This window comes from Amycolatopsis sp. NPDC102389 (genome assembly GCF_044765885.1).
Lineage (GTDB): Bacteria > Actinomycetota > Actinomycetes > Mycobacteriales > Pseudonocardiaceae > Amycolatopsis.
Window position 1 is genome coordinate 270,638 of record NZ_JBIWKX010000003.1, and the last position, 92,669, is coordinate 363,306.

The window sequence follows — 92,669 nt, forward strand, 5'->3', positions numbered from 1 at the left end:
CGCGGGTCTTTCTTAGTCATGTGGTAGATGTTGGGAGAGTTTGTTCTGGTTTTTGGTATTGTGTTTGGTTACTTTGCGCTAGTAACTACCGCATCCAGAGGACGAAACGCGCCCCAAGATTGATAAACCGAGCGCTCGGTCTAATAATGAGCGCATGGAAACGATCGTCGACGAGCCCCAGTGGCTGCGCACGGCCTCCTGGATCGGCTGCCCGCTGGCGGGGGCGGGGATCGGCTGGTTCCTCCAGTCGATCTCGGGCTGGGTGGCGTCCCTGAGCTGGATCCCGTTCAAGGGACCGTTCCAGCTCGTCTCGAACATCCCCCAGCCCTGGGGCACGGTCACCGGAATCGGCGCCGGCCTGATCCTCGGCCTGCTGTTCGCCGCGGTCTGGGCGCACGAGCGCCTGATCGTCAAGGTGACCCCGAAGCGCATCACGCTCACCACCAAGGGCCGCAGCCGCGCCTACGAAGCCGAGCTGGAGGCCGTCTTCCTCGACGGCAAGGAGCTCGTCCTGCTCGCCGCCGACGGCCGGGAACTGGCGCGGCAGAAGGGCGACGTCGACCGCAAGGCCGTCGCCAAGGCCTTCCTCGAGTACGGCTACCCGTGGCACGACGAGCCGCCGGCGGTGAAATGAGGACGGTCGACCCCGCCAAGTACGAGGCCAAACGCCGCGCCATCCTCGACGCGGCGGCGTGGTGTTTTTCGGAGAAGGGTTTCGAGAGGACCACGACGGCCGAGATCTGCCGCGCGGCGGGGATCAGCACCGGCAGCCTGTTCCACTACTTCCCGAACAAGCGCGCGGTGTTCGTCGGCATCTTCGAGCAGGACGCCGACGAGACCACGGCCCTGCTCGCGGCCGCCGGGGCGATCGAGGACCCGTGGGAGTCGATCCTCCACGTCGTCGCCCAGGTGTCCGAACAGCTTCTTCAGCCCGTCGCGGCCAAGCTCGTCCTCGAGGTCGCCGCGCAGTGCTCCCGCGACGCCGAGCTGGCCGACCTCGTCCAGGGCAACGACCGCGCGCTGCGCGACGGGCTCACCCGGCTCGTGACGCGGGCGATGGACGCGGGCCGGATCGATCCCGGCTTGGCCCCGCGGACGGCGGCCAGCTGGCTCGTCGCGTTGGTCGACGCGCCGCTTTCCCGGGTGATTCTGGAGCCGGACCTCGATCCGGCGGCGGAACTCGCGGTCATGAAGGAGCTGATCACCAGATTCCTTCGTCCCGTTCTGCCTATTCCGCCCCCGGCCGCCGGGCGGGTGGCCGACACTGGTGAAATCTCCCCGGGCTGATCGGTAGGCCCGGGACATCAGTTACGGGGGTCGAATCGGTGGGTGCCTGGCTGCGCAAGAAGGCGGTCGACGAGGAAAATCCGGACGATGTGCCGACCGGCCAGATCTCGGCGGCGATCATCGCCGAAGCGGACGGCGAGACTTCGCGGTCCGAGGGAACCGCGGAGGTCGAAGCCGCGTCGAAGACCGATGTGGAGTCCACGACCACGGGTCCGGCCGACCTCGAACAGGCTCTCGCCGACAGGCAGGCACTGATCCAGATGTGCCTGTACGCCCTCGATCGCGCCCGCAGCGGTGGCGTCGTCGAGCGGCTCGAACACGGTCTCGCCGGCATCGGCGTCCGTGCCCTGCGCCCGGACGGCGAGCGGTTCGACCCCGCCGTGCACGAGGCGGGCGGCGCGGTCGCGACCGAGGACCCGGCACTCGAAGGGCTCGTCGCGGAGACCGAGGTCGTCGGTTTCGCCGATCATGACCGCGTCCTGCGCGCGCCGATCGTCATCGTCTACGCGAAGAAGGCACAGTGACCGCTCCGAGCGCGGCGGCCAACCTGCCGGCGGTCGTGAAGAGCACCCGCGAACAGCTGCTCACCGTCGTCCGCGAAGCCGATCCCCAGGCCGCGAAATGGGTCGAGGACATCCGGAAGGCGCGGCCGAAGAAGCCGTCGGTCGTGGTGGTCGGCGAGACCAACCGCGGCAAGAGCTCGCTCGTGAACGCGCTCCTGTCCATGCCGGGACTGTCCCCTGTGGACGCCGACGTCGCCACGGCGACGTATCTCGTCTTCGAACACGCCGAGCAGTGGTCCGCGCAGGCCTGCTATCCGGGCCAGCTGGCGCCGGTGCCGATCAACCTGAACGACCTGATCCACTGGGTCTCGGCCGCGCACGAACTGCCGGAAGGGCAGATCCCGCCGCGCTACGTCGAGGTCTCCGGCCCGGTCCCGCTGCTCGAACGGGTGTCCATTGTGGACACCCCGGGCGTCGGCGGGCTCGATTCGATGCACGGCGAACTGGCGAAGGAGGCCGCCGCGGGCGCCACCGCGCTGCTGTTCGTCGTCGACGCCTCCTCGCCGTTCACCGCGCAGGAACTGCAATTCCTGCACGACATGGGTGAACGCGTCGAGACCGTGCTGTTCGCGCTGACCAAGACCGACCAGTTCCGCGGCTGGCGTGAGGTGCTCGAAGCCGACCGGCGGCTGCTCGCCGAGCACGCCCCCCGGTTCGCCGACGCGGTGTTCCACCCGGTGTCCGCGCGCATGTTCGAGACGGCGGCCAAGGCCCCGAACGAGCAGATGGCCATGATGCTGCGCGAGAAGGCGGGCATCGCCGCGTTGCAGGGCGCGTTGCAGGAGATGCTGGTCGGCCGCTCGGCGATGCTGGGCGAGGCCAACACCCTGCGCGCGCTGTCGAGCGCGCTCGGCGAGCTGAAGGCGAAGCTGCAGGCGGAAAGCCGCGCGCTGTCCGCCGGCGAGGCCGAAGCGGAACAGCTGCGCCAGCGCCGGGACGATCTGACCACCGAACGCCGGTCCTCGACCCGCGGCTGGCAGCTGAAACTGCGCGCGGAGATCCAGCGGACCCGCGTCGAGGTCGGGCACGAGACCAGCAGGCAGATGCGCGACGCGTCGACGCATTTCCGTCAGCGGATCGACGGTGCGAAACGGGACGACCTCGCCGCGCTGCCGCAGCAGGTCGACATCGCGCTGCAGACGACGTCGCAGCGTATCTCGATGCTGCTCTCCCAGCGGCTCAACCAGGTCACCAACGTCGCGCTCGCGGAGCTGTTCTCGGCCGAAGAGCTCGACATCATCCGCGGCCAGTTCGCCAGGGCGGGCGGCCCGCCGGTCGTCCTGCGCCCGCCGGACAAGAAACCGCCGACGGCCGAGGACAAACTGCTCATCTTCATGGGTGTTTCCGGCGGTCTCGGCGCAGGGAAGGTCGCCGCGCTGCCGCTGGCGGGCGTCGCGATCCTGAACCCGGTGATCCTGCCGGCCACGATCATCATCGGGCTCGGCGCCGGCTGGTGGATGGCGCGGACCCGCAAACACGCGTCGGACAAGCAGCATATGAAGCAATGGCTGGTCGAGGCGATCGCCGACGCGCGGTCCACGTTGGACCAGCTCGTCGCAGAGCAGCTGATCGAAGCCGAACAGCAGCTTTCGATGGCGCTCGACGAAGCCCTCGGCCGCCGCATCGACGCGATCGAGGCGGAGCTGAAGGAAGTCGACAAGACGATCAAGATGGGCGCGCAGGAACGGGCGAAGAAGATCTCGGCTGTCGCGAAGCGCCTGAAGGACGTCTCGGACGGTCGCGACCGCGCGGAGGCCCTTCTCGGTCGCATTCGGTCACTGCGCGACAATCAAGCGTGACCTTTCCTCAGCAACCGCAGCAGCCGCCTTACGGACAGCAGCCCTATCCTCAGCAGCAGCCGCCGCCCTTCGGGCAGCAGCAGTTCCCGCCGGGACCCCCGCAAAGCCCGTTCCCGCCGCTGCCGCCCCAGAAGGGATTGCCGGCGAAGCTGCAGCGGCTGAGCGAGGCCGTCCGTGATCCGCGGCGCCGTAAGAAGCTGATCCTGCGGGTGCTCCTCGCCGTCGTGGCGGTGGTGGTCCTCATCGTCGGGGTGGTCTTCCTCATCGGCGTGGTGATCGCCCCGGCGATCGACCACGTGTCGAGGTGATCGCGGGTCGGGCGGCCCGGGCGGGTGGTCCTGTTGTGGACCGGAACCGAACCGGCCTACGGTGAGTCATAAGCTTCGACACACCAGCAGGTCAACGAGGGGGTTATCCCATGTGGGTCGACGAGAGCGGCGGCACGGACACCGAGAGTGGCTCCACGGAGGCGGTCACGGTCCACGTTGACGGCGAGGAGTACCAGGCCGAGCTCAACTACGACCTCGACAAGGACGGCGTGAACGACGCCGCGGTCATCCAGCACGACGACGGTACGGGCCAGGCGTTCGTCGACACCGACGGCGACGGCGAGGCCGACCAGTACGCGGTGCTCGACGAGAACGGCAAGGTCGTCCAGGAAGCCGTCTACGACGAGGCGTCCGGCTCCTGGGTCGAGGCGGGCGGCGGCGGGAACGACGACGGTTCCGACGCGGGCACCAGCGGCACCATGCACGCCGACATGCCCAGCGGCGACGTCGAGGTCGGCCCGCCGACCATCGACACCGACAACGACGGGACGCCGGACACCGCCATCGTCCACACGGAGGACGGCCGCACCATCGCCTTCACCGACAAGGACGGCGACGGCAACGCCGACATCGCGGTGGAGACCGACGCCTCCGGCAACTCCAAGACCTACGAGCACACCGGGCCGGGCCAGTGGTCCGAGACCGGCAGCGGCGTGGTCAACAACGACATCGGCGCGGCCTTCGCGAGCACTCCGGCGGCCGCGGGGGACCCGGCGGGCGACGCGGCGTGGGGCGGCGCGGGCACCGAAACGCTCGAAGGAGTGGCGAAGATCGATTCCGCCACCGGTCAGTGGATCAGCCCCAACTGAATCCTGAAATGGCCTGGACCAATAAAAGAATGGTTTAGTCCATTCCGAACGGGTCGATTCCTGTAATCCTGGTCACAGAACAGCCCGGCGCGAGACCTCGCGCCGGGCTTTCTCATGTCCGATTCGCCCGGCCGCTGTGCCATCGGTCACCGGAAGAATTTCTGCGTATGGCCCATTCCGGTGATACTGAATCGATTCCCTTATCGTTCTTGTGAGAGAACCGACAGGTCAGCTCTCGGTTACCTGCCGGTCATCCGGCTACTCTCGGGGAATCCCAAAACCTGCACACCGGTCTTCCCGCCGGTGTGCGAAGCCATTCGGTCGCCGGCAATGAAGCCCGCATCGGAACAGCGTCGTTCCCGGTGTGGGCTTCTGCCGTCGGAAGTCAGGAGTAGAGATGACCGCAGTCGCCATCCCTGGACTGGAAAATGCGCCGACGACGCACAGTGGCGTGCTGTCCTGGGTCCGGGAGGTCGCCGAACTGACCACTCCGGACCGCGTGGTGTGGGTCGACGGCTCCGACGAAGAGGCCGCCCGGATCAACGCCGAACTGGTCTCCGCCGGCACGTTCGTGCAGCTCGACGCGAAGCCCAACTCGTACTGGGCCGCTTCCGACCCGAATGACGTCGCCCGCGTCGAAGAGCGCACCTTCATCTGTTCGGAGAACGAAGAGGACGCCGGTCCCACCAACAACTGGATGGACCCGGCCGAGATGAAGGCCACGATGACCGAGCTGTACCGCGGGTGCATGCGCGGTCGCACGATGTACGTGATCCCCTTCTGCATGGGCCCCCTCGGAGCCGAGGATCCCAAGCTCGGCATCGAGATCACCGACTTCGCCTACGTCGTCGCCTCCATGCGCGTGATGACCCGCGCCGGCAAGGCCGCGCTGGACAAGTTCATCACCGAGGACGGCACCGAGCGCGCGTTCGTCCCGGCCCTGCACTCCGTCGGCGCGCCGCTGGAGCCGGGTCAGGAAGACGTCTCCTGGCCGTGCAACACCACCAAGTACATCTCGCACTTCCCCGAGACCCGCGAGATCTGGAGCTACGGCTCCGGCTACGGCGGCAACTCGCTGCTGGGCAAGAAGTGCTACTCGCTGCGCATCGGCTCGGTCATCGCCCGCGACGAGGGCTGGCTGGCCGAGCACATGCTGATCCTCAAGCTGATCTCGCCCGAGAACAAGGTCCACTACGTCGCGGCGGCGTTCCCGAGCGCCTGCGGCAAGACCAACCTCGCCATGCTGCAGCCGACCATCCCCGGCTGGCGCGCCGAGACCCTCGGTGACGACATCGCGTGGATGCGGTTCGGCGAGGACGGCCGCCTGTACGCGGTGAACCCCGAGTTCGGCTTCTTCGGCGTCGCGCCGGGCACCGACTGGCACACCAACCCCAACGCGATGCGCACCATCGAAAAGGGCAACACGGTCTACACGAACGTCGCGCTCACCGACGACGGCGACATCTGGTGGGAGGGCATGGGCGACAAGCCCGAGCACGCCACCTCCTGGAAGAAGCAGGACTGGACGCCGGAGTCGGAAGAGAAGGCCGCGCACCCGAACTCGCGCTACTGCACCCCGATGTCGCAGTGCCCGATCCTCGCGCCCGAATGGGACGACCCGCAGGGCGTGCCGATCTCGGCGATCCTGTTCGGCGGCCGCCGCAAGACCACGGTCCCGCTGGTGAACGAGGCCCGCGACTGGCAGCACGGCGTGTTCATGGGCGCCACCATGTCGTCGGAGACCACCGCGGCCGCCGCCGGCGCGGTCGGCAACGTGCGCCGCGACCCGATGGCCATGCTGCCGTTCCTCGGCTACCACGCCGGTGACTACTTCAAGCACTGGCTGGACCTCGGCAAGAACGCCGACGCGGACAAGCTGCCGAAGATCTTCTACGTCAACTGGTTCCGCCGTGGCGAAGACGGCCGTTTCCTGTGGCCGGGCTTCGGCGAGAACTCGCGGATCCTGAAGTGGGTCATCGACCGCGTCGAGGGCAAGGGCAACGCGAACGAGACCCCGGTCGGCTTCGTGCCGAACGCCGAGGACCTCGACACCGAGGGTCTCAAGGAGCCGCTGGCCGACATCCAGGCCGCGCTGGACGTCTCCGCCGAAGAGTGGCGTCAGGAACTGCCGCTCATCGAGGAGTGGTTCGAGAAGATCGGCGACAAGGTCCCGTCGTCGCTGCGTGACGAGCTGGACGCGCTCAAGCAGCGCCTCGGCTGATCGCCCGAACGCCGGAGAAGGCCTCATCCTCGGAGTCATTCCCGGGGATGAGGCCTTCTTCTTTCGGGCTCGGTACCGTGGCCGCATGGTCAAATTCGGCGTCAACATGGTCGTCCCGGCGAGCCGTGCCGCGTGGGTCGAAAAGTGCCGTAAGGCCGAGGACCTCGGCTTCGACGTGATCGGCGCGGCCGACCACCTCGGCATGGCACCGCCGTTCCCGGCTCTCGTCCTCGCCGCCGAGGTGACGAAACGCCCTCGGCTCAACACCTTCGTCATCAACACCGCCTTCTACAACCCGATGCTGCTGGCCCGCGACGTCACCGGCACGGACCAGTTCACCGAGGGCAGGCTGGAGCTCGGCCTGGGGGCCGGTTACGTGAAGGCCGAATTCGAAGCCGCGGGGATGGAATTCCCCCGCGCGGGCAAACGCGTGGACCACCTCGAAAACACCATCAAGGTACTGAAAAAGCTTTATGCGGACGAAAACCACAAACCGCCGACGGTGCAGAAACCGGGGCCGCCGTTGATGATCGCCGGTCGTGGCGACCGGCTGCTCACCCTCGCCGCCGAACACGCCGACATCATCGGCTTCACCGGTACGGCGGCCGTTCCCGACGGGGGCGAGCTCGCCGTCGACGACGCGGCCGGAATCGAGGAGCGGGTGGACTTCGTCCGCGGGAAACTGAACGGCCGTGCCGTCGAATTCAATATCCTCGCGCATTTCGTCGCCGTGGTCGAAGACCGGCAAAAGGGGCTGGAGAGCCTGCGAGAACTGCTCGAAGGCAAGCTGACCGTCGATCAACTCGCCGAACTGCCGACGGCCCTGGTCGGCACCCGCGAGCAGATCGCCGAACAGATCCTGGCGCATCGCGAGCGCTTCGGTTTCACCTATTTCACCGTGCTGGAGCACAACATGGACGCGCTCGCTCCGGTGATCGAAGTGTTGCGCGGCAAATGATCGACGTACGCGGGCTCGGCGTCCAGGCCGGGGAGCACTGGTTGTTCGACGGCCTCGACTTCGAGGTCGACGCGGGCGAATGCGCGGTCGTCGTCGGCCCGAACGGGGTCGGTAAATCGACCCTGCTCCGGTGCCTTTACGGAACGCAGACCCCGCAGCGGGGCCGAGTCGTCGTCGCGGGCGGGAAACCCGACGAACGCGATGTTTCCTTCCGTCGCAAGGTTTCCGTGCTGTTCGACGATTCCGATTTCTTCGCCGAGCTGACGCCGCTCCAGCACCTCGAACTGCTGGAGGGCTCGTTCGGCGCCGGTCTCGGCGATTTCGACGCGCTCCTGGCGGACGCGGGCCTGTCGGAACGCGCGAAGGTCACCGCGGGCAAGTTCTCCGCCGGGCAACGCCGTCGGCTGCTGCTCCTCGGCGCGACCGCGCGGCCGCACGACGTCCTGCTGCTCGACGAGCCCGAACGGGCGCTCGACGTCGCGGGGAAGGAATGGCTGACGTCGTTGATCAAGCGCTCGACCGACGCCGGGGCCGCCGTCGTCGTCGCCACGCACCATCCCCCGCTGCTCGAAGCGGCCGACTCGACCCTCGAGTTGTGGTGACCACGAAAGCGCCCACGCACGTCCCCGGACGGCAGCGATTCGGCGGGCTGCTCAACGGTGACTACCAGACCTTCCTGGCGTTGTTCGGTTTCGGCGCGCTGTTCACCGCTTTCCAGAACCTGCCGAAACTCCGGCATTTCCTTTTTGGACAGTCCGTTGTGGACTTCCCGGCCGTGTTCGGGCTGCTGGTCGTGCTGTGTGCGATGTTCTGGCGCGGCCTGCTGCGCCGCGGTTTCGTCTGGGCCGAGCCGGCGGCGCTGACGTGGATGGACTTCGCCCGCGTCGACAGGCGCCGTGTCGTCGTGAAGCGGATGTGGACGCTCTGGGCCGGGCTGGTCGTGGTGGTCGGCTACACCGGGGCGCTGGTCACCGCGATCGGCGCCGGTTCGAAGGACGTGTGGATCGCGATGTCGGCGTTGACCGCCTCCGGCGCGATCCTGGCCGCCGTCACCGCGCGGCGGACGGCGATCCGCGGGGAAACGCTCGCGCCGGTCGTGCTCGCGCTCGCCGGTCTGGCGTTCGCCGCCGCGGGCCTTGGCCCGGTCGCCGTCGAGGTGCTGGCCGGCGCGCTGTTCGTGGTGGCGGTCGCGGTGGCCTTCGGCGGCGAACCGATGTCCGGGGTCGGCCGCCAGGAACTCGTCGACGGCTGGAACGCGCGGCTCCTGCGGGCGATGGCCGCGGTCTTCCTGGACCCCATGCTGCTGATCCCGGAATCGAAGCCGGTGCCGTGGCTGTCGCTGCGGCGTCCGACGGCCCTGCGGCTCGCGTGGGCGGGGGTGCTCGGCCGGATGCGTTACGCGGCGGCGAGTGTGGTGATCGCGTGCCTGGCAGGCGTCGCGCACCGGGCCTTCCCGGCGATCCCCGCGGCGGCGATGTTCGCGCTCGGCGCGTACGCGGCGGTCGTGCCGTTCGTCGGCGGGCTCGGCGAACTGTGGCGCAATCCCGGGCGTCGTCGGTGGCTCGGCGCGTCCGACTGGGAGTTGCGGCTGGTCAACGGGCTGGTGATCACCCTGCTCGGTCTCGGCTGGGGTCTCCTGCTCGGCCTGGTGACGTTGACGCTCGGGGTGACTCCGGCCTGGCCGGTGTGGCTCGCGATCCCGCTCGCCGTCGTCGCCGCCCTGCGCACGGCCACCCGGCCGCCGATGAACTACGACGTCGGTGGCGGGGCCGCCGGGTTGCAGGCCCTGCGAGGCGTCGACGTGCTCGCCGTCGGTGCCGTTGTGCTCAGCGTGATCGCCTGAGGTCACCCGTTCCCGCGTTCGGATCATTCGGATACTCCGGACGCGGGTTACCCTCGATGCGACGAAAGGAGCACGAGTGGGCGGCGGGCACGCACCGGGAAAGGGACGGCGGGCGACCAGCGAGTTCCCCGCGGGCTGGACCGACGAGCAGATCATCGCGGTGATCAAGGACGTCGCGAACGATCCCAGCGAACCCCGCCTCAGACTGCACAACGGCCGCTGGCGCTGCGCGGGCGAACGGTACGGCGTGCACCTGATCGTGCTGGTCGAAGACAACGGCAACGTCAAGACGGGCTATCCGGTGGCGGGCCCCGGCGTGATCCGCAATCCCGACACCGCCGCCGACCCGGCGAACCCGACCGTCGCCGACCTCGCCGCCGGCCGGATCAGCTTTTTCGGCGACAGCCTGCTCGACCAGATCGGTGACCGGATCTCGCCGGACGTCCTGGCCTTCTACCGAACGCTGCACTGGTCGGGCGAGTGGGAAGAGCTGGCGGACGTCCTCGTCGCGCACGCGATGAACGAGAACCTGCACCTCGGCGTGGACGAATACGCCACCCTGGAAAGCCTGCTGAACAGCTTCGACCTGCCGATCGACGGCTTCCTCTACCTGAACGACCGGGCACACGCCCTGGCCGCCCTGCGCCCCTAACTCGCTTCGGCGACCTCTTCGGCGCCGCCCTCGGCGGCCGCTCGCAGCGCGTCCAGCGGCAGCCCGACGGCGTCCGCGATCGCCATCACCGTGAAGAAGGCGGGCGTCGGGATCCGGCCGGTCTCGATCTTCCGGAGCGTCTCCACCGAGATCCCGGCCTCCGCCGCGACCTCGACCATGCTCCGCGACGACGACGCGCGCGCGTCCCGGAGCGCCAGCCCCAGCCGCTCGCCGCGTTCGCGTTCCTCGTCCGTCAACGGCACTCGCACCATGAGCCCAATACTAATACCGGCCCGCCCGGTCGTGAGCGGCATCCGCGTGCCCGAACACGCGAGATCCGGCTGGAAGCACGTGAGTTACGGCTCCAAGCACGTGAGTTACGGCTCCAGTCACGCGACTTCTGTCCAGGCGCACGCCGACGGTCGAGTTGTCCCTCCGGAGTTACCCCCAGCCTGTGGACAACTCTGTGCACAGGTCGTGGACAACCCCAAAGAAAGGGCCCCGCCGAGCCGAAACTCGACGGGGCCACAATCCCTAGTGGCTTCAGGCGCCCGCGGGCACCGGAAGTGGGAGTCCGGGGAGGCTCTGGTCGTTCGGCACCTTGCCGTCGACGAGGTAGTCCTCCACGACCTTGTCCACACCCACGTTGCCGCCGGCGTAGATACCGTGGTCACCTTCACCGGTCACGGTGATCATCCGCGAGTTCTCGAACGCGCGGTGCGCACGGGTCGCGCCCTCGATCGGGGTCGCGGGGTCGTGCACCGACTGGACGATCAGCACCGGCGGGACGCCGCGGCCGTCGAGCTTCGGCAGGTCGACCGGCTTGTTCTTCCAGAAGATGCACGGCTGGATCAGCCAGCCGGCGCCCAGCAGCGGCAGATCGCGGTCGATCAGCTTCTGCGACTGGCGGATGACGCTCTGCCGGTTGCCGGTCCACTTGCCCTCGTTGCAGGGGATGGACCAGAAGCTGGCGTTGTAGGAGTCGCCGTCGCTCGGGACGAACAGCGGCTGCGGGCCGATGACGCCGTCACCGTCGACGGTCTCGGCCTTGACCTTCTGCGCGGCCGAGGCCTTCTGCTGCTGCGACGAGGTGCCCTCGGTCAGCGTCTTCAGGTTGACCAGGTAGTCGGCCAGCGCCGGGAAGTTGCGCTTCGAGTAGAGGTACGACGCGATGGTCGAGTCGAGGGCGTTGGCCGAAACCGGGACGCCGTCCACCTCGACCGGGTTCTGGGTCAGCGCGAAGCGGACCTTCTCGTAGGTCTGGCGAGCGGCTTCGCCGTCCTTGCCGAACCCGTAGACCTTGTCGTACTTGCCCATCCACGGCAGGTAGTCCTGACGCCAGCGGCGCTCGAAGCCGAGCGGCTGCCCGTCGAACGAGTTCTGCCAGGTCGTGGTGAACTCGGTCGAGGAGTCCAGCAGGAAACGGCCGGTGCGGGTGGGGAACTGCTGCGCGTAGTGCGCGCCCATCCAGGTGCCCGCCGAGTAGCCGACCCAGTTGATCTTGTCGCGGCCCAGGAGGACGCGCAGCAGGTCGATGTCGCGGATGGTCTGGGCGGTGTTGATGAGCGGGCCCAGCTCGCCGGACTTCACCTGGCAGGAGTCCGCCGCGTACTTGGTGGCGTCCAGGATCAGGTTGAGGTTCGCCCGGCTGCGGTCGCGCGGGTCGAGGTCGGAGCCGGTGCCGATCGCGTTGCCGCAGGTGATGTTGGTGCTCTTGCCGGTGCCGCGCGGGTCGAGACCGATGATCTCCTGGTTCGCGCGCAGCTTCGTCTGGTTACGCAGACGGGCCGGGAAGTTACGGCCCGGAGCACCGGGGCCACCAGGGTTCGTGATGACACTGGCCGTCGCCTTGCCACTGGTGGCGGCGAGGCGGCTGACGGCGATCGTCAGGTCGATGGCCTCGTTCGTCTTGTACCAGTTACGCGGCGCGCGGTAGGTCGCGCACTCGATGTTCTCGGCTCCCGGAGGCGGCGCGGACGGCAGCTCGCCGGCGGTGCACTTGTGCCAGTCCAGCTTCTGGTCCGCGTACTTCGCCGGAATGTTGGTGGAGTTCAGCGGCTGCTGCCCGGCAGCCTCCGGCCCTGCGAACGCAGGCGTGAACCCGGCCAGCATGGTGCCGGCGACAGCCGGGATCACCACCGCATAGCGGAGTTTCTTCATCCGATGCCCCTTTGATGTTGCGTGCGAAGTTCCTGTTCGCGACTTGCGGCTATTGATATCCGCCGGGGACTCGGACGGCAACCGCCCTTCGTCGTATGAGGCGTCACTGATCAAATCGATATCAGGCGCGCGTGACCCGGACGGGGGAGAGGTTCTAGGGTCATCGGGTCGATCCGGGGGTACGGGAACGTTAGGTGAGGTCCGATGGCGTCAGGTAAGGCAGACGGGAAGGTGAGGGGCTTTCAGTTCAGCCCCTGGAACCTCCTGTTGATCATCCCGTTGCTGGTGCTGATCACGTCCTTGTTCAATTCGGACGGTCCCCGGCTGTTCGGGATGCCGTTCTTCTACTGGTTCCAATTCGTGTTCGTGGCGGTCGGTGTCCTCTGCACCTGGATCGTCTTCGTGATGACCAAGGACAAGCCGACCAGTGAGCGTCCCGACCGGCTGTCCGTGGACGAGCTCGACGAGGGGGACGTCAAGTGACCAATATCCAATGGCCCGAGCTGATCATCTTCACGGTCCTCTTCGCGGTGGTCACCGTGCTCGGCTTCGTCGCGTCGCGCTGGAAGGCCGGCAACACCCTCGACCACCTGGATGAATGGGGCCTCGGCGGCCGCAAGTTCGGCTCGTGGATCACCTGGTTCCTGCTCGGCGGTGACCTCTACACGGCTTACACGTTCGTGGCCGTCCCCGCGCTGATGTTCAGCGCCGGCGCGATGGGCATGTTCGCGCTGCCGTACACGATCATCGTCTACCCGATCGTGTTGATGCCGGCGCTGCGCATGTGGTCGGTCTCGCGCGTCCGCGGCTACGTCACGCCCGCCGACTTCGTCCGCGGCCGGTTCGGTTCGCCGACACTGGCGCTGCTGATCGCGATCACCGGCATCATCGCGACGATGCCGTACATCGCCCTGCAGCTCGTCGGGCTCGAGGCGGTCCTGCGGACGATGGGCATCAACGGCTCCGGCGTCGTCGGTCACCTGCCGCTGTTGGTCGCCTTCATCATCCTGGCGGTCTACACCTACCAGTCGGGCCTTCGCGCGCCCGCGCTGATCGCGTTCGTCAAGGACATCCTGATCTACATCGTGATCCTTGTGGCGATCATCTACCTGCCCTCGAAGCTCGGCGGCTGGTCGGCGATCTTCGACTCGGCCCAGGCGAAGTTCGACAAGACGCCGTCGAAGGCGGACGGCATCCTGCTGACCGCGAACAACCAGTTGCAGTACGCCACGCTGGCACTCGGTTCGGCGCTCGCGCTGTTCCTGTACCCGCACTCGCTCACCAGCGTGCTCGCCTCGCGAGGCCGCAGCGTGATCAAGCGGAACATGGTCGCGCTTCCGGCGTACTCGCTGGTCCTGGGGCTGCTGGCGTTGCTCGGCTACGTCGCGATCAGCGCTTCGGTCTCGCCGATCACCAACAACGCCACCGGCAAGCCCGACACGAACACCGTGGTCCCGGTGCTGTTCGACTCGCAGTTCTCGTCGTGGTTCGCCGGGATCGCGTTCGCCGCGATCGGCATCGGCGCGCTGGTGCCCGCGGCGATCATGTCGATCGCGGCGGCCAACCTGTGGACCCGCAACATCTACAAGGAGTACATCAAGAAGAACGCGACGCCGGGCCAGGAGGCGAAGCAGGCCAAGCTCGCTTCGCTGATCGTGAAGTTCGGCGCGGTGGCGTTCATCCTGTTCATCGACCCGCAGTTCTCGATCGACCTGCAGCTCATCGGCGGTGTGCTGATCCTGCAGACGCTGCCCGCGGTCGCGATCTCGCTCTACACGCGGTGGTTCCACCGCTGGGGCCTGATCGCGGGCTGGATCGTCGGTATCGGGTGGGGCCTGATCATGCTCTACAACATCCCGAACGCGGCGACCGGCAAGGCGCACTTCGGTGGCTCGGCGTTGTCGATGGGCAACCTGTCGATCTTCGGCTGGCATCCGTTCAGCGGTTCGCAGCTGCAGATCTACGTCGGGTTCGTGGCGCTGGTCGCGAACCTGCTGATCGCCGTGATCTTCACGGTGATCGCGCGGCAGCTGAAGGTCTTCAACGGCACGGACGACACCGAGGCCGAGGACTACCACGCCGACGAGCACGACAAGGATCTCCGCGAAATCGGCGTCCACTAGTCACTGGTGATCGAAGGGGCCGCGTCCGGTTCGGACGCGGCCTTTTCGGTCACAGCTCCAGCCGCCAGGTCTGCCCGGTCAGCTCGTACCCGAAGCCCGTGATCGTCTCTTCGTCGACCAGCTGAAAACCGGCCCTCTGGTAGATCGCCCGCGCCGCCTCCAGCAGCGACACCGTCCAAAGCTCCATCGCCGGGTAGCCGGACGCCCTCGCGAACTCGACGCATTCGGTGACCAGACGTTTTCCGACGCCGCGTCCCCGCGCGGCCGGTTCGAGGAGCAACATCCGCAGCTTCGCGGTGATGCCGTCTTCGGCGGGCATGCAGAAGATGCTGCCGACGCGCTCCCCGTCGAGTTCGGCGATCCAGCCCGCTTGGCGTGGGTCGCCGCGCCTGTCGACGTACTCCGCGACGACACGGGCGACGAGCGCTTCGAAGCGCTCGTCCCAGCCGTACTCGCGGGAGTAGAGGGCGCCGTGGCGGTGGACCACCCAGCCGAAGTCACCCGGCCGGGGCGGGCGCAGGACCAGCGTGGGATCCGAGGCGCGCTCGCCGACCAGCGAGGTGATCGTGTCCATGGCGCCGAGCAGCCGTCGCTGCTCGTCTTCGCCGAACCTGCCGAGCAACGAGCCGATCCGGTCGACGGACCGTTCGTCGAGGACGGCGAAGGCCTCGCGGCCGTTCTCGGTCAGGCGGACGAGCTGACGGCGGGCGTCCTCGTCGCTGCGTTCACGGGTGAGCAGGCCGCGTCCCTCGAGCCTCGCGAGCAGCCTGCTCGCGTACCCGGCGTCGAGGTCGAGACGTTTGCGCAGGTCGGTGACCTGGGTCGGATCCTGCTGCGCGAGTTCGAAGAGGACCCTGGCTTCGCTCAGGGAGTACTCGGCGTCGGCCGGTCCTTCGTCGAGGACGCCGATCACGCCGGTGTACAGGCGGTTGAAGGCCCGCACGGTCGCCACCCGGTCCGCGGATCGATTCATTTGACCACCTCAACAGATTCGTTGACGAAGTCAAGTGTTACTCCGCGAAGCGGCGAAGGCAAGAAATCTTTCGGAGGTGGACATATGGAAACCCCGTGATGCTGCCAGGTCGGGGGTCCGCCAGCATCACGGGGTCGTAGTGGGTATCGACGCCGCGTTCCGCGGCGTTACACCTCACGCACTATGTGTCGTAGGTCACTCGAACGGGCGACACCTACAACGGTTGTTGTCGGGTCAGCGCATGTGCGTGTGACGCGCCTGGGAGATAGCGATGAGCTCCTGACGAACGGTCGCGGTGGCCGCGGTGTCGATCGCCCGGTTCAGGGCCCGGCGAGTGCGAGCCTCGGCGCGACGGGCACGGAGCTTGGCGGCGATGTTGTTCATCGGTTTTTGTCATCCCCTTGGGAGTAAGTCTTGCGTCTTCGTGGCTGTGCTCCTAGTATGCACCCTTTTTCACAAGGATGCCAACGATTATCCGGTGACTTGGCACACCTGCCGATGAATCATCGGCAACTGGAGTGAAAATCCGGAGAGATTTGGTGTCGCCGGTCACTTCTTGGTAACGCAGGAGGGCGCGACGAAGCGACGGTAGGGGTATCTACCGCTTTCTAGCTTTGAGGCGATAAAGCCGCAGAGAGGCTTAGTCCCGGCCGAGGAGGTAGTGGCCGAAGTGCGGGACGGTGAAGGCGATGTGGCCGCGCTCGGCGGAGTACACCAGGCCCTTCTTCATCAGGCTGTCCCGCGCGGGTGACAGCGACGAAGGCTTGCGCCCCAGGTAGACGGCCACATCGGCGGTGCCGGCGGACTCGTCCCGGCCCTGGGTCAGCTCGGCCATCGCGATCAGGTACTCGCGTTCGGCGGGCGTCGCGCGTTCGTAGCGGGAGCCGAAGAAGCCGACCGCGAGCTCCGATTCGGCCTCCGGGGCGGCGACCTGGACGTCCTTCACGGTGATGGGATCCGCCGGCGCGGCGTCCCAGGCGGCCTTGCCGTAGGCCTGGATGAAGTACGGATAGCCGCCGGACGCGTCGAACAGGGCGTCCAGCGCCTCCGGTTCGATGCCCGCGTCCTCGCGCTCGATCGGCGCCATCACCGCGAGGTCGGCGTCTTCGCGCTCCAGCCTGTCGATGCGCGCGTAGCGGAAGAGACGTTCCGAGTACGACTTCGACGCCGAAAGGACGGCCGGCACGTGCGGCAGCCCCGCGCCGACCACGACCAGCGGCGCCCCGGACTGCGAGAGCTCGTGGCAGGCGGCGCAGAGCGCGGAAACGTCCTCCGGCAGCAGATCCTGGATCTCGTCGATCAGCAGCGCGACCCCGGTGCCGACGTCGGCCGCCAGCTCCGCGACCTCGGTGAACAGTTCGACCAGGTCGATCTCGATGTCGCCCGAATCGGCGCGGCCCTGTGCGGCGGGCACGTCGATGCCCGGCTGCCAGCGGTCACGGAGCTTCGCGTCCGGTTTGTTGGCGCGCAGCGCGAACGCCTTGAGCACGCCGAGCACCTGCTCGACCCGGTCCGGCGCGCGATGGCGCACGGCGAGATCGCGGATCGCGCGGTGCAACGCGGCCGAGAGCGGCCGCCTGAGCTCGGTGTCCGGGCGGGCTTCGATCTTGCCCGCGCCCCAGCCGTGCTTGATGGCCCGCGACCGCAGCTCGCCCAGCAATACGGTCTTCCCCACGCCTCGAAGGCCGGTCAGCATCAGGCTGCGTTCGGGTCTCCCCCGCGCGACCCGTTCGAGCACGACCTCGAAGGCCTGGAGCTCGCGGACGCGACCTGCCAGCTCGGGCGGCCGTTGACCGGCGCCCGGGGCGAAGGGGTTGCGGATGGGATCCACTCTCACACGCTATCGGCGTTTCTAGCGTCGGCCCGATAATCGGCGATAGACCGATAGGCGTGTCGCGATGGGTTACTCCAAGTGGACGGGTCTGCAGCCCCGTCTACTCGTTACCGGTCGCGCAGGTTGCGTTCCGCGTAGATCTTCATCGCGTCACGAATGTATTCCGCGGTGCCCGCGCCGTGCTTCTCGTCGTACTGCCCGTAGCGCGGGTCGTCGACGTACAGCTGCCCGAGACCGGCGAAGTAGCCCTTCGAGACGGCTCGCACGGCCGGACGGAGCCACTCGTACAACCGCCGCGTGATCGCCTGGGCCTCGTCGCCGTCGGCGGGCAGGCCCTGCGCTCGGGCTTCGCCGAACGCGGCCGCGATGTCCTTCTGTTCCTGCTGGTGCGCCTTCTTGTCCTCGGCGCTCAGCGACTTCCACCACCGGTCACCCTGCTGGTAGGCGTCCGCGCCCCAGCGTTCGGTGACCTCCTTCTCGTACTTCGTGTGGTCGAAGCCGTCGAACACTTCTGTCGCCATCAGTTGTTCACCTCTTTCCGTCTTCTTCAAGGTCGTTTTGACCGATTCGATCTGCCGTCCGAGCCGCTGCCGCTCCTGCTCCAGCCACTTCAGGTGCGTGCGTAGCGCTGCCGTCGTGTCCTGCTCCCCTTCGAGGACTTCGCCGATTGCGGGCAGGCTCAGCCCGAGTTCGCGAAGCAGCAGGATCCGTTGCAGCCGCACCAGCGCGTCCTGGTCGTAGTAGCGGTATCCGTTGCTCCCCACCCGGCTCGGTTCGAGCAGCCCGATGTCGCCGTAGTGGCGCAGCGTGCGGCTCGTGGTCCCGGCCGAGCGGGCGATGTCCTGGATCGACCACTCCGTCTCGTTCGGCATGTCCACGAAGGTAGAGGTTGACGTTGCGTCAAAGTCAATCGAAGTTCACCCGGTCGTGGCATGGTTCACGAATGAAGACATTCGCGCTGGTCATGGCCGCTGCGCTGACCCTGACGACGGCCGGGGTCGCCGACGCGCAGCCGCGTCGCGCCTTCGACATCCAGGCCCACCGCGGCGGGCTGGGCCTCACGGTCGAGAGCACGCTCGCGTCGTTCGGCAAGGCGATGGAGCTGGGGGTGACCACGCTCGAACTCGACATCCAGATCACCAAGGACGGCCGCGAGGTGATCACCCACGACCGCAAGACGACACCCGCGAAGTGCCGCGACACCGCGCCCGCGACGCCCGGCGACCCGGCGTACCCGTACGTCGGCAAATACGTGAAGGATCTGACGTTCGCGCAGGTCCGCACGCTCGACTGCGGGTCGATCCGGCAGCCCGCCCATCCTGGCCAGACGCTCTCCCCCGGCGCGAAGATGCCGACGCTCGCCGAGCTCTTCCAGCTCGCCAGGGACCACCGTGCCTGGGGCATCCAGTTCAACATCGAGACCAAGGTCGAGGCCGCCGCGCCGCAGGAGACGGCGCCGCGTGAGCAGTTCGTCCAGCGGGTCGTGCGCGAGATCCTGCGCGGCGGGTTCGCGCGCAACGTCACCGTCCAGAGCTTCGACTGGGGCGCGCTGATGCGCCTGCGCGAGGTCGCGCCGTGGATCCCGACGGTCGCGCTGACCCAGCCCGAGTTCCTGCAGGTGGGGCAGCCGGGCAAGTCGCCGTGGCTGGGTGGGCTCGACATCGACGACTTCGGTGGCAGCCCCGTCCGTGCGGTGAAGTCGTTCGGCGCGAGCGCGCTTTCGCCGGTGCACGGCAACCCGCAGGGCGGCAAGGTCGGCGACCCCGACTACCGGCCGTTCACGACGAAGGCGCTGGTCGACGAGGCGCATCGGGCGGGGATCAAGGTCGTGCCCTGGACGATCGACGACCCGGCCACCATGCACAAGCTCATCGACGACGGCGTCGACGGCGTCATCACCGACTATCCGGACCGGCTTCGGGAGGTCGCGGCCGCTCGCGGCTTCAAGCTGCCGAAGGCGTATCGGGCTCGCTAGCGCAATCTAGCGCTGTCTAGTGGCAGAGAAATATTCTCGGATACACCGTTAGCGCGGTTCGGCGCGGTGGCGGGCGGGAAGACTGGGGATAGGTTTGTTTCCCGGGTCCGGATCAGAAAGGTTTACGACCGTGATTCTCCGTCGCGTCGCACGTCCGCTCCTCGCCGCGATCTTCATTTCCGGCGGGATCGGCGCGCTGAGGGACACCCAGGGGCACGCCAAGGCCGCGGAGCCGTTCCTCACCGAGTCCTTCGACAAGCTGGAGGGCGTGGTGCCGGAGTCGGTGCCGCGCGACCCCGCCACCCTCGTCCGGATCGACGCCGCGGTGAAGGTCGGCGCGGGGGTCGCGCTCGCCGCGGGCAAGGCGCCGCGCCTGGCCTCGCTGCTGCTGCTCGGCAGCCTCGTCCCGACCACGCTGGCCGCGCACCGGTTCTGGGAGATCAAGGAACCGGCCGAACGCCAGCAGCAGCAGATCCAGTTCATCAAGAACGCCGGCCTCGCCGGTGGCCTGCTGCTTGCCGCCGCCGACACCGCCGGCAAGCCGTCGCTCGGCTGGCGCGCCAAGCGGGCCGCCTCCAAGACGGAGAAGCGCGCCGAGAAGCTGGCGAAGAAGGCCGAGAAGCGTCTGACCAGCTGACGACCCGCGTTTAGTCCTCTGGATGCGTAAAAGGCGCATCCAGAGGACTAACGCGTGGGGTCATGAGGTGAAGGCCTCGATGTCCTCCGCCTCGACGACGGTGCGGACCTCGACCTCGATCTCCTCGAACAGCGCCGCGTAGGTCTCCGCGAACGCGACGGCCTCCGCCAGGTCCTTGGCGTTGATCAGCGCGAACCCGCCGATGACCTCCTTGGCCTCGGTGAACGGGCCGTCGGTCGCGGTGATCTTGCCGCCGCGCACCTTGCGGACCTTCGCGCCCCGCTCGGAGGGGTGCACGCCCTCCGCCGTGATGAGGATGCCCTTCTCGAACGAGTCCTCGATGAAGGCGCCCATCTTCTCGATGAACTCCTTGCTGGGGTTCCAGGCCTCCGGGGCGCTCTCGTCCAGCCGGTGCATCATCAGAAACCGCATCGCTGCTCCTCAGTGTCTTGGCGGGGCTGTTTCTACCCCGCCTTCATCGACGCGTCGAGCGGCTCGACGGCGGTTCGACATTTCGTTCAGAAAAATGTTTCAGCGTTCAGAAAAGATGTTTCAGCGTTCAGAAGTTTTTCTAGCGGCTCGCGACCTTCTTGTACCGGGCCGTCGCCAGCGGCGCGAAGATCGCGATGATGGCGACGCAGCACAGGATCGCGTACAGCGACGCGTGCTCGGCCGGCCAGCCCGTCGGGGGTGCGCCGAAGCGGTTCCCGAACAGGTCACGGGCCGAGTTGATCACCGCGGTGAACGGGTTCCAGTCGGCGATCGCCTTCAGCACGCCCGGCAGCTTGTCCGCGGGGACGAACGCCGTCGAGATGAAGCTCAAGGGGAACATCCACATCAGCCCGGCGCTCTGCGCCACCTCGACACTGCGCGCGACGAGCCCGATCCACGCGCCGACCCAGGACAGCGCCCAGGCGAACATCAGCATCACCAGGTAGCCGAGCACGGCGTCGAGGAAGCTGCCGCGGATCCGCCAGCCGACGAGCAGCCCGCACAGCGACATGACGACCAGCGCGACCACGCTGATCACCAGGTCGGACGTCGTCCGGCCGAAGATCACCGCGAGCCGCGAGATCGGCAGCGACCGGAACCGGTCGATGATGCCCTTCTGCAGGTCGTTCGCGAACCCGATCACGGTGAACGCCGAGTTGAACGCGACCGTCTGCGCGAAGATGCCGGCGATCAGGAACTCGCGGTACGCGAGACCGCCCGCCTCACCGCCGATCGCGTCGCCGAAGACGTACGCGAACAGCAGCACGAACATGATCGGCTGCAGGGTCGCCGCCATCAGCCAGTCCGGGTTGCGCTGGACGTTCTTCAGGTTCCGCCAGGTGATCACGCCACCGTCGGAAAAGGCCTTCGCGACCGCGCTCATTTCTTGTCCCCCTCGTCCGTGGCGTGCCCGGTCAGCGAAAGGAAGACGTCGTCGAGCGTCGGCCGGTGCAGCGCGACGTCCTGGACGGCGACACCGTGGCCGTCCAGCCGCCGCAGAGCCTCGATCAACGCCTTCGGCCCGCCCTCGACCAGGACGTCGACCTTCCGGGTGTGCTCGTCGACCGTCGGCGTCCCCGAGCCGACCTCCGTCAGCACCTGGGTGGTGACGGCGAGATCGACGGCGTCCGCCACGACGAGCTCCAGCCGCTCGCCGCCGATCTCCTGCTTGAGCTCGTCGGCCGTGCCGCGCGCGATGACCTTCCCCTTGTCGATCACGACGATCGAGTCGGCGAGCTGATCGGCCTCCTCCAGGTACTGCGTGGTCAGCAGCACGGTGGTGCCGTCGGCGACGAGCTCCTTGATGACCTCCCAGGTGTCGATCCGGCCGCGCGGGTCGAGCCCGGTGGTCGGTTCGTCGAGGATCACCACGGTCGGCTCGGCGACCAGCGCACCCGCCAGGTCGAGCCGCCGCCGCATACCGCCGGAGTACGTCTTGGCGGGGCGATCCGCCGCGTCCTCCAGCCGGAACCGGGCGAGCAGCTCACGCGCCCGGGACTTCGCCGCGGCCTTCTTGCTCCCGTACAGCCTGCCGACCATGTACAGGTTCTCGAAGCCGGTGAGGTTCTCGTCCACGGCGGCGTACTGCCCGGACAGCCCGATCGCACGCCGGACGGCGTCGGGCTGGGCCAGCACGTCGTGCCCGGCCACCTCCGCCTCGCCCGAATCCGGGCGGAGCAGGGTGGTCAGGATGCGGACCGTCGTCGTCTTGCCGGCACCGTTCGGCCCCAGCAGCCCCAGCACCTTGCCCGCCGGGATCGACAGATCGACCCCGTCGAGCGCGCGGGTGGAACCGTAGGTCTTGACCAGCGCTTTCGCCTGAACCGCGAACATGCGGTCAAACTAGACCCCGGCACCGACAAAGACACCGGGGTTTTTCCCGGATCCGCTCTGGGCGAACTGTCTACTTTTCGAGGATCGCCGTGACGCCCTGGCCGCCCGCGGCGCAGATCGAGATGAGTCCGCGGCCGGATCCCTTCTCGTTCAACAGCTTCGCGAGCGTGGCGACGATACGGCCGCCGGTCGCGGCGAACGGGTGCCCGGCCGCCAGCGACGAGCCGTTCACGTTCAGCTTCGCCCGATCGATGGAGCCGAGCGGTTCGTCGAGGCCCAGCTTCGACTTCGCGAACTGCGGGTCCTCCCACGCCTTGAGGGTGGCGAGCACCTGCGACGCGAAGGCCTCGTGGATCTCGTAGAAGTCGAAGTCCTGCAAGGTGAGCCCGGCGCGCGTGAGCATCTGCGGGACGGCGTACGCGGGCGCCATCAGCAAGCCTTCGTCGCCGTGGACGTAGTCGACGGCCGCGGTCTGCGAGAACGTCAGGTACGCCAGCACCGGCAGCTTGCGCGCCTTCGCCCACTGCTCGGTCGCGAGCAGGACGGTCGACGCGCCGTCGGACAGCGGCGTCGAGTTGCCCGCGGTCATCGTGCCGTCAGGACCACCGAAGGCGGGCTTGAGCTTCGCGAGCTTCTCGACAGTGGAGCCCGGCCGCAGGTTCTGGTCGCGCGCCAGCTTGAGGTACGGCGTCACCAGGTCGTCGAAGAAGCCCTTGTCGTACGCGGCGCCGAGACGCTGGTGGCTGGTGGCGGCGAGTTCGTCCTGCGCCTCGCGCGTGATCTCCCAGACCTTCGCGGTCAGCGCGGCGTGCTCGCCCATGGAGAGGCCGGTGCGCGGCTCGGAGTTGCGCGGGATCTCGGGGACGATGTGGCCGGGGCGCAGCTTCGCGGCGAGCTTCAACCGCTCCGGGAGCGTCTTCGCGGCGTTGAGCTGCACGAGGATCTGGCGCAGGTCGTCGTTGACCGCCAGCGGCGCGTCGGACGTGGTGTCGACGCCACCCGCGATGGCCGAATCGATCTGGCCGAGCGCGATCTTGTTGGCGACGTTGATGATCGCCTGCAGGCCGGTGCCGCACGCCATCTGCACGTCGGAGGCCGGGGTGGCGGGGTTCAGCCTGCTGCCGAGGACGCTTTCACGGGCCAGGTTGAAGTCGCGGGCGTGCTTGAGCACCGCGCCGGCGGCGACCTCGCCGATCACCTCGTCCTGCAGGGAGAAGCGGCTGACCAGGCCGTCGAGGGCGGCCGTGAACATGTCCTGGTTCGACGCCTGCGCGTACGGGCCGTTCGAGCGGGCGAAGGGGATCCGGTTGCCGCCGATGATCGCGACCTTGCGCACGGGTGCCGTCCTTTTCGTGGCCATTTTTTCCACTCCTCCGTAGGCTCTCTCACACTGTAACCTACTAGCGAGTAGGTTAGACTGCGACGTGACGCAAACTGCACGGGAGGCACGTAATGGCTGACAGGTACCAGCAGTTCACGAAATCCCCGGTGGGGAAGTTCGTGGTGCCGAAGCTCGGCCTGCCGAACCCGGCGACGCTTCGCCGGTACAAGCCCGGCCAGCCCGCTCTCGAGGGTCCCGCACTTCTGGGGGCCGCGCCGGGCGGTCGCCTCGAAAAGGTGATCGAGGCTCAACTGCACCGCGCGGGCATCGAGGTCCTCTCGGCTGCGGCCGACAGGCACGCCGCGCTCGTCTTCGACGCGACAGGCGTGAAGGACCCGAAGCAGCTTCGCGAGGTCTACAACTTCTTCCACCCGGTGATCCGGAGCGTCGGGCCGTCGGGCCGCGTCGTCGTTCTCGGGACGCCGCCGGAGCTGGCCGAAGGCAACGAGCGGATCGCCCAGCGCGCGCTCGAAGGCTTCATCCGTTCCGTTGGTAAGGAACTGAAGCGCGGCGCGACCGCTCAGCTCGTGTACGTCGCCGAAGGCGCCGAAGAAGCGACTGAGTCCACTCTCCGGTTCCTGCTGTCGTCGAAGTCCGCCTTCGTCGACGCCCAGGTCATCCGCGTCGGCACCGAGACCAAGACCGCCACCGCGCCCGCCGACTGGGCGAAGCCCCTCGAAGGCAAGGTCGCCCTGGTCACCGGCGCTTCCCGCGGTATCGGCGCCGCCATCGCGGAGGTGCTGGGCCGCGACGGCGCCCACGTCGTCGCGCTCGACATCCCCGCACAGGGCGCGGACCTGTCGAAGGTGGCCAACAAGGTCGGCGGTTCGTCGCTGCAGCTGGACATCACCGCCGCCGACGCGCCCGAGAAGCTCGCCGAGTACCTCGTCACCCGCCATGGCGGCGTCGACATCGTCGTGCACAACGCGGGCATCACGCGCGACAAGACGCTGGGCAACATGACCGAAGGCGGCTGGGACTCGGTCATCGCGGTCAACCTCGCCTCGCAGCTCGCGGTGAACGAGAAGCTGCTGACGGACAAGGTGCTGCGCGAGAACGGCCGCATCATCGGCGTCTCCTCGATCGCCGGCATCGCGGGCAACGTCGGCCAGACCAACTACGCCACCAGCAAGGCGGGCGTCATCGGCATGGTGAACGTCGGCGCGCCGAAGCTCGCCGAATACGGCGGCACGATCAACGCCGTCGCTCCCGGTTTCATCGAGACCAAGATGACCGCCGCCGTGCCGCTGTTCATCCGCGAGGCCGGGCGGCGGCTGTCCAGCCTCGGCCAGGGTGGGCTCCCGGTCGACGTCGCCGAGACGATCGCCTGGTACGCCAACCCGGCTTCGGCCGCGGTCAACGGCAACGTGGTCCGCGTCTGCGGCCAGGCACTGCTGGGGGCGTGACCATGGCCGTCAAGGAACTCCACGAGTCGCCGAGCCTGTCTTCGCTGTACCCCAAGGCGTTGCTCGGCTCGCTGCGCAAGAGCGGCGGGAACACGCTGCCGTCGACCGAGTTCGTCCGTGAGGGCGTCGTCGTCGACCCGGCGCATCTCGCCGCGTACAACCAGGTGTGCGGATTCCGGCTCGACGACGTGCTCCCGGCGACGTATCCGCACATCCTCGCGTTCCCGCTGCAGATGGCGCTGATGACCGAGGACGACTTCCCGTTCCCGTTGCTGGGCATGGTGCACGTCGCCAACCGCATCACCCAGCACCGGCAGCTGCGGCTCGACGAGTCGTTCACCCTGCGCGTGCGCGCCGAGGATCTGCGCCCGCACGAAAAGGGCAGGCAGTTCGACGTGATCAGCGAGCTGCTCGTCAATGACAGTCCTGTGTGGACGGACGTCAGCACGTACCTGCGCCGCGGCGGTGGCAGCGGCGAGAAGACTTCACGCGGTCAGCTCTCGCAGCCCTCGCCCACCGCGATCTGGCACGTGCCCGGCGACATCGGCCGCCGTTACGCCGAGGTCTCCGGCGACCGCAACCCGATCCACCTGCACGCGCTCACCGCGAAGGCGTTCGGGTTCCCGGCCGCGATCGCGCACGGCATGTGGACGAAGGCGCACGCGCTGGCGGCGTTCGAAGGCAGGCTTCCGGAGGCGTTCACCGTCGACGTCAAGTTCAAGCAGCCGGTGTTGTTGCCGGCGAAGGCGGCGTTCACCACGTGGAGTGAAGGCGGGGTTGAATCAGGCGAGCGGCGCGAAGCGTCTCCTTTGAGGGCGGAGGTGGGGCGGGGCTGGGCCTTCGAGTTGTGGAACGCGCGCAAGCCGAAGCCGCACCTGGAGGGCTCAGTCGTCGCTCTCTGACGGCTTCCAGATCTCGCCCTCGACGAGGTCGTTGAACCCGAGCCACACGAGGTTCATCAGCCACGAGGCGAGCACGCCATCGGAGACATCGGGGTGGTCGAGCGCCCAGTCGGCCAGCGACTCGGCCGCCCCGACCAGCGCGGCGGACAGCCCGGCGCCGGAGAACTCGGCCTGTTCGCCGAGGCCCTTGCGGGTGCCGGCGGAGACGACCAGCGCGGCGACCAGTTCGATCGCGCGGGTGCGCATGTCGGTGATCTCCGCGGCGAAGGTGCCGCCGACGGTCATGGCCTGGCGGTGCAGCACCGTCCAGGACTCGCGATAGTCGGCGACGAAGCGGTAGAACGCGCGCAGACCGTGCCAAAGCTGCATGTCGGGCGGCAGATCGGGTTTGATCCCGTCCTGCACCGCCTCCAGCAGGCGGGTGGCTTCGCGGCGGATGCACGCGCCGAAGAGGTCTTCCTTGGAGCCGAGGTAGGTGTAGATCATCGGCTTGGACACGCCGGCGACCTCGGAGATCTCGTCCATCGACGCGGAGTGATAGCCGTAGCGCGAGAACACCGAGACCGCTGCGTCCAGGATCTGGCGTTCCCGCACCGCTCTCGGCAGCCTTTTGGCGCGTTCGGCGGGACGCGGTACTTCCTCGGACACTCAGGACCTCCCATTAGTTCGCGTAAGACGCTACCGGGCTACCACCGGCATGGGTGATTTCGGCACGCTTGCCCGCCTACCTACTCGCGGGTAGCCTTACGCTCGGGTAGGCGGAGCTGGAGGGAACATGACCGAGATCGTGGGGCTGACCGGCCGCGCGCTGGTCGACGCGCTGGAACGGATCGAGCCGGATTCGGCCGAAGCGCACTCTCTCGACGTCAACGAGGTCGCGGGCGCCATCGACCCGAAGGACCTCGGCAAGGACGACGTCCGGCGGCTGCTGACCGCGCTGGGACGGCTCGCCGAGTCCGCGCCCGCGTTCGACCTCCGCAAAGTCGACCCGGTCCGGTTCGCGAACCTCGTCTCGCGCGCCTCGCGCACGCAACTCGAAAGCGTCGTCGCCGAACGGCCGCTCCGGGAGCGGGTGCTGCGCGAGATCTTCGACCGCATGGGCGCCCACATCCGGCAGGACCGCGCGAAGTCGCTGCACGCGGTGGTGCACTGGCGGCTGTCCGGCGGCACCGGCGACGGCGGATACGACCGCTACGAGACGGTGATTTCGCACGGAGAGTGCACGGTCGGCCGCACCATGAAAGAGAAGCCGAGGGTGACGATCACGATCGCGCCCGTCGATTTCTTCCGGCTCATCACCCACCAGGCGACGCCCGCTGTGCTATTCGTCACCGGAAAGATCAAAGTAAAAGGTGACCTGGCCTTCGCCGCGGGTTTGATCGGTTTCTTCGACCTTCCGAAACCGTCCTGATCCCGGCGGAGCAGATACACTTCCGTGCCGTGCCCCGAAATTCCCCGAACCGGCGCTGGCGGGACAAGGTACGCCTTTCCCGCCCGTTGAGGCTGCACAAGACGCGCACCGGTGGCGAGCACGTCGTCAACGCGTTCGCGGAGAAGCTCGAGCTCGCCAAGCTGAGCCCCGAGCAGTTCACCCAGGTGCTGGAAACCTTGCACATGCTGGGCGAAACCGGTGCGGGTATCGAGCTGAGCTCACTGGAGACCGAGGTGCTCGTCGACGTCGTGCAACGGGCGTCACGGGAGCAGCTCAAGGCGATCGCCGATCACCCGGAACTGCGTTCGGCGTTCCTCGACGAGATTTTCCGCAGAATGTCGGATCATTTCGTTCCCGAACGCGCGCGGCACGTCGACTTCGTCGTCGCGTGGCGTTTCACCGATGGTGACGGAGAAGACGGTTTCGATCGTTTTCAAACGGTCATCGAAGACGGCGTCTGCGTTTCGAGCACGGATCTCGCGCGCACTCCGGACACCACCATCACCCTTTCCGTCGACGACTTCATCCGGATGGCGACCGGCAACGCGGCGGTGGCGGCGATGTTCGTGACGGGCAAGGTGAAGGTCAAGGGCGACTACGCGCCCGCCGTGCGGTTCAGCGGGTATTTCGACATCCCGAAGCCGAGCGCGAGTTAGCGACCGGTTTCGTCGAGGGTTCGCTGAGGCGTGCGGCGATAGCGGACGTTGGGACTCCGCAGATTCTTCTCTGTCGCCTCGATCAGGCCCTGCCGGAGGAGAACGCCGATCCAGCGGGACACCGTCCGATCGGGGAGCCCTGTCTCCGCGACCAAATCGGCACGGCTCGCTTCCTTTTCGTCGAGTGCGGAAAGGATCTGCTCACGGCGATCTGCCCGGCGTTGTTCCCGCACCGGGCCATCTGCGGGCACTGGAACGACATCGTCGGCGAGTGTGTAGTGCGCGTACCGCCTTCCGCCGGCCGGAACGAGCAGACCGCGGGCGACCAGATCGCCGAGTTCTTCGGTGGCGACACGGGAGTCGAGGTCGTTCGCGTTGCGGTAAGCCTGATTGTTGAGCGTCTCGCCGTGGAACAACATCGCGAGACCGTGACACTGGCTTTCGGTCAGTCCATGCTCGCGAAGCGATGCGATCCATCGGACGGCGCCGTCTCCCATCAGCGTGTGGTTGGGGAAGGTGGCCGAGAACGTGGAGATGTCATCGGCGAACCGTGGCGGACTGAGCTTCGCGTCTCGCATGGCCGCCAGCATCGCCGGGATTCCGGAGCCGCGATTTTCACAGATCGGGCGATCCGAACCCGGTAGCGGTGTGTCCTCCAGAACCTTCAACAAGGTCGCGTTGCGAGCGGAAGACGTGCCTTCCACGCCGAGATTTTCCTCGCGGACCGACCCGTAGAGTCCGCCGGGGTTGCGGATGACGAGGCGGTCGGGATACATCTCGACCTGCACCTGAGTTCCTTGCGACGGGCCGGAGTAGTCGCGATGGACCAGGGCGTTGACCACCGCCTCGCGTAAAGCCGTTTCGGGGTACTCCCAAGTCTCGGCCCGCCCCGCACCGCGAATCGTTGATCGACGCTTCATATTGCGGCGAAGGGCGACAAGGGCTTCGTCGACCATCGCCGGAATCGGTCCTTCGGCCGCGATGTTGTCGAGGAATCTCGTTCCACTTCGCGGGTCCGGACCCGACTTGGCCGGATAGTGGACGAAAGTCAGCATGAGCTGAGGGAAGAACTCTTGTGGATACTCGCCCAGTGCCAGAAGCCCGCCCAACGACAGTTCGTCTCCGATGAGGATTTTCGCGCGGCGCAATGCCGAGGTGTCATCGAGGTTCGCGAAGGCCCTGCCACGATGACGGCGGAGGCGACTCAGGAAGGTGCTGGTCAGCGCTTCGTCGAGGTTCGCGACCGTGGTGCCGGGGACTGGCTGCTCGTCGTCCCGCGGTTGACCACGGTTCGCCACCAACAACTGGACCTCGTAGGGACTCAGCTTCCGGTCCCCGTCAGCGACCCTGACGAAGCTGCCTTGTGTCATCCCGGTGCCGCGGTTGTACGCGGGCTTGCTGCCCGAGGGAAGTTCGGCGACCTCGGCCACCACCAGGTCAGCGCCTTCGAACCGATGCGTCCCGATCAGCGGCCGGAGAGGTGGTTCGAGGTTCTCAGAACACATCGCGGCCAGGTCGGCCTCCAGCTTCGCTGGATCTCGGACGCCGGTCGCTTCGAAGCCCAAGGTTTCGTCGAGGCCGAGGATCAGCACGCCACCGTTGGTGTTGGCGAAGGCGGAAAGCGTCTCGCGGACACTCTTGGGTAGCTTCGTCTCCGCGCGTTTGGCCTCCACGAACGCGTGATCACCGCCGAGCGCGCGGAGGTTCGCGATGATCTCTGTGAGTTCTTCGTGGAGCATGCTGCCGCCCTAGCTTCGCCACTAGCTTCGCCACTAGCAGTGTAGTGGCGAAGCTAGTGGCGAAGCCAAGTGGCACCTAGCCCTCGACGATGCGGCCCTCGATCACCGGCGGCTGCTTCTTGGCGGCCTCCGCGGGCGGGGTGTCCGTGACGACCTCGCTGTCCACCACCATCACGGGCCCGCGGGCGCGGTTGGCGAATTTGACCGCCCGGCGCGCCATCCGCTTCTGCCAGACCTTGCGCGCGACACTCCGCGTCGGCGGCAGGATGAACAGCAGGCCGATGACGTCGCTCACGAAACCGGGCAGCAGGATCAGCAGACCGCCGAGCCCGATCAGCATCCCGTCGGTGAGTTCCTTCTCCGCGTCGGCGGGACGGCCGAGCCGCGCGGACTCGGCGAACGCCCGGAAGGCGCGACCGCCTTCACGGCGCGCGAGCCAGGACCCGATGAACGCACCGGCGAAGAGCAGCGCGATCGTGCCGAGCACGCCAACGGCCGAGCCCACCGCCCACACGGCGGCGATCTCGGCGACGACATAGAGCAGGAACGCGACAGCCATACCTGGACAACGTACGGCTTGCCCGTTTTGCTCCCAACCCCCGATACGGTGACCGACGTCAACCGCGTGCGGCGCCGAGCCGACGCGAGAACGTCGATTTCCCGGCGCCGCTACAGCCGACGACCATGATCCGCCGCATCAGCCGACCGCGTCGTCCAAGTACGCGGCTGCCTGCAACGTGAACAGTTCGGCGTAGCCCGCCTTCGCCGCCATCAGCTCGTCGTGCGTCCCGTACTCGGCGACCTTTCCGTTCTCCAGCAACAGGATCCGCTCCGCCTGTCGCACGGTGGAGAACCGGTGCGAGATGTACAGCGTCGTACGCCCCTCCGAAAGCTCCCGCAGCCGCGAGAAGAGGTCGTGCTCGGCCTGGGCGTCCAGCGCGGATGTCGGTTCGTCGAGGATCAGGATCGGCGCCTCCCGCAGGAACGCCCTGGCCAGCGCGATCTTCTGCCATTCGCCACCGGACAGGCTGACGCCCTGGTCGAACCAGCGCCCGAGCGGGCTGTCGTACCCGTTCGGCAGGCGTTCGATCCGCTCGTCGGCACCGGCGCGTTTCGCCGACGTCTCGATCCGTTCGCGGTCGACGAGATGCGTCAGGTCGCCGAGGCCGATGTTCTCGGCCGCGGTGCCCTGGTAGGTCACGTAGTCCTGGAACATCGCGCTGATCCGCCGCCGCAGTTCCACCGGGTCGTACTCCCGGATGTCGACGTCGTCGAGCAGGATCCGCCCGCCCGTCGGGTCGTACAGCCGGCACAGCAGTTTGAACAGCGTCGACTTCCCGGCGCCGTTGCGGCCGACGACGGCGACCGTCTCACCCGGGCGGATCTCGAAGCTCACGCCGTCGAGCGCCGGGTCCGGCGCTCCCGGATAGGTGAAGGACACTTCTTCGAACCGGATGTGTCCCTCCACAGTGGACGGAAGCGGGCGCGGTTCGGGCGGAGCGACGATCTCCGGTTTCGTCCCCAGGAAGCGATACAGTGTGTCGAGGTAGAGATTGTTCTCGTACATCCCGGAAAACGCGGTGAACAGACCCTGGACGGACGTCTGCACCGACGCCGCCGCGGCCGTGTACAGCGCGAGATCGCCGAGGGTGAGCCTGCCGCCGACGGCCTCCAGTGCGATGTACAACGCGATCGCGGAGCCGGCGGCCGTGCTGAGCAGCCCCCACGACGTCGAACTGACGCTGCGTTTGCGAGTGAGTGTCCGCTGACGGTCGTAGGAGACCTGGCCGAGCCGCCGGAACCGGTCGACGAAGTACGGGCCGAGGCCGAAAAGCTTGGTCTCCTTGGCGTACGTGTCCGTGGTGACCAAAGAGGACAGATAGTCCATCCGTCGTTTCAGCGGCGACATCATCAACGTCAGCCAGAACGCACGGGCGCCGTACTTCGACTGCGAGATGAACGCGGGGATCGGTGCCACCAGCGCGACGAGCGCCAGTAGCGGGCTGATCGAGACGAGCAGCGCGATCATGCTGCCGAAGGTGATCAACGTCCGGATCAAGCCCAGCGCCGAGTTCATCATCGACAGCGGCCGCGTCGGCGCCTCCTGCGCGGCCTGGCGCAGCATGTCGTAGGACGCGGAACCCTCGAAGTACGAAAGATGCAGGTCGCTCGCGTGGCCCATCACCTGGTGGCGGATGGTCAGCGTCATCCGCTCCTGCAGCAGTGTTTGGCCGTAGGTGGTCAGGGCCTGCGAAACGGCGGTGAGCACGAGGATGCCGAACTGGAAGAGGGCGACACCGACGATCGCGCTCTTCGTCCCGTGCCCTTGGATCGCGGCGACCACCGAATCGATCAGCAGCTTCGCGACGTACGCGGTCGCGGTCGGAAGGAGGCCGGAAAGCAGGGTCACCACGGTGATCACGATGGTCAGCGCCGGGCTTGCCTGCCAGGTCAGCTTCGCGACCTTCGGCAGGCCGCGGACCGTGCCCGTGACGTTGACCCACATGCGGTTGAGCCGGGACTTCAGGTCTTTCGGAAGGGCTTCGGGTTCGGGTTCCGGGATGTCGACCGGGCCGGTCAGGCCGCTGTCGGGCACTGTCGACGGCGGGCGGCGGCGTCTGCCACCGCGGGCCATGAACAGTTCCATGCCGCCTCCCCCACCAGGCGGGCCGATCACGCGGCCGCCAAGGCGCCGTTGAGGAACACGTCGACGAGCTCCATCGTGGTGGGCTCGTCACCGGTCTCGCTGAACCGGATCCGCCCGCTGAACAGCAGCGACAGGAAGAGCGCCGCGGACTGTGACGGCGGCAGGCGGAGCCGGTCCTTCTCCGGTTCGAACAGCTCGGCCATGGCGTCGCGCATCGCGCTCATCGACTCCTTCCGCCGGTCTCGGCGATCGTCATGGCGGTGTTCCGGCCGCCTGCCGGAGCCGTGCATGACCGCCATCAGCGCGCCCATGCGCTGGAGGTGCGCGCTGAGCGCGTCGGCCGCCTCGATGAGCCTGTCGTCGAGGGACTGGTCGAGGTCGATGACCGCGATCGCGTCGAGTACCTGGTCGGGCTTCAGTGCCTCGGCGAAGCAGGTGGCGAACAGTTCGTCCTTGTCCTTGAACACGCGGAAGACGGTGCCCTCGCCGATGCCCGCGGCGCGGGCGATCTGGCTGGACGTGACACCGGCGCCGTGTTCCACCAGCAAGGGCAGCACGGACTGGACGATCATCCGGCGCCGCTCGTCGGCACTCATGCCTGGCGCTCTCCGCCGGGCGGTGGTTTCTGTCATGCGTCCAGTGTGCGGAGTGAGCACTCACTCCGTCAAGCGATTAAGGACGACGGCGGTCGCCGCCAAGGCGGTGCCTCAGTCGTCTTCGACCGCGTGGAAGATCAGCTTTGTCAGGTGCGGTCGCCAGGCATTGGGGATGAGGTCCGGCAAGGTCGCGCACGACGCGATGTCCGCGGCGACGATGACAGGTTGCTTGGTCACGCTGGAGAACATGGCGCGATCGCGCCCGTCGTCGCTTTCGAGGACCTTGAGGGCTTCTTTCCGAAACGACTCGCCGTCGGTGTCATCGGTACGACCCCTCAGCTCGTCAGGGCTGGGATTCATGAAGTCCATCTCGAGTACTCCAGACATCGAGCCACCCTTTCGCTCAGACTAACTCATGTACCGCTTGACCACGGAGTTCTGCAGGCGTTGATAGCACTTATGGAATAGCACTCTTCGGCTGAACAGGAACAATGCCCAGAGGGAGAGTACGATCGTGAACACTCGCACGCCATCTCGTGAAAAACTGTCGGCGAGGAATCTCGGCCAGCCATCGGGTGCGGTCACGCCACCGCGATTGATCATCGTGCTCACCAAGGCGTAGAAGGTCGAGAGGCCGACGAGCAGCAGGCCGACTCGGTTGACCAAGGGAAGCCGTGATCGAATTTCCTGCTGGAAGGCCTTCGAGAACCAGATCGAGGCGAAGCCTGGAAGTGCGACGAAGAGAGCGGTGACGTTGGTGCCCGCGTTCGGCGAGGTCACGAGCGGGTCCCAAGCCCCGTAGAACAGCCACAGGAAGGCCGCGGAGAAGAAGCAGAGCCAGGTCGCCGCCGCCGTCGTGCCCGGAGGGCGTTCACGGACGTATGCGTACGCGTACAGAAGGTGGTCGTTCGTCGCCGCTTTCCGGAGATTGCGCCCGTAGAGATGAGCGACCGGGCCGCCGGCGTCCCGGTCACCGAGAGTCTGTGCGTCGTTCTCGGCGCAGAACTTGCCGAGCGCCTTCTCCTGATCTTTTTGTGGTTGGCGAAGGGTGTTGTGGAGGACGAATCTCTGTTCTTTGAAATAGGTGCCCGTCGGCGACGGCATCGTGAAGTGGTAACTCCGGCAGAAGCTGTGCATCGACAGGGGAACCCAGAACCTGAACGGCTCCTGCCCGACCACTCGGCGGGCCCATTCCACGGTCCGGTGAAAGAGCCGGCGGCCCCGTAGCGGGCTGCCTTTCGGCGGAGCCGGTGGGTATTCCGCGGCGAACCGGGTTCGGTAGGACAGCGTCAGGCGGACGGTCTCGCCAGGGTGTCTCGTCAGATGGACCCAGGACAGGTGGCGCGCCGCGATGTATCGGCCGAGTACCTCGATGCGTTCCAGCGTGCCGGGGTGCAGGAGCAGACCGGACTCGCTGGCTTCGCGCAGCTTCAGGATGGACTTCCTCGCGTTCACCGAGGCTTCCCGTTTGCCCAGCGTCGGCAGGGAAAGGTATTGACGCTTCGCCAGGGCTATCCGGTTCCGCTGGTAGTCGCCAAGGCCGTTCGGCGCGATGTCGACGAGGGCCCACAGGACTTTGAGCAGCCAGGTCGTCCGCTCCGCCCACTCGGTCCGGCCGCAGACGTACAGTTGTTCTCCTCGCTGGTCTTCCACGCTGAAGTCGGTCATCAATCTGCCGCGTCGCATCACATGGATCGGCACGACCAACACCGGGTTCGCTTCGTTGAAGGCTTTGACGAAGGTGGGATCGGAGACGCTCTTTTCAGCAGGCAGCGCTTCGGCGAGTGTCGGCAGGTGCCAATCGAGAATGAGTTTTCGTCTGCATTCGCCATGGTCCACTTCGACGTGTTCGATGACGCGCGCGAACGGGCCGTCTTCGCCTTGGACGAGCCGGATCGCCAGAGCGGTCGAATAGGCTTTGGCGATTTTCTTGATCAACGCGTCGACGGTCATTTCGAGCCCTCCCCGGCCTGCGACTTCCCGCATTCCTGACTTGGGTGTCGAGGGCTCGGACGACTCTGTTACGCGACGTGATCGCGCCGTTAACTCGCAGTTGTCAGAGAAAGAGCTACAGGGCTGGGAAGGTCGAAAATCGACAACGGGCCCGCGTCAAACGCAGCGAAGGACGCTTTCCCCGCATCGCATGCGGCGAAAGCGTCCTTCACACGCGAAACGTCAGTAGGTGATCGCGACCGCCGGGTCGGCCAGCAAGGCGCCGACGTCGGCCAGGAACTCCGAGCCCTGCTGCCCGTCGACCACCCGGTGGTCGAAGCTCAGCGAAAGCTGGAGCACCTTGCGCACCTTGATCTCGCCGTCGACCACCCACGGGGTGTCCTTGATCGCGCCGAGGCACAGGATCGCGGACTCGCCCGGGTTGATGATCGGCGTCCCGGTGTCGACGCCGAAGACGCCGACGTTGGTGATGGTGATCGTGCCGCCGAGCATGGCCGCCGGGGTGGTCTTGCCCTCGCGGGCGACGTCGGTCAGCTCGGTGAGCGCGATCGCGAGTTCCTTGAGGGACATCGAATCCGCGTCACGGACCTTGGGCACGACGAGCCCGCGCGGAGTGGCCGCGGCGATCCCGAGGTGCACGTAGTCCTTGTAGACGATCTCCTGCGCCGCCTCGTCCCACACCGCGTTGACGTCCGGAGTGCGCTTGGCCGCCAGGCAGACGGCCTTCGCCGCGAAGGTCAGCGGGGTGACCTTGACCCCGGCGAACTCGCGCGACTTCTTGAGCTTCTCCCGGAATTCCATCATCGGCGTGACGTCGATGGTGAGGAATTCCGTGACGTGCGGGGCGGTGTACGCGCTCTGCACCATCGCGGCGGCGGTGGCCTTGCGGACGCCCTTGATCGGCACCCGGCGTTCCCGCGTCGCGGGGTCGTAGCCACTGTCCACAACGGACGGAGCGGCGACGGGCGCGGCCGAACCGTTGGCGGCCGCCTGCACGTCGTCACGGGTGATGACGCCGCCGTCGGCGGTGCCGGTGAGCGCGTGCAGATCGACGCCGAGGTCCTTGGCGAGCTTGCGCACCGGCGGCTTCGCCAGCGGCACGTAGCCGCCCTTCGGTTTCGAAGACACAGCAGGTGCGGCAGGAGCAGGAGCCGCGGCAACCGGAGCGGGAGCCGGGGCGGCCGGTGCCGCACCCTTACGCGCCCGCCGCTGCGTGACGACGGCCTTGGAGCCGTAGCCGACCAGCGGCTTCATCTCCTCTTCCGCCGGCTCTTCCGCCACGGGGGCGGCAGCGGGGGCCGCCTTGCCGTCCGGGTCGACGTCGATGGTGAGGATCGGCGCGCCGACCTCCACCGTCTGGCCCGGTTCGACGAGCAGTTCGGTGACCACGCCCGCCCACGGGATGGGCAGTTCGACGGCGGCCTTCGCGGTCTCGACCTCGACCACGATCTGGTTCACCGTCACGGTGTCACCCGGCTTGACCTGCCAGGCGATGATGTCGGCCTCGGTCAGCCCCTCCGCCGTGTCGGCGAGGGGGAAGTGTTTGTACTCGGGCATTTCAGCGATTTCCCCCTTACCAGGCGAGCGAACGGTCGACGGTGTGCAGCACGCGGTCCAGGTCGGGGAGGTAGTGCTCCTCGAGCTTGGCCGGCGGGTACGGCGTGTCGAATCCGGTCACCCGCAGCACGGGGGCTTCCAGCGAATAGAAGCATTCCTGCTGCACGCGCGCGGCGATCTCCGAGGTCAGCGACGACTCCGACGGTGCCTCGCTCAGCGCGATGAGCCGTCCGGTCTTGCGCACCGACTCGAACACCGGCTCCAGATCGAGCGGGGACAGCGTCCGCAGGTCGATGACCTCCAGGGACTTGCCCTCGTCCTCGGCGGCGGCCGCCGCGTCGAGCGCGACCTTCACCGACGGGCCGTACGCGACGACGGTGGCCGTCGTGCCTTCGCGGACGACGCGGGACTTGAACAGCGGGTCCGGCGTGGTGTCGGTGTCGACCTCGGACTTCATCGCGCCCGAGTGGTACAGCTTCTTCGGCTCGAAGAACAGGATCGGGTCGTCGGACTTGATCGCCTGCTGGATGCCCCAGTAGGCGTCGACGGCGTTCGACACCGACACGACCTTGAGGCCGGGGATGTGCGCGAACAGCGACTCCGGCGACTCCGAGTGGTGCTCGACCGCGCCGATGCCGCCACCGAACGGCACCCGGATCACAATGGGCATCTTGATCTTGCCCTGCGTGCGGTAGTGCAGCTTGGCGACCTGGCTGGAGATCTGGTCGAAGCCCGGAAAGATGAAGCCTTCGAACTGGATTTCGCACACCGGGCGGAAACCGCGGACGGCGAGGCCGACCGCGGTGCCGATAATGCCCGATTCCGCGAGCGGCGTGTCGAGGACGCGCTGCTCGCCGAAGTCCTTCTGCAGGCCGTCGGTGATGCGGAAGACGCCGCCGAGCTTGCCGACGTCCTCACCCATGATCAGGACCTTCGGGTCCTCTTCCATGGCGCGCCGGAGGCCGAGGTTGAGGGCCTTGCCGATGGTGAGTTTCTGGAGATCGGCCATTTCAGTGTTCACCTGCCCCGACGAAACCGTCCATGTACGAGAGGAACTCTTCACGCTGCGCGTCCAGCAGAGGCGTGGACTCCGCGTACACGTTGGAGAAGATCCGCTCCGGTGGCGGTTCGGGCATGTTGAAGCAGTAGTCGCGCAGCTCGGCCGCGAACGCGTCCGAATCGGCCTGCACCTGGTCGAAGAACGCCTGGTCGGCGCCGCCGCCGCGGGCGAGGTACGCCCGGACGCGCTCGATCGGGTCCTTCAGCTTCCACTCCTCCAGCTCGTCGGAGAGCCGGTAGCGGGTGGGGTCGTCGGTGGTGGTGTGCGCGTCCATCCGATAGGTGAACGCCTCGATCAGCACCGGGCCGTTGCCGTGACGGCACTCCTCCAGCGCCCAGCGGGAGACCGCGAGGCAGGCGAGGACGTCGTTGCCGTCCACGCGGATGCCGGGGAAGCCGTAGCCGCGGGCGCGCTGGTACAGCGGCAGGCGCGACTGGCGTTCGGTGGGCTCCGAGATCGCCCACTGGTTGTTCTGGCAGAAGAACACGAGCGGCGCGTCGTAGACGGCGGCCCAGACGAAGCCTTCGTGCACGTCGCCCTGCGAAGTCGCTCCGTCACCGAAATAACAGATGGTCGCTTCGCTGTCGTCGTCGCCGACCTTGCCTTCGAACTTCTGGCCCATCGCGTACCCGGCGGCGTTGAGCACCTGGTTGCCGATCACGATGGTGTACGGGTGGAAGCCGTGGGCCTTGTAGTCCCAGCCGCTGTGATCGGTGCAGCGGAAGATGCCGAGCACCTCTTTGAGGTCGACGCCTCGGGCATACGCGACGCCGTGCTCGCGGTAGCTGGGAAACGCCATGTCCCCCTTCCGCAGCGCCCGGCCGGAGCCGATCTGCGCGGCCTCCTGCCCGAGCAGCGGCACCCAGATGCCGAGCTGGCCCTGGCGCTGCATCGCGTTGGCCTCGCGGTCCGCGCGGCGGACCAGGACCATGTCGCGGTACAGGCCCTTGAGGGCTTCGGCGTCGATGTCGTCGACGTAGCGGTCGAATTGCGGCGAAGAGATCCGTTCGCCTTCGGGGGTGAGCAGCTGAGTCAGCTCAGCGCCACCTTCGCTCGTTGCTCGCAAACCGGCGATCACCTGTTCGGGGGAAGGTTGCGCCGCTACGGCGGCGGGACCATCTCCAGGCTCCGGGTGCGTCCAGTGTTCGGACGGCATGCGCTGCTCTCCTTGATGTCGGCGCCTCTGGCGGCCACTTGTGGCGGCCACAGTGACTGCGCCGGCGGGGACCAGCGCGTCGGATCTGAAGCGCTGGGTCACCGTCGGCGTTGACGGTTCGTGCGCACATCCTGGCATGCCGGACGCCGTTTTGGTCAGTGGCGGATGCTGATTTGTTGCTGAGAAAGGGTGTCTGATCAGGGAAAATGCTAGGAAGCCCGAGTGTGGGGCCGCCGAAAGTAGGGAATTCACCCGCGGGCCGACCAGCGGTCGACTCGGCCGGACGGGTGTCCTGCCCGGCTTGATCGATGACGATCCGTGCTCACCACTGTGATCCATCCCACTGCCCGGCACCCGTGGCAGGATGGCGGACGTGGAGCAGAAATCCGTACGCGAAACCGTGGTTTCGAACTGGACGAACGACGTCCTTCCCAGCCTGTCCGGCCTGGTGGCGATCCCCGCCTTGTCGCCGGCGTTCGACACCGAGTGGGCGAAGACCGGTCATCTCGCCGCCGCCGTCGAGCACGTCCGCTCCTGGATCGCCGCCCGGGAGATCCCCGGCGCGACGCTCGAGGTCGTGGAGCTCGAGGGCCGCAGCCCGCTGCTGGTCGTCGACATCCCGGCGACGTCCGAAGCCGCCGACAAGGGCACCGTGCTGATGTACGGGCACCTCGACAAGCAGCCGCCGGTCGGCGGCTGGTCCGAGGGGCTCGACCCGTGGACGCCGGTGATCCGCGACGGGCGGCTGTACGGCCGCGGCGCGGTCGACGACGGCTACTCCGGCTACGCGGCGACGACGGCGATCGAAGCCGTGCGCGCCGCCGGCGGTGAGCACTCCCGCGCGGTGGTGCTGCTCGAGACCGGTGAGGAGTCCGGCAGCCCGGACCTCCCCGCCTACGTCGAGCACCTGAAGGAGAAGCTCGGCGAGGTCTCTCTGGTCGTCTGCCTCGACGCCGGCGGCACCGACTACAAGCGCCTGTGGCTCACCACGAGCCTGCGCGGCATGCTGCACGTCAACGTCACCGTGAAGGTGCTCGAGTCCGCGCAGCACTCCGGCATGGCCAGCGGCATCGTGGCGAGTTCGTTCCGTGTCCTGCGTGCCCTGATCGACCGGATCGAGAACGTCGAGACCGGCGAGATCAAGCTCGCCGAACTCAGCGTCGACATCCCGGAGAACCGCGTCGACGAGGCGCGCGGCGTCGTCGAGATCGCGCCCGGCGCGGCGAAGACGCTCTTCCCGGTGGTCGGCCGGACGGTCTCCGACGACGATCTGGAACTGCTGCTCAACAACTCGTGGCGGCCGACGCTGTCGGTGATCGGCGCGGAGGGCTTCCCGCTCCCGGCCGACGCGGGCAACGTGCTGCGCGACCACACCACGCTCACGCTGAGCTTCCGGCTCCCGCCGACCGCCAACGCGCAGGCCGCGATGGAGGCGGTCCGCCGCGTGCTCACCACCGACGTGCCCTACGGCGCTTCGGTCGAGCTCGGCGATTTCCAGGCCGAGAACGGCTGGAACGCGCCGGACACCGCGCCGTGGCTCGACGAGGTCCTGCACCACGTGAGCGGCGAGGTCTTCGGCGCGCCGCACAAGAGCTACGGCATGGGCGGGTCGATCCCGTTCATGGGGCTGCTCGGCGAGAAGTACCCGGACGCGCAGTTCGTGGTCACCGGCGCCTGCGGGCCGGACTCGAACATCCACGTGCCGGACGAGTGGCTGAACATCGACTTCGCGCAGCGGGTCACCGAGGCGGTCGCGCACATCCTGGACGCGCACGCCCGGAGCTGATCTCCCCGCTCACGCTGCAGTGAAAGGCCCCTTCGTCGCAAAATCTGCGATGGAGGGGCCTTTCATCGCACGCGCGGGAGGATCATGTTCGAGGGCTTCGAGCTCGAAAACGTCGACACCGGCGAAGTGACCCTCAGGGTCCGCCACGGCGGGTCGGGGCCGCCTCTCGTTCTCCTGCACGGACATCCCCGCACGCACACCACCTGGTACGACGTCGCGCCCCGGCTCGCGGACGCGTTCACCGTCGTCTGCCCGGATCTCCCCGGCTACGGCCAATCCTCGAAACCCGAGACCACCGAAGACCATTCCGCGCACTCGAAACGCGCCATGGCGCGGCACATCGTCGCGCTCATGCGGCATCTCGGCCATGAACGGTTCGCCGTCGCCGGGCACGACCGCGGCAGTTACGTCGCGCATCGGCTGGCGATGGACCACCACGAAAACGTCACGAAGCTGGTCGTTCTCGACGGCGTGCCGATCGGCGAGGCACTCGCCCGCGCCGGCGCGGACTTCGCGCGGAAATGGTGGCACTGGTTCTTCTTCGGCCAGCTCGCGAAACCCGCCGAACGCGTGATCAACGCCGATCCGGACGCCTGGTACGGCGGCGATCCGGAGAAGATGGGCGCGGAGAACCACGCCGATTTCCTGCGCGCGATCCACGATCCCGAGACGGTCCACGCCATGCTCGAGGACTACCGCGCCGGCCTCGGGCCCGACCGCGAAGCCGACGACGCGGACAAGGCGGCCGGGCGGAAACTCGGCTGTCCCGTCCTCATGCTGTGGTCCAGCCGCGACGACATGGCCGAGCTGTACGGCGATCCGATCGCGGTGTGGCGCGAATGGGCCGACGACGTCCGCGGCTTCGCCATCGAGTCCGGGCACCACATGGCCGAGGAGAACCCGGCCGATCTCGCGGCGGCGTTGCGGGAGTTCCTGGTCTAGGCGAACTTGTTCAGCGCCGCGGCCAGCTCCGTCAGCTGCGGCGTGAAGCGCTGGTACGAGAACGGCGTCTCGTTGTTCCACGGGATCAGCTTCCCCGCCTTCACCGCGGGCAGCTGGGCCCAGGTCGGCACGCCGCCGAGCCCGTCCGGGCCGAGCGAGAGCGAACCGCCGCGGTTGTCGTACATGATCACGTCGGCCGGGTACTTTCCGATGTTCTCCCAGCTGATCTGCTGGTAGTAGCCGCCCTGGCTCTCGTCCGGCGCCTCCGGCGTGACGAAGTCCAGCCCCTTGCTCTGGTAGTGCTTCGAGGTCGCGAACTTCGGCGCGTTCGAGACGTAGACGGCGTCCTTCTGCGCGGACACGAGAAGGATCTTCAGCCCGGCGGCCTTCTTCGCCGCCTCGCCGAGCGCGGCGTCGGCCTTCTCGTACTCCTCCTTCGCGGCTCGAATCGCCGGAGTCTCGGTGTCGGCGCCGAGCGCCTTCGCGAGCGAAATGAACTTCGCGATCCCCTCGGGCATCGAGATGTCCTGCAGCCGGATCCCGACGCTCGGCGCGGCCTTGTCGATCTTCTCCGTCTGCGTGTCCGGGACGTACCACATCTGTTCCTTGAGGTACATCACGCTGATCAGCAGCTGCGGGTCGAGCGAGACGAACTTGTCGAAGTTGAACTCGTTCCACACGTTCCCGAGCGAGGTCACCGTGTTCAGGTCGACGCCGCCCGCCTGCGGGTCCGGCTTGCCGTCGGCGAACTTCGACGGGCCGAAGATCCCGACCGACTTCACCCCGAGGTCCCACAGCGCCGCCGCCGCGGTCACCTGCGCGACGATCCTGGTCGGTCGCTCGCCTTCGAGTTTCCGGCCGCGGTCGTCGGTGAACGACCAGGTCGCGCCCGCTCCCTGCGTGGGCGTCTCGTCCTGGTAGCCGCAGGCGGTCAGGAGGCCGGTGGCGCCGAGCGCCGCGGTGCCGGCGAGGAAGCCGCGTCGAGAGAGGTGCATGGAGATCTTCTTTCACCGAGGGACCGAAATTCGTCGTTAGGCTAGCCTTCGCTTACTCTGAGGGTCATGGTCCAGGTCACGGAGCGCGTCAGATCACCCCGGACCAGCGTTTCCGTGAGAACGCTGGTCCTGGTGGGGTCCCTGACAGCGCTCGTCGCGGTCATCCTGCTGTCGATCGGCTTCGGCTCGAATCGCCTTTCGCTCGGCGAAGTGCTGCACGCCCTCTTCGCCTACGACGGCAGCTACAACGACGTCGTCGTCCGCGACGATCGCCTGCCCCGCACGGTGCTGGGCGTACTGGTGGGGATGGCGCTCGCGCTGGCGGGCTCGCTCATGCAGGCGATCACCCGCAACCCGGTCGCGGAACCCGGCCTGCTCGGCATCAACCACGGCGCCGCCGTCGCGATCGTGCTCGGCTCGACACTGTTCTCGGTGACTTCGCCCGGCGAGTACGTCTGGTTCGCCTTCGCCGGGGCACTCGCGGGGACCGCGCTGGTCTCGGTGATCGGCGGGACGCGGGGCGCCACTAGCCCGCTGCGGCTGGTGCTGGCCGGCGTCGCGATCCAGGCGGTGTTCGTCGGGATCAACCAGGGCATGCAGATGGTCAACACGCACAACCTGCAGGCCATGCGGTTCTGGCTGGTCGGCTCGCTGGTCAACCGGAACCTGGATCAGCTGTCGGTGTTGCTGCCGTTCTTCGCCGCGGGAGTGGTGATCGCGATCGTGCTGGCCCGCGCGCTGAACGCGCTGGCGCTGGGTGAGGACACGGCCCGCGGTCTCGGCGCGAATCCGGCGCTCGTCCGCGTCGCCGGGATGGTCGCCGTCGGCCTGCTTTCGGCGTCGGCGACCGCGGCCTGCGGGCCGATCGCCTTCGTCGGCCTGATGATCCCGCACGTCGTCCGGTCGCTGATCGGCCAGGACGAGCGCTGGGTGCTGCTGATTTCGGCACTGCTCGGGCCGGTGCTGCTGCTCGGCTGCGACGTCCTCGGCCGCCTGCTCGGCTCGCCGGGCGAGATCCAGGTCGGTGTGATGACCGACGTCGTCGGCGGGATCGCGTTCGTGATCGTGGCCCGACGGCTGAAGGCGGTGCGCCGATGACCGCGCTCGTCCGCCGTGAGTCCGGTTTGGACGGACGATCGCTGATCGTCGTCGCCGTGCTGGCCTTGGTGACACTGACGCTCGTCGTGCTTTCGGTCGGCACCGGCGACTACGAGATGAGCCCCGGCGAAGTGCTCGCGACCCTGGCCGGCCAAGGGACGAAGGCGCAGTACCTGGTCGTCATGGGACGGCTTCCGCGCGTGCTGGTCGCGATCCTCGTCGGTGCCGCGCTGGCGCTCGCCGGGGCCGTCTTCCAGACGCTCACCCGGAATCCGCTCGGCAGCCCGGACATCATCGGCTTCACCACCGGTTCGGCGACCGGCGGCATCGTGACGTTGCTGCTCTTCGGCTCCGGCCCGGGGCTCGTCTCGCTCGGCGCGCTGGCGGGCGGGCTGCTGACCGCGCTGGTCGTGATGGCGTTGTGCGCGCCGCACGGTCTGCTGAGTTCACGGCTGGTGCTGCTCGGGATCGCGGTCAGCGCGGTGCTGGTCGGCGTGAACTCGTACCTGCTGGTGAAGGCGAATCTCGAAGCCGCCGCGCAGGCGGTCGGCTGGCTGGTCGGTGACCTTTCCGGCCGCGACTGGAGCTACTTCGTGCCGCTGGCGGTCGCGATGGCGGTGTTCGTCCCGATCGTGTTCGTCAACGGCCGTGCGCTGCGCATGCTGGAGATGGGCGACGACACCGCCACCGGCATCGGTGTCGACGTCCACCGCGTGCGGCTGACGCTGGTGCTGGTCGCGGTCGCGCTGGTCGCCGCCGCCACCGCGGCGACCGGACCGCTCCCGTTCATCGCCCTCGCCGCGCCCCAGCTCGCGCGCCGGATGACGCGCCTGCCGGGGCCCAACCTGGTGGCGTCGGCCGTCGTCGGGGCGGCACTGGTCGTCGCGGCGGACTACCTCGGCCAGCGGCTGCTGGAGTCCTCGCTGCTGCCCGCGGGCGTCGTCGCGGCGGCCCTCGGCGGCGCGTACCTGCTCTGGCTGTTGCTCCGGCGACGGACCTAGGTCAGCCGGGTCAGCTGCACCGAGACGTCCAAAGTGGACTGACCGCCACCGGTGAAGATGCCCTTGAGCGGCGGCACGTCGGCGTAGTCGCGGCCGTACGCGACCCAGACGTGCCGCGGCCCCACCGGTATCGCGTTCGTCGGGTCGTAGGCCCACCAGCCGCCGGTCCAGACGTCGACCCAGGCGTGGCTTTCGCCTTCGACCGTCTCGCCGAGCTTCGCCTCCGGTTTCGTGTGCAGGTACCCGGAGACGTAGCGCGCCGGGACGCCGATCGCACGCAGCATCACCAGCGTGACATGCGCGAAGTCCTGGCAAACCCCTTCGCGCGCACGCCACGCGTCGGTCGCCGTGCTGTGCACACCGGTCGTCCCAGGCTGGTACTTGAGCTGTTGGTTGACCCATTCGCAGACCGCGAGCACGGCCTCCGCCGGGTCGAGCCCCTTCCGCAGTTCGCGGGCGACCTTCGTCAGCTCCGGATCGCGGGGCGTGTACGGCGTCGGGGTCAGGTACTCGGTGCGATGGTCGACGACGGTGTCGCCGCGAAGGTCCTTCCACGTCGCCGAGCGGACCGGCTCGCCCTCGTCGGCGGTCTCGACCACCGACGTCGCGAGCACGGTGAACTCGGTGTGCGGCGCGTGCAGGTCGAACGAGGTCACGACGGTGCCCCAGTAATCCGTGTACCGGTAGGCACGGGTCGCCGGCGTCGTCTCGACACGGTTCACGACCGTCGTCTGCCGCCGGTCGGATCGCGGGGTCAGCCGCGCTTCGTTGTACGACTGCGTGGCCGGCGTCGCGTACCGGTATCCGGTCCGGTGGGCCACCCGAAGCTGCCAGGTCACAGCGAAACCTCCGCACCGCTCCAGGCCACCCAAGGCGACGAATGGAAGTACTGCACCGAAACCGCGTCGCCGATGTCCTTGATCGCGGTCTGCAGGGCGCCGAGCCGTCCCGGCAGGTCCTCCAGCAGATCGGATTGCCGCAGGAACTCAAGCTCGCTACGGGCGCGGCCGAGCTGCCGCAGCGCCTCGGACTTTTCGTTGGCGCGCGAGTTGACGCCGGGGTCCAGCCGCTCCAGGCATTCCTCGGCCTGCCGCAACGCATGGAACACCGAACGCGGGAACAGCGTGTCCCGCAACAGGAACTGCACGACGCGGGCGGCGTCGAGCGCGCCGCGATAGGTCCGCAGGTAGGTGTCCTGCGCGCCCGCCGAACGGAGCACGGTGATCCAGCCGGGTGACGACGCGCTGTCCTGGACCCGCGAGAGCAGCAGCCGCACCACCATGTCCGCGCGTTCGATCGAGCGGCCGAGCACCATGAACAGCCAGCCGTCGTCGCGGCTCATCGTCGAATCGGCGAGCCCGGCGAACATCGCCGCGCGTTCCTCCACGAAGGACAGGAACGCGTGCGGACCGGCTCGGCGCGCGTACCGCTGCCTGTCCGGCACCGCGTTCCACGTCGCGTTCAGGCATTCCCACAGCTCGGTCGAAACGACCTCGCGGGCGCCGCGCGTGTTCTCGCGGGCGGAGTTGATCGACCCGACGATCGACGCGGGATTGTCCTTGGCGTAGGCGACCAGTTCGGTCAGCTTCCACACGTCGAGCGAATCCATGCCCTCGGGCGAGATGCCGAGGACGGCGAGCAGCTGGCGGCTCGCGTGGTCCGGGTCGACGCTCGCGTCTTCGAGCAGCTGATGCACGGAGACGTTGAGGATCCGGGAGGTGTCATCGGCACGTTCGACGTACCGGCCGATCCAGTACAGCGATTCCGCGTTGCGGGCGAGCACATCAACCTCCCTTTATGCCTGCTGCTGCTGTTGTTGCTGGGTGGTGGTCAGCTCGGGGCCCTGCTCGGCGACCAGACCGTCCACTTGGGACAGCGCGCCGAGCGCGGGCCGTTCCAGCTCTCGCTCCGCCGTCGACGACCGCGGCGCCAGCACCCAGGTGTCCTTGGATCCGCCACCCTGCGACGAGTTGACCACCAGGCTGCCCTCGGGGAGCGCGACCCTGGTCAGCCCGCCCGGCAGGACGAAGATCTCCTTGCCGTCGTTGACCGCGAACGGGCGGAGGTCGACGTGCCGCGGCGCCAGCCGATCGTCCACTTTGGACGGAACGGTGGACAGCTGGACCACCGGCTGGGCGATCCAGCCGCGTTTGTGCGCCCGCACCTTCCGCTTCAGCGCGGTCAGCTCGGCCTGCGTCGCCTCCGGGCCGAACACGATGCCGTATCCGCCCGAACCCTCGACCGGTTTGATCACCAGCTCGTCCATATGCCGCATGACGTGGTCGAACTCGTCCGGCAGCCAGCACCGGAAGGTGTCCACGTTGGGCAGCAGCGGCTTCTCGTTGAGGTAGTACTTCACCATCTCGGGCACGTAGGTGTAGACGAGCTTGTCGTCGCCGACGCCGTTGCCCACCGCGTTCGCGATCACCACGTTGCCCGCGCGCGCCGCGTTCAGGACCCCGGCCACGCCGAGCACGGAATCGGGCCGGTAGTGCACCGGATCGAGGAACTCGTCGTCGATCCGCCGGTAGATGACGTCGACCTGCCGCTCGCCCTCGGTGGTGCGCAGATAGACGACGTTGTCGCGGCAGAACATGTCGCGGCCTTCGACCAGCTCGACCCCCATCAGCCGGGCCAGCAGCGAATGCTCGAAGTACGCGGAGTTGTGCACGCCGGGCGTGAGCACGACGACCATCGGGTCGGCGACGTTCGCGGCGGCCGCGGCCCGCAGCGCGCGCAGCAGATGCGAGGCGTAATCGCCGACGGGGCGCACCCGGTGCTGGGCGAACAGATCCGGGAACACGCGCGCCATCGTGCGGCGGTTCTCCATCACGTACGACACGCCGGACGGGTTGCGGAGGTTGTCCTCCAGTACCCGGAAGGTGCCCTCCTCGTCACGCACCAGGTCCACACCGGACACATGGATGCGGACGCCGTTGGGCGGGTTGATCCCGAACGCCTCGCGCTGGAAATGCTCACACGAGGTGATCAGCCGTCGCGGGAGAACGCCGTCACGCAGGATCTGCCGGTCGCCGTACACGTCGGCGAGAAACGCTTCGAGCGCGCGGACCCGTTGCGCCACACCGCGTTCGAGTTTGCTCCATTCGGCGGTGGTGATCACGTGCGGCACCAGGTCGAGCGGGAACGGGCGTTCCTGACCGGACAGCGAGAAGGTGATGCCCTGATCCACCATGGCCCGGTCGATCGCCGCAGACCGGGACGAAAGGTCCGCCGACGTCAGCGCGGAGATCGATTCGTACAGCGCGCGGTACGGCTGGCGGACCGTGCCGTCGGCGGTGAACATCTCGTCGTACGCGCCCGCGTGCGGCCGGGACGGCGAAAGATAGCCGTCGAACTGGGCCCCGGGCTTCGCCGCGCGCCGCGCCGACGTCGTCGTCCGCGCGCGTCGGCCCGCAGGTGGGAGCCGGGGCGCCGAGTTGTTGTTCATGGTCGCCATACTCGCTCACCCTGCCATGCCGGCGCGATACCTCATGCAACGCCCGTGACGGCCGAAACGGCGCTGTAACGTCGTAGTGCTGTGATTGCCGCCGGATGAGTGGCAATATGCGTGCTCTCGACACATGGGAACTACGAGGAGTGACGACGTGGCTCGATTCAAAGCGCTCGCCCTGATCCCGGCGCTCGCCCTGGCCGCGGGTGCGCTGTCCGCGTGCGGCGAGGAAGGCGGAACCGCGGCCGGCGGCGTCCAGCTCGTCGCGTCCGGCAAGGTCACCACCTGCACGCACCTGCCCTACCAGCCCTTCCAGGTCAAGCAGGGCGACAAGATCGTCGGCTTCGACGTCGACCTGGTCGACCTGGTCGGCAAGAAGCTGGGTGTCGAGCAGAGCATCGTCGACATCGCCTTCGAGAACATCGAGTCCGGCGAAGCGATGAACAGTGGCCAGTGCGACCTCGCCGCCGCCGGCATGACGATCACCGACAAGCGCAAGGAGAAGTTCGACTTCTCCGACCCGTACTTCGAGGCGACCCAGGCGCTGCTGGTCAAGACCGGTTCGCCGATCAAGGACTTCTCCAACGTCACGGGCAAGAAGATCGGTGTCCAGTCGGCCACCACCGGCGCCGACTACGCCAAGGAGAAGGCCAAGGGCGCCGAGATCGTCACCTTCGACGACCTCGCGCTGCTGGAGCAGGCCGTCAAGAACGGCACGGTCGACGCGGGCGTCAACGACAACGGCGTGCTCTACGACTTCGCGAAGACGAACCCGGACACGACGGTCGTCACCGAGTTCAAGACGAACGAGTTCTACGGCATCGGCGTGAAGAAGGGCAACAGCGCCCTCCTCGGCCAGGTCAACGAGGTGCTCAAGGCGTCCGTGGCGGACGGTTCCTACGCGCAGATCTACCAGAAGTGGTTCGGCAAGGCGCCGACCTGGCAGCCGGGCAGCCCGACCGCCGGTTGATAATCAGCTCTCCTGTGGCCGGTGCCAGCGCACCGGCCACAGGCTTGTCGCCACCTGTTTGAGGAGAGAAATGGCTTTGAGCCGCCGCCAGCGACGTTCGGCGTTCCGGACCGGGCAATACGTCCTGCTGCTGGTGATCGTCATCGTGCTCGCGCTGCTGGCCGACTGGAGCAAGATCGGCAAGGCGTTCTTCGATCTCGATGTCGCCGCCAAGCAGTTCCCCGACGTGATCACGGTCGCGCTGAAGAACACCGTCGTCTTCACCGCGCTCGGTTTCGTGCTCGGTCTCGGGCTGGGCCTCCTGCTCGCCCTGATGAGACTTTCCTCGGTCGGCCCGTACCGCTGGTTCGCGCGCGGGTACATCGAGTTCTTCCGCGGCCTGCCCGCGCTGCTGATCTTCCTCGCCGTCGGCATCGGTGTGCCCACGGCGTTCAACACGCAGGTGCCGCGCAACGTCGCGATCATGCTGGCGCTGGGCATCGTGTCCTCGGCGTACATGGCGGAGACCATCCGCGCCGGTATCCAGGCGGTGCCGCGTGGACAGGTCGAGGCCGCGCGTTCGCTCGGTATGTCCCCCGCACGCGCGATGATCACCGTCGTGATCCCGCAGGCGTTCCGGATCATCCTGCCGCCGCTGGCGAACGAGCTGATCATGCTGACGAAGGACTCGTCGCTGGCGTTCCTGCTCGGCACCACCCCGGCGCAGCAGGAACTCGCGCAGTTCAGCCGCCAGGCGCTGCTGGAGGCCAAGGGCCTGACCCCGATCGTCGTCGCCGGTCTGTGTTATCTGGTCATCACCATCCCGCTGTCGATCCTGCAGCAGCGGCTAGAGAAGAAATACGGAGCCGGAGTGCCCGGCGGAGGAACGGTATGAGCACCCAGACGATCGTCGAAGTTTCGGGACTGCACAAGGCGTTCGGCGAGCTCGAGGTGCTCAAGGGCATCGACCTGGAGGTCCAGCGGGGCCAGGTCGTCTGCATCATCGGCCCGTCGGGCTCGGGCAAGTCGACGCTGCTGCGCTGCGTCAACCTCCTCGAGGAACCGCAGCAGGGCAAGATCGTCGTCAACGGCAGCGAGATCACCGACCCGGACGTCGACATCGACGGCGCCCGCACGAAGATCGGCATGGTCTTCCAGTCGTTCAACCTCTTCTCGCATCTGAGCGTGCTCGACAACCTCACCGTCGCGCAGCGCAAGGTGTTGAAGCGCGGCAAGGAAGAGGCGGAGCGCATCGCGCGGGAAAACCTCGCGAAGGTCGGGCTCGCGGAGAAGGAAACGTCGCTGCCGACACAGCTTTCCGGCGGTCAGCAGCAGCGCGTCGCGATCGCCAGGGCGCTTTCGATGGACCCCGACGTCATGCTGTTCGACGAACCGACGTCTGCGCTGGACCCGGAACTGGTCGGCGACGTCCTCGCGGTCATGCGGCAGCTCGCGCAGGAGGGCATGACGATGCTCGTCGTCACGCATGAAATGCAGTTCGCGCGGGAGGTGGCCGACATCGTGCTGTTCATGGACGGCGGCGTCGTCGTCGAGCACGGCTCGCCGGACCAGGTGATCGGGGACCCGCAGGAGGAACGCACGAAGACGTTCCTCTCGCGGGTCCTGAACCCGAACCACCAGGGCTAACGCCCGCGGAGCTCCGACTCCAGCTGGACCACCTTGGCGACGATTTCGTGCGGCCCGGCGCCCATGAGGCTCACCCAGCCCTTGGCGTCCGGGCCGAACACGACGCGGCCGTGTTCGGTGTCCATCCAGCCCGGCGGCCGCTCGACGCGTTTCCGGTTGCCGCCGCCGTCACGGATGGCGACGTAAAGCCGTCCGAAGAAGGTGTGCGGCGACCGGATCCACTGGAGGATCTTCTTGGCGTCGCGGATACTCGGGCTGGTGCCGGTCAGCATTTCGCCCTTCATCAGGACCTGCAGATCGGCTTCCGAGCAGTTCAACGACGGCGTGCGCGCGGGGGCGGCCTCGGGGAGCATGCCGGTGAAATCCTGCGCCAGCGTGTCCGGCCGCGTCGGTGTCAGGTAGACGACCTTGTCGACCAAGACGACCTTGACCGCTTCCCGGCCACTTCCCGCGGCGCGAACGGTCCGCTCACGCCCCTCGGACTTCACCCACGAGTAGTACTCAACCGCCGGCCGCTGCAGGAAACGCAGCGTGTCGAGGAATTCGTCGTCGATCCGGCCACGCCTGAGCAGGCCCTGTCCGTCCAATTCGGACTGCGCGGTCGCGGCGAGCTCGCGACGTTCCTCGGGCAGGTACCACTGCGCGCCACGGACGAGCGTCGGATGGATGTCGCCGAGATTGTGTTGGTCCAGCAGGGTTTCGTAGGTCTGGAGCGTCAGATCGACGGGTTTCCGCAGCACGTTACGCGCCGATCACCGGCGGGACAGGCTTGTCCCCGTCGTAGCCGCCGAAGAGGGAATCGCCGTCCTCTTCCTGCAGCGTGATCTTGCGCTGGTGCTCCTCGTCCTCGCCACCCTTGCCGCCTTTGCCGGCACCCATTCCGCCGCCACCCATTCCCGGCGCACCAGGACGCCCTGCCCCGGGGCCGCCCGCCGGTGTCCCGGCCAGCCCGCGCATCGCGCCTTCGCCGGGCATGCCCGCGCCGACACCACGACCGGGCCCCATGCTCCCCGGCCCGCCCGCGGAGCCACCCGGCCCGAAACCGCCACCGGGCCCGAATCCGCCGCTGAACCCGCCCGTTCCCGGGCCGAATCCGTTGCCGCCACCGCCGGGCCCGCCGTTTCCGGGACCGAACGCGGGCGGCCGGAAGTCGCCCGGCTGCATCCTGGGGCCGCCCCGGACCGAGGAGAGGTCGGTCCCGTCGTTCGGCCGCGGAGACGGCAGCGGCCGTGGCATTTGCGGCATCCTCGGCGGCTGCGGAACCTGCGGCGGCCGCGGCGCCTGATACCCCTCGGCCCCAGGAGGCGCGCTGTAGGAGCTCGGCCCGCCCGTGTACCCGGCGGGACTCCCGTGCCGCCCGCCGGAGTCGCCAGGCCCGCCGCTGAACCCGCTGACCTTGGTCTGACCGGGATCGACCGGATCCGGCGTGATCGGCCCGGCGGAGACGTTCGGATCGTGCGCGGCCGGATAGGCCGGCGCGAGCGACTGCTGCCGCGGCTGGGTGCTCTGGTAGTACGGCTCGTAGATCTCGACGTTGTGCTTGGTGTCCGCGTCGAACTTCGCGGCCGCGATCTCGTCGTCGCTCGCCCCGATGGACAGGATGTCCTCAGGCCCGCTGTCCCCCGCGCGCTCCTTCTCGACCGGACGGACATTGCCGCGCGTGTAATGGAAAGAGGCGTTCTGGTCGAACATCGACTGACGAGCGCGGTCCATGTTCTCGGCCGCGAGCTTGGAAGTCGCTATGAGCGGGGCGAGGCCTGCTACGCCGCTGTCGGCGGCTTTGCCCTTCCAGAACGCGCTGAGCGTGGCCTGGCTGGACTCCAGCGTCTTGCTCATTTCCTGATGAGCGACCATCAGGTGATGGGAAGCGACCTGCGCTGCGTCCAACCGTTTTGTGTGGTTCGGGTTGGCATTGAGTTTGGTGAAGATTTCCCAACCGCTGTAGGTCATTGGGCCGCCTTCAAACGTTGGATCGCCAACTCGGCCAGCTTCACGCTGGTACCGCAGGGGTCGTTGTAGGCAGGGCTGTCGTCGAACAGAGCGGTGACCACGGTGTACATCATGTCGTCGCGAAGTCCGACAGCCAGGTTGCAATTGCCCGCGCCTTCGCCGCCGTTCGCGAAGATGACGGCCGGATATCCGGCGATGTCAGGCAAGGGCTTGAACGTCGTGACACCGCTGCCCTGTTGCTTGAGAGCGTAGAGATGGCTCAAGCCTTCGGGCTGGCTGACGTTCAGGCCGCCATTGATCGAGCCCGCGAGGTCGGCGAGGACCCAGGAGCACGTCGGGCCGCCCGCGATCTGTTCCACCTTCGAGCTCTTCACCTTCCCGGCAATGCCTTCGATCTCTGAGTCGGTCGCGGCGCTGCAGGGTTCGTTCGTGAGCTTTTCCGTCTTCAACGGGGTTGTCACTTTGGGGGCTCCCGCGCGCGGGAGGGTCGTGGCGTCAGGCTGAGGTGTCGACGGCTCGGCCTTACCGCCGGTTTCCCCGTTGCAACCGGCCGTGAGCACGGCGGCCACAGTGAGAACGGAGACGAGTCGAGCGCGCATTCAGAGTGCCTTTCCAACAGAACGGAGAGCGTCGATCGCTGCCTGGTCTTGCTTTTCGTACGCCGTCTTGATTTCCACTAGCTTGTCGGCATAAGCCCTGGTGAACTTGCGCGCGCCGTCCAGGAACGTTTGGTAAGAGGCTCCTGACTCATTCGCTATCTTGACGTAGCCTTGGCTGGCGACCTCGTCACCCATCGCGTCGATTCCGGTCAGGTGTGCGGCTTCCCTCATGGCGCTGCTGAAGTTGTTCTCGATACAGTCCTCGAGCGACTTGATGACCTTGCTCATGGCCTCGGAGTCGAATTCCCAGCCGCCGTTCGACGACGCCGCGGCGAAGTCCGCCTGGGCCTGATTGGCGCCTAGGTTGGTGTAGTCCGGCGCGGGTGTCTGCGCCGGTGCCGCAGTGGCGCCCTGGACCAGCCCCGAGCCTGGGGGCGGTGCCTGCGGCGGCGTCGTGTTCAGCTGGTTGTAGATCCCCTGAGGGCCGCTTCCCGGTCCTGTCATGTCGTGCCTCCCCGCACGGGCCGCAGAAGGGGGCGGCCTACCCGTAGTTCGCCATTGACTCCAACCGGTGACGATAGCAGCAGGTCGGGCGGTGATCAGCTGGTTCGTGGAAGATCACTCTCGAAAGACAGTCTCACCATCTCCTGATGGGCGTTTCATCCTGTATGGCCCCTTTGTGACATCTTGAGTGCGGGACGCATCGACGAATGGTGTAGAGGCATACACCATGCTGCAGTCATTGAGTCATCTTCAGATGCTTGATGGTGAACTCGGCGATCTTCACGCTCAATCCGCACGGGTCGTCCAGGTAAGGGCTTGCACGACGCAGCTGCGTGACCAGGACGTACGTCATGTCGTCGCGGAGCCCGACCGCGAGCTGGCAAGCGCCTGGATCTTCGCCGCCATTCGCGTACTGGACCGCCGGATATCCAGCGATGTTCGGCAGGACGTTGAAGGGTCGTGACGCCGCTACCTTGCGCTTCGAGCGCATAGAGATGACTGAGGCCGTTGGGCTGGCTGACGTTCAACGCGCCGCTGACGTTCCCTGCGGAGTTGGCGAAAATCCAGGCGCAGCCCCGCCCGCCTGCAATGTCTTCGGCCTTCGCGCTTTTCAGTGCTCCTCCCACGCCCTCGATCTCGGACTTCGTAACAGCGCCGCAGGGATCGGTGGTCAATAGGTCGGTCTTCAACGGACTCTGCACGGCCGGGGCTCCCGCTCGCGGTAGCGAAGTCGACTGCTCGGCTGATGGCGACGAGGCCGTTATTGTTGAGTTGGTGTTACCGGAATTACCGCAAGCGCCGATTAGCAGGGCTGCCGTCGACAAGACAAAAGAGTTGGGCGTACCCCCATTGAAACTACCTTTCTGTATTTCGAAAGCGTTCGGTTCGTTCCGAATCGTCGACCTCGCAATGGGAAGCCGGAAGACTAGATGTGGAGATGCCTCAGTTCGGTGGGGTGAGGTGCTGACATTCATTGAGGTTCCTGATGGCGGCCGCGGCGACCTTGGTTGCCATCCCGCATGGGTCTGAGGAAGAAGGATGATCATCGCCCAGGCGCGGGATGACGGTGTAGACGAGATCATCTCGAACACCGACGGCAAGAGTGCAGGTTCCTCTGCCCTCTCCGCCGTTGGCGTAGATGACTGCCGGGTACCCGTTAACCGGATTGACCGGTTTGAAGGTAGTCAGGCCGCCAGCCGCGTTCTGTGAATACAAGGCGCTTAGGCCGTCCTTGTTTCCAGTTACGAGCCCGGCGCTGACAGTGTTCGCCCCTTCTTGGAAAATCCAGGCGCAAGCTTTTCCCATGGTCAGTGCCTCCAACTCGGAGCGCTCGACCTTGCCGCCGATCGCCTCGATCTCGGCCGTCGGGATGGCGCTGCACGGGTCCGCCTCGACGGCCGCGGTGTCGGTGATCGGGATCGTCACCGCCGGCGCCCCGTCGGACGGAAGTCGAGCCGAAGACGGCACGCTCGTCGTCGCGGTTCCGGTCACCTGTGTGCCGCAACCACCGGTCAAGAGTGATGCTGCCGCTGCCAAGAGCAAGAAACGCTTCATGTCGTGCCTCCCCGCACGGGCCGCGAAGGGCGCGGCCTACCCGTAGTCCACTGCCGACTCCGCTGAGTGACCGTAGCAGCGAACCGCCGCCCCGACGCCGAAACCGGCCAAGATCACCGGCGCCGACGAGAACGGCCTGGTCCGGAACCGGGGGCGGCCGTTCTGCCGTCGTGATCCCGTGGCATCTTCCGGTCTACTGTGCTGGGCCACTTGCGGATCCCGTGCGTGATCGGCTTCGCTGGGGGCCGAGGAACGACGGGGGAGGGAAGCGAAACGATGCCGGGCTTTCGGCGCAACAACGGGCCGCGTGATCCGGGGGAAGGTGACCAGAACGGCGACACGTCCCTGCCGCCGCTCGACCCGTTCGACCCGAACCCCGACAAGCGGTACGAGGTCCCGGCGTCCGAGTTGATGAAGCCGGGGACGACGGGGCTGCTCCGGTGGCGTCGCCAGGCGACCAACGCGCCGATCGTGCAGGTCGAGGACGCGTACATCACCGGCACGCTCGATCTGCGCGCGGCCGACATCAAGTACCTGTTCCGCTTCGAACGGTGCCGGTTCGAGCATCCGCCGGACGTCCGCGAGGCGCATCTGCTCGGGCTCGTGTTCCGCAAGTGCTGGCTGCCCGGGCTCAAGGCGCGCAACCTCCGTACCCGCAACGACGTCCGCCTCATCCGCAGTGTCGTGCACGTCGACGCCGAGCACGAGATCGAGGAGACCACGGTCCAGCGCGGCGACGATCGCGAGCGCGGGATGCCGAACGCGGCGGTCAATCTCACCGACGCGGTCATCGAGGGTTCGGTCGTGCTGACCCGCACGGTGATCACCCATCCGCGCGGCAAGGCGATCCAGGCCGACCGGGTCAACATCGTCGGTGCGCTGTTGGCGTATCGGTTGGTGGCCAACGGGGAAGTCCGCATCCCGGGTATGCGGGCCGGCGGTAACGTCAACTTCTCCGGCGCGACGCTGAACAACCGGGACGGCTTCGCGCTCAACGGGAACGGGATCCACATCGGCGGCAGCCTGCTGTGCGAAGTGGACAACTACGGGCCCGCCGCGCAACGGAAACGCTTCTCCGCCAGTGGGATCATGTTCCTGCCGAGCGCCACTGTGGACAGTGACGTCATTTTCCGCGAGGCCCGGCTTTCGGTGAACCAGTCCGGGCCGATCGTCGTCGACGCGTGGAAGTCGAACGATCCGTACATCGATCCGCGGCCGGCGTTGGTCGCGGATCGCTCGACGGTCAAGGGAAACCTCGAGCTGAGCGACGGCATGCAGGCGACCGGGACGCTGCGGATGGTCAACGCCCGCATCGGCGGTTCGCTGCGGCTGGCTGGCGCCGAGGTCCAGGTCGTCCGCGGGCAGAGCATTCCCTACTACGACCGCGCGATCCACCTCGACGGGACCACCATCGGCGGCGATCTCGAGGCGACGAGCCTGCGGGTGCCGTCCGGGCAGCTGCGCATGGCCGACATCACCGTCGGTGGCAACGTCCTGGCGTGGAACTCGATGTTCCTGCATCCGCGCCGTGACGTCTTTTCCGCGCGGCGCGCGAAGATCGCGGGCAACTTCCAGCTCACCGACGCGACCGTCCAGGGCACCTTGCGGCTGCAGGGCGCCGAGATCGGCGGCAGCGTGAACCTTTTCGGCACGAGCCTGACCGAGCCCGGCGCGCGCACGCGTACCAGTTACTCGCTGGACGTCCGCACCGCGCGGATCGGCCGGGACCTGATCCTCACCGAGAACAAGGAACGTCCGTTCGTCGCGCAGGGCGGGGTCAACCTCGACGGCGCGCAGGTCGCGCGACGCGTCGACTTCCGCGGTGCGCGGCTCGGTTCCCTGCCACAGCATGGGATCGCGCTCGACGGCAGTGATGTGTCGGCCGACGAATTCCTGCTCACACCCGCCGTTCCGCCGGACGGCCGGATCGTGCTGCGGCGGGCGCATTGCGGGACGCTGGGCGACAACGAGGCGTTCTGGGCGTCGGCGACGGGGATCGAGCTGGAGGATTTCCGGTACGACGCGCTGCAGGAGGACATCGCGCTCGACGACGACCGGGCGATCGACCATCGGATCGTGTTGCTGCGCAAGGCGATGGACGGTTACCGGCCGGGGCCGTACGACCAGCTGGCGGCGACGCTGCGCGCGTCCGGTAATGAAGAGCACGCGTCCACGGTGCTGCTGAAGAAACAGCAGTTCCGGTACGAGGCGCTCGCGAAGGGCTTCAAGTTCTTCGGGCCCGGCGTGCACGTGTGGAGCTGGTTGCAGCGGTCGATGGTCGGCTACGGCTTCCGTCCGGTGCGTGCGCTCGGCTGGCTGCTGACGCTGCTCGTGCTGGGCAGCCTGTGGTTCGGGCTCGGCGTCGACGACTGCATCACCAATCCGAAGCTCACGGTGAGCGGGCCGCGGTGCCTCGTCAACCAGGACGACACCGGACTGCAGTGGAATCCGGTGCTGTACACGATCGACCTGCTGGTCCCGATCGTCGACTTCGGCAACAAGTCGCGCTGGTACATGCACGGCATGGACAACTGGGTCGCGGCCGGGTTCACCGCTTCGGGCTGGGTGCTGGCGACGACGGTGGCGGCAGGCATAAGCCGCATGCTCCGCCGCGACAACTGAGGGTATTTCACATACCCTCAGTACGGAGGTACGTCATGACGGAGCCCAGCGCCACCGGTGAGATTGCGATCGCCGCCCCGCCCGAGAAGGTGTACGCCCTGGTCAGCGACCCGGGCGCGCTCGCGGGCATGGCCGAGGAATACGAAGGGCACCGCTGGGTCGGTGCGGCGAAGGAGCCTGCCGTCGGCGCCAAGTTCCGCGGCCGCAATCGCCACGGGATCCGTCGTTGGAGCACTCTCTCGACGATCACGGACGCCGACGAGGGCAAGCGGTTCGCGTTCGAGGTGACCACTTTCGCGGGGCTTCCCGTCGCGCGCTGGCAGTACGACATCGAGGCTTCGGGTGACGGCTGTGTGGCCGTCGAAAGCACGTGGGACCGGCGGCCGGGCTGGCTTCGCGGGCCGACGTCGCTGTTCACCGGGGTCTGGAAGCGGGACGACGCCAACCGGGCGAACATCGCCGCGACGCTGGCCCGGCTGAAGGTCGCCGCCGAGTCCTGACCCCATACCACGGCGAGTCCCAAATCACCGAAAAGAGCAAGGGACCTTTGCTACCACCAGGGGCACATGTGGTGACAGCTCGCGCGTGAAGCAACCACATGTAGTGGTCGAACCGCGCAAACTCAAGACATGAACGGTCCGTTCATCGATCCTTGCCGCGGTCCCGAGCTGCCGCTGCCCGGCAGGGCTGATGCCCCCAATGCCACATCGGAGACATCCAGCGTCCCCAATGCCACATTGGGGGCAGCGACGCAACGCCCAAGCCGCTCACTCGAGGAACCGCGACCAGAACTCGACGTGCCGCGGCCCGTCCGCCGGCGGCGGCCCCAGCGGCTGGCCGCAGAAGTCGTGCCGCAGGTATCCCCGCAGGTCGTAGCCGTAGTAGACGATGTCGGTCTGATACACCGACAGCACCGGATATCCCGTGCTCCCGGCGATCCCGGGCAGATACCGATGCCCGCAGACGGGCACCAGTTGCGGGGCGAGCGCCAGCTGCGAGCGGGCCCGCGAAAGCGCGTCGGCGAGGTCGATCGGGCGCATGCCCCAGTCCGGCAGCCAGAAGCCGTTGTGTTCGACGTCGTACAGCACCCCGTCGACCGGCCAGTCCAGGCGTTTCCGCAGCTGGTCGGGGTTGCCGCAGCGCCAGTCCGGCCAGCGGTCGCCGATCGGCACCCCGGCTGACAAGAAGGTGCGGTGGTCGGCGGCGAACCGGAAGCCGAAGCGGGCTTCGACGTCGTCGAGCTCGGCCTCGCTCAACCCGGGACGCACGGGTTCGGCCAAGCTCGCCTGGAGGTCGTGTGCCTCCTCGATGGTGAAGGCGTGCTCAACAGTGGACATGTGTTCGAGCCTAAATTGCGCAACGCGAAGGCGCCTTCCCTTTTAACACCACTCCCTCATCACCCACATGAGGCTCCTCCCGAGGGGTGAGCTCGCCCTCTCAACGCCTGGACCTCGGAACAGAGCGGCGATCGGTGTAGTTCACTCATGTCGTGACTTCCCCACGAACGCAGTCCCGCGTGCGCGCGCCAGAGCTCGCCGGTGACGGGTGGCTCAACACCGGCGGCGAGCGGATCACACTCGCCGGGCTGCGCGGCCGCGTCGTCCTGCTGGACTTCTGGACCAGCGGCTGCGTCAACTGCCTGCACGTGCTGGACGAGCTGCGCCCGCTGGAGGCCGAGTTCGCCGACGTCCTGGTGACCATCGGCGTGCATTCGCCCAAGTTCCTGCACGAGGGTGAGGCGGCCGCGATCGAAGCCGCCGTGCGGCGCTACGAGGTGCACCACCCGGTCCTCAACGATCCGAAGATGGCCACCTGGTCGCAATACGCCGTCAAGGCGTGGCCGACGCTGGTCGTCGTCGACCCCGAGGGGTACGTCGTCCACGTCGCCGCCGGCGAGGGGCACGCCGAGGCGCTGCGCCGGGTGATCGCCGATCTCGTCGCGACCCACGAGGCCAAGGGCACACTGCGCCGCGGCGGTAGCCCGTACGTGCCGGCCGAGGAGCAGCGCACCGAGCTGCGGTTCCCGAGCAAGGCTGTCACCACCGCCGAAGGCCGCATCCTGGTCGCCGACACCGGCAACCACTCCATCGTCGAGTTCGCGTCCGACGGCGAGACGATCATCCGCCGCTTCGGCAGCGGAGAGCGTGGCGCGCAGGACGGTCCGTTCGACCTGGCGAGTTTCACCGAGCCGTCCGGGATCACCCTGTTGCCGTACGAGGTCGCCGAGCGTGCGGGCTATCACGCCGTCGTCGCCGACACGGCCGGGCACCGGCTGCGCGGTATCGACCTGATCACCGGCGAGGTCTCCACGGTCGCCGGCACCGGCCGCCAGTGGCGCGACGGCGTCGACACCGGCAAGGCGCTCGACATCGACCTCACCAGCCCCTGGGACGTCGCCTGGTGGGGCCCCGCTGGCGGCGTCGTGGTCGCCATGGCTGGCAACCACACGCTGAGCGTGTTTGAGCCGGTCTCGGGCACCATTCGCCGCTTCGCGGGCACAACCGTCGAGGGTCTGCGTGACGGCGACGTCCACGAAGCGTTCTTCGCGCAGACGTCCGGTCTGACGCCCCATGGGCAGAAGCTGTGGCTCGCGGACGCGGAGACGTCGGCGCTGCGCTGGATCCAGCCCGAGGGCGAGACGTTCACCGTGCACACCGCGGTCGGCGTCGACCTGTTCTCCTTCGGCCACGTCGACGGATCCGCCGACAAAGCGCTCCTGCAGCATCCGCTCGGCCTCGCGGTGCTGCCCGGCGACACCGTCGCGATCGCCGACACCTACAACGGCGCCATCCGCCGCTACGACCCGCTCACCCGCCAGGTGACCACGCTCGCGACCGGGCTCGCGGAGCCGTCCGGTCTGCTGGTGCACGACGGCGAACTGCTGGTCGTCGAGTCGGCGGGCGGCCGGATCGGGCCGGTGCCGCTCGGTGAGCAGGCCGTGGCCGGGGACGCGCACGCGGTCCGCCGTCCGCCGACCGTGCTGGCGCCGGGTGAGCTGGAGTTCTCCGTCGTCTTCACCCCGCCGCCCGGCGAGAAGCTCGACGACCGGTTCGGCCCGTCGACACGGCTGGAGATCAGCGCGTCGCCGCCGGAGCTGCTCGCCGACGGCGCCGGAGTGGGCACGGACCTGTTCCGCAAGCTCCGCTTCGCCGAGGGCGTCACCGGAGGCGTGCTGCAGGTCGTCGCGCAGGCGGCGAGCTGTGATGACGGCGGCGAGCATCCCGCCTGCCGCATCACCCGGCAGGACTGGGGCGTGCCGGTGCGGTTCGAAAACGGCGGAGAAAGCGTGCTGAGCCTGGTCATGGCCGGCGACCCGGGTAAGTAGAGTCGTACTCGTGTCAGATCGGCCGAAACTCGAGATTCAGATGCTGCAGGACAGGGTGCTCGTGAAGCTGTCCCCCGAGGACGGGGAGCGCCGAAGTTCCGGCGGCATCGTCATCCCCGCCACCGCGCAAGTGGCGCGGCGGCTCGCGTGGGGTGATGTACTGGGCGTGGGCAACAGTGTGCGGAACGTCAAGACCGGCGACCGTGTGCTGTTCAACCCGGACGACCAGCACGAGGTCGAGATCCAGGGCGAGGGGCACCTGGTGATGCGGGAACGCGACATCCACGCCGTGGCGACCGAACGGACCGAACACGGCACGGGGTTGTACCTGTAGCTCGAGCCACGGGAGGGGCGGTGCGCGAAGACCATGACGAGCCGGGTGCCGACCCGTTCACCGACGATCTCCTCCCGGACCCCGACCAGGGCCTGGTGGACGAGCTCTTCGAGGGCGACAGGGTGGTCCATCCGCCGCAGACGCCCGCGTCGAAGTTCCGCAGGCGGCTCGGCAAGGCCCTCATGGTCACCGGCGTGCTCATGGGCCTGTTCGTGCTGGCGTACGCGGTCGATCTGATCGTCAGCGCCGGAGACGTCCCGCGCGGTGTCACGGTCGCGGGGATCGACGTCGGCGGTCTCACGCACAAGGAGGCCGAGTCGAAGCTTCGCCGTGAGCTGGAGCCGAGGCTGATCGAGCCGGTCCGGGTGCGGGCGGGGGACGTCCGCACGGTCCTGTACCCGACGTCGTCCGGCCTCGGCCTGGACTGGCCCCAGACCCTGGGGCGCGCCGGTCACCAGCCGCTGAGCCCGTACACGCGGCTGATGTCGTTCTTCAGCAGCCGCGAGGTCGGCGTCGTCACCTGGACCGACGCGCCGAAGCTCGAAAAGGCCGTCTCGGACCTCGCCGCCACGAAGCTGAACCGCCCGCCGGTCGAAGGGAACATCACCTTCCAGCCGGTCGCGGGCACCGACGGCGGTGTCGTCCCGGCCGCGGTCGAACCGCGGAACGGGCAGACGCTCGCCGACGTCAAGGAGGCCGTCACCGCGGTCACCGACGGCTGGCTGAGCGACAACGGTGTCGAGTTCAAGGTGAACGTCGCGCCGGTGAAGGCGACTTCGCCGGGGGTGCACGCGGCGCTCGTCAAGATCGTCGTCCCGGCCGTCGCGAAGCCGCTGGTCATCCGCGGTGAAGGCAAGGACGCGACGCTGAAACCGGACGTGATCGCACGTTCCTTCCAGTTCGCCGCGCGCGACGACGGCAACCTCGAAGTGCGTATCGACCAGGGCAAACTGCGGGCGGCCGCGCAGCCGCAGCTCAAGGAGACCGAGACCGACGGGGCGGACGCGCAGATCGTCTTCGTCGGCGACAGGCCGGCGGTCCAGCCGTCGAAGGACGCGAGGAAGGTCAACTGGGACCTCACGTTCTCCTCGCTGACCTCGACGCTCGCCAAGAGCGACGAGCGGGAGCTGAAAGCGGTCTACGACGCCAGCAGCCCGGCCGTCAGCACCGAGGCGGCGAACGTCCTCGGCATCAAGGAGGTCATCGGCGAGTTCACCACGTCGGGCCTGAGCGGGCCGTCGATGACGAACGTGCAAACGCTGGCCACCAGCGTCTCCGGCGCCATCGTGAAGCCGAACGAGCGGTTCAGCCTCGGCGCGCGGTCCGGGCCGAGGACGGCGGACGCGGGCTACGTCCCCGCCCCGGTGAACGAGGACGGCACCGGGCCGGTCGTGGTGGGCGGCGGTGTCTCCCAGCTCGCGACGACGCTCTACAACGCCGCGTACCTGGCGGGCCTCGCCGACGGCGGTCATCTGGAGCACGACCACTACCTGGACCGGTATCCGGTCGCGCGCGACGCCAAGGCGATCAACGCCGACGGTTCGCCGGTCGAGCTGCAGATCGTCAACGACGCCCCGACGGGGATCGCGATCCAGGTGATCCCCGCCAACGGCTCGGTGACGGTGCGGATCTGGGGCACGAAACGGTTTTCCGTGCAGAGCGTCGGCGGCGAACGGCACTCCTACGTCCCCCAGCCGGTGCAGATGGGCTCGGGGCCCGGCTGCGTCCCGGATCCCGGCGCGGCCGGGTTCGGTACCTCGGACACCCGCGTCCTCGTCGACGTCGTCACCGGTACGGAGGTTCGCCGGGAGACCCGTAACGCGACCTACTCGCCGAGGCCCGCGATCATCTGCGGCTGAGCTTCACCGCAGCACCATGCAGCCTCGCGCTTCGAAGTCCGCGAGCCACGGAGGCTCTCGCAGTTCCTTGTTCCACCGCAGATCCAGTTTGTCCAATTTGGACAGCCGGGTGAGGGATTCCGGCAGTGAGGTGAGCCGGTTCTCCCGCAGGTCCAGCTGACGCAACTCGCTCAGGTCGCCGATCGAGGACGGCAGGGAGGTCAGCCGGTTCTTCCGCAGATGCAGCTCGCGCAGCGCGGAAAGCGTCCCCATCGACTCCGGTATTTCAGTCAAACCGTTGCCGTACAAGCGGAACTCGCGCAGCGAGGCGAGCCCGGACAGGTCGTCGGGGAGTGTGGCGATCCGATTGTCCGTGCACCCCAGGTATTTCAGCCGCCCGAGCGAGCACAGCGCGGCGGGGAACTCGGTCAGCCGGTTGTCGCTCACGTAGAGGTATTCGGTCAGTCCGGAAAGCTCACCGATCTCGTCCGGCAGGGCGGAGAATTCGTTGTGTCCCAGGTCCAGCGTGTGCAGCTTCCGCAAGGCGCCGATCGAAGGCGAGACGGAGGTCAGCCGGTTGGTGGCGAGATTCAGCACGCGGAGTTCGGACAGCGACCACAGCTCGTCGGGAACGGACGTGAGCCGGTTGTCGTACAGGTCCAGGTACTCCAGCGCCGGCGAGAGGGAGATATCGGGCAGGGAGGTCAGCCCCTGGCCACCGAGTTCGAGTCGAGTGGTCACAGGGGCCGACCGTAGTCCTCGGTCAGGTGGCGGCGCGGTGGCCGCCCTTGACCTTGGCGTAGATCGCGGCCGCGGCGATGACGCCGACGATGGCCGCGCCGACCTGGAAGGCGTGCCGGATCCAGTCGATGCCCGCGGTGTCACGGACGCCGAACACGCCGGCCAGCCAGTTGCCGATGAACGCGGCGACGATGCCGACGACGATCGTCAGCCACATCGGGATCTTCTGATCGCCGGGCGCGATCATCCGGCCGATGACGCCGAGGATCAGCCCGACCACGATCGTGGTGATGATGCCCCAAAGGCCACCCAACATGGTCCCTCCTTCGCTGGAGAATCGAGTGAACCCACGGTGACACCGAAACCGGCTCGTCGCGCCTCAAGACCCCTTACCGGGTGACACCGCGACGTCCGTAGAGGTTCGCGGCCAGGGTGACCCCGATACCGGCGATGACGATCTGGGTGATGAGTTCGAGCCAGTCGAAACCCTTCGTGTCCGCGTAGCCGAGCCCACGGGCGATCGCGGTTCCGATGAAGGCGGCGACGATACCGACGACGATGGTCAGCCAGATCGGGATGGACTGTTTGCCGGGGGCGAAGAACCTGCCGAGCACCCCGAGGATCAAACCGACCACGATCGCCGTGATGATGCCGGTGACTGTCATTGAGACTCCTTTGCCGAGGTCTCCGCCGAGGGGCGGACTCAGCACGGACATTCCCCCGGAAAACCCCCTCGAAACCACGAAGAGCCCTCTCCTGGCCGGAGAGGGCTCTTCGTCACGAAACCGTTTAGAACGCGGCTTCGGGGATTTCCATGAGGCTGTTGTCCGCGGCCTCGACGATCGCGCGGCGCGACGTCAGCTCCGGCAGCACGCTCTTCGCGAAGAACGACGCCACGGCGAGCTTGCCCTCGTAGAACGGGACGTCCTTCGCCGACGCGCCCGCGTCGAGCTTGCCGATGGCGACCTCGGCGTGCTTGATGAGCTGCCAGCCGATGAGCAGGTCGCCGACCGACATCAGCAGGCGGACCGTGTGCTGGCCGACCTTGTTGATGTTCTGCGGGTCTTCCTGCGACGAGGTCAGGTAGCCGATCAGCGAGCCGAGCATGCCCTGAGTGTCCTCGAGCGCCTGCTTGAGCAGACCGCGCTCGTTCTTGAGCCGCCCGTTGCCGATCTCCGACTCGATGGTCTTCGTGATCTCCCCGGCGACGTAGGCCAGCGAAGCACCCTTGTCGCGCACGATCTTGCGGAAGAAGAAGTCCAGCGACTGGATGGCCGTGGTGCCTTCGTACAGCGAGTCGATCTTCGCGTCACGGATGTACTGCTCGATCGGGTAGTCCTGCAGGAAGCCCGACCCGCCGAGGGTCTGCAGCGACTGCACGAGCTGCTCGGTCGCGCGCTCGGAGCCGACGCCCTTGACGATCGGCAGCAGCAGGTCGTTGACGCCGTGCGCGATCTTCTGCGAAGCCTCGTCGCCCTCGCCGGTCCACACCTGGTCCTGGAAGGTCGCCGTGTAGAGGTACACCGCGCGCAGGCCCTCGGCGTACGCCTTCTGCAGCATCAGCGAACGGCGGACGTCCGGGTGGTGGGTGATGGTGACGCGCGGCGCGGCCTTGTTCAGCATGTTCGGCAGGTCCGAACCCTGGACGCGCTCCTTGGCGTACTCGAGCGCGTTGAGGTAGCCGGTCGAGAGCGTCGCGATGGCCTTCGTGCCGACCATCATGCGGGCGTACTCGATGACCTGGAACATCTGCGCGATGCCGTCGTGCACCTCGCCGAGCAGCCAGCCCTTGGCGGGGGTGCCGTGCTGGCCGAAGGTCAGCTCGCAGGTGGTGGAGGCCTTGATGCCCATCTTGTGCTCGACGTTGGTGACGAAGGCGCCGTTGCGCTCGCCCAGCTCACCGGTCTCGCCGTCGAAGTGGAACTTCGGCACCAGGAAGAGCGAAAGGCCCTTCGTGCCGGGGCGGGTCTCGATGCCGGGACCCTCGGGGCGGGCCAGCACCAGGTGCATGATGTTCTCGACCATGTCGTTCTCGGCCGAGGTGATGAACCGCTTCACGCCGTCGATGTGCCAGGAGCCGTCCTCCTGCTTGACGGCCTTGGCGCGGCCGGCGCCGACGTCGGAACCGGCGTCCGGCTCGGTGAGCACCATGGTGGCGCCCCAGCCGCGGTCGATCATGATCTGCGCCCAGCGCTTCTGCTCGTCGGTGCCGTTCTTGTCGACGATGCCGGCGAAGTTCGGGCCCGCCATGTACATGAACAGCGGCGCGTTGGCACCGAGGATCAGCTCGGCCGCGGCCCACTGCACGGTCGGGGGCAGGCCGAAGCCGCCCAGCTCGTTCGGCAGGCCCAGCCGCCACCATTCGCCGTCCATCAGCGCCTGGTAGCTCTTCTTGAACGACTCGGGGATCTTCACCGAGAAGGTCTTCGGGTCGTACACCGGCGGGTTGCGGTCCGCGTCGGCGTACGAGTCGGCGAGGGGACCGGAAGCGAGCTTGTTCAGCTCGGTCAGCACGCCGCGGGCGGTCTCCTCGTCGGATTCCGCGAGGACGCCCTTGCCGAGGCGGTCCTGCACGCCGAGGACCTCGAAGAGGTTGAACTCCAGGTCTCGGACGTTGCTCTTGTAGTGGCCCATTTCGTCACTCCAATGTGTTCGGCTCCCCGGCCGGGCACACGTCCCTACTCGCCGGTAACATCAGGATATTACCTGTGGGTAACCGGCGGCAAGTGAATGGCCACTGTTGTGATGTGGAAATCAGCAATATGGGGGGTCGCGGTGCCGGTTCAGCGGGATGACGGCGCGATCGAAGTGGCCGCGGGCACCTCGGCCGGGCTGTGCGCGTCGTCGGGATTCGTGACCAGGATGCCGGAGCGGAACGCGATTGTCACCGCGTGTGTGCGGTCGCGGGCCGAAAGCTTGCGCAGGATGCTCTTGACGTGCGTCCGCACGGTTTCCACGGACAGGAACAGGATCTTCGCGATCCCCGAGTTCTCCAGCCCCTCGGCCACCAGTTGCAGGACCTGGTACTCGCGGCGGGACAGCGGCATCAGGCCGCGCGCGGTCGCCGGTTTGGGGGCGTCGCCCGGCTTCGGGAGCACAGGCTGGCGCTTCGGCCGCGCTGTCAGCGCCGCCAGCGTCGGGTCGATGTAGCGGCGGTCGCTGTGCGCGCGCCGGATCGCCTCGGCCAGATGCCGTCCGTCGGTCGCCCGCGGCACGATCGCGTGCACGCCCGCCGCGATCGCCGCCGCGAGGTACTGCTGGGTGCGATTCGTGTCTCTGATCATCGTGATGATGACCAGCGCCGGGTCGCCGCCGCTGAGCAGGCGGGACAGATGGCAGTTCGGGTCGAGCGCCGAATCCAGCACGATGACGTCCGGTTTGAGCTGTTCGCACAGCTGGAGCGCGGCGTGGTGGCTCGCCGCGTGCCCGAGCCACTGCAGCCCCGGCGTGCGGTGGACCAGCGAGCTCAATCCCTCGCAGAAGATCGGGATCGGATCGACGGCGGCCACGCCGAGGCCGCGGCCGCCCGGCGACAATCCACCAGGCCTGCCGGCCTGCATTCGGTTCGGCTCGATGCTTCGCATCACGGACCCCTCCGTTTTCCTGCCCGCCATCTCCGGACGAGAGGACTCGGAAGTCCATTCGGCGACCACTGCCCCCCGGCATGGTCGCCCTCGCCAACCGGTCCCCCCTGCGGGACCGGACAGAGATGACACCTCGTAACTAGTACGAGTCGGGAGGCCGGAGCACGTGACGCGATATCCCCCTCATAGATGTATCGCCTCGTCGCAGCAAACTCTGCGTATCAGCTGGTCGTGGATCTCTTGCTCGAATGAGCGCGCCGACGGAAGATGTCGACGCGTTCGCTACTCAGAGTGGACTTCGGCGCGTAGGCGGCCGAATTCGTCCCCTAGGGCCGCGGGCGTCCAATGCGCGTTCAGCCCGCTCGGATTCGGCAGTACCCAGACCCGCGCCCCGCCGATCTCGCCGTCCTGGGGACCGATCTTCGCCTTCGGCAGGCCGAACGCCGTCCGGAACGCCGTGATCCCGACCACCGCGAGCCAGCGTGGCCGGAATTCGGCGACCCTCGCCGCGAGGAGCCTCCCGCCTTCGCGAAATTCGTCCGGCGTCAGCTCGTCGGCCCGTGCCGTCGTCCGCGCGACGACGTTCGTGATGCCGAGACCGAGGCTGAGCAGTTCGTCCTGCTCGCTGGGGTCGAGCAGTTGCGGGGTGAAGCCGCCGCGATACAGGGCGGGCCAGAACCGGTTCCCCGGCCGGGCGAAGTGCAGGCCGAGTGCGCCCGAGTAGAGGCCGGGGTTGATGCCGCAGAACAGCACGTCCAGATCCGGCGCGATGACGTCGTCGATGATCTTGCCGTAGGCGGCGGCCAGCTCGTCCTTGGTCGGTTTCGTCCTCACCCGACCAGTCTCCCTGAGTCGATCGGTGACTCAGGACACGATCGATCGTCTCAAGGGGTGGTCAACTCACCACGATGTGCGTACTGTTTGTGATCTCGCACACAAGGTCGTCATCGAGGAGGCGTTTTGCAGCTCTCGCTCATCCTCGGCCTGGTCGCGTTGATCTTCGTGGTGGCCACCGTGCTGGTGATCGCGGAAGACCGGCGGGCCGCGCGGCGCGCGGCCGAGCGACGGCAGGCGAGGCTAGCGGATCTGGGCGAGGTCGACTCGCTCGCGGCGCGGAAGCTGAAGCTCGACCGTTGAGGGAACGGGCTTCCGGACGAGGCTGAGCAGCAGGGCCCCGGCGATCCAGCCGAGCATCGCGCCACCGGTGTTGTTGAGCAGGTCGTCGACGTCGAAGATCCGGTAGACGTAGGGCGCGGTCCCGAAATTCGCGGTCAGCTGCGTGATCTCGATCAGCAGCGAAGCGGCGAGACCGATCAGCGTCGTGCCGATGAGGCCGCGCTTCCAGAGCGTCCTGGCGAAGAACCCGAGCGGGACGAACAGCAGCACGTTCATGGTCGCCTGCTGGAAGGTCTGCGTGGTGAACCAGTCGGCCATGGGCAGCCCGTGCTTGAGCAGCTCGGTGTGGATGTCGGCGATCCACTGGAACGGGTTCAGCTGCACGGTCTGGCTCAGCCGTTTGACGCCGGGGCCGGGCAGCGGCAGGAAGGTCACCGCCAAGGTCATCGTCGCGTAGAGCAGCACGGCGGCCGTGGTCAGGACGGGACGAAGCCGCATCCGGCCGTGCCGCGCGTGCAGGACGATCAGCTGCGGGATCAGCACCGTCGCCCAGAGTGCGAAGAAACCGATCAAGCCGTACTGCAGGGCGGTGACCTGTGCGTTCGTCATGACCTCGACGTTATGGATCACGAGGGGCCCGCCACTTCGGTCGAAGGGCCGCGGCGGCCGGGGCCGGATCGGCCGAGTGGCCGACCCCGATCTTGGCCGATCGGCGATATTCGTTCCCCGATCAGCCTGCCGACGTGGGATTCTGCCCGGATGCTGCTCGTTCGACGGCTCGTCCCCGCGGACCTCGAGGTCTTCCGCGAGGTCCGCCTGCGTGCCCTGACGGACACCCCCGAGAACTACGGCTCGGTCGCCGCGGCCGAAAGCGCGCAATCCGACGAGGAGTGGCTCGCGAAGCTGGCAGGCGACGCCTGGTTCGCCGCCTTTGACGACGGGCGCGTGGTGGGTCTCGTCGCCGGACGGGCGCGGGACGACGGCTGGATCCTCTACTCGATGTGGGTCGCGCCCGAAGCCCGAGGCCAGGGGCTGGGCACCAGGCTGATGGGCGAGGTGCGGTCGGCCGCCGAGGACGACGGCGCGCGCGAGGTGTGGCTGCACGTCGCGGAGGACAACGACCGGGCGCGGCGGTTGTACCTGAAGCTCGGATTCCTCGCGACGGGTGAACTGGAGCCGATGCCGAACGACGTCACCCGGCGGCGTGAACGTCTTTATTTACCTGTTACCGCCGGTAGTAGTAAATAGCTCAACCTCGCGGGATGGACAACGTCGTCTTCGACCGCACTCCGGCGGTTACGGCGTCGTCCGGGACCTCCCGGTGACCATCGCGTGGGCGGAACGCGACCGTATCCTCGCCCGCCCGAAGGCCGCCGAACTGCGCCGGATCGCACCGGAGGCCGAGCTGCTGGTGCTGCCCGGATGCGGGCACGTGCCGATGAACGACGAGCCCGAACTGGTCGCGCGGGTACTGCTCGACGGCAGTTCGCGTGCCATGTGACGTTTGCTTATCGTCCGGCTATCTCCTCTGGTGATCGTCAAATCCGCCAGGCAGACTCCTCCGCCGTGCACCCAGGAATGAAGCTCACCACCCGGCTGGCCGTCGTCGCCGGTGCCGCGCTGACCGCGCTGGCCGCCGTCGCCGCGCCCGCGTCCGCCGCGCCGGCGACCACCGACGTCCGGCTGATCACGTTCAACGACCTGCACGGCAACCTCGAACCGCCGTCCGGTTCGAGCGGTCGTGTCACGCTGCCCGACGGCAATACCGTCAACGCGGGCGGCGCCGCCTACCTCGCGACGCACCTGAAGAAGCTTCGCGGCGAAGCGCCCAACTCGGTCGTCCTGTCGGCTGGTGACAGCATCGGCGCGTCGCCGGTGATCTCGGCGCTGTTCCACGACGAGCCGACCGTCGAACTGCTGAACCGGCTCGGTGTGCGGGCTTCCGTGGTGGGCAACCACGAATTCGACGAGGGTCTCAAGGAACTCCGCCGGATGCAGCACGGCGGCTGCCACCCCACCGACGGCTGCCAGTTCCGCGAGTCGTTCAAGGGCGCGAACTTCCCCTTCCTCGGGTCCAATGTGTACTACGAGAACGGCCTCCCCGCGTTGCTGCCGTTCAGCATCGAGTTCTCCGGCGGCGTCCCGATCGGTGTCATCGGCGCGACGCTGAAGGATCTGCCGCAGGTCGTCACCCCGGAGGCGATCAAGGGCCTCAAGTTCGGCGAAGAGGTCCAGGCCATCGACCGCACCGCCAAGCTGCTCGACATGATCGGCGTCAAGGCGCAGGTCGTGCTGCTGCACCAGGGCGACAACTCCGAGACCGCCGGTCCGGACGAATGCAAGGTCAAGCCGGGCGCCGCGACCGCCATCGCGCAGAAGGTGACGTCCACAGTGGACGCCATCTTCACCGGGCACAGCCACCAGCAGTACAACTGCGTGATCAACGATCCCGCGGGGCAGCCGCGTCCGGTGATCCAGGGCGCGTCGTTCGGCCGTCTGCTGTCGGTCGTCGACCTGAAGATCGACCGCCGCACCCGCGACGTCGTCCGTGGCGAGACCAAGGCGCACAACCAGATCGTCACCCGGGACGTCACGCCGGACGCCGACGTGGTGAAGCTGATCGACGAGGCGAAGACCAAAGCGGCGCCGATCGCGAACAAGGCCGTCGGCACCATCACCGCGGACCTGGTCGCCAAGGGCGCGGCCTCCGGTGAGTCCCCGCTGGGCGACGTCATCGCCGACGCCCAGCTCGAGGCCACGAAGCCGAACGGCGCGCAGATCGCGATGACGAATCCCGGCGGCATCCGTACGGACTTCACCTTCGCGTCCTCGCCCGCCGGCGAGGGCGACGGTGTCGTGACCTACGGCGAAGCGTTCGCCGTCCAGCCGTTCGCGAACATCATGCAGACGATCACACTCACCGGGGCGAACCTGAAGAGCGTGCTCGAACAGCAGTGGCAGGCCAACGGGGTCGTGCGCACGCTGCAGATCTCGAAGTCGCTGAAGTACTCGTACTCGGCGTCGGCGGCCCAGGGTTCGCGCGTTTCGAACCTGACGCTCGACGGCGCGCCGATCGACCCGGCGGCGTCGTACCGCGTCTCGGTGAACAACTTCCTCGCCGCCGGTGGCGATGGCTTCACCGAGTTCACGAAGGGGACCAACCTGTCGGGTGGTCCGGTGGACCTGGACGCGCTGATCGCGTACTTCGGGGCGCACCCGGGCATCGCGCCGCCGCCCGCGGACCGGATCACCGTCCTGCCGTAGCCCTCGCGAGTGCCATGAGAGGTCCCTTCCTTGCGAATTTCGCGAGGAAGGGACCTTTCATGGCGTCTGCGGGGTGGTTTTGTCAGTGACCCAGGGCACAATGTCCGCCATGACGACCTGGCAAGAAGTCGTGGACCTGGCGGGCAGGCTGCCGGAGGTCGAGGAGTCCACTTCGTACCGCACGCCGTCGCTCAAGGTCGCGGGCAAGAACTTCGCCCGGCTGCGCACCGAGGCCGAGGGCGGGCTGATGCTGCTGTGCGAGCACGCGGAGAAGGAGGCCCTGCTGGCCTCCGGTGACCCCGCGTACTTCACCACGCCGCATTACGACGGCTACGGCGCGATCCTCGTCGACCTGGAGAAGGTGGAGAAGGCGCAGTTGCGTGAGCTCATCGAGGAGGCCTGGCGGATGAAGGCACCCGCCAGGCTCACGAAAGGACTGGGCGACTAGCGGAGTTCCCCTTCGAGCAGGCTCATCAGGTACTCGTCGTGCCACTCGCCGTTCTGGCCGCGGAACGACTGCCGATGCCTGCCGTCCACCTGGAACCCGATCTTCTTGTAGATGTGGATCGCCGCCTCGTTGTCGACCACGACCCACAGCGCGATCATGTGCAGCCGCATCATGTCGAAGCCGTAGCGGCAGAGCGTGCGCATGGCGTCGGTGCCGTAGCCGCCGCCCCAGTGGTCCTTCTCGCCGAGATAGATGTCGAGCTCCGCGCGGCCCTGCTCCGGGTTGGCGTCGCGCAGGGTGCAGGTGCCGATCAGCGTGCCGACGGCGAGGCTCTCGATCGCGAAGTTCACCTGGCTGAAGCTGTTGGGCTTCCGGCGGGCGAAGCGCTCGCGGATCTGGGCGAGGGATTCCGGGTGGTCCGCGGGCAGCCAGCGCGTGACCTCCTGGTCGTTGTGCCAGCGCCACAGCGTGTCCGCGTCCTCGGGTTCCAGCGGGCGCAAGCGGATCAGTTCACCGGTCAGCATCGTCCATCCCCAGCTCGGTATCGGACTTTCCAGACTATTGGGCGACGCCCTGGAGCAGCCACCGCTTAACGGGGACTTCCAAGAGCGCCCAGCCGTCGCCGGTTGAGTCCACGATGGATGCGCGCCACGGCTTCGGTGAGACGTTCGATAAGCGATTGATCACGTTTCACCTGGTCAGCCTGCCCGAAAGCTAGGGTCCCGGGCGTATGAAGGTCCACCAGTACTGCTACTTCGCCTTGAAGAGCGAAACCGTGTCCGCCGGGGAGATCACCGCGCGGCTCGGCATGGAGCCCGACGAGGTCCTGGTACTGGGGTCGCGCTCCGCCGAACATCGGTTGCCGCGGATGCACGCCTGGAAGGTGACGCATCGCGGTTCGGAACCGGTCGACGACCAGATCGAGAGCGTGATCGGCAGGCTCGCCCCGGTCCGCCCGGAAATCCGGCGGCTGGTGGACGAAGGCGCGAGCGCGGTGCTGCAAGTGGTGCGCTACTTCCATCACCGTGACGGCGGCGAGGAATTCGGCTGGCACCTCTCGCCTGCCGTGCTCGCGTTCCTCACCGAAGCGGCCGCCGCGCTCGACGTCGACGAGTACGACCTCAGCGAATGACCTTCCGCCGGTCCGGTGCGCGACGGGCTCGCCGGAGATGGTGGGATGGGGCCCCACAGCCGGACAACCCCGTTGGGAGCCCAGCATGTCGAGCGAGAACTGGCCGCTGAGTCAGGATCCCGAGTCGCCGGTGATCATCTCCCGGTCGCTGGTGGAGGACCCGTCGAACCTCGCGTTCGTCGTCCTGGACGACGACGGTGACTGGTTCATCAGCGACGGCAACGAGTTCTCCGAGGACATGGAGGAGAACAAGGACGCGTTCGGCGCGCTGCCCCTGCGGGAAGCGGTGGAGCTCATCCCGGAGATCGGCGCGCTGGCCGGCCTCCCCACCGGGATGGCCGCCGACTGGGATCCGGAACGGCGTACGTGGCTGCTGAGCTCGGTCGCCGACTCGGACGACGACGAGGAAGACCTCCTCGTGCGTGCCGCCCGCCTCGCCGCGTGGACGCATCCCGGCTCGCCGCTGGAGGAAGTCCACGTGAGCACCGAACTCGCCGAGATCCCCACCGACCCCGCCGCGCCGGCCCGCGCCGTACGGCAGGTCGTCCGCGAGGCCGACGGAAGCTGGCTGCTCGTCGGCTTCCAGGTCCCGGAGAACGAGGACTTCGAGGTCGAGGCGCTCGAGATGGAACACGCCGTCACGCTGTACCCGGACGTCGCGCTGGTGCTGAGCGCCGCGCCCGGCCAGGTGTACGACCGGCCGAGCGCCGGCGCCCCTTGGGAACTCGTCGAAGGCTGACGCTCAGCCTCGGCCGAAGTCGCGGTACATGACGTGCAACCCGATGCGCCCCAGCGCCGGGTGCTCGAACGCGCCCGGCACCGTGCCGACGATCTCGAACCCGAGCCGTTCGTAGATCCGGATTCCGGCGACGTTCGACTCGGCGACCGCGTTGAACTGCATACCCGCGAAACCCTGTTCCCTGGCCCAATCCAGGGCGTCCGCGCACAGCGCACCGCCGACGCCCTTGCCGCGAACGTCCTTGTCCACCATGAAACTGGCCGTCGCCACATGGGACCCGGGCCCGCCGCGGTTCGGCCCCATCTTGGCCGTGCCGAGCACGCGGCCGCCCTCGACGGCGACCACCGTCCGGCCCGGCGGCTTCTCGACCCATGTCCTGCGGGCGTCGTCCTCGGTGAGGTTCGGGTCGTAGGTGTACGTGTCCGCCGCCCGCACGACTTCGCGCACGATCGGCCAGACCCGCGCCCAGTCGTCTTCGGTGAACTCCCGGATCTCCATACCTGGCACGGTAATCAAAAACCCGCCCGGCGGTTCTGGTGCCACCGCCAAGCGAAGCCGGAAAGCAAGAGCAGCCCGGCGACGGTCAAACCCGCGCCGATCCAGATCCGCGTCGAGCCGGACTCCCGCTCGATCCGCGTTCCCGGCGGCAATCCCGCCGCGATGCCGTCGATCTTGGCCTGAACCGAACGATGGTCGAAGACGCTCAGGCCACCGTCTTCCGCCAAGGTGGCCAGCCAGCGGCGGACCTCGTCGTTCTGCGCACGGGAGAAACCGGGGAATTCGAGCGAGGCGTCCCGGAGCACTCCCGGCCCCATGCACCTCAGCGCCGCCCCCGTGGACGCGTCGAGATACTGCCCGGTCACCCCGCACTCGTCGCCCGCCTTGGCGAAAACGACGGTGTACGGCCCGGGCGCGCTGCCCGTGTTCAAGCCGATGAGGAGGAAGATCCCGCCGACCAGCAAAAGCGGAAGGATCAACGCCCCCGCCAGCACGGTGAGCAAGGCCGCCGCCGTACTGTCGCTCGACATTCTCCGCACGGTGCGGAACGTAGCCGCTGGGCGGCGGGACAGGTCCCGAAGCGGTCGGCGCGCACCCTGACTGAGACAGGATGACGGTATGACGACTGGCGAAAGCCTGAAACCGGTCTCGCCTCGTGAGGAGGCTCGCCGCCTTCTCGAGGCTGTCCCCGATGAGCGGCTGTCCGCCGCGTTGGCAGCGCTCAGGCTGCTGGCTGTCGGGCGCCCGCGCCGCCGCTTTCGCACCGTCGGCGTGTTCGCCGGTGAGCACGATCTCGGGCGGTCTTGCAAACAATCGGCCCGTCGCCGACGCGGATGACGGCGGTCTGATCGCCCAGACAAAGCGAAAGCCCCAGGTCCTAAGTGGACACCCACTGACCTGGGGCTTTCGCATCTGAGCGGATGACGGGAATCGAACCCGCGTATTCAGCTTGGGAACCAATGTGATCATGCTCGAAGGTGGCTCTGGCCTGCGGATGGGCCTATCTCGTGTTGCCCGCTGTTGACCTTGGTTGACCGGCCTCAATGGCACGCTAATGGCATGACCTGCGCCCCGCCCAGACCTCCTCCCCGGCGTCTCCGATACGAAGCCGTAGTCACGCTCCGGCTTCCTGCTCGATGGCCTGACTCGCTGCTGCTGCGACGTATGCGTCTGCTGTAGCGTGGTCGGAGGGTGACATGGTTTCGATCTTGCCAGCGTGCGCCCGCCCCCTGCCGGGACTGGGCCGATGAGCCCATAGAGCCAAGTTTGGCAGCGGCTAATGACGATTAGCCACAGTTACGACTCCCAGCGCCCCCCGCGGCTATGCTTCGCGGATGGCTGTTCACAGGCGGGCACCAAATGATCGACCCGATGAATACACGACCTTGGGCCGCGTTCGCGTGACTATTGATGATCTCGAAGAGCTAGCAGATCTGCTTAACACTGCCCATGGTCCAAGTGAAGTTTGGCCAAAATACGAATTTGTGAACGGAACCTTTGATCGACCGGTCGATCTTGCGAACCTAAGGGAAGATGAACTTTCCTTTATTGAGGTGAAGTTCGAGGATGTTGAGATAATCTTATCGTCTACTCATGCTGGAATGTACGGTAGTAAGGACTCCTGTGCTATGGTAAAGGAGAGGTGGTCTTCGATGCGTCAAACGGAGGATCGTCCGATCCTCCGTCGAGACTCGAAGAGGCTCGGCATAATTCTAATTTCAGCTATCCTCTTGGTGCTAAATTACGTGGCGCTCATCTCTGGCTGGTATCGAGTAGCGTATCCCGCTTGGTATGGCGTAACCACGGGAGTTGGAACGGTTTTAGTATTGGCGTACTCGTCTTTTAAAGTGTCCAGGAGGCCGTCAAGTTATGCTTTTATTTTTCCGGGAAGTTATTCTGAATTCAGGCGCGAGAGTGGTGTTCGAAAACGCCACTCTCAGGCGATATTGGCTAGCTATGCGGCAATTTTACTGGCTGTAATTTCAATCGTTGTCAGTGTAATTTTGAAGTTTACTTAAACGCTAACTGTCTTCAGGAAGGCTGGTTGGTGTGTGGTCGATCGATGTGATCCTCATGTGCAAATCGTGCCGGGTGCGGGGCGCAGACGGGGAGAACTCTGGCAAACGGCCAGTACTCGCCGTGTCGCAGGTGTTCGGCTTGGTCAGTCGCATGCCTGAGCGTTTCCGTGCGCTGGTGCCCCTCGCCGCGTTCGGATCGTTGCGGTGGGGTGAGGTTACTGCTCTGCGTCGCGTTGGTTCGCCCAAGTTAAGGGCGGACGTGCGCATGTGCGCACGGTGACTATTCCGGTGGCCCGTCCGGCCTGACCTCGTTCAGCACCTGAAGACCTGAGTCAAGCTGCTGCAGGACGCGTTGCTCTTCATTGGCGAGCGGCCTGGGCACGCGGTCCGCAGCTGAATTCCAGCCGGAGGACCAGGTGACGGAGGTCGTCGAGAAGATGGGGCTCAAGGGACTGCGCTCCCAGGACCTCCGGCACGCCGGGAACATCCGGGTGTCGAAGGCGGGCACGCGCGGCGCTGACCTATCAGCGGGCGACCGGCGACGCGGGCAAGCAGGGCGCGGACACACTGTCCGAGCTCGTCGACCGGCACCGCGAGGCACCGACCCGGACGACGACGAAGATCAGGACGGCCAGCCGGTTCCGGTCGGCTATTGGCGCGCGGGAAGTGAATGCCGAAACAAGGAAAACCCCAGGTACACAGTGGACACCGTGTGACCTGGGGCTTTCGCATCTGAGCGGACGACGGGAATCGAACCCTCGTATTCAGCTTGGGAACCAGGGTGATCATGCACGAAAGTGGCCCTGACCTGCGGACGGCGCTTGCTCGGAGTAGCCGCGATTGACCGTGGTTGACCCCTCTGAATGGCCCGTTAGTGGCCCAACGTGCCCCTGGCTCCACCTGCGTCTTTGTGCCTGTTTGCTCCGCTTCCCTCGCCCCTGCCATCTCTAGCGCCGGGTCGGTCGTGTCAAGGCGCGCTTTCCCGCCTTGATGCGGGCGGCCCGGTGTTAGACGCTGAGCAGCGAGGGACGCCCGGTGACCACTGCCACGCGGTCAGGTGGGTCGGGTGATCTGACGTCGTGCTCCATGGGTCTCCGGTGGCGGCGGCGCGCTGTGCGGTGCTGCCTCGTCGGCGGGCTCGCCCGGCGGCGCCTGCCGGAGCGGAGCGGGAGGCCGGCGTCCGCCATGGGCGAAGTCCGCCGTACGGGCGGTGACGTGCGCGCCGCCGGGGGCGGCGCCTTGATCCCATAGAGCCAAGTTCGGCAGGTGTGTAACTTGTATGCCTCAGTCGGCGACTCAACTGCATGACCCAAGGTGACTCGTCGGATAAGGCCGGTAAGGACGCTGTCTCGCCGGACCCCGCTAAAGTGGTGGACGCGAAAGCGGAGTCAGACGAATCAGATCCCGCTGGCCTGGCTCGGGCGACGAGGTTGAGGCGTGGTGCGGCATTCTTGCTGGTGGTACTTCTCGTGCTATTGGCGATGTTAAGCTACCGGTGGCCTGCATTTGAAATCTGCCGCGATACTGCGGCTGCCAACTCGTCAGTTGTGACTTTATGTAATCCGTGGACGACTCAAGATCTAGTTCCATTTATTGTTTTGGTTGGCTTTCTGCTATTGCCGGATCTGTCCGAGTTGAACATATTCAACCTGATAAGCATAAAAAGAGAGGTAAAGTCAGCAAAAGCTGAGGCTGAAGTGATCAAGGCGCGCCAGGAGGCTCTAGAGGTTAGGTTTGCGTCTGCCGTCTCGCAAGTTTCGTCCCAGCAAACAAGCGTGGTCAATCATAGTCACTTTTATAATGATCAGCGCGCTTCGGAGCTGCCTGGCTCGATAGACAAGAAGGTTCACGATATTGACGAGCGACACGGTGGTTCGACGAGCGATGATCCGGTTAATGGTGGGCAACACGCTGAGCGGACGCCTGATCGTGAAACAGAACCCGTCGAGTCTCGCGATCGCGTTTCATCTGAAGAGTCGAATGGATCTACCGATGCTAGCAGCGTGTCGATTGACATGATAACTGACGATGTGTTGAAACTGGGCATACTGAACAATTGGGAGCAGCTTTCGGAGGGTTTGCAGCTGGGGTCATACTATCGAATTAGTCAAGATAGTTTCACGCCAGCTCGTCGCAGATTCCTTGATTTATTCAAAGAGGAAATTGGTACGGTTAGAGCGGTCCGTAATAGTATTGCTCATGCTAAACCTGTTTCAAGGGAAGATCTCATCGGTGCGTATGACGCGGTTCGTCAACTTAATAAAATTTGGAGAGAGTCTGCCGCAACTCTTGGTTGACTTGTTAGGGATAAATGAATCCTGTTCCAGAGTCAAAGCAGTCTCTTTGTGAAGCCCTGTCTTATCAATTGGGTGTAAGATTCTTTGACTGTCGCAGGAACTTCCTGGGCAATCGCGAAGCCGCGTTCGGCATAGATGGTGATGCGCTGCGTGTCACCGACCAGCATGTTGATGACGCGGTCCACGTCGCCGATACTCTCGATGTACTCATCCAAAGGCAGCGGCCGCGAAGCGCAGATGACGTCCACCTCGGGCCAGAGCTTCTTGCAGGTCGCGTAGGCGCGTCGCTGCTGGTAGGGCCGCGAGATGAGGACGACAGACTCGACCTCGATGCTGCGTGACTCCAGCAGGGCGCGAGTGAGCGTGATGTTGTCCCCAGTGTTCCGCGCCTCGGGCTCGACCAGGATGGCGTCATCCGGCACGCCCAGCTCAAGTGCATGTTCGCGGTAGTGCACCGCCTCGCCGCGCGGAAACCGTTCGACAGTCGTCGGCGCGTTGGCCCCAGTGAAGACGATGAGCGGGAACGTTCCAGCGTGGAACAGTTCCGCGGTGAAGGTCGCGACCCCGAGATCGTGACTGCCGAGTCCGATCCCGACGTCGGCGGGCCGGAGTTCGTGGTGCATGTCGTGGTAGTCCCAGAGCGTCTGGACGTCGGCGCGGAGGTCGTCCGGCAGGGTGGTCGAACGCTCGGGCATGGGGTCTCCGGGGTCAGTCGGGGATCTTGAAAGTGTAGGTCCAGGAGAACCGGCTTGCGGCGTGCACGCCTCGTGCGAACTCGACCACGCGGCCGTCCTCGGTGTATGTGCGGCGTTGCAGGACCATGACGGGTTCGCCTGCGGGCAGTTCGAGCTGTTCGGCCTCGTCGGGCGTCGGCATCCGCGCGTAGAAGGTCTCGGTCATGGTGTCCGGCTCAAGACCTTGCAGGGTGAGGACCAGAAATCCGCCGCCTCGTCCGGCTGGGCCGGGGGTTGGGTCGACTATGGGCGTGCCTTCGACGTCGGCGGGCCGGTAGTAGCTGGTGAGCACGTGGGTGGGCTGGCCGGCGTCCTTGACCAGTCGTGCCCGCTCGTAGACCGGTGATCCGACGATGACACCGAGGGCGTCGGCGACCTCTCGGTCGGCTTCGATCTTGGCGACGGTCTGCGTCTGGTCGGTCGGCTTCCAGTCTCGGCCGGACGCTTCACGGTCTGCGACGAAGGCGACGGTATCGCCGTACTTCCACTTGCTCTTCGCGTACCGATCCTTGCCCAGGCGCTTCATGGGCGGGCGTGCACGAACGACTGTCCCGCGTCGTCTGATCGGCGTGACCAGTCCTTCGGCTTCGAGGACCCCAACGGCCTTGCGAACGGTGTTGACGTTGACGTCGTACTCGTCGGCCAGCTCGTCTTGCTTGGGCAGCGTGGTGTCCGGGGCGTAGTCGCCCCGCTGGATCGCGTCTCGCAGGATCGCGGCCAGCTCTCGGTAGCCAGTGCCCACCTGGTCCTCCTTCGTCGGTCGATAACGCTAGCGGTATCACCCCATCATGGTCTACGGGGCCCGATAGAGATAGTTCTATTGACAACTGGCACGGTGAAGCACTTAATAGAACTACCTCTAACAGATGCAAGCCCGGTAGGGCTCCAGAGACGACAGGAGACAGACGACATGGCGATCGCCAAGGGACACCGTTTCGAGATCGACTTTGATGCCGCGTTCCCGCTGGGGCTGGTGATGGTCGGAGAGGTCGCGCCGGACAACGAGTACCAGTCGCGGGAAGACCGCTCCGCAGGCCGACCTGTTCGTCAGCGGGTCGACGAAGTGACGGGCAAGCGGCAGTGGAAGGCCACGGTCACCGACCCGAGCGAGACCAACTCCAAGCGCGCGTCCTACGACGTCACGTTCCTGGCCGATGTGCAGCCAGTGCCGAACACGTCGGAGGTGCTGCCGGGTATGCGGCCGATCGAGCTGGAGGGCCTGACGGCTGAGCCGAAGGTGGCTGGTCAGGGCGAGTTCAAGTACCAGTCCTACGTATTCCGCGCGACCGGTTTCAAGGCTGCCGCATCGGGTGGCGCATCCAAGTCGGGCCGTGCCTCCAACACTGCCGAGTCCGCGCCCAAGGCGGCGTGATGACGGGCCGGGTGCCTGGCAGTCAGGGCGTGGCCGTGGTTCCACCGCACCTGGTCCAGAGCTGGGAGACGGCGTATCGCCACTACAGCGCGATGACGCAACGGACCGCACAAGGTGGGGATGCCTTGGCGGCGCATGACATGGCCGTCGCTTCCTTCGCGGTGGCGACTGCGTGGCGGGAGCTGGCGACTCAGGGTCAGTTGTCGTGGTGGGTGCTGGCTGCGGTGTCGGCGGCTGCCGAGGGGTTCGAGGAGAACGCGCGGTCTTGGGAGATGCACGCTTGCAGCGAGGAAGGGCAGGTCTGTGGCGTTCAACGCGATGCGGAAGCCGGGGCGGCAGGCGGTCGCGGGGATGCAGCGCAATGGTTCGGCGAACCCGGCGTTGGTGATCTATCTGGATTCGGACAGCCTGGCGATTCTGCCGCCGTCCGATCCGGACGAGTGCCCGGAGTTCATCCGGCTCCTTCGCCAAATCCGCGACAGCGCGGACGAACTGGCTGTCTTCCCCGGCAGACACAAGGCGGTGCGTGATGACGACGCCCGACCGGAATGAGCCGCAAACCCTCCGGGATGCGCACGCGGTCGCGGCCGCTCGTCGCCCGAAGCCGGGGTCGAACCGGGAGACGTGGCTGAAGTTCCATCAGGCCAACGCTCGCATGTACTGCATGGTGTCCGATGTGGACCGAGGGCACCACCACGAACTTCGTTACTGAGTGGGCTATGAGGAGCGCAAGGCCGAGGAGGTGGCCGCGCAGATTCGGGAAGGGGAAGCCGCACGCTGGCCGTGAACTGAATGGCAGAAGGAACGTGCGGCGCGCAAATGCGTCCTCATGGTGAGGATGAGCATGACGACATATGGGCGATGACTGGGACGGACGCGCAGATTGCGGACCGGATGTCCAAGCTTGTCGACCGATACCGCAGGGGCGCGACTCCGGTCAGGACGGCCAGCCGGTTCCGGTTGGCCAGGGCGCGCGAGCACCACCACCCGAAGCAAAACGAAAGCCCCAGGTCCTAAGTGGACATCCACTGACCTGGGGCTTTCGCAGGAGAGCGGATGACGGGAATCGAACCCGCGTATTCAGCTTGGGAAGCTGATGTTCTACCATTGAACTACATCCGCAGTGCTCGGCCAGCATACATGGTCCGGATCTCCCCTTGCCAAGACCCCGCCTGCCTTGACGTCGCCGCCGAAAGTGACAACACTTGTTGTCTACCTCGGAGGTGATCCGGATGGGCGAGCGGCTGCCTGACCCCGAACTGTTCCGTCAAGGCGGGTTCCGGGTCGCGTCGAGGTTGTTCATCGAGGGCGACATCAGGGGTGACGAGCGCCAGGTGGCCCGGCTGCGGCAGTTCGCGCAGCGGGAGGATCCGGCGGCCGATGTGCTGGTGCCGTTACTGCGAAAGGGCGGCCAGCCCAAGTTCGAACAGGCGCTGCGGCAAGGCATCGACAGTGTCGAGGGCCCACCGGAAGAGCTCGAAGCCTTCTTTCGCAACGTCGAGGCGACGCCGTACTGGGTCGACCCGGACCGCCTTGACAGCGGAGCGCGGGCGATCACGCGTGCCGGGTTGCTCGGCCTCTTCCCGCTCGGCGACGTCTCCTTGATGGGTGGCTATCTCGCGTCGCGGGCCACGAAGTCGCTCGTCGGCACCGGCGAGATCGAGTACAAGGCGGCGCGGCGTCTCGTCGAGACGGCGACGTGGTGGATCCACGTGACGACGCCGGGCGCGCTGGTGTCCGGCGGGCGCGGGTACGAGGCCGCGTTGCGGGTGCGTATCGTGCACGCGCACGTCCGTGCGGCCATGAACCGCCGCAAGGACTGGGATTACGCGGCTTGGGACCGGCCGGTCAACCAGGTCCAGACCGCGGGCACGCTCCTGCTCTTCTCCCTCGTCTACGTCTTCGGCACCCAGCTGCTGGGGCTTCGCTACAGCGCCCGCGAGCGCGCCGACATCCTGCACCTTTGGCGTTACGTCGGCTGGCTGATGGGTGTCGACGAGGAGCTCCTGCCCGCCGGCGAGGACGACGCCTGGCGGCTGCTGTGGCTGCTCGCGACCACCGAGTTCATTCCCGACGACGACTCCAAACGGCTCGCCGCGGCGCTCATGAAGTCCCACGCCGCGATCGGTGAAGGCCGGGGCGCGGTCGGCAAGGTCCTTTCGCACGTGTCGGTCGCGGGGCACGGCGCGATCAGCAGGCTTCTGCTGGGCAAGACCAACGCCGACTTCCTGGACCTGCCCGACGATCCGATCGCGCAGGCGGCCGTGATCGCGGCCGCCGGGGTCAACTTCGCCGCCGAGACGGTCCGGCGGGTGGTGCCCGGCGCGACGGCGCTCCAGGAGCTGATCGGGGCCGCCGGCCGCCGCCATTACCTCCGGCAGGTCACCAAGGTGTTCGGGCTCGACCCGACCTACGGCAGGCACATGAAGGCCGCTTGACTACGCTGATCGCGTGCTCCTCAGCGACCGTGACCTCCGTAAAGAGCTCGACGCCGGCCGTCTCGGTGTCGACCCGTTCGACCCGACGATGGTCCAGCCGTCGAGCATCGACGTGCGACTCGACCGCTACTTCCGCGTGTTCGACAACAGCAAGTACACGCATATCGACCCGCAGCTGCAGCAGGACGAGCTGACTTCGTTGGTCGAGAAGGAGGGCGAAGACCCCTTCGTCCTCCACCCCGGCGAGTTCGTCCTCGGCTCCACTTACGAGACCGTGACGCTCGCCGACGACCTCGCCGGCCGCCTGGAGGGCAAGTCCTCTCTCGGCCGCCTCGGCCTGCTCACGCACTCCACCGCGGGCTTCATCGACCCCGGCTTCTCCGGTCACATCACCCTCGAACTGTCGAACGTCGCGAACCTGCCGATCACGCTCTGGCCGGGTATGAAGATCGGCCAGCTCTGCATCTTCCGCCTGTCCAGCGCGGCGGAGTTCCCGTACGGCTCGAACGAGGCCGGTTCGCGTTACCAGGGGCAGCGGGGTCCGACCCCGAGCCGCGCGTACAAGAACTTCCACCGCGTCGACACCTGGCGCTAAGCGACCGGGGCTTCCCAATCGATCCGATGCCGCCACATGAAGGCGTTCGGATCCTCCTTCGGCGGGTTCTTGAACGCCCGCGTGAGGAAGAAGTCCCGGATCACCCGCCCGACGGGCCCGACCGCCTTGGCGTCGCCATTGCGCTTGCCGCGTTCGACGACGGCTTCGACGCGCTCGCGCCGCAGTCCTTCGTAGACGGCGAGCGCCTTCGGGATCGAGGACACGTCACGCAGGCATCGCGCCAGCGTGACGGCGTCTTCGATGGCCATCGCGGCGCCTTGGCCCGCCGCCGGTGAGGTCGCGTGGGCGGCGTCGCCGATGATGACCATCCGGTCCGTCCGCCAGGCCGGCACGCTCGGGAAGTCGTACGTGGCCCACGGCCGGTAGATGTCCCGCGTCGCGCGCACTATCCGCTCCGCCGGGGTGCGATCCACCGCCAGCCGCCGGATCAGGTCCTCGCGCCAGGTGGTCGTCACGGCGAGTTCAGCTTGCGACGGCTCATGCTTGCGGGGGATGTTCGCGAACCACCAGACGCCACCGTCCGGGTGGACGACGTGGGCGAAGAACAGCCGCTTGCCGAACGTCATGTGCATGACGCCGGGTTCGTCGTCCAGGCGCAGGCCTTCGGCCAGGCCGCCCGTGTTCAGCAGGGGCACGTAGCGCGGTGACGGCGCCCGCGGATCGATGATCGTCCGCATCCGCGAGCGGAGCCCGTCCGCGCCGACCAGCAGGTCGCCCTCGGCCGACGAGCCGTCCTCGAACGTCGCGCGCACGCCGTCGCCGCTTTCGCGTGCGTCGGCCAGACGCTTGCCGTAGCGGATCTCGATGCCGCGTCTGACGGCTTCGTCGCGAAGGCCGATGTACAGATCGGAGCGCAGCACGGTCTGGCTCACAGTGCCGTCCTCGAGTTGACCGCCGAGCGCGAATTCCGCCAGGTCGCGCCCGTCGCCGAGCCGCATCTTGATCCGCGGCGTGTCGAATCCCAGGTCCTTGACCAGGCTTTTCAGACCCAGCGGGCTCAGTGCGTCGAGGCCGTTCACCGCGAGGGTCAGGAACGCGCCGACCCCTTCGGCGGTCCGGTCGTACGCCTCGTGGATCACCGGCTCGTGGCCCGTCTCGTGCAGTGCGATCGCGGTGATCGTGCCCGCGATACCCCCGCCGGCGATCAGTACCTTCGCCATGTCGTTCACCCCATCGAATGTCTTAGAAACTAATTCGTTCTATCGAACTAAAGACTCCGCTAGGCTGGCCGACGTGTCAAGCGAGCGAGCGGAACTGGTCGAACGGGTCCTCGGCGGGGCGCGAGCGCTGTCGACGGAGACGGTCATGTTCCACACCGCGATCGCCGAGCAGCGTGGCCTTTCGGCGGTCGAAAGCAAGGTGACCGACTACCTCGCCCGCCTCGGGCCGCAGACGCCGAAGGCGCTCTCGCAGCTCTCGGGGCTCGCGCCGGCGTCGATCACGGCGCTCATCGACAGGCTCGAAAGCAAGCGGATCGTCGCGCGGAAACCGCATCCCGAAGACCGGCGGAAGGTGCTCATCGAGATCGACGGAGCGGCGATGGCCTCGGCCGCGCCGCTGTGGGACCACCTGGTGAAGTCGGTCCGTGAGGTCTGCGAGAACTACACGGACGGTGAACTGGAGACCGTGATCCGGTTCCTCGCCGACGCGGCGGCGATCACGCACGACTCCACGGGTCGTCTCGGCCGCTGACCGGTATTACTACTTTCGGGGGTATTGCCGTAACCAGTTCGTGATAGTTTTCGGCCCCGTGTCCCCCAATAGAACACGAAGCCGGTTACTGCTAGTCACGCTCAGTGTCCTGCTGGGCGGGGTGATCGCCAGTGCGAGCTACCTGATGGTGACCGATCGGTTCCAGGGCACCGCGCTGAGCAATCTCTCACTCAGCGTCCCCGACACCAAGGGCAGACCCGGCGACGCCCTCGCGAAGCCTCCCGCCTACTTCGGCCAGACGTCCTCTCCGGCGCCGGAGGGTTCCGCACCCGGCTCGGCCGCTCCGACGTCGTCTTCGGCGGCTCCCACGTCGTCCTCCGCTCCGCCCAGCTCGTCCTCCGCCGCGGCCGAGCCGCCCGCTCAGAGTTCCGAGGCTCCCAAGCCCACTCCGAGCAAGGCGCCGGAACCGCCCCGCTCTCAGGACAGCTCGCTCGCCGGGCAGGTCATCGACCTCGTCAACGCCGAGCGCGCCGATGCCGGCTGCTCGCCGGTGAGCAACGAGTCGCATCTCGCCGCCGCCGCGCAGGGGCACAGCGACGACATGTCCGCCCGGAACTACTTCTCGCACACCACGCCGGAGGGCGTCACGTTCGACCAGCGCATCCGGGCCGCCGGCTACGACAAGCCCGGCGCCGAGAACATCGCGAAGGGGCAGTCGAACGCCGCCAAGGTGATGGACGCCTGGATGAACTCCGAGGGCCACCGCGCGAACATCCTCAACTGCAAGCTGAAGAAGATCGGTGTCGGCGTCAACACCAAGGGCATGTACTGGACGCAGAACTTCGGCTACTGACCCTTGTCCCACCGTTCGGCGATGTCGCCGTAGCGGGCCAGCACGGCCGCGCGCAGCTCGGCGTCCGTGCGCGGGACGGGTTCGATGAACACCTCGGTGACGTCGCCGAAGGTCCGCGTCAGCTCGGCCGCCATCCGGACGCAGGCGCGTTCGACGTCCGCCGCGCCGAGTGAATCGTCGAAGTCGACGCGAGCGCAGACCAGTACTTGATCGGTGCCCATGAGCATGGTCTGCAGATCGACGACGGCCTCGATCTCCGGCGCGTTCCTCAGGTGGTCCCGCACCCCGCGCACCAGCCTGGGATCCGCCTGCCTGCCGATCAGCAGGCCGCGGTTGGTGCGCCCGAGCATGTAGGCGACCAGCGCCAGCAGGACACCGATCGCGATCGACGCCGCGCCGTCCCAGACGTGCGAGCCGGTGAGCTGGTGCAGCCCGATCCCGGCGAACGCGAGCAGCAGGCCGATCAGCGCGGCCGAGTCTTCGAACAGGACGGTCTTCGGCGCCGGGTCGTCGATCATCCGCAGGTAGACCGACACCTTCTGGCCCGACTCGGCGGCGTCGCGGCGCACCTGCCGCACGGCCTGGACCCACGAGACGGACTCGAGGGCGAACGCGATCGCGAGGACGACGTAGCCGACGATCGGATCGGTCTGCTCGACCTCGTCGCCGAAGACCGTCGAGAAGCCTTCGTAGAGCGCGAACATCGCGCCGGAGGCGAAGATCGACACCGCCGCGAGCAGCGACCAGAAGTACCGCTCCTTGCCGTAGCCGAAGGGGTGGACGCGGTCGGCCGGGCGGTCCGAACGTTTCAGCGCGGTCAGCAGGAGGACCTCGGTGATCGTGTCGGCCACCGAGTGCGCGGCCTCCGAGAGCATCGCGCCGGAGCCGGTGATGATCCCGGCGATCAGTTTCAGCACGGCGATGGCGAGGTTGACCCCACCCGCCAGGACCACCGTCAGGGTGCTTTCGTCACCGGATTCTTCACTCACCTCGCGTAGCGTAGTGCGAGTGAGCCGATCTCACAGGCGACGCAATCCCTGCAGGACGCGTTCCATCAAGGCGAGTGCAGGATGGCCGTCGAATTCAGCCTGCGTTTCATGAACGGTGACCAAACCGAGTTCGGCCATATCACCCAAAAGGACCTTTGCAACGCCGAGTGGAACGCTTAGTGACGCGGCTACTTCGGCGACGGAAGTCGGACGGCGGCACAGTGCTCTCACGGAATGGAATTCGACACTGAACCCCGGCGCGGTCCACGGCGCGTCGTTCCGGACGGAAATCATCGCTTCGATCGCGAAGTTCCGTTTGGACTGTGTGCGTCCGCCCGTGCGGACGTACGGGCGGACGCGCGTGCGACGGCGTTCCTGCCGCGGCGGCCGCCGGGCGGCCGGGATGCTGGGGATGGTCGCTTCCTGGGCCATCCTGGCGAATGCCGCGGACGAAGGGACTCGGGCGGGCGGGCGAACGGTCGGCGATCCCGGCATCGCGAGCCGGTGTTCCTTGACCGAGCGGAGTTCGTGCCGGTTGCCCATCGATTCCTCGCCCCTTTTTTCGGATCCGCTGCAGCTTATCGCCACGGTGTACCGCCGAACGGGTAACGGGATCGAATGGCCGGACGCCATAAAACAAGAGGGAACATTCTCTCGCATTATGTGCGAGAGAATGTTCCCTCCGGGGTGTGACGTTCTACTTGTCTTCCTCCGGAAGCGGGGTGCCGGTCGCCGTTTCGTCGGTGGGCGTGTCGGCCTTTCCGTCGAGTTCGGCGTCCGAGACGGCGTCCAAGGAGGGCGCTCCCGCCGGGACCAGTTGCGGCTCCGGCTTCCGCTTGACGGCGGTCAGCAGCAGCTGGGCGACGTCGACGACCTCGACCTTCTCGCTCGCCTGTCCGTCGCTCTGGCGCGCGGTGACGCCGTCGGTGAGCATCACGCGGCAGAACGGGCAACCGGTCGCGATCTTCGACGGGGCGGTGCCGAGCGCTTCGTCGACGCGCTCGACGTTGATCCGCTTGCCGATCTTCTCTTCCATCCACATCCGCGCGCCACCGGCACCACAGCACATCGAGCGGTCGCCGTGCCGCGGCATTTCGCGCAGCTGCGCGCCCGAAGCGCCGACGAGCTCACGGGGAGCGTCATAGACCTTGTTGTGGCGCCCCAGGTAGCACGGGTCGTGGTAGGTGACGTCCTCGGCGACCGGCGCCACCGGGGTCAGGTGCTTCTCCCGCACGAGGCGGTTGAGCAGCTGCGTGTGGTGCACGACGTCGAACTGGCCGCCCAGCTCCGGGTACTCGTTCGCGAGGGTGTTGAAGCAGTGCGCACAGGTGACGACCACCTTGCGCGCCTTGCGTTCGCGGCCTTCGAACACCGAGTTCAGGATCTCGACGTTCTGCTGCGCCAGCATCTGGAACAGGAACTCGTTGCCCGCGCGGCGGGCCGGGTCACCGGTGCAGGACTCCTCCGAGCCGAGCACGGTGTACTTGACGCCCGCGATGTGCAGCAGTTCCGCGACGGCCCGCGTGGTCTTCTTCGCGCGGTCCTCGAACGCGCCGGCGCAGCCGACCCAGAAGAGGTACTCGGTGTCGCCGAGGTCGCCGTCGAACACCGGCACCTCGAAGTCCAGGTCCTCGGTCCAGGCGAGCCGGTCCTTGGCGTTCTGGCCCCACGGGTTGCCCTTGTTCTCCAGGTTCTTGAACATCCCGTTGAGCTCGCTGGGGAACGAGGACTCGATCATCACCTGGTAGCGGCGCATGTCGACGATGTGGTCGACGTGCTCGATGTCCACCGGGCACTGCTCGACGCAAGCGCCGCAGGAGGTGCAGGACCACAGGACTTCGGGGTCGATGACGCCGCCGTCGTCGCCGATGAGCGCCTTCTGGGACTCGGCGATCGCGAGAACGTCGATGCCCGCGTACATGTTGTCCCCGGACAGGCCCACTTCGTCGCCGGCCATGTCGCGCTTGCCGCCCGCGAGCAGGTACGGCGCCTTCGCGTAGGCGTGGTCGCGAAGCTGCGTGATGAGCAGCTTCGGCGAAAGCGGCTTGCCGGTGTTCCACGCGGGGCACTGCGACTGGCAGCGGCCGCATTCGGTGCAGGTGGAGAAGTCCAGCCAGCCCTTCCAGCTGAAGTCCTCGATCTTGCCGACGCCGAAGGTGTCCTCGTCCGGGTCGGCCTCTTCGAGGTCGAGCACCTTGCCGTTGCTCATCATCGGCTTGAGCGCGCCCAGCGCGACGCCGCCGTCGGCCTCGCGCTTGAAGTAGATGTTGAAGAAGGCGCTGAACCGGTGCCAGGCGATGCCCATGGTCATCGTGCGCGCGATGACGATCAGCCAGATCGTGGCGCTCATCAGCTTGACGAACGCGAACACCGACACCAGGTTCGGGCTGGCGGGCAGCAGCTCGCCGAGCGGGTGCGAGACGAACGCGGCCCAGACCGGGGTCTCGTGGACGTCCAGCGCCGACTTCGCGGCGCGGACGCCGATGATGCCGATGCCCTCGATGAGCACGACGGCCTCGATGAAGTACGCCCACTTGAAGTTGGAGCCCTGGAAGCGGGACTGCCGGTCGGCGCGGCGCGGGTGGTTCTTCTGCCGGATCCAGATCAGCACCAGGATGCCGACGATGGTGCCGACGCCCAGCAGCTCCATGAGCAGCTGGAACAGCGACCAGTCGTCGAGGATGGGCCAGCCCCAGGTCGGGACGAAGACCTCGCCGTATGCCTCGAACAAGGCGAGCGACCCGATCAGGAAGCCCCACATGACCAGCCAGTGCGCCGGGCCGACGCTCTTGACCTTGTTCATCCGGGTATGCGCGGCGAATTCCTTGATCAGGGTCTTCATGCGCGGGATGAACGGGCCGTTGCGGGTCGAGTCCGGCTGACCGAGGCGGATCACCCGCACGAAGCGGGCGATGGTCGCGAAGAACATTCCCCAGGCGACGACGCCGAGCAGGACCGCGATCCCGCCGAGCGTCAGCTGTACAGCGCCCATCATCGGGTGCCTTTCGTCCGAGTGAAGCTGTGGTGGTGGAGGCAGACTAATGCTTCTTACTGATGGGTAACCCACTGACCGCGCCCAAGTCCCACCGATGTGGTGTACGCCTCTCTTGGTTTTAAGACGATCGTCCAGGTAGTTTTTGTGACATGGGTGCGTACCTCCTCCTCGCTTTGGCCATCGCCGCTGAGGTATCCGCGACGGTGTCGTTGAAACTTTCCGAGGGCTTCAGCAAGGTGGGACCGTCGATCGTCGTGGTCGCCGGATACGCCGTCGCCTTCGTCGCGCTCGCGTATGTACTGAAGGCCGGAGTGCCGGTGAGCGTCGCCTACGCGATCTGGGCCGCGGCCGGGGTCGCGCTGGTGGCGGCCGTCGGGATGGTGTTCTTCAAGGAGCCGGTCAACCTCTCCGTGATCGCCGGTCTGGTACTGGTGGTCGGCGGCGTCGTGTTGATCGAGGCAGGGAGCGCGCACTAAGTGAAGATCCAGGTCGACGGCCGCAAGGCCAGGGGTGAGAAGCGGCGCGAGGAGATCATCGCGGCCGCGTTGCGGGTGATCGAACGGGACGGCGTCGCCGGTGTCACCCATCGGACGGTCGCCGCCGAGGCGGGCGTGCCGACGGCTTCGACGACTTATCACTTCTCGAGCCTCGACGATCTCCTGATCGCGACCCTCATCTCTTGCGCGAGGGATATGGCGACCGAGGTCTACTGGATGATCGACCGCGCCCGGTCACGCGGCAGCCGCGGCGCGGAAGAGGTCGCCGGGCTGCTCGCGGAGGCGCTGGGCCCGCGCCGCGGGCGGACGATGGCGGAGTACGAGCTGTACCTGCTGGCCGCGCGCAAACCCGAGCTGCGGCCCGCCGCCCGGCGCTGGCTGGACGTGCTGACCTCGATGGTCCGGCACGACGACGAGGTCGCGTTCCGGGTGTTCCTCGCCGGGATCGACGGTCTGCTGATCCAGGGCCTCATCGACGACGAGCCGCCGTCCGCGGAAGAGCTGCGGCCGGTGGTGGACTACCTGCTGAAACCACGTTGACCTGCTGGGTAGCGTTCGGATCATGAGGACCGTCGGCGCATATGAACTGGATGACGACCCGGCACGGGTGGACCTCGACGTGGTGTGGAAGTACTTGTCCACCAGCGTCTACTGGGGCAAGTGGCGAGACCGCGAGCTGGTCGAGAAGGTCTTCAGGAACGCGTGGCGCGTCGTGGGCGCGTACGAGGCTTCGACCGGTCGGATGGTCGGTTTCGCGAGGGCGTTCTCGGACACCATCGGCAGTGCTTATCTCGCGGACGTCTTCGTCGTCGACGAGGCGCGCGGCGCGGGGCTCGGCAAGGAGCTGGTCCGGGAGATGATCGACAACGGGCCCGGTGCGGAGTTCCGGTGGATGCTGCACACCGCCGACGCGCACGGGCTGTACCGGCAGTTCGGCTTCGGCGACCCGCCCGAGGGGCAGTACATGGAACGGGGCCGGGCGAACGGGCAGGCCTAGGGTCAAGCGGGTCGTGGGGGGGGGGGGGGGGGGTGTTGTAAAAAACCCCACCCCACCCCCACCGCCCCCCCCGCGGGGGGGGGGGGGGGAGGACGCCACCCCGGGGGCGCGGGTGGGGGC

General features: G+C 67.2%; 97 protein-coding genes, 1 tRNA gene and 1 pseudogene. 50 read left to right on the forward strand and 49 right to left on the reverse strand.

The genetic code is table 11. The features are described 5' to 3' along the window. Positions 1 to 154: 154 nt before the first annotated feature. The 11 genes from ACIRGA_RS05005 to ACIRGA_RS05055 all read left to right on the forward strand — a co-directional run bounded on the left by ACIRGA_RS05005 (position 155) and on the right by ACIRGA_RS05055 (position 10,461). On the forward strand, positions 155 to 634 hold the full coding sequence (locus ACIRGA_RS05005; RefSeq protein WP_400936614.1) for a hypothetical protein: 480 nt from the start codon (positions 155 to 157) through the stop codon (positions 632 to 634). Then, positions 631 to 1,287, forward strand: coding sequence for a TetR/AcrR family transcriptional regulator (locus ACIRGA_RS05010; RefSeq protein ID WP_400936616.1), 657 nt, complete (start codon positions 631 to 633; stop codon positions 1,285 to 1,287). The genes ACIRGA_RS05005 and ACIRGA_RS05010 overlap by 4 nt, the downstream gene beginning before the upstream one ends. 38 nt (positions 1,288 to 1,325) lie before the next feature. Then, positions 1,326 to 1,811 carry a nucleotide exchange factor GrpE gene (grpE, locus tag ACIRGA_RS05015; protein ID WP_400936618.1) on the forward strand — a complete coding sequence of 162 codons (486 nt, stop codon included), beginning with the start codon at positions 1,326 to 1,328 and terminating at the stop codon, positions 1,809 to 1,811. Then, on the forward strand, positions 1,808 to 3,649 hold the full coding sequence (locus tag ACIRGA_RS05020; RefSeq protein WP_400936620.1) for a dynamin family protein: 1,842 nt from the start codon (positions 1,808 to 1,810) through the stop codon (positions 3,647 to 3,649). Before grpE ends, ACIRGA_RS05020 begins: the two co-directional genes overlap by 4 nt. Beyond that, a complete protein-coding gene (locus ACIRGA_RS05025) occupies positions 3,646 to 3,957 on the forward strand; it encodes a hypothetical protein (protein WP_400936622.1) in 312 nt (103 codons plus the stop codon). Before ACIRGA_RS05020 ends, ACIRGA_RS05025 begins: the two co-directional genes overlap by 4 nt. Before the next feature lie 110 nt (positions 3,958 to 4,067). Next, positions 4,068 to 4,787 carry a DUF6802 family protein gene (locus ACIRGA_RS05030; RefSeq protein ID WP_400936624.1) on the forward strand — a complete coding sequence of 240 codons (720 nt, stop codon included), beginning with the start codon at positions 4,068 to 4,070 and terminating at the stop codon, positions 4,785 to 4,787. A gap of 397 nt (positions 4,788 to 5,184) precedes the next feature. Then, positions 5,185 to 7,008, forward strand: a complete 1,824-nt coding sequence (locus tag ACIRGA_RS05035) for a phosphoenolpyruvate carboxykinase (GTP) (RefSeq protein WP_400936626.1) — start codon at positions 5,185 to 5,187, stop codon at positions 7,006 to 7,008. 85 nt (positions 7,009 to 7,093) lie between these two features. Further along, positions 7,094 to 7,966 (forward strand): LLM class F420-dependent oxidoreductase, encoded by an 873-nt coding sequence (locus tag ACIRGA_RS05040; RefSeq protein ID WP_400936628.1) that lies wholly within the window; start codon positions 7,094 to 7,096, stop codon positions 7,964 to 7,966. Continuing rightward, the gene (locus tag ACIRGA_RS05045) at positions 7,963 to 8,568 is read left to right on the forward strand and encodes an ATP-binding cassette domain-containing protein (RefSeq protein WP_400936630.1); all 606 of its coding nucleotides are present in this window, start codon (positions 7,963 to 7,965) and stop codon (positions 8,566 to 8,568) included. The genes ACIRGA_RS05040 and ACIRGA_RS05045 overlap by 4 nt, the downstream gene beginning before the upstream one ends. Then, on the forward strand, positions 8,562 to 9,809 hold the full coding sequence (locus ACIRGA_RS05050; RefSeq protein ID WP_400936632.1) for a hypothetical protein: 1,248 nt from the start codon (positions 8,562 to 8,564) through the stop codon (positions 9,807 to 9,809). The genes ACIRGA_RS05045 and ACIRGA_RS05050 overlap by 7 nt, the downstream gene beginning before the upstream one ends. A gap of 76 nt (positions 9,810 to 9,885) precedes the next feature. Then, positions 9,886 to 10,461, forward strand: coding sequence for an EndoU domain-containing protein (locus ACIRGA_RS05055; RefSeq protein ID WP_400936634.1), 576 nt, complete (start codon positions 9,886 to 9,888; stop codon positions 10,459 to 10,461). Here ACIRGA_RS05055 and ACIRGA_RS05060 read toward each other — a convergent pair. Continuing rightward, positions 10,458 to 10,733: a helix-turn-helix domain-containing protein gene (locus ACIRGA_RS05060; protein WP_400936636.1), complete on the reverse strand. Its 276-nt coding sequence runs from the start codon at positions 10,731 to 10,733 to the stop codon at positions 10,458 to 10,460. The two genes, ACIRGA_RS05055 and ACIRGA_RS05060, sit on opposite strands and share 4 nt — an antisense overlap. Before the next feature lie 271 nt (positions 10,734 to 11,004). Continuing rightward, positions 11,005 to 12,621, reverse strand: a complete 1,617-nt coding sequence (locus tag ACIRGA_RS05065) for an alpha/beta hydrolase (RefSeq protein ID WP_400936638.1) — start codon at positions 12,619 to 12,621, stop codon at positions 11,005 to 11,007. A 204-nt stretch (positions 12,622 to 12,825) separates the two neighbouring features. Between ACIRGA_RS05065 and ACIRGA_RS05070 the strand changes: the two genes are divergently transcribed. Together ACIRGA_RS05070 and mctP are read left to right on the forward strand one after the other, a co-directional pair. Further along, positions 12,826 to 13,104, forward strand: a complete 279-nt coding sequence (locus ACIRGA_RS05070; RefSeq protein ID WP_378435163.1) for a DUF3311 domain-containing protein — start codon at positions 12,826 to 12,828, stop codon at positions 13,102 to 13,104. Then, complete coding sequence (mctP, locus tag ACIRGA_RS05075; protein WP_400936640.1) at positions 13,101 to 14,744, forward strand: monocarboxylate uptake permease MctP; 1,644 nt, start codon at positions 13,101 to 13,103, stop codon at positions 14,742 to 14,744. Before ACIRGA_RS05070 ends, mctP begins: the two co-directional genes overlap by 4 nt. Before the next feature lie 49 nt (positions 14,745 to 14,793). On the opposite strand, the gene ACIRGA_RS05080 is transcribed toward mctP, so the two are convergent. From ACIRGA_RS05080 to ACIRGA_RS05095, 4 genes are all read right to left on the reverse strand, one after another. After that, positions 14,794 to 15,717 (reverse strand): GNAT family N-acetyltransferase, encoded by a 924-nt coding sequence (locus tag ACIRGA_RS05080; protein ID WP_400936642.1) that lies wholly within the window; start codon positions 15,715 to 15,717, stop codon positions 14,794 to 14,796. Between the two features lie 234 nt (positions 15,718 to 15,951). Then, a complete protein-coding gene (locus ACIRGA_RS05085) occupies positions 15,952 to 16,101 on the reverse strand; it encodes a hypothetical protein (protein ID WP_007032374.1) in 150 nt (49 codons plus the stop codon). A 256-nt stretch (positions 16,102 to 16,357) separates the two neighbouring features. After that, on the reverse strand, positions 16,358 to 17,548 hold the full coding sequence (locus ACIRGA_RS05090; RefSeq protein WP_400936644.1) for an AAA family ATPase: 1,191 nt from the start codon (positions 17,546 to 17,548) through the stop codon (positions 16,358 to 16,360). Positions 17,549 to 17,658: 110 nt separating this feature from the next. Beyond that, positions 17,659 to 18,423 carry a MerR family transcriptional regulator gene (locus tag ACIRGA_RS05095; RefSeq protein WP_400936646.1) on the reverse strand — a complete coding sequence of 255 codons (765 nt, stop codon included), beginning with the start codon at positions 18,421 to 18,423 and terminating at the stop codon, positions 17,659 to 17,661. Between the two features lie 71 nt (positions 18,424 to 18,494). Between ACIRGA_RS05095 and ACIRGA_RS05100 the strand changes: the two genes are divergently transcribed. Together ACIRGA_RS05100 and ACIRGA_RS05105 are read left to right on the forward strand one after the other, a co-directional pair. Beyond that, on the forward strand, positions 18,495 to 19,526 hold the full coding sequence (locus ACIRGA_RS05100) for a glycerophosphodiester phosphodiesterase family protein (RefSeq protein ID WP_400936648.1): 1,032 nt from the start codon (positions 18,495 to 18,497) through the stop codon (positions 19,524 to 19,526). A gap of 130 nt (positions 19,527 to 19,656) precedes the next feature. Further along, positions 19,657 to 20,163: a DoxX family membrane protein gene (locus ACIRGA_RS05105; protein ID WP_400936650.1), complete on the forward strand. Its 507-nt coding sequence runs from the start codon at positions 19,657 to 19,659 to the stop codon at positions 20,161 to 20,163. 60 nt (positions 20,164 to 20,223) lie between these two features. On the opposite strand, the gene ACIRGA_RS05110 is transcribed toward ACIRGA_RS05105, so the two are convergent. The 4 genes from ACIRGA_RS05110 to ACIRGA_RS05125 form a co-directional block, all read right to left on the reverse strand. After that, positions 20,224 to 20,595 carry a YciI family protein gene (locus tag ACIRGA_RS05110; RefSeq protein ID WP_400936652.1) on the reverse strand — a complete coding sequence of 124 codons (372 nt, stop codon included), beginning with the start codon at positions 20,593 to 20,595 and terminating at the stop codon, positions 20,224 to 20,226. Between the two features lie 139 nt (positions 20,596 to 20,734). Continuing rightward, positions 20,735 to 21,538, reverse strand: a complete 804-nt coding sequence (locus ACIRGA_RS05115; protein ID WP_400936654.1) for an ABC transporter permease — start codon at positions 21,536 to 21,538, stop codon at positions 20,735 to 20,737. Next, entirely contained in the window at positions 21,535 to 22,488 is a 954-nt protein-coding gene (locus tag ACIRGA_RS05120) for an ATP-binding cassette domain-containing protein (RefSeq protein WP_400936656.1), read from the reverse strand. Before ACIRGA_RS05120 ends, ACIRGA_RS05115 begins: the two co-directional genes overlap by 4 nt. 70 nt (positions 22,489 to 22,558) lie before the next feature. Beyond that, positions 22,559 to 23,848, reverse strand: coding sequence for an acetyl-CoA C-acetyltransferase (locus tag ACIRGA_RS05125; protein WP_400936658.1), 1,290 nt, complete (start codon positions 23,846 to 23,848; stop codon positions 22,559 to 22,561). A 92-nt stretch (positions 23,849 to 23,940) separates the two neighbouring features. Between ACIRGA_RS05125 and ACIRGA_RS05130 the strand changes: the two genes are divergently transcribed. Beyond that, positions 23,941 to 25,275: a 3-oxoacyl-ACP reductase gene (locus ACIRGA_RS05130; protein ID WP_400936660.1), complete on the forward strand. Its 1,335-nt coding sequence runs from the start codon at positions 23,941 to 23,943 to the stop codon at positions 25,273 to 25,275. Between the two features lie 2 nt (positions 25,276 to 25,277). Further along, positions 25,278 to 26,177: a MaoC family dehydratase gene (locus ACIRGA_RS05135; protein ID WP_400936662.1), complete on the forward strand. Its 900-nt coding sequence runs from the start codon at positions 25,278 to 25,280 to the stop codon at positions 26,175 to 26,177. On the opposite strand, the gene ACIRGA_RS05140 is transcribed toward ACIRGA_RS05135, so the two are convergent. Further along, the gene (locus tag ACIRGA_RS05140) at positions 26,160 to 26,825 is read right to left on the reverse strand and encodes a TetR/AcrR family transcriptional regulator (RefSeq protein ID WP_016338219.1); all 666 of its coding nucleotides are present in this window, start codon (positions 26,823 to 26,825) and stop codon (positions 26,160 to 26,162) included. The two genes, ACIRGA_RS05135 and ACIRGA_RS05140, sit on opposite strands and share 18 nt — an antisense overlap. Positions 26,826 to 26,952: 127 nt before the next feature. On the opposite strand from ACIRGA_RS05140, the gene ACIRGA_RS05145 reads away from it, so the two are divergent. Together ACIRGA_RS05145 and ACIRGA_RS05150 are read left to right on the forward strand one after the other, a co-directional pair. Next, entirely contained in the window at positions 26,953 to 27,588 is a 636-nt protein-coding gene (locus ACIRGA_RS05145; protein WP_400936664.1) for an SCP2 sterol-binding domain-containing protein, read from the forward strand. An 86-nt stretch (positions 27,589 to 27,674) separates the two neighbouring features. Further along, a complete protein-coding gene (locus ACIRGA_RS05150) occupies positions 27,675 to 28,265 on the forward strand; it encodes an SCP2 sterol-binding domain-containing protein (protein WP_400936821.1) in 591 nt (196 codons plus the stop codon). Here the strand turns inward: ACIRGA_RS05150 and ACIRGA_RS05155 are convergent. From ACIRGA_RS05155 to pdhA, 9 genes are all read right to left on the reverse strand, one after another. Next, a complete protein-coding gene (locus tag ACIRGA_RS05155) occupies positions 28,262 to 30,004 on the reverse strand; it encodes an ATP-binding protein (RefSeq protein ID WP_400936666.1) in 1,743 nt (580 codons plus the stop codon). The genes ACIRGA_RS05150 and ACIRGA_RS05155 overlap by 4 nt on opposite strands. A gap of 76 nt (positions 30,005 to 30,080) precedes the next feature. Next, the gene (locus ACIRGA_RS05160; RefSeq protein WP_400936668.1) at positions 30,081 to 30,563 is read right to left on the reverse strand and encodes an FxsA family protein; all 483 of its coding nucleotides are present in this window, start codon (positions 30,561 to 30,563) and stop codon (positions 30,081 to 30,083) included. 138 nt (positions 30,564 to 30,701) lie between these two features. Beyond that, positions 30,702 to 32,651 carry an ABC transporter ATP-binding protein gene (locus ACIRGA_RS05165; protein ID WP_400936670.1) on the reverse strand — a complete coding sequence of 650 codons (1,950 nt, stop codon included), beginning with the start codon at positions 32,649 to 32,651 and terminating at the stop codon, positions 30,702 to 30,704. A 26-nt stretch (positions 32,652 to 32,677) separates the two neighbouring features. Next, positions 32,678 to 33,247 (reverse strand): TetR/AcrR family transcriptional regulator, encoded by a 570-nt coding sequence (locus tag ACIRGA_RS05170; protein ID WP_400936823.1) that lies wholly within the window; start codon positions 33,245 to 33,247, stop codon positions 32,678 to 32,680. A 111-nt stretch (positions 33,248 to 33,358) separates the two neighbouring features. After that, positions 33,359 to 33,616, reverse strand: a complete 258-nt coding sequence (locus ACIRGA_RS05175; RefSeq protein WP_400936672.1) for a hypothetical protein — start codon at positions 33,614 to 33,616, stop codon at positions 33,359 to 33,361. Between the two features lie 39 nt (positions 33,617 to 33,655). Further along, positions 33,656 to 35,200, reverse strand: a complete 1,545-nt coding sequence (locus ACIRGA_RS05180) for a hypothetical protein (RefSeq protein ID WP_400936674.1) — start codon at positions 35,198 to 35,200, stop codon at positions 33,656 to 33,658. A 222-nt stretch (positions 35,201 to 35,422) separates the two neighbouring features. Beyond that, positions 35,423 to 36,757, reverse strand: coding sequence for a dihydrolipoamide acetyltransferase family protein (locus ACIRGA_RS05185; protein ID WP_400936676.1), 1,335 nt, complete (start codon positions 36,755 to 36,757; stop codon positions 35,423 to 35,425). Positions 36,758 to 36,773: 16 nt separating this feature from the next. Continuing rightward, entirely contained in the window at positions 36,774 to 37,766 is a 993-nt protein-coding gene (locus ACIRGA_RS05190) for an alpha-ketoacid dehydrogenase subunit beta (RefSeq protein ID WP_400936678.1), read from the reverse strand. A gap of 1 nt (position 37,767) precedes the next feature. Next, a complete protein-coding gene (gene pdhA / locus ACIRGA_RS05195) occupies positions 37,768 to 38,973 on the reverse strand; it encodes a pyruvate dehydrogenase (acetyl-transferring) E1 component subunit alpha (RefSeq protein ID WP_400936680.1) in 1,206 nt (401 codons plus the stop codon). Positions 38,974 to 39,346: 373 nt separating this feature from the next. Between pdhA and ACIRGA_RS05200 the strand changes: the two genes are divergently transcribed. Both ACIRGA_RS05200 and ACIRGA_RS05205 read left to right on the forward strand, forming a co-directional pair. Further along, on the forward strand, positions 39,347 to 40,759 hold the full coding sequence (locus ACIRGA_RS05200) for a M20/M25/M40 family metallo-hydrolase (protein WP_400936682.1): 1,413 nt from the start codon (positions 39,347 to 39,349) through the stop codon (positions 40,757 to 40,759). An 84-nt stretch (positions 40,760 to 40,843) separates the two neighbouring features. After that, the gene (locus ACIRGA_RS05205; RefSeq protein ID WP_400936684.1) at positions 40,844 to 41,701 is read left to right on the forward strand and encodes an alpha/beta fold hydrolase; all 858 of its coding nucleotides are present in this window, start codon (positions 40,844 to 40,846) and stop codon (positions 41,699 to 41,701) included. On the opposite strand, the gene ACIRGA_RS05210 is transcribed toward ACIRGA_RS05205, so the two are convergent. Next, on the reverse strand, positions 41,698 to 42,696 hold the full coding sequence (locus ACIRGA_RS05210; protein WP_400936686.1) for an ABC transporter substrate-binding protein: 999 nt from the start codon (positions 42,694 to 42,696) through the stop codon (positions 41,698 to 41,700). The two genes, ACIRGA_RS05205 and ACIRGA_RS05210, sit on opposite strands and share 4 nt — an antisense overlap. Before the next feature lie 132 nt (positions 42,697 to 42,828). On the opposite strand from ACIRGA_RS05210, the gene ACIRGA_RS05215 reads away from it, so the two are divergent. Then, complete coding sequence (locus ACIRGA_RS05215) at positions 42,829 to 43,794, forward strand: FecCD family ABC transporter permease (RefSeq protein WP_400936688.1); 966 nt, start codon at positions 42,829 to 42,831, stop codon at positions 43,792 to 43,794. After that, a complete protein-coding gene (locus tag ACIRGA_RS05220) occupies positions 43,791 to 44,795 on the forward strand; it encodes a FecCD family ABC transporter permease (RefSeq protein WP_400936690.1) in 1,005 nt (334 codons plus the stop codon). The genes ACIRGA_RS05215 and ACIRGA_RS05220 overlap by 4 nt, the downstream gene beginning before the upstream one ends. On the opposite strand, the gene ACIRGA_RS05225 is transcribed toward ACIRGA_RS05220, so the two are convergent. Genes ACIRGA_RS05225 through ACIRGA_RS05235 form a run of 3 tightly spaced genes read right to left on the reverse strand, consistent with a single transcriptional unit; the run spans position 44,792 to position 48,252 of the window. Next, positions 44,792 to 45,634 carry a transglutaminase family protein gene (locus ACIRGA_RS05225; protein ID WP_073845853.1) on the reverse strand — a complete coding sequence of 281 codons (843 nt, stop codon included), beginning with the start codon at positions 45,632 to 45,634 and terminating at the stop codon, positions 44,792 to 44,794. The genes ACIRGA_RS05220 and ACIRGA_RS05225 overlap by 4 nt on opposite strands. After that, positions 45,631 to 46,578, reverse strand: a complete 948-nt coding sequence (locus ACIRGA_RS05230; RefSeq protein ID WP_400936692.1) for an alpha-E domain-containing protein — start codon at positions 46,576 to 46,578, stop codon at positions 45,631 to 45,633. The genes ACIRGA_RS05225 and ACIRGA_RS05230 overlap by 4 nt, the downstream gene beginning before the upstream one ends. 12 nt (positions 46,579 to 46,590) lie before the next feature. After that, positions 46,591 to 48,252 (reverse strand): circularly permuted type 2 ATP-grasp protein, encoded by a 1,662-nt coding sequence (locus tag ACIRGA_RS05235; protein WP_400936694.1) that lies wholly within the window; start codon positions 48,250 to 48,252, stop codon positions 46,591 to 46,593. A gap of 148 nt (positions 48,253 to 48,400) precedes the next feature. On the opposite strand from ACIRGA_RS05235, the gene ACIRGA_RS05240 reads away from it, so the two are divergent. The 3 genes from ACIRGA_RS05240 (at position 48,401) to ACIRGA_RS05250 (ending at position 50,842) form a co-directional block, all read left to right on the forward strand. Next, positions 48,401 to 49,216: a basic amino acid ABC transporter substrate-binding protein gene (locus ACIRGA_RS05240; protein ID WP_400936696.1), complete on the forward strand. Its 816-nt coding sequence runs from the start codon at positions 48,401 to 48,403 to the stop codon at positions 49,214 to 49,216. 70 nt (positions 49,217 to 49,286) lie between these two features. Continuing rightward, positions 49,287 to 50,090: an amino acid ABC transporter permease gene (locus ACIRGA_RS05245; protein ID WP_400936698.1), complete on the forward strand. Its 804-nt coding sequence runs from the start codon at positions 49,287 to 49,289 to the stop codon at positions 50,088 to 50,090. Further along, positions 50,087 to 50,842: an amino acid ABC transporter ATP-binding protein gene (locus tag ACIRGA_RS05250; RefSeq protein WP_400936700.1), complete on the forward strand. Its 756-nt coding sequence runs from the start codon at positions 50,087 to 50,089 to the stop codon at positions 50,840 to 50,842. The genes ACIRGA_RS05245 and ACIRGA_RS05250 overlap by 4 nt, the downstream gene beginning before the upstream one ends. Here the strand turns inward: ACIRGA_RS05250 and ACIRGA_RS05255 are convergent. From ACIRGA_RS05255 to ACIRGA_RS05285, 7 genes and pseudogenes are all read right to left on the reverse strand, one after another. Beyond that, positions 50,839 to 51,582: an ESX secretion-associated protein EspG gene (locus ACIRGA_RS05255; protein ID WP_400936702.1), complete on the reverse strand. Its 744-nt coding sequence runs from the start codon at positions 51,580 to 51,582 to the stop codon at positions 50,839 to 50,841. The genes ACIRGA_RS05250 and ACIRGA_RS05255 overlap by 4 nt on opposite strands. Position 51,583: 1 nt before the next feature. Continuing rightward, entirely contained in the window at positions 51,584 to 52,678 is a 1,095-nt protein-coding gene (locus ACIRGA_RS05260) for a hypothetical protein (protein ID WP_400936704.1), read from the reverse strand. A 110-nt stretch (positions 52,679 to 52,788) separates the two neighbouring features. After that, a complete protein-coding gene (locus tag ACIRGA_RS05265) occupies positions 52,789 to 53,361 on the reverse strand; it encodes a DUF3558 domain-containing protein (protein WP_400936706.1) in 573 nt (190 codons plus the stop codon). Between the two features lie 30 nt (positions 53,362 to 53,391). Beyond that, positions 53,392 to 53,895, reverse strand: coding sequence for a hypothetical protein (locus ACIRGA_RS05270; protein WP_400936708.1), 504 nt, complete (start codon positions 53,893 to 53,895; stop codon positions 53,392 to 53,394). A gap of 235 nt (positions 53,896 to 54,130) precedes the next feature. Further along, complete coding sequence (locus ACIRGA_RS05275) at positions 54,131 to 54,385, reverse strand: DUF3558 domain-containing protein (protein ID WP_400936710.1); 255 nt, start codon at positions 54,383 to 54,385, stop codon at positions 54,131 to 54,133. A 103-nt stretch (positions 54,386 to 54,488) separates the two neighbouring features. Further along, positions 54,489 to 54,941: pseudogene (locus tag ACIRGA_RS05280) on the reverse strand (hypothetical protein); the annotation flags it as partial. Beyond that, the gene (locus ACIRGA_RS05285; protein ID WP_400936712.1) at positions 54,838 to 55,449 is read right to left on the reverse strand and encodes a DUF3558 domain-containing protein; all 612 of its coding nucleotides are present in this window, start codon (positions 55,447 to 55,449) and stop codon (positions 54,838 to 54,840) included. The gene ACIRGA_RS05285 and the pseudogene ACIRGA_RS05280, both read right to left, overlap by 104 nt. A gap of 276 nt (positions 55,450 to 55,725) precedes the next feature. Between ACIRGA_RS05285 and ACIRGA_RS05290 the strand changes: the two genes are divergently transcribed. Together ACIRGA_RS05290 and ACIRGA_RS05295 are read left to right on the forward strand one after the other, a co-directional pair. Next, complete coding sequence (locus ACIRGA_RS05290; protein ID WP_400936714.1) at positions 55,726 to 58,071, forward strand: oxidoreductase; 2,346 nt, start codon at positions 55,726 to 55,728, stop codon at positions 58,069 to 58,071. Between the two features lie 35 nt (positions 58,072 to 58,106). Beyond that, complete coding sequence (locus tag ACIRGA_RS05295) at positions 58,107 to 58,571, forward strand: SRPBCC family protein (RefSeq protein ID WP_400936716.1); 465 nt, start codon at positions 58,107 to 58,109, stop codon at positions 58,569 to 58,571. 267 nt (positions 58,572 to 58,838) lie between these two features. On the opposite strand, the gene ACIRGA_RS05300 is transcribed toward ACIRGA_RS05295, so the two are convergent. Then, positions 58,839 to 59,408: a hypothetical protein gene (locus ACIRGA_RS05300; protein WP_400936718.1), complete on the reverse strand. Its 570-nt coding sequence runs from the start codon at positions 59,406 to 59,408 to the stop codon at positions 58,839 to 58,841. Between the two features lie 179 nt (positions 59,409 to 59,587). Between ACIRGA_RS05300 and ACIRGA_RS05305 the strand changes: the two genes are divergently transcribed. The 3 genes from ACIRGA_RS05305 to ACIRGA_RS05315 are packed head-to-tail and all read left to right on the forward strand — an operon-like array spanning position 59,588 to position 63,589. Then, positions 59,588 to 61,396, forward strand: a complete 1,809-nt coding sequence (locus ACIRGA_RS05305; protein ID WP_400936826.1) for an NHL domain-containing thioredoxin family protein — start codon at positions 59,588 to 59,590, stop codon at positions 61,394 to 61,396. A 40-nt stretch (positions 61,397 to 61,436) separates the two neighbouring features. Next, positions 61,437 to 61,730 (forward strand): co-chaperone GroES, encoded by a 294-nt coding sequence (locus ACIRGA_RS05310; protein WP_007032412.1) that lies wholly within the window; start codon positions 61,437 to 61,439, stop codon positions 61,728 to 61,730. A gap of 20 nt (positions 61,731 to 61,750) precedes the next feature. Then, the gene (locus ACIRGA_RS05315; RefSeq protein ID WP_400936721.1) at positions 61,751 to 63,589 is read left to right on the forward strand and encodes a VanW family protein; all 1,839 of its coding nucleotides are present in this window, start codon (positions 61,751 to 61,753) and stop codon (positions 63,587 to 63,589) included. A 3-nt stretch (positions 63,590 to 63,592) separates the two neighbouring features. Here the strand turns inward: ACIRGA_RS05315 and ACIRGA_RS05320 are convergent, their stop codons facing one another. From ACIRGA_RS05320 to mug, 6 genes are all read right to left on the reverse strand, one after another. Then, the gene (locus tag ACIRGA_RS05320) at positions 63,593 to 64,309 is read right to left on the reverse strand and encodes a leucine-rich repeat domain-containing protein (RefSeq protein WP_400936723.1); all 717 of its coding nucleotides are present in this window, start codon (positions 64,307 to 64,309) and stop codon (positions 63,593 to 63,595) included. Positions 64,310 to 64,331: 22 nt separating this feature from the next. Next, positions 64,332 to 64,625 carry a GlsB/YeaQ/YmgE family stress response membrane protein gene (locus ACIRGA_RS05325; RefSeq protein ID WP_037334414.1) on the reverse strand — a complete coding sequence of 98 codons (294 nt, stop codon included), beginning with the start codon at positions 64,623 to 64,625 and terminating at the stop codon, positions 64,332 to 64,334. 73 nt (positions 64,626 to 64,698) lie between these two features. Beyond that, positions 64,699 to 64,974 (reverse strand): GlsB/YeaQ/YmgE family stress response membrane protein, encoded by a 276-nt coding sequence (locus ACIRGA_RS05330; RefSeq protein WP_038521682.1) that lies wholly within the window; start codon positions 64,972 to 64,974, stop codon positions 64,699 to 64,701. Between the two features lie 124 nt (positions 64,975 to 65,098). Further along, positions 65,099 to 66,943, reverse strand: a complete 1,845-nt coding sequence (locus tag ACIRGA_RS05335) for an acyl-CoA dehydrogenase (protein WP_400936726.1) — start codon at positions 66,941 to 66,943, stop codon at positions 65,099 to 65,101. 149 nt (positions 66,944 to 67,092) lie between these two features. Beyond that, positions 67,093 to 67,893: a response regulator transcription factor gene (locus tag ACIRGA_RS05340; protein ID WP_400936728.1), complete on the reverse strand. Its 801-nt coding sequence runs from the start codon at positions 67,891 to 67,893 to the stop codon at positions 67,093 to 67,095. A 282-nt stretch (positions 67,894 to 68,175) separates the two neighbouring features. Then, a complete protein-coding gene (gene mug / locus ACIRGA_RS05345; protein WP_400936730.1) occupies positions 68,176 to 68,727 on the reverse strand; it encodes a G/U mismatch-specific DNA glycosylase in 552 nt (183 codons plus the stop codon). Positions 68,728 to 68,853: 126 nt separating this feature from the next. On the opposite strand from mug, the gene ACIRGA_RS05350 reads away from it, so the two are divergent. Next, positions 68,854 to 69,030: a hypothetical protein gene (locus ACIRGA_RS05350; protein ID WP_400936732.1), complete on the forward strand. Its 177-nt coding sequence runs from the start codon at positions 68,854 to 68,856 to the stop codon at positions 69,028 to 69,030. Here the strand turns inward: ACIRGA_RS05350 and ACIRGA_RS05355 are convergent. Then, positions 68,971 to 69,618 carry a VanZ family protein gene (locus tag ACIRGA_RS05355; protein ID WP_400936735.1) on the reverse strand — a complete coding sequence of 216 codons (648 nt, stop codon included), beginning with the start codon at positions 69,616 to 69,618 and terminating at the stop codon, positions 68,971 to 68,973. The two genes, ACIRGA_RS05350 and ACIRGA_RS05355, sit on opposite strands and share 60 nt — an antisense overlap. Positions 69,619 to 69,768: 150 nt before the next feature. Between ACIRGA_RS05355 and ACIRGA_RS05360 the strand changes: the two genes are divergently transcribed. The 4 genes from ACIRGA_RS05360 (at position 69,769) to ACIRGA_RS05375 (ending at position 72,721) form a co-directional block, all read left to right on the forward strand. After that, positions 69,769 to 70,257, forward strand: coding sequence for a GNAT family N-acetyltransferase (locus tag ACIRGA_RS05360; protein WP_400936737.1), 489 nt, complete (start codon positions 69,769 to 69,771; stop codon positions 70,255 to 70,257). After that, a complete protein-coding gene (locus ACIRGA_RS05365; RefSeq protein WP_400936739.1) occupies positions 70,214 to 70,510 on the forward strand; it encodes an alpha/beta fold hydrolase in 297 nt (98 codons plus the stop codon). Before ACIRGA_RS05360 ends, ACIRGA_RS05365 begins: the two co-directional genes overlap by 44 nt. Positions 70,511 to 70,587: 77 nt before the next feature. Further along, positions 70,588 to 72,273, forward strand: coding sequence for a bifunctional metallophosphatase/5'-nucleotidase (locus ACIRGA_RS05370; RefSeq protein ID WP_400936741.1), 1,686 nt, complete (start codon positions 70,588 to 70,590; stop codon positions 72,271 to 72,273). A 109-nt stretch (positions 72,274 to 72,382) separates the two neighbouring features. After that, positions 72,383 to 72,721 (forward strand): MmcQ/YjbR family DNA-binding protein, encoded by a 339-nt coding sequence (locus ACIRGA_RS05375; RefSeq protein ID WP_400936743.1) that lies wholly within the window; start codon positions 72,383 to 72,385, stop codon positions 72,719 to 72,721. On the opposite strand, the gene ACIRGA_RS05380 is transcribed toward ACIRGA_RS05375, so the two are convergent. Further along, positions 72,718 to 73,245, reverse strand: coding sequence for a GNAT family N-acetyltransferase (locus ACIRGA_RS05380; RefSeq protein ID WP_400936746.1), 528 nt, complete (start codon positions 73,243 to 73,245; stop codon positions 72,718 to 72,720). The two genes, ACIRGA_RS05375 and ACIRGA_RS05380, sit on opposite strands and share 4 nt — an antisense overlap. A gap of 206 nt (positions 73,246 to 73,451) precedes the next feature. On the opposite strand from ACIRGA_RS05380, the gene ACIRGA_RS05385 reads away from it, so the two are divergent. Together ACIRGA_RS05385 and ACIRGA_RS05390 are read left to right on the forward strand one after the other, a co-directional pair. Next, positions 73,452 to 73,853, forward strand: coding sequence for a DUF4279 domain-containing protein (locus ACIRGA_RS05385; protein ID WP_400936749.1), 402 nt, complete (start codon positions 73,452 to 73,454; stop codon positions 73,851 to 73,853). Between the two features lie 85 nt (positions 73,854 to 73,938). After that, positions 73,939 to 74,592: a hypothetical protein gene (locus ACIRGA_RS05390; RefSeq protein WP_400936751.1), complete on the forward strand. Its 654-nt coding sequence runs from the start codon at positions 73,939 to 73,941 to the stop codon at positions 74,590 to 74,592. A gap of 3 nt (positions 74,593 to 74,595) precedes the next feature. On the opposite strand, the gene ACIRGA_RS05395 is transcribed toward ACIRGA_RS05390, so the two are convergent. Next, positions 74,596 to 75,090 (reverse strand): GNAT family N-acetyltransferase, encoded by a 495-nt coding sequence (locus ACIRGA_RS05395; protein ID WP_400936753.1) that lies wholly within the window; start codon positions 75,088 to 75,090, stop codon positions 74,596 to 74,598. 14 nt (positions 75,091 to 75,104) lie between these two features. Beyond that, a complete protein-coding gene (locus ACIRGA_RS05400) occupies positions 75,105 to 75,620 on the reverse strand; it encodes a hypothetical protein (protein WP_400936755.1) in 516 nt (171 codons plus the stop codon). Between the two features lie 804 nt (positions 75,621 to 76,424). Here ACIRGA_RS05400 and ACIRGA_RS05405 point away from each other — a divergent pair. Both ACIRGA_RS05405 and ACIRGA_RS05410 read left to right on the forward strand, forming a co-directional pair. After that, positions 76,425 to 77,108 carry a hypothetical protein gene (locus ACIRGA_RS05405; RefSeq protein WP_400936757.1) on the forward strand — a complete coding sequence of 228 codons (684 nt, stop codon included), beginning with the start codon at positions 76,425 to 76,427 and terminating at the stop codon, positions 77,106 to 77,108. A 1,304-nt stretch (positions 77,109 to 78,412) separates the two neighbouring features. Then, the gene (locus tag ACIRGA_RS05410; protein WP_400936759.1) at positions 78,413 to 79,405 is read left to right on the forward strand and encodes a hypothetical protein; all 993 of its coding nucleotides are present in this window, start codon (positions 78,413 to 78,415) and stop codon (positions 79,403 to 79,405) included. 32 nt (positions 79,406 to 79,437) lie between these two features. Here ACIRGA_RS05410 and ACIRGA_RS05415 read toward each other — a convergent pair whose 3' ends face one another. Both ACIRGA_RS05415 and ACIRGA_RS05420 read right to left on the reverse strand, forming a co-directional pair. Beyond that, positions 79,438 to 80,100 carry a YdcF family protein gene (locus ACIRGA_RS05415; RefSeq protein WP_400936761.1) on the reverse strand — a complete coding sequence of 221 codons (663 nt, stop codon included), beginning with the start codon at positions 80,098 to 80,100 and terminating at the stop codon, positions 79,438 to 79,440. 13 nt (positions 80,101 to 80,113) lie between these two features. After that, positions 80,114 to 80,881 (reverse strand): GntR family transcriptional regulator, encoded by a 768-nt coding sequence (locus tag ACIRGA_RS05420; protein ID WP_073845835.1) that lies wholly within the window; start codon positions 80,879 to 80,881, stop codon positions 80,114 to 80,116. Between the two features lie 168 nt (positions 80,882 to 81,049). Between ACIRGA_RS05420 and ACIRGA_RS05425 the strand changes: the two genes are divergently transcribed. The 3 genes from ACIRGA_RS05425 to ACIRGA_RS05435 all read left to right on the forward strand — a co-directional run bounded on the left by ACIRGA_RS05425 (position 81,050) and on the right by ACIRGA_RS05435 (position 82,223). Then, complete coding sequence (locus tag ACIRGA_RS05425; RefSeq protein ID WP_400936764.1) at positions 81,050 to 81,511, forward strand: hypothetical protein; 462 nt, start codon at positions 81,050 to 81,052, stop codon at positions 81,509 to 81,511. Between the two features lie 303 nt (positions 81,512 to 81,814). After that, positions 81,815 to 82,063: a hypothetical protein gene (locus ACIRGA_RS05430; protein WP_400936766.1), complete on the forward strand. Its 249-nt coding sequence runs from the start codon at positions 81,815 to 81,817 to the stop codon at positions 82,061 to 82,063. Beyond that, on the forward strand, positions 82,041 to 82,223 hold the full coding sequence (locus tag ACIRGA_RS05435; RefSeq protein WP_400936768.1) for an AMED_5909 family protein: 183 nt from the start codon (positions 82,041 to 82,043) through the stop codon (positions 82,221 to 82,223). The genes ACIRGA_RS05430 and ACIRGA_RS05435 overlap by 23 nt, the downstream gene beginning before the upstream one ends. 339 nt (positions 82,224 to 82,562) lie before the next feature. Here ACIRGA_RS05435 and ACIRGA_RS05440 read toward each other — a convergent pair. Further along, positions 82,563 to 82,633: transfer RNA gene (locus ACIRGA_RS05440), tRNA-Gly, on the reverse strand. A 110-nt stretch (positions 82,634 to 82,743) separates the two neighbouring features. On the opposite strand from ACIRGA_RS05440, the gene ACIRGA_RS05445 reads away from it, so the two are divergent. Together ACIRGA_RS05445 and dcd are read left to right on the forward strand one after the other, a co-directional pair. Then, positions 82,744 to 83,949 carry an oxygenase MpaB family protein gene (locus ACIRGA_RS05445; RefSeq protein ID WP_400936771.1) on the forward strand — a complete coding sequence of 402 codons (1,206 nt, stop codon included), beginning with the start codon at positions 82,744 to 82,746 and terminating at the stop codon, positions 83,947 to 83,949. A gap of 13 nt (positions 83,950 to 83,962) precedes the next feature. Continuing rightward, positions 83,963 to 84,544 (forward strand): dCTP deaminase, encoded by a 582-nt coding sequence (gene dcd / locus ACIRGA_RS05450; RefSeq protein ID WP_125679521.1) that lies wholly within the window; start codon positions 83,963 to 83,965, stop codon positions 84,542 to 84,544. Here dcd and ACIRGA_RS05455 read toward each other — a convergent pair. After that, the gene (locus ACIRGA_RS05455) at positions 84,541 to 85,725 is read right to left on the reverse strand and encodes an FAD-dependent oxidoreductase (RefSeq protein WP_400936774.1); all 1,185 of its coding nucleotides are present in this window, start codon (positions 85,723 to 85,725) and stop codon (positions 84,541 to 84,543) included. The genes dcd and ACIRGA_RS05455 overlap by 4 nt on opposite strands. 73 nt (positions 85,726 to 85,798) lie before the next feature. Between ACIRGA_RS05455 and ACIRGA_RS05460 the strand changes: the two genes are divergently transcribed. Both ACIRGA_RS05460 and ACIRGA_RS05465 read left to right on the forward strand, forming a co-directional pair. Continuing rightward, positions 85,799 to 86,257, forward strand: coding sequence for a MarR family winged helix-turn-helix transcriptional regulator (locus tag ACIRGA_RS05460; RefSeq protein WP_400936776.1), 459 nt, complete (start codon positions 85,799 to 85,801; stop codon positions 86,255 to 86,257). 121 nt (positions 86,258 to 86,378) lie between these two features. Beyond that, positions 86,379 to 87,071 (forward strand): CAP domain-containing protein, encoded by a 693-nt coding sequence (locus ACIRGA_RS05465; protein ID WP_400936778.1) that lies wholly within the window; start codon positions 86,379 to 86,381, stop codon positions 87,069 to 87,071. On the opposite strand, the gene ACIRGA_RS05470 is transcribed toward ACIRGA_RS05465, so the two are convergent. The 3 genes from ACIRGA_RS05470 to ACIRGA_RS05480 all read right to left on the reverse strand — a co-directional run bounded on the left by ACIRGA_RS05470 (position 87,065) and on the right by ACIRGA_RS05480 (position 91,052). After that, on the reverse strand, positions 87,065 to 88,060 hold the full coding sequence (locus ACIRGA_RS05470; RefSeq protein ID WP_400936780.1) for a cation diffusion facilitator family transporter: 996 nt from the start codon (positions 88,058 to 88,060) through the stop codon (positions 87,065 to 87,067). The genes ACIRGA_RS05465 and ACIRGA_RS05470 overlap by 7 nt on opposite strands. Positions 88,061 to 88,090: 30 nt before the next feature. Then, positions 88,091 to 88,603, reverse strand: a complete 513-nt coding sequence (locus ACIRGA_RS05475; RefSeq protein WP_400936783.1) for a DUF742 domain-containing protein — start codon at positions 88,601 to 88,603, stop codon at positions 88,091 to 88,093. 154 nt (positions 88,604 to 88,757) lie between these two features. After that, a complete protein-coding gene (locus tag ACIRGA_RS05480; RefSeq protein WP_400936786.1) occupies positions 88,758 to 91,052 on the reverse strand; it encodes a (Fe-S)-binding protein in 2,295 nt (764 codons plus the stop codon). 152 nt (positions 91,053 to 91,204) lie between these two features. Between ACIRGA_RS05480 and ACIRGA_RS05485 the strand changes: the two genes are divergently transcribed. From ACIRGA_RS05485 to ACIRGA_RS05495, 3 genes are read left to right on the forward strand one after another with little or no spacing between them, the layout of a single operon-like run. Next, the gene (locus ACIRGA_RS05485; RefSeq protein ID WP_378366443.1) at positions 91,205 to 91,531 is read left to right on the forward strand and encodes a DMT family transporter; all 327 of its coding nucleotides are present in this window, start codon (positions 91,205 to 91,207) and stop codon (positions 91,529 to 91,531) included. Further along, positions 91,532 to 92,092: a TetR/AcrR family transcriptional regulator gene (locus ACIRGA_RS05490; protein ID WP_016338154.1), complete on the forward strand. Its 561-nt coding sequence runs from the start codon at positions 91,532 to 91,534 to the stop codon at positions 92,090 to 92,092. It abuts the gene before it with no gap. Between the two features lie 22 nt (positions 92,093 to 92,114). Next, positions 92,115 to 92,549 (forward strand): GNAT family N-acetyltransferase, encoded by a 435-nt coding sequence (locus tag ACIRGA_RS05495; RefSeq protein WP_400936788.1) that lies wholly within the window; start codon positions 92,115 to 92,117, stop codon positions 92,547 to 92,549. Positions 92,550 to 92,669 lie beyond the last annotated feature (120 nt).

Bases quoted from the DNA above. Each gene is read 5' to 3' on its own strand.
- ACIRGA_RS05005 (WP_400936614.1), top strand. From the start codon at position 155: ATGGAAACGATCGTCGACGAGCCCCAGTGGCTGCGCACGGCCTCCTGG.
- ACIRGA_RS05010 (WP_400936616.1), top strand. From the start codon at position 631: ATGAGGACGGTCGACCCCGCCAAGTACGAGGCCAAACGCCGCGCCATC.
- ACIRGA_RS05030 (WP_400936624.1), top strand. From the start codon at position 4,068: ATGTGGGTCGACGAGAGCGGCGGCACGGACACCGAGAGTGGCTCCACG.
- ACIRGA_RS05035 (WP_400936626.1), top strand. From the start codon at position 5,185: ATGACCGCAGTCGCCATCCCTGGACTGGAAAATGCGCCGACGACGCAC.
- ACIRGA_RS05040 (WP_400936628.1), top strand. From the start codon at position 7,094: ATGGTCAAATTCGGCGTCAACATGGTCGTCCCGGCGAGCCGTGCCGCG.
- ACIRGA_RS05045 (WP_400936630.1), top strand. From the start codon at position 7,963: ATGATCGACGTACGCGGGCTCGGCGTCCAGGCCGGGGAGCACTGGTTG.
- ACIRGA_RS05060 (WP_400936636.1), bottom strand. From the start codon at position 10,733: ATGGTGCGAGTGCCGTTGACGGACGAGGAACGCGAACGCGGCGAGCGG.
- ACIRGA_RS05065 (WP_400936638.1), bottom strand. From the start codon at position 12,621: ATGAAGAAACTCCGCTATGCGGTGGTGATCCCGGCTGTCGCCGGCACC.
- ACIRGA_RS05070 (WP_378435163.1), top strand. From the start codon at position 12,826: ATGGCGTCAGGTAAGGCAGACGGGAAGGTGAGGGGCTTTCAGTTCAGC.
- ACIRGA_RS05080 (WP_400936642.1), bottom strand. From the start codon at position 15,717: ATGAATCGATCCGCGGACCGGGTGGCGACCGTGCGGGCCTTCAACCGC.
- ACIRGA_RS05085 (WP_007032374.1), bottom strand. From the start codon at position 16,101: ATGAACAACATCGCCGCCAAGCTCCGTGCCCGTCGCGCCGAGGCTCGC.
- ACIRGA_RS05095 (WP_400936646.1), bottom strand. From the start codon at position 18,423: ATGCCGAACGAGACGGAGTGGTCGATCCAGGACATCGCCCGCTCGGCC.
- ACIRGA_RS05100 (WP_400936648.1), top strand. From the start codon at position 18,495: ATGAAGACATTCGCGCTGGTCATGGCCGCTGCGCTGACCCTGACGACG.
- ACIRGA_RS05110 (WP_400936652.1), bottom strand. From the start codon at position 20,595: ATGCGGTTTCTGATGATGCACCGGCTGGACGAGAGCGCCCCGGAGGCC.
- ACIRGA_RS05115 (WP_400936654.1), bottom strand. From the start codon at position 21,538: ATGAGCGCGGTCGCGAAGGCCTTTTCCGACGGTGGCGTGATCACCTGG.
- ACIRGA_RS05120 (WP_400936656.1), bottom strand. From the start codon at position 22,488: ATGTTCGCGGTTCAGGCGAAAGCGCTGGTCAAGACCTACGGTTCCACC.
- ACIRGA_RS05125 (WP_400936658.1), bottom strand. From the start codon at position 23,848: ATGGCCACGAAAAGGACGGCACCCGTGCGCAAGGTCGCGATCATCGGC.
- ACIRGA_RS05130 (WP_400936660.1), top strand. From the start codon at position 23,941: ATGGCTGACAGGTACCAGCAGTTCACGAAATCCCCGGTGGGGAAGTTC.
- ACIRGA_RS05135 (WP_400936662.1), top strand. From the start codon at position 25,278: ATGGCCGTCAAGGAACTCCACGAGTCGCCGAGCCTGTCTTCGCTGTAC.
- ACIRGA_RS05145 (WP_400936664.1), top strand. From the start codon at position 26,953: ATGACCGAGATCGTGGGGCTGACCGGCCGCGCGCTGGTCGACGCGCTG.
- ACIRGA_RS05155 (WP_400936666.1), bottom strand. From the start codon at position 30,004: ATGCTCCACGAAGAACTCACAGAGATCATCGCGAACCTCCGCGCGCTC.
- ACIRGA_RS05160 (WP_400936668.1), bottom strand. From the start codon at position 30,563: ATGGCTGTCGCGTTCCTGCTCTATGTCGTCGCCGAGATCGCCGCCGTG.
- ACIRGA_RS05165 (WP_400936670.1), bottom strand. From the start codon at position 32,651: ATGGAACTGTTCATGGCCCGCGGTGGCAGACGCCGCCGCCCGCCGTCG.
- ACIRGA_RS05170 (WP_400936823.1), bottom strand. From the start codon at position 33,247: ATGAGTGCCGACGAGCGGCGCCGGATGATCGTCCAGTCCGTGCTGCCC.
- ACIRGA_RS05175 (WP_400936672.1), bottom strand. From the start codon at position 33,616: ATGGACTTCATGAATCCCAGCCCTGACGAGCTGAGGGGTCGTACCGAT.
- ACIRGA_RS05180 (WP_400936674.1), bottom strand. From the start codon at position 35,200: ATGACCGTCGACGCGTTGATCAAGAAAATCGCCAAAGCCTATTCGACC.
- ACIRGA_RS05185 (WP_400936676.1), bottom strand. From the start codon at position 36,757: ATGCCCGAGTACAAACACTTCCCCCTCGCCGACACGGCGGAGGGGCTG.
- ACIRGA_RS05190 (WP_400936678.1), bottom strand. From the start codon at position 37,766: ATGGCCGATCTCCAGAAACTCACCATCGGCAAGGCCCTCAACCTCGGC.
- pdhA (WP_400936680.1), bottom strand. From the start codon at position 38,973: ATGCCGTCCGAACACTGGACGCACCCGGAGCCTGGAGATGGTCCCGCC.
- ACIRGA_RS05205 (WP_400936684.1), top strand. From the start codon at position 40,844: ATGTTCGAGGGCTTCGAGCTCGAAAACGTCGACACCGGCGAAGTGACC.
- ACIRGA_RS05210 (WP_400936686.1), bottom strand. From the start codon at position 42,696: ATGCACCTCTCTCGACGCGGCTTCCTCGCCGGCACCGCGGCGCTCGGC.
- ACIRGA_RS05220 (WP_400936690.1), top strand. From the start codon at position 43,791: ATGACCGCGCTCGTCCGCCGTGAGTCCGGTTTGGACGGACGATCGCTG.
- ACIRGA_RS05235 (WP_400936694.1), bottom strand. From the start codon at position 48,252: ATGGCGACCATGAACAACAACTCGGCGCCCCGGCTCCCACCTGCGGGC.
- ACIRGA_RS05245 (WP_400936698.1), top strand. From the start codon at position 49,287: ATGGCTTTGAGCCGCCGCCAGCGACGTTCGGCGTTCCGGACCGGGCAA.
- ACIRGA_RS05250 (WP_400936700.1), top strand. From the start codon at position 50,087: ATGAGCACCCAGACGATCGTCGAAGTTTCGGGACTGCACAAGGCGTTC.
- ACIRGA_RS05260 (WP_400936704.1), bottom strand. From the start codon at position 52,678: ATGAGCAAGACGCTGGAGTCCAGCCAGGCCACGCTCAGCGCGTTCTGG.
- ACIRGA_RS05270 (WP_400936708.1), bottom strand. From the start codon at position 53,895: ATGACAGGACCGGGAAGCGGCCCTCAGGGGATCTACAACCAGCTGAAC.
- ACIRGA_RS05275 (WP_400936710.1), bottom strand. From the start codon at position 54,385: ATGCGCTCGAAGCGCAAGGTAGCGGCGTCACGACCCTTCAACGTCCTG.
- ACIRGA_RS05285 (WP_400936712.1), bottom strand. From the start codon at position 55,449: ATGAAGCGTTTCTTGCTCTTGGCAGCGGCAGCATCACTCTTGACCGGT.
- ACIRGA_RS05290 (WP_400936714.1), top strand. From the start codon at position 55,726: ATGCCGGGCTTTCGGCGCAACAACGGGCCGCGTGATCCGGGGGAAGGT.
- ACIRGA_RS05295 (WP_400936716.1), top strand. From the start codon at position 58,107: ATGACGGAGCCCAGCGCCACCGGTGAGATTGCGATCGCCGCCCCGCCC.
- ACIRGA_RS05300 (WP_400936718.1), bottom strand. From the start codon at position 59,408: ATGTCCACTGTTGAGCACGCCTTCACCATCGAGGAGGCACACGACCTC.
- ACIRGA_RS05310 (WP_007032412.1), top strand. From the start codon at position 61,437: ATGCTGCAGGACAGGGTGCTCGTGAAGCTGTCCCCCGAGGACGGGGAG.
- ACIRGA_RS05325 (WP_037334414.1), bottom strand. From the start codon at position 64,625: ATGTTGGGTGGCCTTTGGGGCATCATCACCACGATCGTGGTCGGGCTG.
- ACIRGA_RS05330 (WP_038521682.1), bottom strand. From the start codon at position 64,974: ATGACAGTCACCGGCATCATCACGGCGATCGTGGTCGGTTTGATCCTC.
- ACIRGA_RS05335 (WP_400936726.1), bottom strand. From the start codon at position 66,943: ATGGGCCACTACAAGAGCAACGTCCGAGACCTGGAGTTCAACCTCTTC.
- ACIRGA_RS05340 (WP_400936728.1), bottom strand. From the start codon at position 67,893: ATGCGAAGCATCGAGCCGAACCGAATGCAGGCCGGCAGGCCTGGTGGA.
- ACIRGA_RS05355 (WP_400936735.1), bottom strand. From the start codon at position 69,618: ATGACGAACGCACAGGTCACCGCCCTGCAGTACGGCTTGATCGGTTTC.
- ACIRGA_RS05360 (WP_400936737.1), top strand. From the start codon at position 69,769: ATGCTGCTCGTTCGACGGCTCGTCCCCGCGGACCTCGAGGTCTTCCGC.
- ACIRGA_RS05370 (WP_400936741.1), top strand. From the start codon at position 70,588: ATGAAGCTCACCACCCGGCTGGCCGTCGTCGCCGGTGCCGCGCTGACC.
- ACIRGA_RS05375 (WP_400936743.1), top strand. From the start codon at position 72,383: ATGACGACCTGGCAAGAAGTCGTGGACCTGGCGGGCAGGCTGCCGGAG.
- ACIRGA_RS05380 (WP_400936746.1), bottom strand. From the start codon at position 73,245: ATGCTGACCGGTGAACTGATCCGCTTGCGCCCGCTGGAACCCGAGGAC.
- ACIRGA_RS05385 (WP_400936749.1), top strand. From the start codon at position 73,452: ATGAAGGTCCACCAGTACTGCTACTTCGCCTTGAAGAGCGAAACCGTG.
- ACIRGA_RS05390 (WP_400936751.1), top strand. From the start codon at position 73,939: ATGTCGAGCGAGAACTGGCCGCTGAGTCAGGATCCCGAGTCGCCGGTG.
- ACIRGA_RS05395 (WP_400936753.1), bottom strand. From the start codon at position 75,090: ATGGAGATCCGGGAGTTCACCGAAGACGACTGGGCGCGGGTCTGGCCG.
- ACIRGA_RS05400 (WP_400936755.1), bottom strand. From the start codon at position 75,620: ATGTCGAGCGACAGTACGGCGGCGGCCTTGCTCACCGTGCTGGCGGGG.
- ACIRGA_RS05405 (WP_400936757.1), top strand. From the start codon at position 76,425: ATGGCTGTTCACAGGCGGGCACCAAATGATCGACCCGATGAATACACG.
- ACIRGA_RS05410 (WP_400936759.1), top strand. From the start codon at position 78,413: ATGACCCAAGGTGACTCGTCGGATAAGGCCGGTAAGGACGCTGTCTCG.
- ACIRGA_RS05415 (WP_400936761.1), bottom strand. From the start codon at position 80,100: ATGCCCGAGCGTTCGACCACCCTGCCGGACGACCTCCGCGCCGACGTC.
- ACIRGA_RS05425 (WP_400936764.1), top strand. From the start codon at position 81,050: ATGGCGATCGCCAAGGGACACCGTTTCGAGATCGACTTTGATGCCGCG.
- ACIRGA_RS05435 (WP_400936768.1), top strand. From the start codon at position 82,041: ATGACGACGCCCGACCGGAATGAGCCGCAAACCCTCCGGGATGCGCAC.
- ACIRGA_RS05445 (WP_400936771.1), top strand. From the start codon at position 82,744: ATGGGCGAGCGGCTGCCTGACCCCGAACTGTTCCGTCAAGGCGGGTTC.
- ACIRGA_RS05455 (WP_400936774.1), bottom strand. From the start codon at position 85,725: ATGGCGAAGGTACTGATCGCCGGCGGGGGTATCGCGGGCACGATCACC.
- ACIRGA_RS05475 (WP_400936783.1), bottom strand. From the start codon at position 88,603: ATGGGCAACCGGCACGAACTCCGCTCGGTCAAGGAACACCGGCTCGCG.
- ACIRGA_RS05480 (WP_400936786.1), bottom strand. From the start codon at position 91,052: ATGGGCGCTGTACAGCTGACGCTCGGCGGGATCGCGGTCCTGCTCGGC.
- ACIRGA_RS05485 (WP_378366443.1), top strand. From the start codon at position 91,205: ATGGGTGCGTACCTCCTCCTCGCTTTGGCCATCGCCGCTGAGGTATCC.
- ACIRGA_RS05495 (WP_400936788.1), top strand. From the start codon at position 92,115: ATGAGGACCGTCGGCGCATATGAACTGGATGACGACCCGGCACGGGTG.